The organism is Sphingobium naphthae (assembly GCF_043589935.1).
In the GTDB taxonomy this organism is placed as follows: Bacteria; Pseudomonadota; Alphaproteobacteria; order Sphingomonadales; family Sphingomonadaceae; genus Sphingobium; species Sphingobium naphthae_A.
In genome coordinates this window covers 2,285,146-2,395,536 of record NZ_CP171454.1, presented here as the reverse complement: position 1 = coordinate 2,395,536, position 110,391 = coordinate 2,285,146, and the positions used below count along the sequence as shown (strand labels likewise).

Genomic DNA, 110,391 nt, shown 5'->3' with positions numbered 1-110,391 from the left:
CCTGCCCGCGCTCATGCGAACAGGCCGTGAATATACCAGGCGGGATGCGTCGCTTCCGCGCCATAGAGGCCGTGGCGGAAGATCCAGTAGCGGCGGCCGCGCGCATCCTCGACGCGATAATAGTCGCGCGTGCGGCCGATGCCGTCGCCCGCGATCGCGCCGTCCTTCGCCCGCCACCATTCGGGCGCGATCCGTTCGGGCCCTTCATAGCGCGCGACGTCATGCAGCCCCCGGCGCCAGCGGAAGCGGTGGGGCGGGCCGTCGGGCAATTGCGCCATCACCTCGATCGGCTGGGGCGGATCGAACAGGTGGAGCGGCCGCAGCGGCGGATCGTCGGGCTCCCCGGCCGCGTCCGCGCGCTCCAGCCAGCTTTCGGGCGCGCGCGGTTCGACCGCGGGCAAGGCGAGCTGCGCCTGTTCGGGCATATGGCTGTCGCGCGGGGCGAGCCGCTGGATGCGCGCGCGCCCGGCGCGGATCGAGAGGCGATCGACCAGGGCGGCGACGCTGTCCTCCCGCCGCGCCTCGCCCCCTTCCAGCGCCAATTGGGTGGGGGCGAGCTTTTCCGCCTGCGGCACGGTGAGGCGCAGCATGTCGAAGCCGAAGCCCGGGTCGATCGGGTCGGACAGCGAATCGATCCGCTCGCGCATCAGCCGCAGGATGGCGGGGGCGTCGCGCACCGGCAGGCTGGTTTCCACCCGCAGCGGAAAGGCGAGCCCGTCGCTGCGGAAGAAGACCGCTTCGAACCGCCGGCCGCCCTCGCCCCGCTCGGCCAGCCGCTCGCCCGCCTGCGCCGCCATCTCCTCCAATATCGTGAGCGCATAGGCGGTGCTGCCGATCGGTTCGGCGAAGAGGCGATCGATGCACACGGCGGCGCGCGGGCGGCGCGGCGCGAGCGGGCGGTGGCCCCGGCCCAGCAGTGCGTCGAGCGCGTCGATCGCCTCTTCGCCAAAGCGCGCCGCGAGCGTGGCGGCGGGACGGGACGCCAGATCGCCGACGGTGCGCAGCCCCGCGCGGCGCAGCGCCACCGCATCGGCAGCATCCAGCCCCAGCGCCTCGACCGGCAGGCGGCGCACGGCGGCGTCCTCGTCGGGCGCGGGCGGGCCGGGGAAGCGAGCGAGCGCGTGGGCGGCCTCCGGGCTGGAGGCGATGGCGTGGCGGACGCGCAGCCCGTGCCGTTCCAGCCGGGCCGCCGCACCGGCCGCCAGCGCTTCGTCCCCGCCCCACAAATGGCCGCAGCCGCTGATGTCGAGCATCAGCCCGGCGGCGCCGTCGGGCGCGGCATTGGGGGTGTAGCGAGCGCAGCCGTCGCACAAGCGCTCCAGCCAGTCCTGGTCGGCATGGGGATCGGCGTCGAACACGCGCAGGTCCGGTTCGCACGCGCGCGCGTCGGCCAGCGTCATGCCCGGCGCCAGGCCGATCGCCAGCGCGTCGGCATCGACGCTGCACAGCCGCATCGCGCCGCGCACCGTTTCCACCACCACGGCCGGCCCGTCGCCCGCCGCCCAGAGGTCAGGCCGCGCGATCCGCAGCCGATCGACCGGCAGAAAGGGGAAGCTCAGCGCCAGGTAGCGGCGCATAGGCGTCTGCCCGATCCCGTCCATCGTCATGGCGTTCATCGCCCGCGTCTCCAAAACTGCCTCTATCCCTGTCCCACACCAGCCGCCATGCCTGTCCGTCCGACCCGGCGCGGCGGCGCAGCAGGGTGAGGGCGAAGGCGGCGCGGCCCGGCCCATTGCCCGGCAAGGGCGCGGAGGGCGCGGCCGTCACTCGCCAGCGGGTTTCCGCCGCGCTGGGCGTCGGCGCCCCGCCGATCCGCAGCAGCAGCGCGGTGACGCCCGATGCTTCGGCCGCCAGCGCCAGCCGGCGACTGGCGGTCAGGTCGAGCAACGGCGCGCGGCCGCGCAATTCCATCACCAGCCCGCCCAGCGCCGGGCAGCGCAGCGCGTCGATGCCCGCGCGCAGCAGCATGGCGTCATCGGCCATGGTGCCGATCAGCAGCCGCGCCGGATCCAGCCCCAGCGCCGCCAGCCCCGGCCCATAAGGTGCGCCGCCGACCCGCGCCGCCCCCTGGGTGCGCAGCCACAGCAGCGGCGCGTCGCCGCCCGCCAGCTGCGCCCAGAGCAGCGCCAGCCCGGCGACCGCGCCTTCCTCCTCCCCCTCGCCGAACAGCTCATGCACGCGGCCGCAGGCCAGCCCGCCGCCCAGCGCGTCGTCCAGCGGCGCATGGCCGGTGGCGAAACGGGCGCACGCATCCCGCGCTGGCGCCCGGTCCAGCGAGGCGATATGCCGCTTGAGCGCGGCGAGGCTGGGAATCGACTCGACCATATCAGTGTTCCTGTTATGTTCTTATTTCTTCCCAGGAACGGCGGGAGTCAAGGACGGCTGTTTTCAGGACGCCAGTTTCTTCGCCAGCGCCGCCTGCGCGCGCGCGGCATAGCGGCGGCAGGCGCCCGGATCCTCGAACGGATGGGGCGTGCGCGCCTGTGCCAGCCGCGCCAGCCGATCCGCGTCGCCCGGATCGGGATGGGCGCTGATCAGCATGTCGCACGGCATCGCCTTCATCTTCGCAAAGGTCGCGCGGAAAGCGTCGACGAAGCGCCGGTGCGCCGGATCGGCGAAGCGCCATCCATCGGCCGCGATCGGATTGAGGCTGGAGGCGAAGACGATGGTCCGGCACGCCTTGCCTTCGCAGGCGGACCAGCTCCAGCTCATGCTGCCCAGCGTATGGCCGGGCGTCGCATGGGCGGTGACCGCCACCTCGCCCAGGCGAATGACGGCGCCGTCGCGCACCGCCCTGACATGGCGGACGGCGGGAAAAGGATCGAGCCAGGCGGCCTGCGGATCGTCGGGATCGCCGCCGCCCTGGCGCAGCACCGCCGCCGCCGGCGCGCTCGCCACCACCTGCGCGCCGCTGTCCCGCGCCAGCGCGGCGAGGCCGCCGGCATGGTCATAATGGGGTTCGGTGCTCAGGATCAGCTTCACGTCGCGAATCGAAAAGCCGAGCGCGCGGATATGCGCCTCTATGTCCGGCACCGCCTGCGGCACCGCGCCGTCGATCAGGATCAGCCCGGCGCGGGTGCGGATCAGCGCGACGCTGAGCCCGCCGAACCCGACCAGATAGGTGCCGCCATAAAAGCGCGCGGGCGCCTGGGGCGTCAGCCATTGCCGCGCATGATCGGGCGCGATCGGGCGCAGCAGCGGATCGTCCGGCGCGGCGGCGCCCGCCAGCAGCATCCCAGCCAGGCTTATGCCCAGCAGCATCGTCTTCCTTGCCATATCGTCCTGCTCCCTGTGGGTGATGCGCCGATGGTGCCGATCCGGCGGCGCGGCGACAAAGCAGCATTTCTCGACAGAGGCATGAGCCTGGCTTATGGATTGCGGCCATGGACCGCGCCCAGTTGCCGCTCAACGCCCTGCGCGCCTTCGAAGCGTCCGCCCGCCATCTCAACTTCACCCGCGCGGCGCTGGAATTGTGCGTCAGCCAGGGCGCGGTGAGCCAGCAGGTGGCCGCGCTGGAGGCGCGGCTGGGCGTCGCCCTGTTCCGCCGCCTGCCGCGCGGGCTGATGCTGACCGACGAGGGACGGGCGCTGCTGCCGGTGATGGGCGACGCGCTGGACCGGATCGGCGCGACGCTGGACCGGATCGAGGGCGGGCGCCCGCGCGAGGCGCTGACGCTGGGCGTGGTGGGCAGCTTCGCCGATGGCTGGCTGCTCGACCGGCTGCCCGATTTCGAGCGCGCCTGCCCGCATCTCGACTTGCGCATCCTGCTCAACAACAACCGCGTCGACCTGGCGGGCGAGGGGCTGGACCTCGCCATCCGCTTCGGCGAGGGCGCGTGGCACGGCACCCATGCCCAGCCGCTGCTGCGCGCGCCGCTGACGCCGCTCTGCGCGCCCGGGCTCGCCGCCCGGATCGACACCCCCGCCGCGCTCAACCGGGAAAGGCTGCTGCGATCCTACCGGGCGGAGGAATGGCCGCGCTGGTTCGCCGCCGCGGGCCTGCCCTGCCCGCCGCTGCGCGGCGTCGTCTTCGACAATTCGGTGCTGATGGCGCGCGCGGCGATGCGCGGACAGGGTGTGGCGCTGGCCCCGCCCCTGCTGTTCGCCCGGGCGCTGGCCGCGGGCGACCTGGTCCAGCCCTTTCCCCTGGCGGTGGACATGGGCGGCTATTGGCTGACGCGCCTGATGTCGCGCGCCGACAGTCCCGCCATGGCCGACCTGCGCGCCTGGCTGGCGGCCGCGGTTCAGGCGGGATAGCGGATCGCCATCACCTCATATTCGCGCTCGCCCGCCGGCAGCAGCACGCGGCGCAGGTCGCCCACCGCCGCGCCGCGCAGCGCGCGGGCGATCGGCGATCCCCAGCCGATGCGGCCGGCATCGACATCGGTTTCGTCATTGCCGACGATGGTGACGGTGCGATGATTGTCGTCTTCATCCGCAATGGTGACGGTCGCGCCGAAATAGACGCGATCCTTGTCAGGTTGCTGGCGCGGGTCGACGACCTTGGCGTCCTTCATCTTTTTCGACAGCCGCTTCAGTTGCCCGTCAATCTCGCGCATGCGCTTGCGGCCATAGAGATAGTCGCCATTTTCGCTGCGGTCGCCATTGCCCGCGGCCCAGCTCACCACCTCGACGATGCGGGGACGCTCGACGCCCAGCAGATGGTCATAATCGGCGCGCAGCTTCGCGAAGCCTTCGGGCGTGATGTAATTGGGATAGGGGGTGGCCATGGCCGACTCCTCCTAGCCGTTCGGATGGAGCGGAGTCGAGACAGGCGTCCCGACTCCGTGTAGAGGCCTCAGCCCGGCGTCTGCTTGCCCAGATAGCGGCTGAGCACCGCGTTGCTGCCGCGGAACTTGGCGCGTTCGGGGTTCATCGCTTCGTAGACGACGGCGTTTTCCAGCACACGCTGCACATAATTTTTGGTTTCGTAGATCGGGATTTCCTCGATCCAGCGCAATATGTCGGCGCCCGGCAGGCGCGGGTCGCCATTGGCGCGGATCCATTTGTTCACATTGCCAGGGCCCGCATTATAGGCGGCGACCGCGAGCGGATAGCTGCCGCCATAATAATCGAGCATGCGCTGGAAATAGCCCGACCCCAGCATGATGTTGTAGCTGGGATCGTTCAGCGATGCGGGGTCGTAGCTCATGCCGAGCTTGCCCGCCTGTTCGCGCGCGGTCCCGGGCATCAGCTGCATCAGGCCGCGCGCGCCGGCATGGCTGACGATCTGCTTGTCGAACTGGCTTTCCTGCCGCGCGATGGCATGGACCATGGTCCAGTTATATTGCGCCTGGCTGGGCACCGGCACGCGCGGGAAGGCGCTGTCGCCATAGCCGGTGAGACCGCTGGAGACGGCGCGGCGGCCAACCATCACGCTCATGTCCGGGCGACCGATCTGCTGCGCCAGTTCCGCAGCGAGGAAATGATCGGTGTCGCTGTCGGCATTATTGGCGATGGCGCGGGCGAATTTGCTCTGGTCGGCCCAATAGCCCATCTGGCCCAGCGCCTTGACCGCGCGAACAACCGAGCGGTTGTTGAAGGCCGCGCGCTCGGCGGCCGAGATCGGCACCGGCCGCTCGACCGTGGCAGGCGCGGGAACGCGCCGGCCCAGCCGTTCGAGCGCGAGCTGTCCGTAAAACTGGTCGGGGAAACTGCCCGCCTGGGCGAAATAGCTGTTGGCGCTGGCGCTGTCGCCGGCGGACAGGGAGGCGCGGCCGGCCCAATAATAGCCCTTGGACCGGGTCTGGGGCGATTTGGCCGCGTCGGCATAGCGGCGGAACATGCCGACGGCGTCGACTGGGCGGTTGAGATTGTAGAAGGCGGTGGTGCCCGCCAGCCAGGCGAGGCTGGTATAATCGTCGCGCACGCCGATCGGTTGATCGCTGACGTCGGCGCCGGGCGCGAGCGCATCGTCGATCTTGCTGGCGATGCCCCAGGCAAAGGTCCACTGGCTGTCATTGGCCGCGGCGCGCGCCTGGTTCAGCAGCACCTCGTAAAATGCCTCGGCATCCCCGGGCCGGTAGGTCAGCGCCGGGCGATTGGCGAGATATTGGCGCGCCGCGATCCAGTTGCCGCTGTCGCGCAGCCACAGCGCCTTGTCGGCGACATAGCCGGCATCGGCCGCGCCGATGGCGTCGGCCGCCTGCATCAGGCCGGTCGCTTCGGGCGCCTTGCGCTTGAAGGCGATGCGCGCGGAAAAGACCGGCCGGCGCGCCGCGCTGACATAGGGCAGCATGCGCATCGCGCCGGCAATATCGCCATTCCACAGCAGCATGTCGGCGCGCAGATCATGGTCGGCAGGCGTGAAGCCCGACCCGAACAGCGACAGCAGCCGCGCTTCGTCGCTGGGCTGGAGCGTGCCGCCGATCCAGGCGTTGCGCGCGGCGACCCGCGCTTCGTCCATGCGGCCCGTCTGCATCAGCGCGACCGCGTTGCGGGCATGGCCGACCGCCGTGCGCGGCGGGAATTGCGCGAAGAAGGCGACGACCTGCGCGGGCGAATAGCTGTCGGGATTGATGCCGGTTTCCGCCAGCCGCCGCATCCGGTCCTCGCCCGGCCAACCGGGATTGGCCATGATGAAGCTGGCATAGGGCGCAAAGCCCAGCCCATCACTCTGCTGCAGCGCGCGCCACTGGCTGATCGTGCCGGCGATGCTGCCGTCGGTCGGCTGGCCGATCTGCGCCTGCACCCGATCCCACTGGCTGGGCTGGCCATATTCGGGCGGCACCGGCTGGACCATCGCGCCGGTCGGGGCGGCGGGCAGGGAACGCTCCGTCTGCGCGCTTGCGCCGGCGGTCATCAGCAACATGGCAATAATGGGCATGCGGATCAGGCAACTTTCGACAGGAGGGGAGGTGCGCATGCTGGACATAATCGCATTTGCATCCTTATCAGGCCCTGAATGACGCGCTATAGCGCGCCGCTTGTCGCATCATGCCCCGGTAGCCCGGAGATTTGAAGGAGTTTCATCATGTTTTCGGGCTCGATTCCGGCTCTGGTCACCCCGTTCCGTGACGGGACGATCGACGAGGCCGCCTTTCGCGCCTTCGTCGACTGGCAGATCGCGGAAGGATCGAGCGCGCTGGTGCCGTGCGGCACCACCGGCGAAAGCGCGACGATGACGGTGGAGGAGCATAATCGCGTCATCGCCATCTGCGTCGACCAGGCGGCCGGGCGCGTGCCCGTCATCGCCGGATGCGGGTCCAACGACACGCGGATCGCGCTGGACCATATGTATGCGGCACAGGCGGCGGGCGCGGACGCCGCGCTGGTGGTCGCGCCCTATTACAACAAGCCCAACCAGGACGGCGTCTATCGCCATTTCGCCTGGCTGGCCGAACGCTGCGACCTGCCGATCATCCTCTACAATGTGCCCAGTCGCACCATCACCGACATCGGCGTGCCGGTGATCCACCGCCTGTCCGAGGAGTTCCAGACCATCGTCGGGATCAAGGACGCGACCGGGAATCTGGGGCGAGTCACCGCGCAGCGTCTGGCCTGCCGTCCCGACTTCTGCCAGCTTTCGGGCAATGACGAAACGGCGCTGGGCTTCAACGCGATGGGCGGCAAGGGATGCATCAGCGTCACCGCCAATGTCGCGCCGCGCCTGTGCGCCGATTTCCAGGCGGCCTGCGCGCGCCACGACTGGGATGGCGCATTGGCGCTGCAGGATCGTCTTTATCCGCTGCACGATGCGCTGTTCAGCGATTCTTCACCCGGCCCCGTCAAATATGCGCTCACGCGCGTGCGGCCCGACATGCCCGACGACGTCCGCCTGCCGATCACCTGGCCGTCGGAATCGAGCCGGGCGGCGGTCGACCGCGCGCTGGAGATTGCGGGACTGGTGTGATTCCCTACATCCGTTCGGTTCGAGCCTGTCGAGAACCGGAATGACAGGGTTCTCGACAGGTTCGAACCGAACGGAATGAAGTAGAGAATATGGCCCGCCCCCGTCCCGAAGCCTTTGACAAGAAGAAGATCGTCGCCGAGAATCGGCGCGCGAAGTTCGAATATTTCCTGGAGGACATATTCGAGGCGGGCATCGCGCTGCAGGGGACCGAGGTCAAATCGCTGCGCTTTGGCGAGGGCAATATCGCCGAAAGCTATGCCGAGGTGAAGGGCGCGCAGGTGTGGCTGGTCAACAGCAACATCCCCGAATTCAGCCATGGCAACCGCTTCAACCATGAAGCCAAGCGGCCGCGCAAGCTGTTGCTGCACGAACGCGAGATCGCCCGCATGCATGGCGCGGTCGAGCGCAAGGGCATGACGCTGGTGCCGCTCGCCCTCTATTTCAACAGCCGGGGCAAGGTGAAGGTCGAACTGGCGCTGGCCAAGGGCAAGAAGACCCATGACAAGCGCGAGACCATCAAGGAACGCGACTGGAAACGGGACCAGCAGCGCATCCTGAAGGCGCACGGCTGATGAGCCGGCTGACCCGCTGGTGGCATGCCAATTGCCCGACCCGCGAGTCGCTGGAGCGCAGCCGCATCCTCGCCCCGGTAGCGCATCGGGTGCTGGAGCCCTCGCTGTGGCGCTTCACTCGCCGGTCGGTGCCGCGCGGCGTCGCGCTGGGGCTGTTCGTCGGCCTGTTCCTGATGATCCCGGGCGTGCAGATGGCGGGCGCGGCGCTGTTCGCCCTGCCGTTCCGCGCCAATATCCCGGTCGCCGCCGCCATGACATTCCTGTCCAACCCGGCGACCACGCCGCTGATCCTGATGGCGTCGGTGTGGCTAGGCAACTGGATGCTGGGGCGCAGCGCCGACGCGTCGGGCTTCATGGCGCTGGTCGACGGCCATGCCGGGATCGGCCAGTGGACCGCCTGGCTGCTGTCCGAAGCGGCGCCGGCGATGCTGCTGGGCCTTGCCCTCATCTCCTGCGTCTGCGCCGCGATCGGCTATGTCGTCGCCGACTGGTTCTGGCGCCATCGCATGGGCCGCAAATGGCAGGCGCGCAAATTGAGGATTGGCAAGGTCCATCAAAGCGGCGCATTGGAGAAGGCGGCCGGCGTCTGACGCCGCGCCGACAGGGTCCGATGGCGAAGCAGGGGGTTGGCCGGTCATGGCGGCACGGCTGAAAAAGGAAGATGAGGCGTGGCTGGACCAGCCGCCCTCGCCCTTCGCCCTGCCCTTGCTACTGGGCGCGGCGCTGGTGTCGGCCGGGCTGGTCTTCTACGCCGCCGGCAATGTCGCGCTGGCCGCGGGTTTCGGCGCCAGCGTCATCGCCATCGCCGCGCTGATGCGCTGGTATCGCCATCTCTACCCCGCCGCCCTGTCGCACAGCGAGGCGACGCCCGACTGGACCGTCGCGCGCGCCGCCGCCGACGCGTCCCACATCGCGATCGCGGTGACCGACCGGGCGGGCCGACTGGTGTGCGCCAGCGACCTGTTCGGCGAATGGTTTCCCGGCTATCCGACGCCGCCAGGCGTCACCGGCGACGCGGCGCTGACCGAAAACCTGTCGCAGGCCGCGCGCGCCGCCTGGCGCGACGGCGACGGCAAGCTGGAGGGGCTGGCGCTGGGTGCGCTGCGGCTGGACGTCGACATCGCCCGCACCGGTCGGACGGAGGATTATCTGCTCTGGCGCTTCACCCCCGTGCGCCAGCCCAGCGCCCTGGACGATGTGCACCGGTTCCTGACCGGGGAAGCCGGGCGGCAGCTGGGCGAAGCGGGCATCATGGCGGTGATGATCGGCGGCGAGGGGCGCATCCGCGCCGCCAATGGCGCCTTCCTGCTGCGCGCGGCCGGGCGCATCGACGCCAATATAACCGGCCGCGACTTCGCCGCCCATATGCGGGTGGACGACAAGGGCCGGCTGTTCCTGGCGCGCGAGGAAAATGGCGGCCTGCCGCTGCGCCTGCTGCAGGTGCCGCTGCGCCGGGCGAGCCAGCCGGGTGGGGCGCAGGGATCGGCGCAGGACGGGCCGATGCTGCTGCTGCTGATCGACGAGCCGTCGGGCGGCGGCGGCACGTCGGCGCTGTCCTACATCGAAACGCTGCTCTCGCTGCTGCCCTTCGGGCTGGCGATGGCCGATCGCGACGGGCGCATCCTGTTCGTCAACAAGGCTTTCGCCCGCGCCGCGGGCCTCAAGGCCGGGGCCAAGCCCAGCTATCCCGGCGACCTGGTCACGCGCGAGGACCAGGCGGCCGTGGCCGACGCGGTGCGGCGCTTTGCCGTCGGGCCGCAAATGTCCGGCGACATCGTCGTGCGCATGCGCGAACAGCCCGACGAACCCACGGCGCTCAGCCTGGCGGGGGTGCGGGGCCTGGGCGAAGCGGCGGTGCTGCTGAGCCTCAAGGACAATAGCGAGGAAAGCAAGCTCAAGCGGCAGGTGGCGCAGGCGACCAAGATGCAGGCGATCGGCCAGCTGGCCGGCGGCGTGGCGCATGATTTCAACAATATCCTGACCGCCATCATCGGCCATTGCGACCTGATGCTGATGCGCCATACGCCCGGCGACAGCGACTATGACGACATCCAGCAGGTCAAGTCGAACAGCAATCGCGCCGCGGGCCTGACGCGCCAGCTGCTCGCCTTTTCGCGGCAGCAGACGCTGCGGCCGCAGATATTGCAGCTGCCCGACATCGTGTCGGACGTGTCCAACCTGCTCAAGCGCCTGCTGGGCGAAAATGTGCGGCTGGAGGTCAGTCATGGCCGCAATCTGGGTGCGGTGCGGGCCGATCCGGGCCAGCTGGAGCAAGTGATCGTCAACCTGGCGGTCAATGCCCGCGACGCCATGCCCGAAGGCGGCACGCTCAACATCCAGACCTATGCCGTGCCCGCCGCCAAGGCGCGCGAGATGCGCCAGCAGATCCTGCCGATCAGCGACTATACCGCGCTGCGCGTGTCCGACACGGGGCTGGGCATCCCGCCCGACATATTGGCGAAGATTTTCGAGCCTTTCTTCACCACCAAGGAATTGGGCAAGGGCACGGGGCTGGGCCTGTCCACCGTCTATGGCATCGTCAAACAGTCGGGCGGCTATATCTTCGCCGAATCCGAACTGGGCCGCGGCGCCAGCTTCGTCATCTACCTGCCCGTCTATGCCGGCGCCGACGCGGAGGAGGAGGCGCCGGTGCGCGAGCCGGTCAAGCGCGCCGAAACCTGGGGTTCGGGCACCATCCTGCTGGTCGAGGACGAGGATATGGTGCGCGCCGTCGCCGAACGCGCGCTGACGCGCCAGGGCTACAAGGTGCTGACCGCCAATGACGGCGAGCAGGGGCTGGAGGTGCTGGCCGCCCATGACGGCATCGACCTGCTGATTTCCGACGTCGTCATGCCCAATATGGACGGCCCGGCGATGGTGGCGCAGGCGCGCCGCACGCACCCGCGCCTGCCGGTGCTGTTCATGTCGGGCTATGCCGAGGAGCAGCTGCGCAAGTCGATCGACATCGCCAATGTCGCTTTCCTGCCCAAGCCCTTTTCCGTCAACCAGCTGGCGCAAGCGGCGCGCGACACCATGGCGATGCAGCCGGCGGCGGAATGATCTTGCGGCGGATCAAGGCGAAGGGGCTGGGCAAGCGCGCGCCATTGGGCTAGCCAAGCGCCCGGTCGAACCCCCGTCGAACAAGGGAAAATGCATGTCGGACGCGAAATCCATCCTCATCGTCGAAGATGAAGCGATGATCGGCATGATGCTCGAGGATTATCTCGATGCGCTCGGCTATCGGCTGCACGCCGTCGCCGCCACCGTGGACGACGCCTGCGCCCAGGCGCGCCAGGGCGGGTTCGACGGCGCGTTGCTCGACTGCAACCTGCAGGGCGAGAAAAGCTGGCCGGTCGCCGACATATTGGTCGAGAAGGGCATTCCCTTCGTGTTCGCGACCGGCGGCATGGCCGACGACCTCCCCCCGGCTCATGCCGACCGGCCGACGCTGGCCAAGCCCTTCACCATCGGCGCGGTCGAGCGCGCGCTGGGCCGCATCCTGCCCGGCTGAGGCAGTCCGCCCCGGCACGATAGGAAAATTCCGTTCCCCTCTTGTTCCACGAGAACAAATGGGATACACCCTCGTCCAGCGCCGAGGGACTCGACGCGATCCGCTTGACAGGGGATAGGCCGATGACCGCAATGCTCCAACTTATCGATTCCAAGAAGACGGGGAATATGGACAGACAGAAAGCATTGGAGGCGGCGCTCGCCCAGATCGACCGCGCCTTCGGCAAGGGCTCGGCGATGAAGCTGGGATCGCGCGAGAAGATGGAGATCGAAGCGATCTCGACCGGATCGCTCGGCCTCGACATCGCGCTGGGCATTGGCGGCCTGCCCAAGGGCCGCATCATCGAGATTTACGGGCCCGAAAGCTCGGGCAAGACGACGCTGACGCTGCATGCCATCGCCGAAGCGCAGAAGGCGGGCGGGACCGCGGCCTTCGTCGACGCCGAACATGCGCTCGACCCGGTCTATGCCAAGAAGCTGGGCGTCGACATCGACGAACTGATCGTGTCGCAGCCCGATACGGGCGAGCAGGCGCTGGAAATCGTCGACACGCTGGTCCGCTCCAACGCGATCGACGTGCTGGTGGTTGACTCGGTCGCCGCGCTGGTTCCCCGCGCGGAAATCGAAGGCGAAATGGGCGACAGCCATGTCGGCCTGCAGGCGCGGTTGATGAGCCAGGCGCTGCGCAAGCTGACCGGGTCGATCTCGCGCTCCAAATGCATGGTGATCTTCATCAACCAGGTGCGCATGAAGATCGGCGTGATGTACGGTAATCCGGAAACCACGACCGGCGGCAACGCGCTCAAATTCTACGCCTCCGTCCGTCTCGACATTCGCCGCACCGGCCAGATCAAGGATCGCGACGATATCGTCGGCAACACGACCAAGGTGAAGGTGGTCAAGAACAAGGTCGCCCCGCCGTTCAAGCAGGTCGAATTCGACATCATGTATGGCGAGGGCATCTCCAAGATCGGCGAACTGCTCGACATCGGCGTCAAGGCCGGGCTGGTCGAGAAGTCGGGCGCCTGGTTCTCCTATGACTCGGTCCGCATCGGCCAGGGTCGCGAGAATGCCAAGACCTATCTGAAGGAACATCCCGAACTGGCCGACCGGCTGGAAAAGGCGATCCGCGGCAAGACCGAGGAAGTGGCCGAGGGCATGATGACCGGACCCGATGCGGAGGATGATGGCGAATAAGCGCGGACAGGCGCTCCGGCCGGATCAACCGGAGCGCGGTTTGCGCCCTCGCCCACCTGGCGCGTCACGCACCGAAAAGACCCGCCGCGCCCCTGCGCGCTGCGGGTCTTTTACCGTCAGTGAGGGGCGCGGTTGAGCGGGGCGCGTGCGGGGCGCGGCTAGCGGGGCGCGTGCGGAGGTGTGTGGGGGGCGCTGAAAGGGCGCATGGGGAAGACGTGCGCTGCCTTGCTCCGACGATGCACACATATAACTAAGGCGATATCCGGGTCGCGCATAGGATGAGAGCGGCAGCCGAGAGCGTGCGCGATCTTGCTCATGGCGCGGGATGGACAGCCGCCGCCGTTCGCCGCTGCATCGCTGGGTTGGGGTGGCAGCGGGCATTGGCTGAGCGGCGAGGCTGTTCGCCGCGGGGCGGCCGGGATAGCGGTTAGTGGGCACCGGCTCACAGGCTGGGGTTGCAAAGCTGAGGGAGGACGCTGATCGATCGCCCGCACGGGCGCCTTCTGCCCTCTTCCCTGTGGCGGCATCATCGCGCCCCGAGTCAGCCCCGCCGTTCGAGCGCCGCTCCTACCGGCTCCCGGCCGCCTGCTTCTCCTGTCTCGCTCACCGCCGAATGCCCTTGTTGCAGAGACCCCTTCCGTTCGCACTCTCATCCGACCCTCTGGTCGTCCTCCTTGGCCGCATCTTCGCGCTCCACCTCAGCGCCGGCATCTTTGCGCCGCACCCCCGGCCCCGCGGCCGCCTTCTCCTCCTCTTCCGCCTCCTGCACTCGGATGCGATTTCTGCGGTTAACCCTCTCGCTCGCACTTTTTCCCGGTCGCCCGTTCCATCGGGATGCCTCGCCCCAAGCCTCGGCACCGACTTTCGCATAGGGCCCGCGCGAAGCGCTTGCGTGCGGGCTGCGCGCCGCCGATGCTGCGGAGGAGGGGATGATTCGCCCCGCTCTCATATTCGGATGACCCCATGCGCCTCGCGATCGAAGCGATCCTCGATTATGATTTCGCGTGCCCGACCGACGTGCTGCTCGCCGTCGAGGCCGCGGCCCTGCCCGACCAGCGCGTGCTCACCCAGTCGCACATCATCGACAATGCCGGGCCGCTCACCAACAAGGTCGGCGGCAGCGGCGTCGGGCGGCGCACCTGGACACGCACTGGCACGGGTCGGATGCTGAGCACCTATCGCGCGACAATGGCGATCGAGCGCGCGCCGGTCGATGTCGGCACCCTGTCGCGCAGCCCGCTGCCCAGCCTGCCCGAGGATGTGCTGCCCTTCATCTGGCCGAGCCGCTATTGCGAGGCCGACCGGTTCGTGAGCTTCGTGTGCGGCCATTTCCCCGATCTGGACGGCGGCGCGCTGGTGCAGGCGCTGGTCGATTGGGTGCGCGACAATGTCGCCTATGTGCCGGGCAGTTCCAACATCACCACTACGGCGGCTGACACCTTCGTGGCGCAGCAGGGCGTGTGCCGCGACTTCGCGCATCTGACCGCCGCGCTGATCCGGTCGCGCGACATTCCCGCGCGGCTGGTGTCGGTCTATGCGCTGGACCTCGACCCGCCCGATTTCCATGCGGTGGTGGAAGTGTGGCTGGACGGCGCCTGGCATCTGGTCGATGCGACGGGCCTGGCGCCGGTCGAGACCATGGCGCGGATCGCGGTCGGCCGCGACGCGACCGACATCGCCTTCATGACGATCTTCGGCAGCGCGCAGATGAACGCCCAGTCCATCCGCGTCAGCCGCCTGCCCGACGAGGACTGAGGCGGCCGCTCACGCCCACCAGCGCGCCACTTCCGCGACCGCGGCATGGGCCGCCGCCGGATCGGGCGCTTCACTGGCGTCGCCATAGCCGAACCATTCGTCCTCGCCCACCGGCTGGACTACGATGCCGTCGCGCCGCGCCAGCAGGGCGATGCCATGATAATAGACGCCGAAGGTCGCGCCCGGCTGCGGGATCAGCCAGGCGATCTGCCCGCGCACCGGCACGATGCTCTCGTCGCGCCACAGCGCCCGCGCGCCATAGCCGGTGCAGTTGATGATCGCCTTTTCCTTGAGCCGCGTGAGATCGCCCGGCGCGTGGAAGACCCGCGGCTCGATCCGCCCGCCGGCGATCAGGAAATCGCTGGTTAACTGATGCGCCAGATCGGCGACGTTGAAGGTCAGCGAACTGTTGCGCCGGACATGCGCGGCGCGGAAAGGGTGCGCGCCCGGCGGCAGCGCGACCGATCGCGGCGTGATGTCGCGCAGGCGGCTTTCGAGATGGAGGAAATCGTCGGGCCGCCTGGGGGCGGGAGCCGGGGGCAGGATCGCGGGCGGGGCCAGCGCCGCCAGGGGCGCCGCAGCGCCCGGCGCATTGTCGGACAGAATATAGCGATCGGTCCATTCGACCGGATCGCCGACCAGGCCGAGATAGCTTTGATATAGGGAAAAGGACGTCCGCGCCATCCGCTCCCACCGGTCGGCAAAGCCGGGGTCGACCGCCTTTTCCATCGCGATGCGGCTGTCGGGCGACCAGGTGCCGGTGGCGCGCGCGGAGCGGACATGGGGGAATTGCTCTTTGGCGTAGATGGTGACGCGCGCGCCCGCGCGCTGCGCCGTCAGCGCCGCGGTCAGCCCCAGCGCGCCCGCGCCGATCACCGCGATGTTGCGCACCCCGTCGGCCATCGCCATCGGCACGGCGAGTTCGGCCGAACCCCAGCTCAGCGACCAGCCGCTGCCGCCATGGCCATAATTATGGACGACCCGCTTGCGCCCCACCTGCTCGACCGCGATGCGCGGGCCGGCGGCGCGGAACGGGCGCAGGCACACCGTGGTGCGGAAGATGCGATCGGCGCTGGCGCGGATCGGCTCCACCCCGGCGAAGGGATCGAAGGGCATGGCCGCTCGCGCCGCCGCCGCCAGCGTCAGCGCGCCGCCGCCGATCCCCGCGCCCAGAAAGCTCCGCCGGTCCATGTTTCGTCTCCCTGCTCTCTCTTCCGCTGCAACGAACGGCGCCCCCGGACCCGCAGCCCGATCGCCCGATCCGCATCGGCCCGCCGCGATATTGATCCAGATTGTGGACAGCCCGCCATCCTGAACATAGAGAGAACATCATGGCCCAGCTGTCCACTCGCCAGAAGCTCGAAATCCTCGCGGATGCGGCGAAATATGACGCTTCCTGCGCCTCGTCGGGAACGGCGAAGCGGGATTCGCGCGGCGGCAAGGGGATTGGCTCGACCGAAGGCATGGGCATTTGCCATGCCTATGCGCCCGATGGCCGCTGCATATCGCTGCTCAAGATCCTGCTGACCAACAGCTGCATCTTCGACTGCCATTATTGCATCAACCGCCGGTCGAGCGATGTGCGCCGGGCGCGCTTTACCGCCCGGGAAGTGGTCGATCTGACGCTCAATTTCTACCGCCGCAACTATATCGAGGGGCTGTTCCTGTCGTCCGGCATCATCCGGTCGTCCGACTATACGATGGAGCAGCTGGTGGAGGTCGCCCGCTCGCTGCGCGAAGATCATGATTTTCGCGGCTATATCCACCTCAAGACCATCCCCGACGCCGATCCCGACCTGCTGCGCCAGGCGGGGCTGCACGCCGACCGCCTGTCCATCAATGTCGAGCTGCCGACCGAAGGGGGCCTGCGCCGGCTCGCGCCGGAAAAGGATGGCGCGCGGATCGAGGGCGCGATGCGCCACTTGCGCAGCGAGATGGAGGACAAGGGCGAGGCGCGGCGCAAATATCGCCATGCCCCCCGCTTCGCCCCGGCCGGCCAATCGACCCAGATGATTGTCGGCGCCGATGCGGCCGACGATCGCGCAATCATCGCGCGCGCCAGCAGCCTATATGACCGGCACCGGCTGCGGCGCGTCTATTACAGCGCCTTTTCCCCCATCCCCTCGCCCAGCGCGGTGCTGCCGCTCAAGCGGCCGCCGCTGCTGCGCGAGCATCGGCTCTACCAGTCGGACTGGATGATGCGTTTCTATGGCTATGAGGCGGGCGAGATCGCCGCCGCCACCGATCCGGCGACCGGATGCCTGCCGCTCGACATCGATCCCAAGCTCGCCTGGGCGCTCAATCATCGCGCGGCGTTCCCGGTGGACGTCAACCGCGCCCCGCGCGAGGCGCTGCTGCGCGTGCCGGGCCTGGGCGTGAAGGCGGTCGACCGCATCCTCGCCAGCCGGCGGCATCGGCGGCTGCGGCTGGATGACGTGGCGCGGCTGACCGTCTCCATCGCCAAGCTGCGGCCTTTCCTGGTCACGGCGGATTGGCGCCCCACTGCGCTGGTCGATCGCGCCGACCTGCGCGCGCGGCTTGCGCCGCCGGCGAAACAGCTCGATCTGTTCGCCGCCTAGCAATTTCCGGTTGATCGGCGGGCGCGTTCGCGAAATACTGTGTCCCGGGTCATCGAAGGAGATTGGGGTCGTGGCGACGACATTGGGCCATCGGTCGGAGCGCAAGGGCTTCGCCAAGCGGATCAGCAGCCATCTGGCCGCCGCGCTCGTCGTCTTCTGCCTGCTTCAGATCTTCATCGTCGCGAAGATGGGCGGTTCGCTCGCGCTGCACCTGGGCATCATCGTCGCGATCGGCGGCTATGCCGTGGCCGCGCGCGGGCTGGAGCGGCGCTGGCAGATGCTGGAGCAGGCTGGCCTGTCGCAGGGCGGCCTGTCGCTGCGTTTCCGCCGCGACGTGCTGCAGCTGTGGGTCGCCAGTCTGGTCGGCGGGCTGCTGTGGATTCCGGTCGCCATCATCTTCCGCTTCCTGTTCGGCTGACGCGCCGGACCCAATTGCCGCGCGCGTCGTTCTCCTCCTCGACAAGAGGAGATTCCATCATGGCCGACGCCAGCATCTTTCACCGCCTCAAGCAGGATCATGATTCCCACCGCCAGCTCTTCGCCAAGATGGCGGACGCGCAGGGCAAGCCCGACCGGCTGGAAAAGCTGTTCGAGCAATTCAAGGTCGAAGTGAAGGCGCATGCCGCGGCGGAGGAGGAAACCCTCTACGCCACCATGCTCGCGCGCCCCGACCTGCGCGAGGATGCGCAGCACAGCGTGTCCGAGCATAAGGAGATCGAGGATTATCTCGAGGAGATGGAGGAGCAGAGCTTCGACGGGCCGGAATGGCGGGAAACTTTCGCGCAGATGAAGAAGCGCTACCTCCATCATATCGAGGAGGAGGAAGAGGAAATGTTCCCCGACGCCGCCAAGGATTTGAGCGCGCAGGAGGAGGAGCAGCTTGGCGCCCGGTTCGCCGAGCGCAAGCCCGCCGAACTGGAGCGCGCGCAAGCCGAGGAATAAGGCCCTGCGCGCCGCCGCCGACCCCGCGGGCGCAGCCGTGCACCGCGTCGTCCTGGATGCGCCGGACGATGTGGATGGCTGGCGCGATGCGGCGCGGCGGCTGGCGATCGCCGGAGTCGAACCCGATCGAGTGACATGGCAGGTCGGGGAGGCGGGCGGCGACCTGTTCGGCGACGCGCCGCTGCCGCCCGCCCCGATCCGCGCCGCCTTTTCCGTGCCGCGCGCCTTTGTCGATCTGGCTGAAACGGCGATCCTGCACAGCGATCCGGAACGCTTCGCCTTGCTCTATGCGCTGCTGGTGCGGCTGCGCGACCGGCCGGGGCTGATGGAGGACAAGGCCGATCCGTTGCTGCGGCGCATCGATATGCTCGCCAAGGCGGTGCGGCGCGACATTCACAAGATGCGCGCCTTCGTCCGTTTCCGCGAGGTGGAAGAGGACGACGGCGCTCGTTTCGTCGCCTGGTTCGAACCCGAGCATCATATCGTTCGCGCCAATGCGGGCTTTTTCGTGCGCCGCTTCGCCACCATGCGCTGGTCGATCCTGACCCCGGCGATCAGCATCCACTGGGACGGGGAAGTCCTGCGCGAGGGGCCGGGCGCGACCCGTGCCGATGCGCCCGATGGCGACCCGGTCGAGGCCCTGTGGAAAGGCTATTATGCCGCGATCTTCAACCCGGCCCGGCTCAAGACCGGGGCGATGCTGTCGGAAATGCCCAAGAAATACTGGCGCAACCTGCCCGAAGCGGCGCTTATTCCCGACCTGGTCGCGGGCGCGCAGGCGCGCGAGGCGGCAATGATCGCTAGCGCGCCACGCGCAGCCGCGCGATCCGCCGAAGCGACAAGCGTCGGTCGGCCCTTCGGCGGCGGCAACAGCGGCCCGGTCTGGGCGGCGGTGCGCGACGAGGCAATGGGCTGCACCCGCTGCCCGCTCTACAAGGACGCGACGCAGACCGTGTTCGGCGAAGGCCCGCTGGACGCGCCGCTGATGTTCATCGGCGAACAGCCTGGCGACCAGGAGGATCTGACCAGGCGGCCCTTCGTCGGGCCGGCGGGGCAGTTGCTGGACCAGGCGCTGGCCGAGGCGGGCGTGGACCGCGCCCGCGCCTATGTCACCAACGCGGTCAAGCATTTCAAGTTCGAGCGGCGCGGCAAGCGGCGCATCCACCAGACCCCCGAAGCGGGCGAGGTCCAGGCCTGCCGCTGGTGGCTGACACAGGAACTGGATATCGTGCGGCCGCGATTGGTGGTGGCGCTCGGCGCGACCGCCGCGCGCGCGATGCTGGGCAAGGCCGTGACGATCAGCCGCACGCGCGGCTCGGCCATCCCGCTGGAAGGCGGCGCGGAAGGATGGGTGACGGTGCATCCCAGCTATTTGCTGCGCGTCCCCGACGAAGCCAAAAAAGCCGAGGAACGCGCGCGCTTCGTCGCGGAGCTGCGGATGGTTGGAGAGCGCGTGAAGGCGCTGGGGTGAGTGCGGGTGACAAGCGCTCGGATGGATCGTGGCCGGGTGCCCTCGTGCTGAGCTTCGGTTAGCGAGGGACAGGACGGGTTTATTCTGGCGGCAATGGGCATTTTTCAGCCATCCTCCCCTGCAAGGGGAGGATGATGCCTAGACTCGACCTTCTTTTCGTCACTCCCGCGCCGAAGGCCGACTTAAAAGCCGGGAGCCCGCACAATCCTCGCCTTCCTCTAAAGGGCGGAGGATGAGCGTTGCGCGATATTCGCGATCAGCCCGACCATCGCGCTGCTGGACAGGGACTCGCTCAACCGGCGCTCAGGTCGTGTTTCTTCATGCAGTGGCGCAGCTGGTCGTAGGTAAGGCCCAGCCCCTTGGCCGTGGCGCGCTGGTTGTAGCGGTAGCGTTCCAGCGCGGCGCGGATGATCGAGGCTTCGTAAGCGTCGACCGCAGCCTTGAGGTCGCTGACGCTATCGCAGGGCGATGACGCGGACGGGGCGGCGGCCGTTTCCGCTCGCGGCTCCTGGCGCGGCATCATCGGGCGCGGTTTCCAGGGGGAGGCGAAGGGGTCGAAGGTGATGCGGCTGATCGGCCGCGCCGGCTCGTCCCAGCGATAGACGGCGCGCTCGACCACGTTGCGCAGCTCGCGTACATTGCCGGGCCAGCCATAACCTTCCAGCTCGGCCGAACAGGCGGCGGTGAAGCCGGGCCATTGCGGCCAGTTGAGCTCGGCCGCCATGCGCCGGCCGAAATGATCGGCCAGCACCACGACATCGCCTTCGCGCGCGCGCAGCGGCGGGAGGGTGATGACCTCGAAGCTCAGCCGGTCGAGCAGGTCGGGACGAAAGCGCCCAGCGTCGGCGGCGGCGGGCAGGTCCTCATTGGTCGCCGCGACGATGCGGACATCCACCCGCACCGCGCGCGAGGCGCCGATGCGCGTCACTTCGCCATATTCGATGACGCGCAGCAGCCGTTCCTGTGCCGCCATCGACAGCGTGCCCAGTTCGTCCAGGAACAGCGTGCCGCCGTCGGCTTCCTCGAACCGCCCGGCGCGCGCGCGACTGGCGCCGGTGAAGGCGCCCTGTTCATGGCCGAACAGCTCGGCCTCGATCAGCGTTTCGGGCAGGGCGGCGCAGTTCATGGTGATGAGCGGTTCCCCCCAGCGCGGGCTGAGGTGATGCAGCCGCTCGGCGATCAGCTCCTTGCCGGTGCCGCGCTCGCCGATCACCAGCACCGGGCGGTTGAGCTCCGCCGCGCGACCGGCCTGCTCGACCGCGTCGAGAAAGGCGAGGCTCTGGCCCACGAACTGCGTATTTTTCTCCATGCGCCAACTTATGGTGAAATTTCCCACCGATTGGCAAGAGGGCGCGAAATTCCCCCTGTCTCGCTGAACGGAAAATGCAGGAAACCCGTCGATTTTCGAAACTGGCACGCCTCCTGCAAAGCTTCGGGCAATCCGCAACAAGATGCGGAACCACATGAAGGCCAAGGTTCAGGGAGCAAAGACAATGGAAAAGACCAACACCATTCGCGAGATCGGCCAGCTGATGTCGGTCGCCATCGCCGCCATCCTGTTCGGATCGACCATGATCCTTTCGGCGGTCGGTCCGGCCCGCGCCAGCGAAGCGCCGATCCTCGCGTCCAGCCAGACCGCCGCGCCTGCCCCCTACCTGGCATAAGGGCGCGGACTTAATACGAACAAGACCATCAGGAGCCAAGACAATGGGTATTTTCTCCCGCACCCGAGACATCATCGCCGCCAACGTCACCGACCTGCTCGACAAGGCGGAGGATCCCGCGAAGATGATCCGCATGATCATCCTCGAAATGGAGGAGACGCTGGTCGAGGTGCGCGCGTCCGCCGCCCGCACGATCGCCGACCAGAAGGAGATGCGCCGGCATATCGCCAAGCTCAACGCCCTGCAGGACAGCTGGACCGAAAAGGCGCAGCTTGCCCTGTCGAAGGACCGCGAGGACCTGGCCAAGGCGGCGCTGGTCGAACGGCAGAAGGCGGCCGACATGGCCGAGCATCTGACTCATGAGATCGAGACGCTCGACGAGGCGCTGAAGGCGTCCGAAGAGGATATCGCCAAGCTGCAGGGCAAGCTGCGCGAGGCCCGCGCCCGCCAGAACAGCCTGGTCAGCCGCATGGAAAGCGCGCAGAACCGCCTGCGGGTGCGCGAAGCCTATGCCGGCGAGAAGGTCAACGAAGCCTTTGCCCGCTTCGACATGCTGGAACGCCGCGTGGACATGGCCGAAGGCCGCGCCGACGCGATGGCGCTGGGCGGACAGCCCAAGACGCTGGAGGAGGAAATCGCGGAGCTGAAGTCGGCCGACAAGGTCGATGCCGATCTCGCCGCGCTCAAGGCCAGCATGAACGCCGGCAAGAGCGGGGGAGCCTGATCCCATGGAGGAGGTTTTCGTCCCCATCGCCGTAGTCGGCATGCTGTTCATCGGCATGCCCTGGCTGATCTTCCACTATGTCACCAAGTGGAAGCAGGCGCCCAAGATCACCGACGAGGACGAGCGGCTGCTGGATGAACTCCACCTGCTCGCCCGCCGTCTGGAAGACAGGCTGCAGACGGTCGAACGGATCGTCGCCGCCGACAATCCCGACTTCCGCCCGCAACGTCCGGAACAGGACGACAGCTACACTTTCGACCGGAGGAACTGACATGAGCGCCCGCCGCACCAAATTCTATCTCGACAAGCAGAATGGCAAGTGGATGGGCGTGTGCTCCGGCATCGCCGACTATACCGGGATCGACGTGGTCTGGATTCGGGTCGGCGCGGTGCTGGTGACCCTGATGGGCGCCTTCCCCTGGACGCTGATCGCCTATTTCGCCGCCGCCTATTTCGCCGTCGCCAAGCCCGTGGGGCTGTATTCGGACCGGGCGGACGAGAAGTTCTGGCAGGGCGTGCGCACCAACCCGGCGCGCTCCACCCGCGACGTCCGGTCCAAATTCCGCGACATCGACCGCCGGCTCGCCGACATCGAGCTATATTATACCAGCCGCAACACGCGCCTGGCCGACGAGATCGACAGCCTGCGCTGAGCGCCCCGCCTAGGGAGTATGGATGATGAGTTTTGCAGGACCCAATTTCGTGATCGCCATCATCGCCCTGTCGATGGGCGCCTGGGTGATCACGACCTGGCTGCGCGTCAAGCACGGCTATCCCGTCACCGACGATAATGGGAACACCGTTCATCGAACCGATCCCGACGCCGGTCGAAAAATAGACCTGCTGGCCAGCGAAAACGAAATGCTGGTGGGCCGCATCAGCCGCCTGGAGGAACGCATCGCCGTGCTGGAGAGGATCGCCACCGATCCCGCCGCCCGCACCGCGCGCGAAATCGACGCGCTGCGCTGACGCCAGGGCGAGGGGAAAGATCATGAACGAGGTTGATACCGCAGGGGCCATCATCATCCCCAACCTGCCGTGGATCATCGGCGGCGGCCTGCTGATCGGGGCGATGGGCGTAGCCGGCTGGATCTTCACCACCTGGCTGCGGGTGCGCCACGGCTATCCGCTGGACGGCGTCTGGGGCCAGGCCATCTATCCGCAGAAGAATGAGGAGATGGTCGAGCGCATCCGCCTGCTGAGCCAGGAAAATGCGCAGCTGCGCGCCGAAATCGGATCGATGAAGGACCGCCTGGCGGTGGTCGAACGCATCGTCACCGACGAAAGCCACCAGCTGACCCGCGACATCGAAAGGCTGCGCGGCCCCGCCAACTGACGCGGCGAGGCACGACGCGCCAACAGGGAGTGAGTGACATGAATCCGTTTGAAATGGTCGTCGCCATCATCGCCATCGTGATGATCGCGCAGGTGGTGAAGGCGCGCATGGGCGTGGTCAACCGCCACAAGGGTGAGGACTTCATCCGCCGCGGCCCCGATCCGGAAGCCGACCGGCTGCGCGCCGAGGTGAAGGCGCTCAAGGACCGGGTGGCGGTGCTGGAACGGCTCGCCACCGACGACAATGCCGCGCTGGAGCGGGAATTCGACAAATTGCGGAACCGCGACTGAGAACGGTCCGCCAGGGAGGCTATGATGCAGGACCCCACTCTTTATCTCACGCTGGCGGCGAGCGGCCTGGCCGGCATCGCCATCCTCGCCACTACGGCGCTGCGCGGCTGGAACGGCTGGCTCGACCTCAAGCGCGCGGAGCTTGGCCGCCGCGGCGAGGAGGCCGCCCCGCCGTCGGCCGCCGCCCGGATCGAGGTCGCCGACCTCAAGGAACGCATCCGCAAGCTGGAGGCGATCGCCGCGGGCGTCGATCTCTGACGCCGCGCGATAGCGGGTTCCCGCGCTCGCTTTTGCGCCTATATGGGCGGCCATGACCGACATGCCCGCTGCCCGTCCGGCCCTTGCCGACCTTCAGGACGAATATGAATTTCTCGACGCGGACGATCGCTATCGGCTGCTGATCGACCTGGGGCGGACGCTGGAGCCGATGCCCGACGCGCTCAAGACCGATGCGACGCTGGTGCGGGGCTGTTCGGCGGCGGTGTGGGTCTATCCCACGGTGCTGGAGAATGGGCGGCTTCATTTCCTGGCGGACAGCAACGCCGCGATCACCAAGGGGATCATCGCGCTGGTGCTGCTGACGGTGCAGGACGGCGCCCCGGCGCAGATCGTCGCCACCGACATAGAGGCCGCGCTGGCGCCCTTCGACCTGCGCAACCAGCTCAGTTCCAACCGCACCCAGGGCATTCCCAACATGATCGCGCTGATCCGCGAGACCGCGGCGCGCTACGCCGGGTGAAACCAGCGCCGGCGCAGCCGCGTTGATCCTGCTCCACTAGGAGGATGATCCATGCGCCCCATCATAGCCCTGGCGGCTCTTTCGCTGCTCGCCGCCTGTTCGTCGGGCGAGGAGGACGGCCCCACGCAGCGCCAGCAGATCGGCCAGGTCTGGAAATATGAAGGCGGCGCGACCGGGCAGGCGAAGGTCGCCTATATCGGCAGCGCCAACAGCGTCCAGACGCCGACGGCGCCCGACACCTTCGCCGTGCTGCTGGTCCAGTCGATGCGCAATGGCGAAAAGACGGTGACGGTGAAGCTGGTCGGCGCGCCCTTCCAATGCGACCTGTCGGCCTGCGCGGTGACCGTCACCAACGGCAAGGGCGAGAGCGAGACATGGACGGGCCGCCTGACCGATGCCAAGGACGGCGTCGAACTGCCTCCTTCGCAAAAAGCCTATGAAACGATCGCCGCGTCGGACCAGATCAAGGTGGACCTGATCGTGGGGCCCAAGGACGAGACCGCCGCCTTCACCTTCAATGTCGCGGGGCTTGACCTGCCGGCGTGACCGGCGCGCGCACCCCGGCGCGGTCGCGCCGCGCCAGTTCGCGCTTTAGCGCTTCGGGCCGGGGCGCCACCAGAAAACCGAAGCTGACCGTCCCCTCCTTGGTCTCGACCGCATGGTGCAGGCGATGCGCCTGGACGATGCGCTTCATGTAGCGCGAGCGCGGCACATAGCGATGCCCCACCCGCCGATGCACGATGATGTCGTGAAAGCCTAGGTAAATGGCGCCATAGGCGGCGATCCCCGCGCCCACCGCCGTCGCCCAGGCGCCCCAGTTCCACTGCACCCCACCCAGCAGCAGCAGGATCGATGGCAAGGCGAAGATCACGAAATAGAGGTCGTTCGCTTCCCAATGGCCGGCGCGCGGCCGGTGATGGCTGGCGTGCAGGAACCAGCCCGGCCCGTGCATCACCCAGCGGTGCATGACATAGGCGAAGCCTTCCATCGCGGCGATGGTGGCGACGAAGATCAGCAAGAGGGCGAGCGGCGACATGGCCCCTTTATAGGGATCAGCGCCCAGCGATGCCATGGCGGAAAGCGAAGGGCGCGGTTCAGTCCTCTTCGCCTGGCTTCGCCATATGGACGACGCGTTGCGGGTAGGGGATGGTGACCCCATGGTCGCGGAACAGGTGCCAGAGCCGCCCCAGCACGTCCGACCTGACATTGCCCACGCCCGCTTCGGGATCGGCGATCCAGGCGAGGATCTCATGATCGACGCTGTTTTCGCCAAAGCCGGTCAGCCAGACATTGGGCCGGGGGCTCTTGAGCACGCGCGGGCTGTCGAGCGCCGCCTGCATCATCAGCTTCTGCGCCAGGTCGAGATCGCTGTCATAGGCGATGCCGACGGGGATGTGGATGCGGACATTGCGATCGGAATAGGACCAGTTCTCCACCTCCTGCGTCATCAGATTCTCGTTGGGAATCAGATGTTCCTTGCCATCGCGGGTGATGACGCTGACGGCGCGCACGCCGATCTTGTTGACCCAGCCGAAACTGTCGCCGACGACGATGACGTCGCCCGGCTTGATCGACCGGTCGAGCAGCAGGATGATGCCGGCGATCAGATTGCCGACCGTCTTTTGCAGGCCAAAGCCCACCGCCAGGCCCAGCGCGCCGGAAAAGACCGCGAAGGCGGTCAGGTCGATCCCCAGCACGTCGATGCCGAAGAAGAAGGCGGCGGCGATGATGGCGATGCCGGCCAGCTTTTCCGCCAGCAGCTTCTGCGTCGGATCGAGCCCGCGCGACCGCGCGATGCTGCGCGCCAGCACCCGGTTCGCCAGCCGCACCGCGCCGAACAGGCCGACGCCGATCGCCGCGACCGATATGACGTCGAGCAGCGATATGCGGCTTTTCCCCAGTTGCAGGCCGACGCTGTCCAGCATCTGCGCCAGCGGCGTGATGCCGCCGGTGCTGCCTGACAGGAGCATGACGAAGATCAGGATCGACAGCGGCACCGTCGCCCAGAGCGGGATCGACACCGCCCGCAGCAGATGATTGGCGGCCAGCGCCAGCGCCCAGCCCATGACGCAGGCGAGAACGATGTTGGCGGTCGTGCCGGTCGGCCAGACGGCCGTCGCGATGCCCACCAGCAGCGTCGCGAGCCCATGCCGCACCAGCGGGCGGACATGCGGGGCGAATGTAGGGCCCAGATGCGCGCAGTGCGGCTCGATCCGCCGGGCGATGATGCGCGCCAGCGCCGCCGCCAGCAGATAGAGGCCGATGGCGACGCCCAGCGCGATCCCGCCTTCGATCCAGTCGGCGCCGCGCTCCAGCCGCGCCAGCAGTTCGGGCGGGATCATGTGCGTCATGACGCCGCCCGGAAGCGCGCGAGGCCCGCGTCGAGATCGGCGATCAGGTCGGCGGGATCCTCCAGCCCGATGTGCAGCCGCACCGCCGGCCCCGCTGCCTGCCAGCGCGTGGCGCTGCGGTAGCGGGCCGGATCGACCGGCAGCGCCAGGCTTTCGAAGCCGCCCCAGCTATAGCCGATGCCAAAATGAGCGAGCCCGTCGATCAGCGCGGCGCGCGCGGCTTCGTCGCCGCCATCGAGGATGAAGGTGAAGAGTCCGGTCGAGCCGGAGAAATCGCGCGCCCAATGGTCATGGCCAGGGCAGTCGGGCAGCGCGGGATGCAGCACCCGGGCGACGCCGGGCTGCGTCTTGAGCCATTGCGCGACGGCGAGCGCGCCGTCGCGATGCTGCGCCAGCCGCACGCCCAGCGTCCGCAGCCCCCGCGCCGCGAGCCAGGCGTCGTCGGGGCTCACCATCTGTCCGAAGGCATAGGCGGTCTGACGAACCTTGCCGAACCAGGCGCCGGTCGCGGTGACGCTGCCCATCATGACGTCGCTGTGGCCGACGATATATTTGGTGCAGGCCAGGATCGCGATATCCACGCCCTTGGTAATCGCCGGAAAGTAGAGCGGCGTCGCCCAGGTATTGTCCATCAGCGTGACGACGCCATGGGCGCGCGCCCAGGCGGTGATGGCGGGTATATCCTGCACCTCGAAGGTCAGGCTGCCGGGACTTTCCAGAAAGATGGCGCGGATCGGCCCGTCGGCCAGATACGCATCGAGATCGGGCGCCATCGGATCATAATAGATCGTTTCGATACCGAAACTTTTGAGCATCTGGGTGCAGAAGCCGCGGGTCGGGTCATAGACGCTATCGACCATCAGCAGCCGGTCGCCCGGTTTCAGCACCGCCATCAGCGCGCAGGCGATCGCCGCCACGCCCGAGGGAAAGAGCATCGTCCCCTCCGCCCCCGGCTCCATCTCGGTCAGCGCGTCGGCCAGGCTCCAGGCGGTCGGCGTCCCCTTGCGCCCGTAGAAAAGCCGCTCATGCGTGCTGCTCGCTGCGGCCCGGCGCAGGTGCGCGACATCGTCATAGAGGATGGTGGAAGCGCGCCATACCGGCGGGCTGACGATGCCGCCGGGCTGGCCGGGCATGCCGGTCCATTCCGGCTTGCGCCCCGCCTGCACCAGCTGCGTCAGCGGCTTGCGCCCGTCCTTGCCGCCCGCTTCGTCCTTCATGCCGGACCTGTCGCTTTCGGTGTCGTCTTGTCGAAGCCCCATTCCGACCAGCTGCCGTCGTAAAGGCCGACATGCTGTTGCCCGAGCGACTCAAGACCCGCCAGCAGGATGGCGGCGGTCACGCCGCTGCCGCAGGTGGTGATGACCGGCCGGTCGACATCGACGCCGGCTTCCTCGAACAGACGGCGCAACTCGGCCCCCTGCTTCATGCAGTTGTCGGGCTGGAACAGGGCGGACGAGGGAAGGTTGCGGCTGCCGGGAATATGGCCCGACGCCATGCCGGGGCGCGGTTCGGCTTCCGCGCCGGTGAAGCGGCCCGCCCCGCGCGCATCGACCAGCTGCGCCGCGCCGCTGTCCAGATTGGCCAGAATGTCGGCCTTGGTCCGGACCTGCGCGCGATCAAGCCGGGCGACGGCGTTACCGGGCGGGATCGCCGGCAGGCCGCTGTCCACCGGCCGCCCCTCCGCCAGCCATTTGGGCAAGCCCCCGTCCAGGATCGCGGCGGACGCGCCCAGGCCATAGACGCGCATCATCCACCATCCGCGCGCGGCGCTGTGGGTCGGACTATTGTCATAGACGATGATCCGGCTGTCCCGATGGACGCCCAGCGCCTGCATCCGCTGCGTCATCATCGCGTCGGGGGGCAGCATGCCGGGCGTCGGATCGTCGGGATCGCTGAGTCCGGGCAAGTCCATATAGGCTGCGCCGGGAATATGCCCCGCTTCGAACTCCGCGCGCGGATCGCGCGGCGTTCCCGGCAGGAAGAGGCTGGCGTCAAGGATGACGAGGTCGGGCGCGCCCAGTTGCTGGCCAAGCCATTCGGTGGAAACGAAGATCGTCATGCGGCTCCTTCAACCCCGGTGATGCGGATGCATTCGAGACCCTGATAGCCAAGCCCTGATAGAATGCGGGGACCGGGCTGGAAAGAGGCGTCAGGCCGGCGTCAGCTCCGCCGCCGCGCGCGCGGCCGGACGGCGATACTGGCGCGGCCCCTGGTCGAGGCGCAGCGGCGCCAGCCGCGCCGTCGGCGGCTCCTGCTCCTGCCCCACGATGAAGGCGCGCGCGGTGCGGCCCGCCGCCAGTCCGCTGTCCTCCTTCTCGCCCTCGTCGGGCTGCCAGCGATAGGCCGCGTCGAACGCCGCGATCGGGATCAGCAGGCTGCGCTGGCCCATCTCCACCGGCACGATCCGGTCGGGCGCCAGGCGCAGTTCGCCGGCCAGATGCAGCGTTTCGCCCGGCGCGATCGTGACGACGCTGTGCAGCGGCAGCCCGTCCTGGCCGCCAAAAAAGCCCTGGAGCAGCGCCTGCTGCTGCGCGCCGGCATTGCCGATGATGCCGCGCACCAGCAGATCCTGCGCGGCGCGGCTGCCGCGATTGTGCAGGATCAGATTATAGGCAACGGTCACCCCCATCAGCGAATAGCGCGCCTGGTTGACCACCAGATCCATATCGACCCAGGGCCGCTCTGCTGCGTCCGGGGCAGCGGCGGCTTCGGGCATGGGCGCAGGAGCGGGCGGCGGCGGGGCGTCGGCCGGTTTGGGAGGCGCGGGCGGTGGCGCGGGCGTGGCGGCGGCGGGCTGGGGCGCAACCGTTTCGGTGCGGCGACGGCGCAGCAGCAGCACCGCCGCGCCGATCCCGACCAGCGCCAGCAGGCCACCGATCAGCCAGGGCAGGTTCGATCCCGCCCTCGCGTTTTCCGCTGCCGGCTGCTCCGCTGGCGGCGCGACCGGCGCGGCATTGTCGGCCGGCGCAATCGGCGGCGCGGGGGCTGGCGTTTCGACGGGCGCGCTGTCGGTGGCCGGGGCAGGCGTCTCGTCGGCCTCCGTCGCTGGCGTCGGGGCGGACGCCGGAGCGGGTGTCGGCGCTGGGCGCTCGGCCGGCGGCTGGGCGCGCGGCGCTTCGGGACGGGGACGGGCGGGCTGCGCGGGGACGGGCTGGGTCGCGACGGGCGGCGGCGTCACGGATGGCGCGACGACCGGCGGCGCGACCACAGGCGGTGTGGCGCGCGGCGTCACCGGATCGCGATAGACGTCGAGTTCCGGACCCTGCCGGTTCGGGTCCGGCGCGGGGCGCGATGGCGGCAGCGTAAAGACGCCCGTGGGCTGTTCCGTTTCCTGCGCAGAAAGAGGCGCGGCCAGCAGCCATGGCGCGGCGATCAGAAACGGACGAATGCGGGACCCCATAGTCCAGCCAAGGCACAAGCATGGCTGAACCGCAAGTGAACAATGCATGGCGATGACATCAGCCGTGCGATCGCGTAGATGCGCGGCCATGACAGACCTTCCCACGACTCCCCTCCACCTGGGCCAGACCAGCGCCCTGCCCGCTTCGCCGCAGGACGCCGTGCTGGACTATGTCCCCAATCCCCGGCCGGGCAAGCCCTATCTGGTGCGCTTCACCGCGCCCGAATTCACGTCGCTCTGCCCCGTGACCGGACAGCCCGACTTCGCGCATCTGGTGATCGACTATGCGCCCGCCGCGACCATCGTCGAATCCAAGTCGCTGAAGCTGTTCCTGGGCGCGTTCCGCAACCATGCCGGGTTCCACGAGGATTGCACCGTCGGCATCGGCGAGCGCCTGTTCGACGAGATGAAGCCGATCTGGCTGCGCATCGGCGGCTATTGGTATCCGCGCGGCGGCATTCCGATCGACGTGTTCTGGCAATCGGGCGAGCCGCCGGCGGGGATGTGGCTGCCCGCGCAGGATGTGCCGGGCTATCGCGGCCGGGGCTGATCGGCCGCCCCCGATCGTTTGACAAACGGGCAACAGACTTCGACCAACGACATTGCCAGGCGACCTCATCGCTTGACCGATGCGACGAAACGGTTGATCCCGCGTTGATCGGGCGCGAGACAGGATCTCATGCCGCCCCTCAAGACGTGTCGGAGTCTGCCATCCCATGAGCTTTGCCAAAATCCTGCCGCTGCTGATCGCGGCCGCCCCGGTCGCATTGGCCACCCCCGCGCTGGCGCAGAGCGCCGCCCCCGCCGCCCCCGCCGGACCCGCCGCCGGCATCACGACGCAGCTGCCGCGCGGCGCTGCGCCCAGCCATTATGCAATCGAGGTGACACCCGACGCGGCGAACCTGCGCTTCACGGGCAACACCGTCATCGACGTGACCGTCAGCCAGACCATGCCGGCGCTGGTGCTGAACGCCGCCGACCTCAGCATCGGCGCGGTGACGCTCACGCCCACCGATGGCAAGGCGATGAAGGGCGCGGCGAAGGTCGATGCCGATGCGCAGACCGTGACGCTGAATTTCGGCAAGCCGCTGGCGCCGGGCAATTACCGCTTGGCCCTTGCCTATGCCGGCGTCATCAATCAGCAGGCAAATGGCCTGTTCGCGCTCGACTACACCAATAATGAAGGTCAGGCGAAGCGCGCTCTGTTCACCCAGTTCGAAGCGCCCGACGCGCGGCGCTTCGTGCCGAGCTGGGACGAGCCGAGCTACAAGGCGACGTTCGACCTGACCGCCATCGTGCCGACCGGCGAACTGGCCGTCAGCAACATGCCGGTCAAATCGACAGCGGACATGGGCGGCGGCAAGACCCGCGTGTCGTTCGGCACCAGCCCCAAAATGTCCACCTATCTGCTCTTCTTCGGCCTGGGCGAACTGGAGCGGGCCACCAAGATGGCGGGCCAGACCGAAGTTGGCGTGATCACCGGCAAGGGCAATACGGGCAAGGCGCAGCTGGCGCTCGACGCGTCGGCCAGCATCCTGCCCTATTTCAACGATTATTTCGGCGTCCCCTTCCCCCTGCCCAAGCTCGACAATGTCGCCGGGCCGGGCCAGAGCCAGTTTTTCAGCGCGATGGAAAATTGGGGCGCGATCTTCACCTTCGAACGCGCGCTGCTGGTCGATCCGCGCTTCACATCGGAAAGCACCAAGCGCCGCATCTATGAAACGGTCGCGCATGAAATGGCGCACCAGTGGTTCGGCGACCTGGTCACCATGGCCTGGTGGGACGATCTGTGGCTGAACGAAGGCTTCGCCAGCTGGATGGCGACCAAGGTCACCGACAAGCTGCAGCCCGAATGGGAAATGCTGCTGACCCGCGTCGATGGGCGCGAAGCGGCGATGAGCCTGGATTCGCTGTCCACCACGCATCCCGTCGTCCAGAAGATCACCACCGTGGATCAGGTGAACCAGGCATTCGACGCCATCACCTATCAGAAGGGCGAGGCGGTCATCACCATGCTGGAGGGCTTCGCCGGCGAGGATGTGTGGCGCAACGGCATCCGCAGCTATATGAAGGCCCACGCCTATGGCAATACGGTGACCGACGATCTGTGGAAGGCGGTCGAGGGCGCGGGCGCCAAGGGGCTGGTCGCGATCGCGCATGACTTCACCAGCAAGCCGGGCATTCCGCTGGTCAAGGTGGAAAGCGCCCAGTGCCAGGGCGGCAGCACGCTGCTGACGCTGAGCCAGGGCGAATATAGCCGCGACAACAAGGACAAGGCGCCGCTCAGCTGGAACGTGCCGGTGATGGCGCAGACGATCGGCGGCGCGCCGCAGCGACTGATCCTGCAGGGCAAGGGGCAGATGACGCTGCCGGGCTGCGGCGCCTATGTGATCAACGCCGGCCAGACCGGCTATTATCGCTCGCTCTACCCGGCCGCCAACGTGGAAGCTCTGGCCAAGGGCTTCACCCGGCTGTCCAGCATCGACCAGACCGGCCTGCTTGCCGACAATTACCAGCTGGGGCTGGGCGGCTATCAGCCGATCGGCCTGGCGCTCGACCTGATCGATGCGGTGCCGGCGAACGCCAGCCCCGCCGTGCTGGCCGAAGTGCCCGGCTATCTGGGCAGCGCCTATGACATGCTGGAAGGTGACGCCGCCGCGCAGGCGCGCGTCGGCGCCTATGCCACCGCCAAGCTGGGTCCGGTGCTGAGCCGCATCGGCTTCGACGCCAAGGCCGGCGAAGGGCCGCAGGTGCCGGTGCTGCGCTCCGCACTGGTGTCGACGCTGGGCGACATGGGCGACAAGACGGTGGTGGCGGAAGCCAATCGCCGCTTCGCCGCGCTGGAGAGCGATCCGACCGCGCTCGACGGCCCGCTGCGCAATGTATGGCTGGGCATCATCGCGAAGAATGCCGACCAGGCGACCTGGGACAAGCTGCGCATGATGGCGAAGGGCGCCAAGACCGATCTGGAAAAGAGCACGCTCTATGCGCTGCTGGGCGGCGCGCGCGACCAGAAGCTAGGGGCGCAGGCGCTCGACCTGGCGCTGACCGACGAGCCGGGCAAGACCACCAGCGCCGCGATCATCAGCCAGGTCGGCTATGAGCATCCGATGCTGGCGGTCGACTATGTGCTGGCCCATCGCGCGCAATATGAGGCGCTGATCGACGTGTCGGCGCGCAGCCAGGCGCTCGCCCGTCTGGGCGGCGGATCGGCCGACCCGGCCATGGCGGCCAAGCTCGACGCCTATGCCACCCAATATCTGACGCCCGAATCGCGCAAGGTCGTCGACCGCGCCATCGCCGCGATCAAGACGCGGGTGGAGACGCGCCAGCGGCTCAAGGCGCCGCTCGCCGCCTGGTTCGCGGCGCAGAAATAACGAAAAGCAAAGGGCGGCCCAGAGACGGGCCGCCCTTCTTCTATCCTGGTGCCGCTGCCCCGCGCGCAGGAAAGTCCCTGCGCCCTATTCCTGCAGCGATACGCCGGGGCTGCGCGGATCGGCGGCGCCGACCCAATGGCCATTGGCCGTCCGCTCGGCGGCATTGGCCTTGAGGCCCAGCGGGCTGAGCGTCACATGATGGCCAAGCTTTTCGAGCGGCGCCTTCATCGCCTCCAGCGCCGTGCCCTGCTCCAGCACCAGCCCGTCCTTGTTGTAATAGATGAGGCCGTGCGCGATCGATTGCTGGGCAGACAGGCCCCAGTCGAAATGCGCGATCAGCGCCTTGGCCACCTGCATGATGATGGTGCGCCCGCCGGCTGCGCCGACGGTGAAGATCGGCGTGCCTTTGTCGTCATAGACGATGGTCGGCGACATGGAGGAGAGCGGGCGCTTGCCCGGCTCCACCCGGTTGGCGACGAGCTTGCCGTCCTTTTCAGGGGCGAAGCTGAAATCGGTCAGTTCATTGTTGAGGATCACGCCATTGGCGACCAGCTGGCTGCCGAAGAAGCTTTCGATGGTGGAGGTCCAGCTGGCGACGTCGCCATTCCGATCGACTGCGACGAAGTGGCTGGTGCCCACTTCCGGCTGCGGTCCGGCCGCGGTGCGCGGCTGCGCGCCGGGCGGCGTGCCAGGCTCATAGGTACGCAAGGACCGGTCCAGCCGGATCATCGCCGATCGCCGCTTGAGATAGGCGGGGTCGATCATGCCGGCGACCGGCACCGACACGAAATCGGGATCGCCCAGCCAGGTGTCGCGATCGGCATAGGCGAGTTGCATCGCTTCGCCGATCACATGCCAGCTGCGCGGATCATCCTTGCCCCACTGGCCGAGCGGAAAGCGCTCGACCATGCCCAATATCTCCAGCACGGTGACCCCGCCGGCGGAGGCCGGGCCCATGCCGCAGATGGTATAGGCGCGATATTTGCCGCAGACAGGCTTTCGTGCCTTCGCTTCATAGCCAGCCAGGTCCGCCATCGTCATCGGGACCGGGTTGCGGGGCGCATTGGTGACCGCCTTTGCGATCGCCTGGGCATTGTCGCGATGGTAGAAGGCGTCCGGCCCCTCCGCCGCGATCCGCTTGTAGAGCGCGGCGAGCGGCGGGTTCTTGAGCAGGGTGCCGACCGGCGGCGGCGCGCCATCGACCCAGAAATAGGATTGGATTTCCGGAAAATCCTTCCAGATGTCCTTCAGCCGATCAAGCGCGGTGGCGGTGCGCTCGCCCAATTCATAGCCATCCTCCGCCAGTTTGATCGCCGGCTGGAACAGATCGGCCCAGGGCAGCTTGCCCCATTTGCGGTGCGCGTCCCAGGCGAGGCGCAGATTGCCCGGCACGCCGACCGAATAGCCCCCCGGCCAAGCCCGGACGAAGGGCAGCGGCTTGCCGTCGGGGCCAAGGAAGCGATCGGGACGCGCCGCCGCCGGCGCGGTCTCGCGCCCGTCGATCGATTCGAGCAGACCGGTGTCGCCGTCATGATGCATCAGGAAGCCGCCGCCGCCGATGCCGCTATTGTGCGGCTCGACCACGCCCAGCGTCAGCATCATCGCGATCGCCGCGTCGGTGGCGCTGCCGCCCTTGCGCAATATTTCCTGCCCCGCCTGCGCCGCGCGCGGATCGGCGGCCGAGACGGTGGCGTTGAGCGCGACCGGCGTGCGCGCCAGCAGCGGCGCGGGCGCAAGGGCAGTGGTGGCAAGGAGGGCGAGCGGGGCCAGGGCGGCCGACAGGCGGAAGGTCATGGCCCGCACCCTAGGCGTTGCGGGGCGGGCCGCAACCCTTTCGATCAGCATCTTCATATCCCGCAGGACGGATCAGCCGTCGCTTCCCACCAGTTCCGCGATAGTGCGCACGCCATCGCGCGTCATCAGCGCCTTCAGCCCGGCATTGATGCGCCGCGCCAGCCAGGGGCCTTCATAGACCAGCGCGCTGTAGAGCTGCACCAGCGACGCGCCCGCCCGGATGCGCGCATAGGCCTGCTGCGGGGTTGCGATGCCACCCACCCCGATCAGCGGCATCCGCGTCCCCAGCAGTCGGCGGAAATCGCGCAGCCGCGCCAGCGACAGGTCCGTCAGCGGCGCGCCCGACAGGCCGCCGGCCTCCGCCGCATGGGCCGAACGCAGCGCCGGGCGGCTGATGGTGGTGTTGGACACGATCAGCGCGTCAACCCGATGGTCGATGCAGGCGGCGGCAATATCCTCCACATCGGCGGGGTCGAGGTCGGGCGCGACTTTGAGGAAGATGGGCGTCGGGTCCGCGCCGCGCGCCGCCATGACCGCGCCCAGCAGATCATCGAGCGCCGCCCGGCCCTGCAGCGCGCGCAGCCCGGGCGTGTTGGGCGAGGAGATGTTGACCGTCAGATAATCCGCCAGCGGCGCCATGCAGGTGACGCCGGTGACATAATCGGCGATGCCGCGCCCGGCGGCGGTCGCATCCTTGTTCGCGCCGATATTGATGCCGATCACCGGACCTTCGCCCTTGGGCCGGCGGTAGCGCGCGATCCGGTCGGCCGCCGCGCCCTGCCCGCCATTGTTGAAGCCGAAGCGGTTGATGACGGCGCGATCCTCGACGAGGCGGAACAGGCGGGGCTGCGGATTGCCCGGCTGCGCCAGCGGCGTCAGCGTGCCGAGTTCGGCGAAGCCAAAGCCCAGCCCGTGCATCTTGTGCGCGACTCGCCCATCCTTGTCATAGCCAGCCGCCAGTCCGACGGGATTGGGAAAATCGATCCCCGCGACGCGCGTGCACAGCATCGGGTCGGGCCGGATCGCCCGCGGGGTGGGCATCATCCGCAGCGCGGCGATCGAGAGATTATGCGCGCGTTCCGCGTCAAGGGCGAACAGCAGGGGGCAGATCAGGCGGTAGGACATGGCGCGCGCTATGCCAGCAGCGGCCCGTCGCGTCGAGTCACTGTGGCTCCTGCGCCACAGGCCCCCTAAAGCCACATATTATGACAGGAAACGTCATCAATGAGACCGTTTCGGACGGAAAAATGTCCGTTCCATCCAATAAACTTTCAATGATTCAGGCGTAAAGCCCTCCTGCGACCCGAAGGCTCCAAGGCCACTTGGCCGACGAGACCTTTTCCTGACCCGGTGGTGCGAACCACCGGGTCATTTTTTGCCTGAGATCGTTTGACTGTCAAAAATGCAACAAGGCGCGCCACGGCGCTTGCCTCTTGCGATGATTGGCGCATATTCGACGCCGGGGTGAAAAATATGGGGTTGCATCAAGTCGATAGCCGGGGGGGCGCTATCGCCCTGCCGGACGATGGGGGGCCGCTGTCCTACACGGTAGCGGCGGCGCAGGGGCCGGTACGGCTGCGCTATATCGCCCCGCCGGATCATCTGCGCGGCTATGTCGGCTCGCTCTACCTCTTTAGCGTGTCGGCCGATCATTACACCGACGTCACCCGCGCCGACTGTCCGCAACTGCGCATCATGCTGAGCGGAGCGGGCGATTATCATTTCCAGGACGGCGCGGTCGTGCCGACGCCGCAACTCTGCCTGCTTGGGCCCACATCGGGCGCTACGCGCTTTGCATTGAAAGGGCCGGCGCGCGTGCTGGGCGTCTCGCTTCTGCCGGCCGGATGGGTGTCGCTGCACGATCAGGATGCAAGCCAGCTGGCCGACCGGCTGCGCGACCTGACGGAGGATCGCGGCGGCGCCTTCGCGGCGTTGCGTGATCGACTGCATGCCATGGATGAAACCGACGCCAACGCGATGGCGGATCTCGTCTGGACTTTGCTCGGTCGCATCGTCCAGCCGCTGCGCAAGGCCAATTGGGACCTGCTCGCCGCGGTTGATGCCTGGCTGGTCGGGGAAGGATCGCCCCGCATCGAGGCGCTTTCCGAAGCCACTGGCCTGTCGCAGCGCCAGCTGGCGCGCCTGACCAACCGCTATTATGGCGCCCCGCCCAAGCTGCTGGCTCGCAAATATCGCGCGCTGCGCTGTTCCGCCCGGATCGCGCTGGACGGCGAGAGCTGGCAGCAATTGTGCGAGGAGGCGGGCTTTTACGACCAGTCGCACTTCATCCGCGAAATCAAGCATTTCATCGGGCTGACGCCTCACCAGTTGCAGGCCGAGCCGTCGGCCGTGGCGCAGCTGACCCTGCTGCGCCGGTCACTGGGCGGCGATGTCGCGGTGCTCAACCGCCTTTCATAAAAAGCCTTGATTCCCGCGGCGCGGGAGACCACATGCGCAATCGGATGGATTCGGTCCGATTTGAGAATGGTTCGCAATGCGATTGTCGAGTTTCGCTGATTATGCCGTGGTGCTGATGAGCGCCGCTGCGCGCCATTGCGGGGCGGTGCGGATGAACGCGACCACCCTGTCAGCCGAAACCGGCATACCGCTGCCCACCGCGCAGAAGCTGGTGAGCCGGCTGTCGGCCGCCGGACTGCTCGAATCGAGTCGCGGGACGGGCGGCGGGGTGCGCCTGTCGCGCCCGCCCGCCGCGATCACGCTGGCGGACGTGGTGGAAGCGGTCGAAGGGCCGATCGCCATGACCGCCTGCGCCGAAATGGGCGCGCATGACTGCAATCTGGAAACCGATTGCCGCATCCGCCCGCACATGAATGTGGCGAACACTGCGATCCGCGCGGCGCTGGCCAGCGTCACGATCGCGAGTTTGACTAGAGAGATGGCATGACCGACGACGTGACGACAGTTCGAAACCAGCAAGCGCTGGAGGCCGCGCAGCGCGCGTCGACCTATGAGCATGGCTGGTCGTCGGCGATCGAGCAGGATTTCGCGCCCAAGGGGCTGAACGAGGACACGGTCCGCTTCATTTCGGCCAAGAAGGGCGAGCCGCAATGGCTGCTCGACTGGCGGCTCAAGGCCTTTGCCCAGTGGCAGAAGATGGCCGCGCCGGACTGGGCCAAGCTGAACGTGCCGCCGATCGACTATCAGGACGCCTATTATTATGCCGAGCCCAAGAAGAAGGCGGAGCTGAACAGCCTGGACGAGGTCGATCCGGAAATCCTGGCCACCTACCAGAAGCTGGGCATCCCGATCGCCGAGCAGGAAATGCTCGCCGGGGTGAAGGGCAGTCGCAAGGTCGCGGTCGACGCCGTGTTCGATTCGGTGTCGGTCGCCACCACCTTCCGCAAGGAGCTGGAGGAGGCTGGCGTCATCTTCCGGTCGATCAGCGAGGCGGTGCGCGAATTTCCCGACCTGGTGAAGGCGTGGCTGGGCAAGGTCGTGCCGATGCACGACAATTATTTCGCGACATTGAATTGCGCGGTCTTTTCCGACGGCACCTTCGTCTACATTCCCAAGGGCGTGCGCTGCCCGATGGAGCTGTCGACCTATTTCCGCATCAATGCGGAAAATACCGGCCAGTTCGAGCGCACCCTGATCGTCGCGGACGAGGGCGCCTATGTTTCCTACCTGGAAGGCTGCACCGCGCCGATGCGCGACGAGAATCAGCTCCACGCCGCGGTGGTGGAACTGGTCGCGCTGGACGATGCCGAGATCAAATATTCGACCGTCCAGAACTGGTATCCGGGCGACGAGAATGGCAAGGGCGGCATCTATAATTTCGTGACGAAGCGGGCGCTGTGCCAGGGCCGCAACAGCAAGGTCAGCTGGACTCAGGTGGAGACCGGATCGGCCATCACCTGGAAATATCCAAGCTGCGTGTTGAATGGCGAGAACAGCGTCGGCGAATTCTATTCGGTCGCGCTGACCAACAATCTGCAACAGGCCGACACTGGCACCAAGATGATCCACAACGGCAAGGGGTCGCGTTCGACCATCGTGTCGAAAGGCATCTCGGCCGGCCGTTCCAACAACACCTATCGCGGTCTCGTCCGCGTCGCGGCGGGCGCGGAAGGCGTGCGCAACTTTACTCAGTGCGACAGCCTGCTGCTGGGGGACCAGTGCGGCGCCCACACCGTGCCCTATATCGAGGTGCGCAACCCGACCGCGCAGATCGAGCATGAGGCGACGACGTCGAAGATTTCTGACGACCAGCTTTTCTACGCGATGCAGCGCGGGCTGGACCAGGAAAGCGCGGTGTCGCTGATCGTCAACGGCTTCGCCAAGGAAGTGCTGCAGCAGCTGCCGATGGAATTTGCGGTCGAGGCGCAGAAGCTGCTCGGCATTTCACTGGAGGGGAGTGTGGGATGAGACAGCAGCGGTCTCGTATCGTGGAGGCCATGACCGAACTGGCTGAACGGCGGAATACCGGCGAACCTATCCATCTCATTCTTGCCGAGGTGGCCCTAGATCATGCCGTTTCGCTTGAGGAGTTGAGGGTTAGGGCAGAGCAGTCGTGGGGAGCGCCGCTCGAAACAGATCGAGAGCGCCATTCTGACTACTTCGCAGCTTTGGACAGGAAGCAGGAAGTTGTCGAAAAGATGGGTGAGTTGATGGATTCGGTATACCGGTTGAAAATCAACGTCACGAAGAAATTGGGTAAAAGGCTGGATCACGCTCAGGAATTTTCTTCTTGTTCTAAGCATTTTAATTTTGAGAACTCAAAAGATGAGAACGAGGCTCGGGAAGAATTTTTGCGCAGAGCCATTCGACTTGAAAATTCTGCAAAATAAGGACTGAGCTTTGAGCGACGAAGACGATATTCAGGATGCCCTTGCCGATTTTTCGGAGGATGTCGGCAATGGCCAGTCCTGGACGGCCGCCATCCGCATCCTGACCGAGGATTATGAGCTGGAAGAGGGCGAGCTTGAGGCGCGGGCGCGCAAGGATTTTGGCGACCTCGACGCTTATCAAGCGGAATGCCGCGCAGCGCTGGAGAAGGGCGACGCGGCCTTCACCGATCGCCTCAGGACCGACAAGGCTTTCCACAAGGCCAAGGCGCCCAACCTGGCCCGCATGGGACCGGTGACGGAGTTCGTGGCCGCCCTGCTGGAAAAGGGATCGCCCGAACCCGGCGCCGACTGGTGGCCCTATATGCCGATCAAGCGCCATATCGACACGCTGTTCCCCGCGCCGGGCGACGTGCGCGACATGGCCTTCTGGACCGCGCGGACGCTCCAGCGCGCGCCAAAGGACTAAAAAACACATGCTGACGATTGACAACCTCACCAACGAAATCGACGGCAAGGCGATCCTCAAGGGCCTGTCGCTGACCATCAACGCAGGCGAGATCCATGCGATCATGGGGCCGAATGGCGCGGGCAAGTCGACGCTGGCCTATACGCTGGGCGGGCGGCCGGGCTATGACGTGACGGGCGGCAGCGCAACGTTCGAGGGCGCCGACCTGCTCGACATGGAGCCGCATGAGCGGGCGGCCGCCGGCCTGTTCCTGGGCTTCCAATATCCGGTCGAGATCCCGGGCGTGTCCAACCTGCAGTTCCTGCGCGAGAGCCTGAACAGCCAGAAGCGGGCGCGCGGCGAGGCGGAGCTGAATGGCGGCGAGTTCATCCGCCTGGCCAAGGAGAAGGCCGGGCTGCTGGACCTGGACATGGACATGCTCAAGCGTCCGGTGAATGTCGGCTTTTCCGGCGGCGAGAAGAAGCGCGCCGAAATGGTGCAGATGGGCATTCTCGACCCGAGGCTGGCGATCCTGGACGAAACGGACAGCGGGCTCGACATCGACGCGCTCAAGATCGTGGGGTCGGGCATCAACGCGATCGTGCGCAAGCCCGACAAGGCGGTGCTGCTGATCACCCATTATCAGCGGCTGCTCGACTATGTGAAGCCGGACTTCGTCCATGTGCTGGCGGGCGGACGGATCGTGAAATCGGGCGGTCCGGAACTGGCGCTGGAACTGGAGCGCGAAGGCTATGGCGAGGTGCTGGCCGCGTGATGGCGAACGCGCTGACCCTTCCCACGCGCAAGGATGAAGCCTGGCGCTACAGCGACCTGAATGCGCTGGCCGCCATCTGGCCGATTCCCGCCGCGCGCCGGATCGTCGTGGCCGCCGGCGAGCGCGCGCATGACCATCTGCTGCAGGATGCCGCTGACGACGGAGCGGCGGTGCATGACTATGTCATCGACATCGCCGACGGCGCGCGATTCGATTTCCACCTGCTCAACATCGGCGGAAAGCTGGGCCGGGTGACGTTCGACGTGCGCCTGGGCCAGGGCAGCCATTTCGAACTGAGCGGCGCGATCATCGGCGGCGGCGACCAGACGCTGGAGATCGTGACCAAAGTCACGCATGCGCAGCCCGACGCGACCAGCGGGCAGACCGTCCGCTCGATCCTGGGCGGCCGCGCCACCGGCAGCTATCTGGGCAGCATCAATGTCGCGCGCGATGCGCAGCGGACCGACGCCTTCCAGTCGATCAAGGCGATGCTGCTGGACCGCACGGCGACGGCGAACGCGAAGCCGGAGCTGGAAATCTACGCCGACGACGTCAAATGCGCCCATGGCGCGACCGTCGGGGAACTTGACCGGCAGGCGCTGTTCTACATGGCGAGCCGCGGCATGGATCCGGCGACGGCCAAGACGCTGCTGCTCAAGGCGTTCGTCGCCGGCGTGTTCGACGATGTGAGCGACGAAGCGGTGAAGGACCGGCTGGAGGCAGCCGCGATCGCCAAGCTGGAGACGCTGGTATGACCGACGTGGCACAAGGGCTGCGCCTGCGGGACGATTTTCCCGGTGTAGGCGACTGGCACTATCTGGACAGCGCCGCCACCGCGCAGAAGCCGACGGCCGTGATCGACGCCATCGCCCGCGCCTATGGCCCCGATTATGCGACGGTGCATCGCGGCGTCTATGAGCGGTCGGCCAACATGACGCTGGCCTATGAAGCCGCGCGGCGAAAGGTGGCGCAGTTCATCGGCGCCGCGTCCGACAGCCAGGTCGTCTATGTGCGCGGCGCGACCGAAGGGATCAACCTGGTCGCGCACAGCTGGGCGGGCACGCAGCTGAAGGCGGGCGACCGCATCCTGCTTTCCATGCTGGAGCATCACAGCAATATCGTGCCGTGGCAGATCGTCGCCGAGCGCGTGGGCGCGGCGATCGACGTCGTGCCGCTGACGCAGGATGGCCGCATCGACCTGGACGCCATGGCGGCGATGATCACGCCGGCGCACAAGATGGTGGCGCTGGCCCATGTCTCCAACGTGCTGGGCAGCGTGCTCGATTGTCGCCGCGCCGCCGACATCGCCCATGGCGTTGGCGCGAAGATCCTGATCGACGGATGCCAGGCCGTGCCGCGCCTGGCGGTCGATGTGGCGGCGCTCGACTGCGACTTCTACGTCTTTTCGGCACACAAGCTCTACGGTCCCACCGGGATCGGCGTGCTGTGGGGGCGCCAGGCGTTGCTCGACGCCATGCCGCCTTATCAGGGCGGAGGATCGATGATCGACAAGGTGACGTTCGAACGGACGACCTATGCCCCGGCGCCGACCCGGTTCGAGGCGGGGACGCCGCACATCACGGGCGTGGTCGGCCTGTCCGCCGCCATCGATTATGTGCAGGCCATCGGGCTCGACGCGATCCACGCACATGAATGCACGCTGGTCGGCCAGGCGCGGGCGGCGCTGGAAGCGCTCAACAGCGTGCGCGTGTTCGGCCCGGAGGATTCGGCGGGGATACTCTCTTTCGAGGTCGAGGGGGTGCATCCGCACGACGTCGGCACCATATTGGACGAAGGCGGCGTCGCCATCCGCGCGGGCCATCATTGTGCCCAGCCGCTGATGCGCCATCTGGGCGTCGAGGCGACGGCGCGGGCCAGTTTCGGCCTGTACAGCGATGAAAGCGACGTGGACGCGCTGGTGCGCGGGATCGCACGGGTAAGGAAGATTTTCGGATGACCGACGAACGCAAGATCATGGTCGAGGAAGTGGACGCGGTGGACGCGCCGCCAAGGGCGCGTGTCGAGGCGGCGGAGCCGGCCCCGCGCCAGCGCGACTATCTGGACGGTTTCCTGACGCAGAAGCCCGCAGAACAGCCGGCAGGCGAGCCCGGCGGCGACCTGTACGAAGCGGTGATCGACGCGCTGAAGGATATTTACGACCCGGAAATCCCGGTCAATATCTACGACTTGGGCCTGATCTACGGCGTTGACATCCATGAAGGCCATGTCGCTGTCACCATGACGCTGACGACGCCGCACTGCCCGGTCGCCGAATCCATGCCGGGCGAAGTCGAACTGCGCGTGGGCGCGGTGCCGGGCGTGGGCGATGCCGACGTCAACCTGGTGTGGGATCCGCCTTGGGACCCGCAGAAGATGAGCGACGAGGCGAAGCTCGAACTGGGGATGCTGTGATGACGACGGAAGCCAAGACGCGCGCGCGCCCGGCCGCGGTGCTGCTGACGCCGAGCGCGGAAGCGCGGATCGCCGATCTGATGGCCCAGGCGCCTGACGGGACGATCGGCGTCAAGCTGTCGACGCCGCGCCGGGGCTGTTCGGGCCTGGCCTATTCGGTCGATTATGTGACGGAAGAGGCAAAGTTCGACGAGAAGATCGAGACGCCCGGCGGCACCTTCTATATCGACGGCGCGTCGGTCCTGTATCTGGTGGGATCGACGATGGACTGGGTGGAGGATGACTTCACCGCCGGCTTCGTCTTCAACAATCCCAATGCCAAGGGCAGCTGCGGCTGCGGCGAGAGCTTCACGGTCTGACGTCCGGCAGCGGTCGCTTCATGCCCCACATGCTCGTCATCGGCATGGGCTATACCGCGTTCCGGCTGGCCACGCGTCTGCGCGCGGACGGCTGGCGCGTCACCGGCGTGCGGCGCAGCGCCGATGCCGACACGCTCGCCTTTGACGATGACAGCGCCGTCGCCGCCGCCATCGGGCAGGCGAGCCATATCCTCTCGTCCGTACCGCCGGTTGGCGAGGCTGATCCCGTCCTGGCCCGCCATGGCGCAGCGATCGCCGCCGCGCCAGCGCGCTGGACGGGTTATTTCTCCTCCACTGGCGTCTATGGCGACAGCGGCGGGGCCTGGGTCGACGAAAGCGCGCCGCTGGGCCAGGGCCGCCGCACCGCGCGGGCGCAGGCGGACCGGGACTGGGGCGCGCTGCGCGGCGACATGCGCCGCTTTCGCCTGCCCGGCATCTACGGGCCTGGCCGCTCCGCGCTGGAGCGGGTGCGCGAAGGGCGCGCGCATCGCATCGACCTGCCTGACCAGATTTTCAGCCGCATCCATGTCGATGACATCGTGTCCGGCGTGATGGCGTCCTTCGATGGACCGCCGGGCATCTATAATCTGTCCGATGACCTGCCCTGCGCGCAGAACCGCGTGATCGAGGCCGCTTGCGACCTCATCGGCCGCCCCTGGCCGCCGCTCCAGTCGCTGGAGGCGGCGGGGTTGTCGCCGATGGCGCGCGGCTTCTATGCGGAAAATCGCAGGGTCGCCAATGGACGGGCCAAGCGGCTGCTGGGCTGGGCGCCGCGGTTTCCGACCTATGCCGAGGGGCTTCGCGCCTGCCTCTGAACAGGGTGTCGTGGTTTACGCCTTGTTAACCAGCCGACGCGACAAGAAGGCATCGCATCGGAAGGACAAGATCATGACTCGTTTCGACCAGGCCTTCGCCGCCCTTTCCGACCGGATGAGCATGCCGGCCGCACCGCGCCGCGCAGGCGGTCCGGCGCCATCACTGACCAGCCTGATCGAGCGGGTGAACGACGCCAAGCAGCGCTATCAGCCCGGCCCTCGCTAAGCCTTTTTGGCGCGCAGCGCGATCACCATGCCCGCCACCGCCAGCAGCGCGCCGGGCGCGGCGAAGCCGGTCCAGCGATAATTCTCCAGCAGGGTGGAGATGAGCATCGCGATCACCGGGATGAGCACGCTGGTATAGGCGGCCCGGCCAGCGCCGATGCGCTGGATCAGCCGGAAATAGAGCGGAAAGGTCACCACCGATCCGGCAATCCCCAGATAGGCGATGCCCGCCAGATAGCCCAGGCGCGGCTCGATGACTGGGGGTCCGGCGACGATCCAGGCGAAAGCGGCGTCCACGGCCGCGCCGATCAGCATCGCCCAGGCCAGCACCGCCACCATCGGCAGCCGCCGGGCGATCTCCATCCCCTGCATGACGTTGGCGGCCGACGCGCTCAGCAGCCCGGCGATCGAAAAGGCCGCGCCCAGCAGCACCTTGTCCGGCGCGACGTCGGCGGCGCGATATTCGTGCACCAGCATCATGACGATGCCGGCCATGGCGATCGCCGATCCGGCGATGAAGCCGCGCGTGACGGGCTGGCGAAAGGCGAGGAAGGCCAGCACCGAATTGGGGATCAGCAGCATCGCGTAGATGACCGCGACGACGCCCGATGTCAGATATTGTTCGGCGCGATAGACGAAGTTGAAGTTGAGCACGAATTGCGCGGTGCCGAGCAGGGCCGCGAAGAGGAGGCCCGCCCCGCCGATCCGCAGCGATACGCCGCGCATCCGGGCGAAGGCGGCCATGGCGACGCCGGCGAGGAGGAAGCGGTAGCAGACTGACCAGCTGGGCGGGACGCTGCCCAATTGGTCGCGGATGACGATCCAGGTCGAGCCCCAGATCAGCGTGACGAGCGCGAAGGGCAGGATGATCCCGCCCGCCTTGTCGCCCGAAGTCGCCCCCGCCCCTGCCCCTGCCCCTGCCCCTGCCTCAGTCATGGTCGAGCGCGGCGAGCGCCGCCGCCAGGGGCGCGACGCTGGCGGCGTCCTGCGACCAGTTGGTGACCAGCCGCGCGGCCCCTTCGCCCCAATCGTAGAAGTCAAAGCCCTGCGCGCGCAGGCGCGACGCTTCGCCCGCGTGCAGGCGCACGAACAGCTCATTGGCCTGCACCGGGTGCAGCAGCCGATCGCCAGCCCCTTGCGCAAGCGCCTGCGCCGCCGCGTTCGCCGCCTGCGCGTTGCGCAGCCACAATCCATCCTCGATCATCGCGAGGATCTGCGCGGCGAGATAACGCCCCTTGGAGAGGAGGTGGCCCGACCGCTTGCGCCAGCGTTGCGCCTGGGCCGCGCGGGCCTGCGCCTGAGGCCCGAAGAAGAGCAGCGCCTCGCCCACCATGCCGCCATTCTTGACGCAGCCGAAGGAGAGCGCCTCCACGCCCGCGCGCCAGGTGAGATCGGCCGGCGCGCAGCCCAGATACGCTACCGCATTGGCGAAGCGCGCGCCATCCATGTGGAAGCCAAGGCCATGTGACCTGGCGATGTCGCCAAGGGCGGCGACCTCATCAGGCGTGTAGACCAGACCATATTCGGTGGCGTTGGTGATGCTGATCGCGTGCGCCGGCACCTGATGCACGTCGGGGCGGATCGCCTTCAGCCGTTCGCGCACCATGTCGGGCGTCAGTTTCGCGCCGGCGCCCGGCAGCGGCATCAGCGTCGCGCCATGCGTGAAGAAGCCCGGCGCGCCACATTCGTCAACGACGATATGCGCCTCCTCATGGCAGAGGATGCCGCCATAGGGCGGGCAGAGGCAGGCGAGCGCGATGCTGTTCGCCGCCGTGCCGGTCGCGATCCACAGCGCCTTCACATCGGTGTCGAACAAGGCGGAAAAGGCGCCGTCCAGCCGCGCGCTCCAAGCGTCGCCGTCATAGCCATGATCGGCCTGATCGGCGGCGGCGATGGCGGCGAGAAGTTCGGGGCAGATCGGCGTGGCGTTGTCGGAAAAGAAATGCATCGCATCGCGATAGCGGGCCGGCCGCCGCGCGGGAAGAGGCCAGCGGCGCGGCGCTGGCTCTATTCGCCGTCGATAGGTCAGCATAGATGACCAATTGTTTCGCACCACGCTCTGTGACATAGGCGGCGCGTCCAATCCATGCACAAGGAGACTCACCCATGGACGTCGAGCAGAAGTCGCGCTTCACCGTCACCCGCAGCAGCCAGGCTGTGGCCGCGGACCAGCGCGCGATCCTTCTGGCCGACCCGGGGTTCGGACGTCTCTTCACCGATCATATGGTGACCATCCGCTATACCGAAAGCCAGGGCTGGCACAGCCATAGCGTGGGTCCGCGCGAAGCCTTCCAGCTCGATCCCGCCTGCGCCGTGCTTCACTATGCGCAGGAAATCTTCGAAGGGATGAAGGCCTATCGGCTGGCCGACGGCAGCGTCGCCATGTTCCGGCCGGAGGAAAATGCCCGCCGCTTCGCGGAATCGGCCGAGCGCATGGCGATGCCCCCGCTGCCCGAGGCGCTGTTCCTGGAAGCGGTCGAGAAACTGGTGAAGATTGACGCCGACTGGATCCCGCAGGGCGAAGGCAGCCTCTATCTGCGCCCCTTCATGTTCGCGAGCGAGACCTTCCTGGGCGTGCGTCCGTCCAACGAATATATTTTCTGCGTCATCGCCTCGCCTGCGGGCGCCTATTTCAAGGGCGGCAGCAAGGCCGTGACCCTGTGGGTGTCGGAACATTATACCCGCGCCGCGCGCGGCGGCACCGGCGCGGCGAAATGCGGCGGCAATTATGCGGCCAGCCTTGTTGCGCAGAAGGAAGCGATCGGCCATGGCTGCGACCAGGTGGTCTTCCTCGACGCCGCGGAAAACAAGTGGGTCGAGGAACTGGGCGGCATGAACGTCTTCTTCGTCATGGATGACGGGTCGATCGTCACGCCGCCGCTGGGCGGCACCATCCTGCCCGGCATCACGCGCAATTCGATCATCACCCTGGCCCGCGCCCAGGGGCATGTGGTGCGCGAGGAGCCCTATAGCTTCGCCCAGTGGCGCGCCGACGCCGCCAGCGGCGCGCTGCGCGAAGCCTTCGCCTGCGGCACAGCGGCGGTCGTCACGGCGATCGGCACGGTCAAGAGCAACGACGGCGATTTCACCATCGGCAATGGCGATGGCGGCATGGTCACCGAAAAGCTGCGGGCGGAGCTGACCGGCATCCAGCGCGGCACCGTGGCCGATCCGGCGAATTGGGTGCGCATCCTCTGATCCTTCGCGCCGGTGCGCGGAGAGCGCTTTCCATTCGAACGGGCAGCGCCTAGATGAAGGGCATGGAACGCTTCGACGTCGTCATCCTGGGCGGAGGTCTTGTCGGCCTCACCCTGGGCATCGCCCTATCCGCGCATGGCGTGAAGACCGCCGTCATCGATCCGGCCGAACCGGCGGACGTGACCGCCGCCGGCTTCGATGGCCGCGTCTCGGCAATCAGCTCCACCAGCCATGCCATGCTGCAGGCGATCGGCGTGAGCGCGCATCTGGAGGGCAAGGGTTGCCCCATCGATCGCATCTGGGTCAGTGACGGGCTGGAGCCGGGCGCTCTCGATTTCGTGCCGGACGCCGATGATGGCGTCATGGGCACGATGTTCCCCAATCGCGACCTGCGCCTCGCGCTGGCGCAGACCGCGGCGCAGGCGGACAATCTGACGCGTTTCCAGCCCGATCGGGCCGTGCGGGTCGATCGCGATGCCGATGCGGTGACGCTGACGCTGGAAAGCGGCGCCACGATCCAGGGCGCGTTGCTGGTCGCGGCGGAGGGGCGCAACAGCCCTACGCGGGAAGCGGCGGGCATTCGCACGACGCGCTGGCAATATAGCCATACCGCCATGGTCACCGCGATCGACCATGACGTGCCGCACGCCAATACCGCCTATGAGATTTTCTATGTCGGCGGCCCCTTCGCCTTGCTGCCGATGCTGCCGGGCACGCGGTCGGCTGTCGTGTGGACGGTGCCGACCGAACAAGCGCCGGCGATGCTCAAATTGTCCGAACGCGCCTGGCTGGCCGAAGCGCAGAAGCGGATCGGCGGCTTTCTTGGCGAGATCCGGCTGGCCGGGCCGCGATCATCCTATCCCCTGGGCTTTCACCATGCCGCGCGCATCACCGAAACGCGGCTGGCGCTGGTGGGCGACAGCGCCCATGCGATCCACCCGATCGCCGGGCAGGGGCTGAACCTGGGCTTCCGCGACGTCGCCGCGCTGGTCGAGGTGCTGGTGGAGGGAATGCGCCTGGGGCTCGACCCCGGCGATCCGCAACTGCTCGCGCGCTATCAGCGCTGGCGCGGGCTCGACGCGCTCATGACCAGCGTCGCCATGGACGGCCTGGTGCGCCTGTTCGACGTGCCGGGCAAGCTGCCCTCGCTGGTGCGTCGCGCCGGCCTGGCCGCGGTGCAGCGCACGCCGATCCTCAAGGGCCGCTTCATGGCGGAAGCGCGCGGCCAATCAGGCGCGCTGCCGCGCCTGCTGGCGGGCGAGCGAGTCTGAGGGCGCAGTCCAGCGGTCGCCACCGACAGTATGCAAGAAGCCGGACATGCTGATGTCCGGCCTTCGCCGCAGTCAGCCCGCCTGGCGATTGGCGACCAGATTATCCACAACCGCAGGGTCCGCGAGGGTGCTGGTGTCGCCCAGCGCCTGGGCCGACACCTCCCCTTCGGCGATCTTGCGCAGGATGCGGCGCATGATCTTGCCCGATCGCGTCTTGGGCAGGCCGGGGGCGAACTGGATGGCGTCGGGCGTGGCGATCGGGCCGATTTCCCGCCGGACCCAGGCGGCCAGGGTGTTGCGCAGTGCATCGCTCGGCTCCTCGCCGCTGTTCAGCGTCACATAGGCGTAGATGCCCTGGCCCTTGATGTCGTGGGGGAAGCCGACTACCGCCGCTTCGGCGACGCTTTCGTGCAGCACCAGCGCGCTTTCGACCTCGGCCGTGCCCATGCGGTGGCCTGACACGTTGATGACGTCGTCGACCCGGCCGGTGATCCAGTAATAGCCATCGGCATCGCGACGAGCGCCGTCGCCGGTAGTATATTTGCCGGGAAAGGTCGTGAAATAGGTCTGGAAGAAGCGGTCATGATCGCCCCAGACCGTGCGCATCTGCCCGGGCCAGCTTTGCGCGATGACGAGATTGCCCTCGGCCGCGCCCTCCAGCACCGCGCCTTCGGCATCGACGATCTGCGGCACGACGCCGGGCATGGGGAAGGTCGCCGATCCGGGCTTGAGGTCGGTTGCGCCGGGCATCGGCGCGATCATCGCGCCGCCCGTCTCCGTCTGCCACCAGGTGTCGATGATCGGGCAGCGCCCCTCGCCGACGACCTGGTGATACCAGCGCCAGGCCTCGGGATTGATCGGCTCGCCCACCGTGCCGAGCAGGCGCAGCGAGGCGCGGCTGGTCGCCTTCACATGCGCGTCGCCCTCCTTCATCAGCGCGCGCAGCGCGGTGGGCGCGGTGAACAGGGTCTGGACCTGATGCCGGTCGACCACCTGCCAGATGCGCGCGGGCGTCGGATGATTGGGCACCCCTTCATACATCAGCGTCGTCGCGCCATTGGCGAGCGGGCCATAGACGATATAGCTGTGCCCCGTGACCCAGCCGATGTCGGCGGCGCACCAGTAGATGTCGCCGGGCCGGTAATCGAAGCAGAGTTCGTGCGTCAGGCTTGCCCACAGGAGATAGCCGCCGGTGGTGTGCAGGACGCCCTTGGGCTTGCCGGTGGAGCCCGACGTGTAGAGGATGAACAGCGGGTCTTCTGCGCGCATCGGCTCGGGCGGGCAGTCGGCCGCGACCTTCTCGGCTTCCTCATGCAGCCACAGGTCGCGGCCCGGCGCCATGGCGACGTCGCCGCCGGTCGCCTGGACGACGATGACGCGCTTGACCGAAGGACAGTCCTTGAGCGCGGCGTCGACATTGGCCTTGAGCGGCACCGTCTTGCCCGCGCGGCAGCCTTCGTCGGCGGTGATGACGAAGCGGGAATCGCAGTCCTGGATGCGGCCGCACAGCGCTTCGGGCGAAAAGCCGCCGAAGACGACCGAATGGATCGCGCCGATGCGCGCGCAGGCGAGCAGCGCGAAGGCGGCCTCCGGGATCATCGGCAGATAGATGGTGACGCGGTCGCCCTTTTTGACGCCCGCGGTCTTGAGCACATTGGCGAGGCGGCAGACCTGCGCATGCAGATCCTTATAGCTGTAGCGGCGCGGCGAGGCGTCGGGGGAATCGGGTTCCCAGATGATCGCCGTCTGATCGCCCCGCTCGGCCAGATGCCGGTCCATGCAATTGACGCTGACGTTGAGCACGCCGTCCGCGAACCAGGAGATGCCGAAGTCCGATTCGGCGAAGCTGCTGTCATTGCTGCGGGTCGGCGGCGTGATCCAATCGAGCCGCTGGGCGCGCTCCATCCAATAGTCATGGCTGTCGGCGATCGACCGGGCATAGTCCGCCTCCCGCGCGGCCCGGTCCATCAGCGCGCCCTGCGCCCAGTCCTGGGGCACGGGGAAGAAATCTTCAGACATCGGGCATCCTTTCCAACGCGAAACCATTATTCCGCCTTCTTCTATCGCCCCGCTCCCGCGATCGGAAGGGCGCAAGGGGGGCGTTCGTCGCGCCGCAGGGCAGCTATATCGCCGCGGCGACGCGACGCATTTCCATTTTTGCCGCTTTCCCGAACGGCTGCGCGCGCCTAACAGCAAATCTGTATGTGGCTGCTCTACCAATTTCCCCTCTGTCCCTATTCGCGCAAGGTCCGGCTGCTGCTGGGCGAAAAGGGCATCGGCTATGATCTGGTGCGCGAATCGCCCTGGGCGATGCGCGACGAATTTCTGGATCTCAACCCCGCCGGACTGACGCCGGTGATGGCCGATCCCGATCGCGGCCTGACGCTGATCGACAGCCAGGCGATCTGCGAATATTTCGAGGAGACGGTTGAAAAGGTCCCGCTGATTTCCGGCACGGCTGCGGGACGGGCGGAAGTGCGGCGGCTGACCGCCTTTTTCGACGAGAGCTTCTATGGCGATGTCGTGGGGCCGTTGCTGCACGAGCGGATGAAGAAGCGGCTGATCGAGCGGGCGCCGCCCGACGCCCGGGTGCTGCGCGAAGCGATGAAGCGCGCCAATGTCCACATGGATTATATGGACTATCTGCTCGACCATCGCAGCTGGATGGCGGGCGGAACGCTCAGCCTGGCGGACATCGCCGCTGCGGCCCACCTGTCGGTCGCCGATTATCTGGGCGGCATCGACTGGGCCGGGCACGAACCGGTGCGGCGCTGGTATGCCGGGTTCAAGTCGCGACCTTCCTTCCGCCCGCTCCTGTCCGAACGGATGGAAGTGATCACGCCGCCCCCCCATTACGAGAAGCCGGATTTCTGACCGTCAGGCGGGATGATCCCGCGATGGCCACGGCTCACTCAGCGCCGGCGGCCAGATAGACCCGGTTGCGGCCATGTTCCTTGGCAAGGTAGAGCGCCCGATCGGCCGCCTTGAGCGCGGCGCGCGGGTCGTCATAGGCAAGGACGTTGGCGACGCCGGCGGAAAAGCTGACCCGGTCCATTCGTTCGCCATTGGTGCGGTTGACCAGGCTGCGCCCGGCCAGATCCTCGCGCACATCGTCCACCGCCTCGCAGGTTTCGGCGGCGGTCTTGCCCCGGAACAACATCACGAATTCCTCGCCGCCATGGCGCGCGACGTGACAGCGATCGTCGGAGACCTTGGCGAGCAGGCCGGCGACGAATTTCAGCACCCGGTCGCCCGTATCATGCCCGTGGGTGTCGTTGATCGCCTTGAAATGATCGATGTCGCAAAAGGCGATCGAGAGCGGTTCGCGCGTCGATAGCGCCAGCGCCACCTCCTCCCGCAACCGGCCTTCGAACGCGCGACGGTTGGGCAGGCCGGTCAGATGATCCTGTTCCGCGGCGCGGCGCGCGCTTTCGAGACTGGATCGCAGCGCCTGGGTCTGCTTCTGATTCTCGCGCAACTGGCTTTCCACCGCGCGCGTCTTTTCCACCATCGAGCGGGTCAGTCCCACCAGCCGGGCCAGCACCGGCTCGCCATCGGTGCCGCTCGCCAGATCCTTGGCCTGTTCCTGCAGCGCGGCGCCATAATCCTTGGCCGATTTGCGCGATTCATGCATCAGCCCGGTGAACTGGTCGAGATTTTCCTCAACCTTGTCGAGCATGGTGGCGAGCGATTCAGGGGTGACTTCGTCGGCGCGCTGTTCGGCGGCCAATGCCTCGATCCAGCCATTGGTGATTTTGCCGCGCTCCATCATCACCGCGCGGATCGCCTTTTCCACGCCGATATTTGCGCCGGTCAGATAGTCGAGCGCGACGCTGAAATTGGTGGGGGTGAGGTCGAGATCATGGGCGAAGAGAAAGTCGCCAATGTCGGCATAAAGTTGTCGGCGCCGATTGATTTCGCGACTGGAGGCGGCACCGGGCCTGGCGCGGGCGGTGATCTCCACCTCCTCGGGCTCATCCGTTCGCCCCGACAGCCCCTTGGCCCAGCGTGCCAATCGGTCGGTCAGCCCATGTTGCGGGCTCGCGGATGAAGAATGTGCCCCAATCATGCCCTTCATAACGGCGGCGCAAGGATGGGCTTAAGCGCCGGGGCGAAAGAATCTTTTCGGCCGCGATTCCCTAGATTTCGGCGGCCACCAGCCAGTCGCGAAAGATGCGGACCGACCGGGTCTGCAGCGCCCGGGGGCGGCAGACGAAGAAATAGCGATAGGGGCTTTCGACATGGATGGGGAAGAGCCGCACCAGTCGCGGGTCGCCCGATTGTTCGAAATGGCTGGCATGCATGACCGCGACGCCCAGGCCCTGCGCCGCCGCCTCCAGCATCAGCTGGCCCGAATCATAATTGTCGATCGCAAGCGGTTGCAGATCAGGCAGGCCCGCCGCTTCCTTCCAGGCGTCGAAGGACAAGGCCATGTCGCGGTGAAGCAGGATGGTCTGCTGCGCCAGTTCTTCGGGTGATTTGAGCGCCTGGGGCCCTTCCAGCAATTGCCGCCGGCCGATCAGATACACCTGCTCATGATCCAGTTCGTGGGCATAAAGCGCGGGATCGATGTCCTTGGCCATCAGCACGATCGCCGCGTCCAGCCCTTCGCCCAGTCGCGCGATCGCATGGGGCGTCGTTTCAATGTCGATATGCAGTTGGGGATGCTGCTGGCGCAGCTTGCCAAGATGGGGGAAGAGCCGCTGGGTGGCGAAGAGCGGCATGACCGCCAGCCGCAGCCGCAGCTGATTGCCGCCGCTCTGGATATTTTCGAGCGCCTGGCTGAGCGAATCCAGCGCCGGAGCGATGTCGTCCAGCAGGCGCTGCCCATCGAGATTGATTTCCAGCGCCTGATGCTTGCGGTCGAACAGGGGGCGGCCGATGAACCGTTCCAGCGCCTGAACGCGGCGGCTGAGCGCGGGCGTCGAGAGGGCAAGCTCCTCGGCCGCCGCCTTGACCGATCCGAGGCGGGCGACCTGCACAAAGGCCTCCAGGGCCGTAAGGGGCGGCAATCTGCGCATAATCTGTTACAAGTCCGAAGCCGATCCGCTGCGCCGCGTCAATTCTCTTTATCGAACGGCGCGCATCCCGGTTCCAAGCATCCTGTCCATAATGAGCAGGAAAATGCGGAAAATGGCAAGATGCATTTTTTGCAACTCCGCTAGCTTTTTCGCACTTGCAAAATCTCCTGTTGCGGCGCACATAGAAACTGCCTTTCAGGCATCCTCTCCTAAAACTTTTCGGGCTGGCCCTTGGGCCGGCCCGTTTTTTGTTGTCGATCCCTGTGGCCAGAGGGTCTTTCCGATCGCTACAGCGTTTCCTATCTCGTTTCGGAACGAGAAAGACGGGGAAACCAGGTGGCCGATCAGGAACAGACCGGACGAAGGATTCAAGTCGCCAATGCGCGACCGGAGGATGCGGGGCGCGGGTTGGCGCGCCTTCCGCTGGCAGTGATGGCCCAGTTGCAACTGGGCGAAGGCGATGTCATCGAGATTGTCGGCAAGCGCAGCACCCCCGCGCGGGTGGTCCGCCCCTATAAGGAGGATGAAGGGCTGGACGTCCTGCGCCTCGACGGCTTGCAGCGCGCCAATGCGGGTGTGGGGTCCGGCGACTTCGTCCAGATCAGCAAGGCGGAGCCGCGTCCGGCCCAGCGCGTGGTGTTCGCGCCTGCACAAAATAACCTGCGGCTGCAGGGCAATCCCGAAGCGTTGAAGCGCGTCTTCTTCCAGCGGCCGCTGGCGGCGGGCGATGTCGTGGCGACCGCCGGCCAGCAACAGGTGCCCCCCGGCGACATGCCGCCCCAGCTGCGCCAGATGCTGGCCGCGCCGGCCTATGCGCTGCAGGAAATTCGCCTGATCGTGGTGTCGACCACCCCCAAGGGCATCGTCCATATCGACGCTGATACCGAGGTGGAGCTGCGCGCCGAATATGAGGAGCCGCGCGAATCCCGCCGGGCCGACGTCACCTATGACGATGTCGGCGGCATGGCCGAGACGATCGACCAGCTGCGCGAGATGGTCGAGCTGCCGCTGCGCTATCCCGAACTGTTCGAGCGACTGGGCGTCGATCCGCCCAAGGGCGTGCTTCTGCATGGCCCGCCGGGCACCGGCAAGACGCGCCTCGCCCGCGCGGTCGCCAATGAATCGGAAGCCGAATTCTTCCTGATCAACGGGCCGGAGATCATGGGTTCGGCCTATGGCGAATCGGAAAAGAAGCTGCGCGAGATTTTCGAGGAAGCGGCCAAGGCCGCGCCTTCGATCCTGTTCATCGACGAGATCGATTCAATTGCGCCCAAGCGCGGCAATGTGACCGGCGAGACGGAAAAGCGTCTGGTCGCGCAATTGCTGACGCTGATGGACGGGCTGGAGCCGCGCACCAATCTGGTCGTCATCGCCGCCACCAACCGCCCCGAGGCGATCGACGAGGCGCTGCGCCGGCCAGGCCGCTTCGACCGCGAGATCGTCGTGGGCGTGCCGGACGAACGCGGTCGGCGCGAGATTTTGGGTATCCACACCCGCGGCATGCCGCTGGGCGACAAGGTGGACCTGAGCGAGCTCGCGCGCATGACCTATGGTTTCGTCGGCGCGGACCTGGCGGCGCTCACGCGCGAGGCAGCGATCGAGGCGGTGCGGCGCTTCATGCCCCGGCTCAACCTGGAGGAAGGGACGATCCCGCCCGATGTGCTGGAAGAGCTGTCGGTGACGCGCGAGGACTTCATGTCCGCCATCAAGCGCGTCCAGCCTTCGGCGATGCGCGAGGTGATGGTGCAGGCGCCCAATATCGGATGGGCCGATATTGGCGGGCTGGACGATGCGCAGATGCGCCTGAAGGAAGGGGTGGAGCTGCCGCTCAAGGACCCCGACGCCTTTCGCCGGATCGGCATCCGGCCGGCCAAGGGCTTCCTGCTCTATGGCCCGCCGGGCACGGGCAAGACGCTGCTGGCGAAAGCGGTCGCGCGCGAGGCGCAGGCCAATTTCATCGCCACCAAGTCGAGCGACCTGCTGAGTAAATGGTATGGTGAGAGCGAGCAGCAGATTGCCCGCCTCTTTGCCCGCGCGCGACAGGTGGCGCCCACGGTCATCTTCATCGACGAGCTGGACAGCCTGGTGCCCGCGCGCGGCGGTGGGCTGGGTGAACCGGCCGTGACCGAGCGCGTGGTCAACACCATCCTGGCCGAGATGGATGGGCTGGAGGAGCTGCAGTCGGTCGTGGTGATCGGCGCGACCAATCGGCCGAACCTGGTCGATCCCGCACTGCTGCGGCCCGGCCGGTTCGACGAGCTTATCTATGTGCCGGTGCCCGAGGAAGCGGGGCGCCGCCGCATCCTCGACATCCATACGCGCAAGATGCCGCTGGCCGAGGATGTCGACCTGGACGCGCTCGCCAGCCGCACCGAGCGGTTCACCGGCGCGGACCTGGAGGATCTGTCGCGCCGGGCAGGCCTGATCGCGCTGCGCCAGTCGCTCAGCGTCGATGCCGTCACCATGGCGCATTTCGAGGCGGCGCTGGAGGAAACCCGCGCATCGGTCACGCCCGAGATGGAGCGCGAATATGAGCAGATCCAGGCGACGTTGAAACAAAGCGCGATGCAATTGGACCCGATCGGCTTCGTGTCGCCGGGCATGTTACGGGCGCGCGAACGCTGAAACCCGGTAGGGACGGCGGATTGAACCCATCCGCCGTCCACGCGTTGCCGCCCCATGACCCGCAAAGCCGCTTGCCAGCGGACTCCGATTTTGCGAGGCCGATTTGGATAAGACAGACAGGCGGTTTTGATGGCGTCCCTTCCGTTCAAGGACAAGCATAAGAAAAGTTCACGGCGCGCCGGCAGTGGCTCCTTCCTCACCCAATGGCGCATCTTCTTCCGCCAGTTCCTGAAGCATCCGGGCATGATCGGTTCGGTCATCCCGTCGTCGCGCACTCTGGTCGACGCGGTGCTGGCGCCGGTGGATTGGGAGCGGGCGCGGCTGATCGTGGAATATGGGCCGGGGGTCGGCACCTTCACCCGCCCGATCCTGGAGCGAATGCATCCCGATGCCACGCTGATCGCGATCGACCTCAATCTCGACTTCGTCGCCTGGCTCGACGCGCAGATCGACGATCCCCGGCTGCGCGTGGTGCACGGATCGGCCGTCGATGTGCGGCGCTTCATCCGCGAGGCGGGCCACCAGCAGGCGGACTACGTCCTGTCGGGCCTGCCCTTCTCGACCCTGCCCGATGGCGTGGGCGCGTCGATCTGCGCCGAGACGCGCGCCGCCCTGCGGCCGGGCGGGGAATTCCTGATCTACCAATATTCGCGCTATGTGCTGCGCCTGCTGACGCCGCTGTTCGGGGGGATCAGCGAACGACTTGAATGGCGCAACATCCCGCCATGCCGAGTCATCCGCGCGACAGGCGATCAGGCGCTGACCCGGGCCGCCTGAAGGCTGATCCAGATCAGCTCTGCGGAGCGCAGACGCCGCACCGACGCCCTATCCATTGACTTGGTTTCTCATGTGAGGGACGACAGTCGGGGGATATGGGGGATCGTGCGATGGCGGCGGCAGCCAGAAGCGATGCGCAATGGTCGGAGCTTTTCCTGAGCGCCGCGCTGGAGCCGCACCTGTGGGATGCGGCGATCCGAGCCATGGCGCAGGCAACAGGATCGCGCCATGGGCAGATGATCGGCTTTGGCCCGGGCGGCGCCGCCTTCAACTGGATCAGCGATGTCGACCCCGCCATCATCGTCGCGAGCGGCGCGATCGACCAGGCGGCCCCAGACCTCAATTACCGCATCGCCGCGGACCTGATGCAGGACCGCGCGGGGATCGTGCATGAGGCGCATTATGACGTGGCGCGTCGCAGCCTGCGCAGCGACGACTATCTCGACCTGTGCGCCGATTTCGACATATTCGACGGTTGCCAGACACGGCTGCACAGCGATCGCGGCGGGATGATCGGGCTGGCGCTGCTGCGCGCGGCGGAGGATGGCCGCACGACCCAGGAGCAGCGCGACCTGTTCGGCCAGATCGCCGGCCATGCCCGCGCCGCCGTGCGGTTGCAGCAGGCGATCGAGCAGCAGGGATTCGCGCTGCTGACCGGCGCGTTCGAGGCGATGGACCGCGCCTGCTGGCTGGTGGATGCGGCCGGCCGGGTGGGCGGCATGACCCCGGCGGCGCAGGCGCTGCTGTCGGCGGGGCCGCTTCGCCTGCGCGATGGCTGGCTGGCGTGCGCGCGGGCCGAGGACAGCCGCGCGCTGATGCGGGCCGTGCGCTGCGTGATCGATCCCCCGGCGCGCGCCGCAGAGCCGGTGATGCTGACCGACGAGGAGGGCGGCGTCACCTTGCTGGTCGAAGCCTATCCCCTGCCCGCCCGTCCCTGGGCGCTGCCCTTTGCCCCGCGCGGGATCATCGTCGCGCGCACGGGCGCGCCCACCGACCACCATGCCCAGACGCTGATCCGCACATTCCGCCTGACGCCGGCGGAGGCCGACATCGCGGTGCGGCTGGCCGCCGGGCAAAGCCGGCAGCAGGTCGCCGCCGCCCGTGGCGTGACCGCCGAGACGCTGAAGGTCCAGCTGCGCAGCATCTATGGCAAGACGGGCTGCGGGCGGGAGGCGCAGCTGGTGCGGCTGGTCGGCCTGATCGCCCAGTGACGCAGCGAAAATAAGCGGCCTACCGCCTTTGGGGTATGCGCCGCGGCGGAGGATCCCATAGATGAGTCGGCGGGACAGCTTCGCTGTCTGTCGGCAGCCGGATCATATGCGACCCATGGTCCGGCCGCCGGCCTTTGGCTTCCTCGTCTTTCATGCTAAGCCGCCGCCCGACTGGATGGCGAGACGCGCGATGAACGACCTGACGCAGACCCCCGAAATGCTGATCGCGACGATGGGCGCGCGGGCGCGGCGCGCCGCGGCGGCGATCGCGCAGGCAAGCGACGCGCAAAAGGCCGATGCGCTGCGCCGCGCGGCCCAGGCGCTGCGGGACCAGGCGCCGGCGATCATCGCCGCCAATGCGCGCGACATGGAGAATGCGGCGGCCGGCGGCCTGTCGGCAGCGATGCTGGACCGGCTGAAGCTGGACGAGGACCGGATCGCCGGCGCGGCGGCCGGGGTGGAGCAGGTCGCCGCGCTCGCCAATCCGCTGGGCAGCGTGATCGACACGCAGGTCCGTCCCAACGGGCTGGCGCTGTCGCGGGTGCGGGTGCCGCTGGGCGTGATCGGCATCATCTACGAAAGCCGCCCCAATGTGACGGCGGATGCGGCCGCGCTCTGCCTGCGTGCGGGCAATGCGGTGATCCTGCGCGGCGGCAGCGAGGCAAAGGAGAGCAACCGTGCCATCCATGCCGCGATGCTGGAGGGGATCGTCGCGGCGGGCCTGCCGGCCGACGTGGTGCAACTGGTGCCCACGACCGATCGGGCCGCGGTGGGCGCGCTGCTGAAGGCGGCGGAATATGTCGACCTGATCGTGCCGCGCGGCGGCAAGAGCCTGGTCGCGCGGGTGCAGGAGGAAGCGCGGGTGCCCGTGCTCGCGCATCTGGACGGGATCAATCACAGCTATGTCGATGGCGCCGCCGATCCCGCCATGGCCGAGCGCCTGGTGGTCAACGCCAAGATGCGCCGCACCGGCGTTTGCGGGTCGACCGAAACCGTGCTGATTGACCGCGCCTATCCCCAGGCGCCGGCGCTGGTGCGCGCGCTGATCGAGGCGGGGTGCGAAGTGCGCGGCGACATGGCGGTGCAGGCCATGGACGCGCGCGTGACGCCGGCCGAAGAGGGGGACTGGGACACCGAATATCTCGACGCGATCGTGTCGATCCGGATGGTCGAAGGCGTGGAGGAGGCGATCGCCCATATCGCCACCCATGCCAGCCACCATACCGACGCGATCATCACCGAGGACGCCACCCGCGCCGAGCAATTCCTGACCGCGGTCGACAGCGCCATCGTCATGTGGAACGCGTCGACCCAGTTCGCCGATGGCGGCGAATTCGGGCTGGGGGCCGAGATTGGCATTTCGACCGGGCGGCTGCACGCGCGCGGGCCGGTCGCGCTGGAAGGGCTCACCACCTATAAGTGGATCGTGCGCGGGACGGGGCAAACCCGGCCCTGAAAGCCGCCCCTTTTCCGGACAGCGAAACCGACATATCCGCAAAAACAGCGAAATTAGTTAGTTAGCTAACTAAATGTCAGCCTTTCACCATGGCGTCGATCGCCTTGAGAGTCCTGAGCATCGGGCCCACCCAGTCGAGCGGGAGCATGACCGGGCCATCGGAGGGCGCATGGTCGGGATCGTCATGCGCTTCGGCGAAGATCGCCGCGACCCCGGCCGCGACCGCGCTGCGGGCGAGCAGCGGCGCGAATTCGCGCTGGCCGCCCGACGCCGAGCCAAGCCCGCCGGGCTGCTGCACCGAATGGGTGGCGTCGAACACGACCGGGTAGCCGGTCTGCGCCATGACCGGCAGCGCGCGCATGTCGCTGACGAGCGTGTTGTAGCCGAAGCTGGCGCCGCGTTCGGTCAGCAGAATGCGCTCATTGCCGGTCGACGCGACCTTCTGCGCCACGGCCGCCATGTCCCAGGGCGCGAGAAACTGCCCCTTCTTGACGTTGATGACCGCGCCGCTGCGCCCCGCCGCGAGCAGCAGATCGGTCTGGCGGCAAAGGAAGGCGGGGATCTGGAGAATGTCCACCGCCTGCGCCGCCGCCTCCACCTGGTCGGGACCATGGATGTCGGTGAGCACCGGGCAGCCGAGCGCCGCCTTCACGTCGGCCAGGATGGCGAGCCCCGCGTCGATGCCCACGCCGCGCTTGCCCGAGACGGAGGTGCGGTTGGCCTTGTCGAAGCTGCTCTTGAAGATGAAGGGCACGCCGGCGCCCGACGCCGCCTTCGCGAGTGCGTCGGCCATGAACAGCGCATGGTCGCGGCTTTCGATCTGGCAGGGCCCGGAAATCAGGACGAAAGGCAGGTCGTTCCCGATCGTGACCGGGCCGACGCGCACATGCTTGGTATCGCTCATGCGCTTCATCTGGGCGCTTTCGCGAAGCGGCGCAACAATTGCCCGCGCCACAGCCCCTTGCCCGGATGATAATTCCAGCAGAACCAGCCGAAGGCGAGACAGGCGAGCAGCGAGGGCAACGCCATCGGATCGCCATTGGCCTTCATATGGCGGTAGAATTCCATGTCGGCGCGCCAGCGGTCGCGCTCGCCGCCGCCGCCATTGATGCCATAGAGATTGTCATGACGCCGGCAGCCGACATTGCGGTTGTATTTCCGGTGGTCGATGAAATAGCAGTAATCGCGTTCGGGCGTGCTCATGCCCCGATTAGGGCGGCAGTGTTGGAAAAGTTCAAGCGCAAAGTCTTCTACCTCGGCGGTTTCGATCCGCGCGGCGTCCGTTTCTACCACCAGCTCTATCGCGAGCAGGCGGCGCGCTACGCCGCGCTGACGAGCGAAGCCATCGATATGAGCGGGCGGCAGGCGGGGCCGGCGGGCGCGGTGGTATCGGCGCGCTGGACGGTCGGCAATGCGACCGCGGGGGTCGAGACCGATTATGAATATCTGCGCTGGGAAGACCTGATCGGCAAGGTGTGGATCCGCAATCCCCTGAGCCTGGCGGTCCGGTCGGCGGGGGCCTATGCGGGGCATGCGCGGCATATGGATTTCCTGCGGATGCGGCGGCTGCGCAAGGGGCCGGTCATCACCATCCTCTACCCGCCGCTGCTGGCCATCCTCATCCCGCTGCTGCTGGCGCTTGTCCCCGCGCTGATCCTGTCGCTGCTGATCCCCTGGTGGGCGGCGGCGCTGGTCGGCGTCGGGGTGAGCGCATCGCTGTCGGGCCGCATCCTCGCCAAGCTGGTCGTTCCCTGGCTGCTGCGGTTCATGACCTATCATGGTGCGCTGGCGGCGAACGGGCCGGGCGCGGCGCTGGACGCGCGGATTGATGCGTTCGCGCGTAGGATCGCAGCGGAGCTGGATGACGACTGGGACGAGGTGCAGTTCGTCACCCACAGCGCCGGCACGATCCTGGGCATGCGGGTGCTGCGCCGGCTGATCGCCCTGCGCGGCGGCGCGCTGCCCGAGCGGTTCGTGATGCTGGGGCTGGGGCAGGTGGTGCCGGTCATCGGCCTGCGCCGCGACGCGCGCTGGTATCATGACGATCTGCGCGCGCTGACCGACCAGCCGTTCCGCTATGTCGACATAAGTTCGCCGCCCGACGGCGCGGCCTATTACAATGTCAACCCGTTCCGCCTGGTCGCCGATCAGCATGCGGCACGGGTGGACATGCTGTCGCCGCGCTTCCACCTGTTCTACGAACCGCAAAATTATCATGGCGGCTGGTCGGACAAATATGAGGCGCATTTCGATTATCTGCGGGTCGGCGACCGGCTGTCGCCGATCGACTTCATCAGCCTGACCGCAGGCCGCCGCACCGTGGACGACGCAGTCGCCACCTTCAGGACGATTCCGTGACCGATCTTTTCACCCCGCCCTATCCCCGCCCGCCCCGCAGCAAGCGCGGCCTGGTGAAGCGGTTCCTGCGCGGCTGGCACAGCTGGATCCACGTCCTGTTCGACAAGAGCTATACGATGAAGATGGGCGAGATCCGCCTGCCCGGCCGGACCATGTATATCGCCAACGAATTGCCGCTGGTCGACACGATCCTGCGCGGCGGCACCGCCTATCCCAAGCATAGCGAACTGGTCCGCAACCTCGATCCGCTGATCGGCAATTCGGTCTTTTCCGCCAATGGCGCGGATTGGGAAAGCCAGCGGGCGATGGTCAATCCCGCCTTCGCCCATACCGCGCTCGGCCGGTCCATGCCGCTGATGGTCGCGGCGGCGGACGATCTGGTCGCCCGCATCACGGCGGCGGCGCGGGAGGGCGGCCCGGTCGACATCGATCCCATGATGACGCATGTCGCGGCCGACATCATATTCCGCACCTTGTTCAGCCAGACGCTGGACGCCGAACGATCGAACATCATCCACAGCGCCTTCGGCCGGTTCCAGCGACTGGCGCACAGCGCCTCCATGCTGCGGCTCTACGGCCTGCCCGCCGGCTGGTTCGAGAGACGATCAAAGGGCCCCGCGCGCGCCATCCATGACGTGTTCCGCCCGGTCGTCGAGGCGCGCTATGCGGGCTATCACGCGCGCGGCGAAGCGGGGACGCGCGATATCCTGCAATCGCTGATCGAGGCAAAGCATCCCGAAACCGGCACGCCCTTCACCTGCGACCAGGTGATGGAGCAGGTGTCGACCATCTTCCTGGCCGGCCATGAGACATCGGCCAGCACCATGACCTGGGCGCTCTACATGCTGGCCGAGTGCCGGCACATCCAGGACCGGGTGCGCGCCGAGGTGCGCGGCGTCGCGGGCGAGGCGGCGCTCAGCGGCGCGATGCTCAAGGAGATGAGCCAGGTGCGCAACATCTTCAAGGAGACGCTGCGCCTCTACCCGCCGGTATCCTTCCTGCCGCGGGAGGTCACCTGTCCCATGGACATGCGCGACAAGCATCTGGAGCCGGGGGCGATGCTGGTGGTCGCGCCGTGGCTGACGCAGCGGAACAAGGATAATTGGGCCTGCCCCCATGCGTTCGACCCCGACCGGTTCGACGATCCGGCCAATGCGGAGATGGCGAAGCAGGCCTGGTTCCCCTTCGGCCGCGGGCCGCGCGTGTGCGTGGGCGCAGGCTTTGCCCAGCAGGAAGTGATGACGGTGATCGCCAGCGTCGTGCGCCGCTTCGCCATCGCCGTGCCCGCCGGCTTCAAGCCCGAGCCGATCAGCCGGCTGACGATCCGGCCGCGCACGGGCATGCCGCTGCTCTTCAGGCCGGTGCGCTGAACGCCGGCTCCTCCTGCGGCGCGACATCGACCATCACCGACAGGCTTTGGCCCGCGCCGCCGACGAACAGCCCGTCCATCGGCGCGACATCGGCATAGTCGCGGCCCATGGCGACGAAGAGATGCCCGTCGCCCGCGATGCAGCCATTGGTGGGATCAAAGCCGATCCAGCCGCGCGTCGGGCCGCACCAGAGCATGACCCAGGCATGCATGGCGTCGGCCCCGACCAGGCGCGGCATGCCCGGCGGCGGCAGGGTGCGCAGATAGCCGCTGACATAAGCGGCGGGCAGGCCGGCAAGGCGCAGCGCGATCACCATCACATGGGCGAAATCCTGGCACACGCCATGGCGTGCGGCGAAGGCGTCGGCGACGGGCGTTTCGGCATCAGTGACGCCGGTGCGATAGGCGAAGTCCGCCTGGATCCGCAGCGCAAGATCGAGCGCGGCGGCGACGATCGGCCGATCGGGATCGAGCGCCGCGCGTGCCCAGTCGCCGATTGGCGCCAGCATCGGCGTGCGCGCCCCGGCATAGAGATAATGGGCGGGCGCGGCCGGGCCCATGGCGCGATCCGCCAGCGCGGCGCGCGCCACCGCGCCGATCACGGGATCGTCGGACTGGGGCGTGATTGCCCCGCCCTGCACCCGGGCGCGAAAGCGGCTTTCGATGCTGAGCTGCCGGATCGGGCTTTCGATCACCAGCCGTGCGACCTGAACCGGCCAGCCGCCTGGGCGCGATTCGACGATGGTGGGCGCGGGATCGACCAGCAGTTCATAGTCGGAGGTCCATTGGCCCGGCCACGGCGCAGGCTTCAGCCGCAGGTTGAAGCGCGCCAGCCGCACCGGCGCGGCATAGCGCAGGATGGTGCGATGGCGGACATGGTAGATCATGCCAGAATGTCCGCGCTCTGCGTCTTGCGCAGGGGCAGGAAATAGCGCTGGCCGATCGCGTCGGACAGGGCGAGCAGCCGCGTTTCGGCGGCGGAGATGTCGGCCATGGTCAGCATGTCGCCGGTGAGCGGCGCGAGTTGCGCGGCCAGCGCGCCGGCGATGCGGCGCGGCTCTTCGGGCAGGCCGTCGGCGCGCAGCGTCGGCAGGGCGGCGACATGGTCGGCCAGGCGCTGCGCCTGCCAGGCGAGCGCGCGCGGATTGACCGGCTCCAGCGCGAGCAGGTCGCGCACCGGGGCAAGCGCGGGGCCGGTCAGATAGCGTGTGCGATAGCTGATCTGGCTGTCCATGAGGTCAAGCAGCACGGTCAGGTCGTCGTCCGACGCCTGATCGCCGGCGAACAGCGCGATGAGGCGGCAGCCATGGATGGCGCGCTCCAGCCGGCGCCCCATGTCGTGGAAGCGCCAGCCATCGCCGCGCCCCATATTTTCCGCAGCAAGGCCCGACAGCGCGCTGATCCGGTCGATCATCCGGGACGAGGCGTCGAGCAGCGTTTCGGTCACCGCGCCATCGAAGCCGGGCAGCGGCATGCGGACGAGCCGCCAGACATCGCTCGCCAGCCGGTCGCGCAACCCTTCGCCGATATTGGCGACCGTCGCCATCAGCGCGCGGACGCTGCCGGGCTGCTGCGCATCGCCGAGCGCGACGGCGCAGAGCGGGCCGACCGTGGCCTGGGCGGAGCCGGCGCTGGCGGGCACCGCGCCCCAGGCGGCGAGCAGGCCGACCAGCCGGCCCATGGTCGGGCTGGCGAGCGAGGGGCCAAGATCGGCCTCGATCGAGCCGCCGGCGATGGCGCGGATCAGCCGCAGCGTCATTTCGGCGCGTTCGATGTAGCGGCCGAGCCAGAAGAGATTGTCCGCCGCCTTGGCCGGCAACATGCCGCCGATCCGCCGGATCGCCGGCGCGCCGCCGCCCAGCAGGCTGTCGGCGGGCACGGGCCGGGCGTCGATGACGCACATGTCGGCGGACATGTCTCCGCGCCCCATCAGCGCGGCGCGAATGTCGCCATGGGCGGCGAGGCGCGCGAAGGCGCCGGGCATGACGCGCCACTGGCCCGATCCGTCGCGCGCGACGAAGATGCGCAGGGTGAAGGGCAGCGGCGTCAGCCGCCCGTCGATTACCGCAGGGGTGGTGGAAAGCTTCACCATTTCCTGGCCGACATAATCCATCGGCCGCTGATCGAGCGCCGCCAGCAGCGCGGCGCGGCTGTCGCCCTGCAGCGATGCGCCGGGCAGGAACGGCGTTTCGGGCAGGCCCGCGACCGGCTGGTCGAAGGCGGAGCCGAGCACCAGCGCGTCGAGCCGGGCGCGCACATGGTCGCGCTCGCGCGGCTGGCCGCACCACCAGGTGGCGATATTGGGAAGGATGAGGTCGGCGCCCAGCACCGCGCGCGCCAGTTGCGGCAGGAAGGCAGCGAACGCGCGCGATTCGATGACGCCCGCGCCCGGCCAGTTGCTGACCATCAGCCCGCCGCGCGCGCAGGCGTCATACAGGTCGGCGACGCCGATCCGCGACTGGCCGTCGAAGGCAAGCGGATCGAGGAAGCGGCTGTCCATCCAGCGCCACAGGCCATCGACGCGCTTCAGCCCCTGGATGGTGCGCACGAACAAGCGGCCTTCCGACACGATCAGGTCGTCGCCTTCGACCAGCATCAGGCCGAGATAGCGGGCGAGATGCGCCTGTTCGGCATAGCTCTGGTTGAAGCGGCCGGGCGTCAGCAGGCCGATGCGCGGGTCCGATCGGGCGCAGTCAGCGGCGAGGCCCCGCCGCAGGTCGGAAAAGAAGGGCGCGAGCCGCCGCGTGTTCATCGCGCCCAGCAGGTCGCCGGTGGCGCGCGAGAAAGCGAGGCGGTTTTCGAGCGCATAGCCCACGCCCACGGGCGTGCGCACGCGATCGGCCAGCACGCGCCATTCGCCGCCCGGCCCGCGCCCGATGTCGGCGGCGTAGAAATGGAGGAAGTGGCCGCGCGGCGGGGCAGTGCCGGTCATCACGCGCCAATGATGCGGGCTGCCGGTGACGACGCTGGCCGGCAGCTTGCCATCGCGCACCAGCGACTGGGTGGAATAGATGTCGCTGACGATCCGTTCCAGCAGGTCCGCGCGCTGGACCAGGCCGGTTTCGATATGCCGCCATTCGGCCGCGCCGATCAGCAACGGCAGGGGGCCAAGCGGCCAGGCGCGTTCCTGTTCGTCGCCGGTCAGGCGGAAGGCGAGGCCAAGGTCCGCCGCTTGGCGCGCGACATGGTCGGCGAGCGTCGCGGGATCGCCCTTCGCCTGAGACGAGAGCCGGTCGAGCATCGTGCGCCAGTGAGCCGCCATGTCGGGCGAGGCGTCGGCGAACAGATCCCCCTGCGGCGCGGCGGCGAGATAGGCGTCGGCCCAGCCTGAGCAAATATCGGTGTCCACGCGGCGCCCCTCACCCTTTCCGCGCTGGCGGCGCGCCGGCGTGAGGGCGATTGTCCACTGCCATCACGCGCCGGGATGCCGGAACCGCAGATCGAGCGTCATCGGAAATTCGCCGGGCATTTCGGCTGGCGGCATGTCGACCGGGCCGGGCGTGTGGCCATGATCCTGGAACCGCGCCTTTCGCCGCGATTCCGCTTCATAGGCGTTGACCGGCAGCGTGTCATAGTTGCGGCCGCCCGGATGCGCGACATGATAGACGCAGCCGCCGAGCGACCGGCCGCTCCAGCTGTCGAGAATGTCGAAGGTGAGCGGCGCATTGGCCGGCAGATTGGGGTGGAGGCAATTGGCCGGCGCCCAGGCCTTGTAGCGCACGCCGCCCACCGCCTCGCCCGGCACCGCCGTCGGCGTCATCGGCACGCGGCGACCGTTGCAGGCGACGACATGGCGCCCCGCGACCAGGCCGGTGGCGCGCACCTGCAGCCGCTCGGTGGAAGAGTCGACATAGCGCACCGTGCCGCCGATCGCGCCGGTTTCGCCGAGCACATTCCAGGGTTCGAGCGCATGCGTGATTTCAAGGCCGACGCCGCCGGCGTCCACCTGACCATGGACGGGGAAGCGGAACTGGCGCTGCGCTTCGAACCAGTGAGGATCGAAATCATAGCCGGCGGCGCGCAGGTCCGAGAGAACCTCCAGGAAATCGGCCCAGACGAAATGGGGCAGCATGAACCGGTCGTGCAGCGCCGTGCCCCAGCGCACGAAGCCGCCCTGTTGCGGCTGACGCCAGAACCAGGCGGTGAGCGCGCGCAGCAGCAATTGCTGGGCCAGGCTCATCCGCGCTTCGGGCGGCATTTCGAAGCCGCGAAATTCGAGCAGGCCCAGGCGCCCGGTCGGGCCGTCGGGCGAGAACATCTTGTCGATGCAGATTTCGGTGCGATGCGTGTTGCCGGTGACGTCGACCAGCAGGTTGCGGAACAGCCGGTCGACCAGCCAGGGCGGCGGCAGGCTGTCTTCGCCGCTGCGCGTGGGATCGGGCACCTGCGCCAGCGCGATTTCCAGTTCATAGAGGCCGTCATGCCGCGCTTCGTCGATGCGCGGGGCCTGGCTGGTGGGGCCGATGAACAGGCCGGAAAAGAGGTAGGAAAGCGAGGGATGGCGCTGCCAGTAGAGGACGAAGCTCTTGAGCAGATCCGGCCGGCGGATGAAGGGCGAATCATTGAGGCTGGGCCCGCCCAGCACGATATGATTGCCACCGCCCGTGCCGATGGAGCGGCCGTCGATCATGAATTTGTCGGCGGTCAGCTGGCATTCGCGCGCCGCGGCGTAGAGCCGTTCGGTGATCGCCACCGTTTCATCCCAGCTGGCGGCGGGATGGACATTCACCTCTATGACGCCGGGGTCGGGCGTCGCCTTCATGACCTGAAGCCGCGGGTCGGGCGGCGGGGCATAGCCTTCGATCCGCACCGGGATGCGAGTCGCTTCGGCCACCGCCTCCACCTGCGCGATCAGTTCCAGATAATCCTCCAGCGCGCGGACCGGGGGCAGGAAGACGGACAGATAATGGCCATGCGGTTCGACCGTGACGGCGGTGCGCACCGCGCCCTCGATCATCACCTGCTCGACGCGCTCCTGCGGCGCGGCGCCGCCTTCGACATCGCCGACGCGCTGGACCCGCTGCGCCTCCTCATGGCTTGCGGCCTCGCTCACCTGCGCGCGATAGTCGGCCAGCGGCCCGCGCGGCTCGCTGGTGTCGCGCGGGTGGATATAGGGATAGTCCGCCTCCGGCACATGGGGTAGCGAACCCAGCGGCAAGCGATAGCCAAGCGCCGAATCGCCCGGCACGGCAAACAGCCTGCCGCGCCGCAGCTGCCAGATTTCGCTCTGCCAGCGCGGGGTGTCCACCTTCTGCTGCCAGCGCTGCACCGGCAGCACATAGCCGACCGGCTGGTCCAGCCCGCGCTCGAACGCGCGCACCATGCGGGCGCGCGCTTCGGGGTCGCTGATCTGGGGGTCGGTGGGATCGGTGTTGACCGGCAGTTCGGCTTCCTTCACCGCCCAGACCGCCGGATCCTCATAGACGGGATGGGTATAGTCAGGGGAAAAGCCCATATTGCCCGCCATCGCCGCCAGGAAGCGCTGCGCGTCGTCGGGGGTGATGGCGCGGGCTCCGTCCGGCGCGATGTCGGTCGCGATCAGCCCCTCGTCGCGCCAGAGCGGAACGCCGTCCTGGCGCCAATAGACGGCATAGGCCCAGCGCGGCAGGCTTTCGCCCGGATACCATTTGCCCTGGCCATGGTGGAGCAGGCCGCCCGGCGCGAAGTCGGCCCGCAGCGTGCGGATCAGCCGGTCGGCATAGCCCGCCTTGGTCGGGCCGACGGCATCGCCATTCCATTCGCCCGCTTCCCCGCCCCATTCCGCGACGAAGGTCGGTTCGCCGCCGATGGTGAGGCGCACGTCCTGATCGTGGAGGTCGGCATCGACCCTTGCCCCCAGCGCCATCAGCGCGTCCCAGCGCGTGTCGGTGAAAGGCTTGGTGATGCGGACCGCTTCGGCGATGCGGCTGACCTGCATGTCGAAGTGGAAATCCACCTCCGCCGGTTCGGCCATGCCGCTGATCGGCGCGGCGGATCGATAATGGGGGGTGGCGCAAAGCGGGATATGGCCTTCGCCCGCGAACATGCCGCTGGTGGCGTCGAGCGCGACCCAGCCGGCGCCCGGCACATAGGCCTCCGCCCAGGCGTGCAGGTCGACCACATCCTGAGTGACGCCCCGCGGCCCTTCGAGCGGTTCGACGTCGGCGACGAGCTGGATGGAATAGCCCGACACAAAGCGGGCGGCGAAGCCCAGCCGGCGCAGCAGCTGGACCAGCAGCCAGGCCGAATCGCGGCAGGAGCCGGTGCCGATCGCCAGCGTTTCCTCTGGGCTCTGAACCCCCGTTTCCATGCGGATGACATAGCCGACCTGGCTTTGCAGGCGGCGATTGACCTCCACCAGGAAATCGACGGTGCGGCCCTGATGGCCGGCATGGTCGGCGACCAGCGCGTCGAACAGCGGCCCCTGATCCTCCACGTCGAAATAGGCGGCAAGGTCGGTCTTCAGCTGGTCGTCATAGGCGAAGGGATAGTTTTCCGCATAAGGCTCCACGAAGAAGTCGAAGGGATTGATGATGTCGAGATCGGCGAGCAGATCGACCTCGATCGAGAAATGATCGACCGGATCGGGAAAGACGACGCGCGCCAGCCAGTTGCCATGCGGGTCCTGCTGCCAGTTCAGGAAATGGCCGGCAGGCTCGATCTTCAGCGCGTAATTGGGGATTTTGGTGCGGCTGTGCGGCGCGGGGCGTAGCCGGATGACCTGGGGACCGAGCCGGATCGGCCGGCTGTAGCGGTAGGAGGTGAGGTGATGCAGCGCGGCCTTGAGCATGGCGCGATCAAACGCCACGCCCTGTTGCAATGCAATGCGAAATCGGTCGCGCGCGCAAGTTTATGGCCGCGCGCGGGCGCCGCGCCTCAGTTTTGCGTCAGCCCGTCGATCGCCGCCCAGCCCGATGCGCCGAGCAGGGCGAGACCGCGCGCATGCCCAGCGCGCATGCCGCCCAGCGCGATCACCGGCGGGCGCGCCCCGCGCGCGAGCGCGGCGAAGCGAGCGCGGCCGAGCGCCGGCGCGCCGGGATGCGAGTGGGTGGGGAACAGCGGCGAAAGAAAGAGCAGGTCCGCGCCCGCGCGCTGCGCCGCCCGGATTTCCCGCCGGTCATGGGCCGGGGCGCTGTGCAGCATCGGCCGGGCGGCGCGACACCCATCGCGGCCATGCCAGCCATCGGCGCGCCAGGCGGCGGCCGCCTGCGCCGGGCCCGCCAGCAGCAGCAGCAGTCGCCGCCGCCGGGCGATGGCGCGCAGCGCGTCGAACAGCGCGCGCCGCTGCGCGGGCGGGGTGCGATAATGGCGCAGGATGATGCCCGCCCGGCCGGAGGGCAAAGCCCGCGCCGCCGCCAGCAGCCGATCATCGGCCACCCGTTCGTCGGTCATCAGCCACAGGCCGGGCAGCGTTTTGCGGTGGCGGCGATGCATGGCCATCCCTATAGCAGCGCGCATGATGACCGCCAGCTTCCCCGCCGACCCGGCCGCCCAGCGGCTGGCCGCCGTGCGCGACGCCATGGACCGCGCCGCCCGCCTGACCGACCGCCGCGCCGACGATATCCGCCTGATCGCCGTGTCCAAGACGCAGGACGCCGACGCGATCCGGCCGCTGATCGCCGCGGGGCAGCGCGTCTTTGGCGAAAATCGCGTACAGGAAAGCCAGCTGAAATGGCCGGCGCTGCGCGAGGAGCAGGGCGACATCGAGTTGCACCTGGTGGGGCAGCTGCAATCCAACAAGGCGGCCGAGGCGGTCGCCCTGTTCGACGTGATCCATGGACTGGACCGGCCGTCGCTGCTGGCCGCGCTGGCGCGGGCGATGGATGCGGCGGGCAAGCGCGTGCCCTGCTTCATCCAGGTCAATATCGGCGCGGAGGAGCAGAAGGGCGGATGTCCGATCGCGCAGACGCCCGCGCTGATCGCGGCGACGCGCGACGCCGACATTCCGCTGCTGGGCCTGATGTGCGTGCCGCCGGCCAATGTGGAGCCCGCCCCCTTCTTCGCGCTGCTGGCCAAGATGGCGCGGGAGGAAGGACTGCCGCGCCTCTCGATGGGCATGTCGGGCGATTATGAAACGGCGATCATGCTGGGCGCGACCGATATCCGCGTGGGCACCGCCCTGTTCGGCGAGCGCCCCGCGCTCGCCCGACCGGTGCCGGCAAGCGGACGCGGGATGATCCGGAACAGCGGCGGGTCGTAACGCTCCCCCCTGCTCTTTGCAGAGGCGCTCGCGCGGCATGTTGAGGAGGGGCGTCCCCCTCACGATGGGATAACGCCCCTCCGGCCAGCCCCTTCCTCCTTTTCAGGGGAGGAAGCTGCGCTTGTCCTAGAAACTGCCGCGCAAGGTGATGCCATAGGTGCGCGGTTCGGCCAGATAGGCCGAGATCAGCTGGTTCGCCATCGGCGCGCCGCCGGCGAACTGGGCGGTGGTCGATGTCGCCGGGCTGCTCGACTGGAGCGGGCTGGAGAAGGCGACCTGGGTATAATCCTGGTTGAAGATATTCTGGCCCCAGAATTCGATCGCCCAGCGCTGGTCCCGGCCCCGGATGCCGACACGGGCATTGACGATGGCATAGCCGTCCTGCCGCTTTTCGGGAAAGAGGTCCGAGCCCGTATTATAGTCGCTGGTCATGCGGCCATCGACATAGAAAAGGGCGGACAGGCCGCTGGACCCTATGTCGGGCGTCCAGGCCGCGCTGGCGGTGGTGACCAGTTGCGGGGCGTTGGAATTGATCGATCCGGGCAGCAGGAATAGCGCGGGATCGAGCGGCACGCTGCCGTCGCCGCTGCCCACCAGCCGGTTGGCGAATTTGGCGCGCGCATAAGTAAGGCCGCCCGAAATGCGGACATTGCGCGCCGGCGTCGCCGACAATTCCAGTTCCACGCCCTGGCTGATGAGGCCGGGCCCGACATCGCCGCTGTCGCAGGTGCGGGTGGCGCTGAGCGCGCTGTCGCAGCCATTGATGTTCTGGACGACGAAGCTGGTGCCATTGAAGGTGTTGAGCTGGAAGTTCTTGAACTCCTGCCGGAAGGCGGCGATGTTCGCGCTCCATTTTGGCTGGGCATATTTGAGGCCGATTTCGAAGGCGTCGACCTTTTCCGGTGCGAAGCGCAGGCTGGTAACGTCGGCATTGGTGCGCGGTGCGAACACGGCGGGAATGGCGTTGAGGCCGGTCGATCCCAATTGGGAGCGATCGAGATTATAGCCGCCGGCCTTATAGCCCTTCGAATAGCTGCCATAGAGGAGCAGGTCGTCGATCGGCTTCCAGGACAGCACCGCCGTCCCGGAAAATTCGCCGTCGCTGATGCGGTCATTGAGGTCGAGCGCATTGAGGCTGGTCGATCCGTTGCCAAGGCAGGCGAGCGTCAGGATGCCGCCGGCGAGCGCGGCGGCGCTGCCCAGTTGCGGGTTGGTGGCGATGCCGGGCAGCGCGGAGGACTGGAGCGCCGCGCAAGTGGCGTTGTTATTGTTGAAATCGGCAGAGAAACGCTTGCTTTCATGAGTGTAGCGCAGGCCCAGCGTCAGATCGAGCCGGTCGGTCACATGGACGATATTATGGGTGAAGAGCGCCCAATTCTCGCTCTTTTGCCGGTAGCGGGAGGCGACGTCGCCCGTGCCTTCGGGAATCGCCGCGAGCGCGCGCAGGCCATTCCCGAGGCCCGTCGAGATCGCGCCCGCCTGCGCCGCCGCGATGGCGGGCGGCAGACCGGCGTTGAGGAAGGCGGCGGTAAGGCCGGCATTGAGATTGGCCTGGGTGCCCGCGATCAGCGGCTGGGTGGCGAGCCCGGAGCCGCAAGCGGCGAGCTGCGTCGCGGTGAAATTGCTGGTGGCGCCGGCGCCCGCCATCAGACGGCAGGCGGCGAAGCGGCCATAGTCCGCGCCGAAGCGGATATTGTCCTGCAGCGTCAGCCGTTCATTGGCGTAATAGCCGCCCACCAGCCAGTCCAGCGCGTCGCTGAACGCGGATCCTTGCAACCGCAGTTCCTGGGTGAAGGTCTTGAACTGGCGGAAGGTATTGGGATCGCGATAGAGAAGGTCGGCGCGGCTATAGTCATAATCGCCATAATCGCTGGACTTATAGTCACGATAGGCGGTGATGCTGGTGAGCTTCGCAGACCCGAAATCATAGTTGATCTCGCCCGAGACGCCCCAATCCTTCAATTTGCTGACATAGTCGCGGCCCGGCGTGATGCTGAGTTCGCGCGCATAGGGATCGGCGGAAATCACATTGCCCTGGCCAGCGAGGATGGCAGCGATCCGGTTGAAGGGCGCTTCGACATAGCCGGTGCCGCCGCTGGGGCGTCGTTCGCGCGTTTCGATATAGGCCGCGCCGCAGCAGCTTTCGTCGCGATTGGTATAGTCGCCGATCAGGCGGATGGAGAGTGCATCGGTCGGTTCGATCAGCGCCTGGCCGCGCAGGAAATAACGGTCGCGATCATTGGTGTCGCCCACCGTCTCGCCCGCGCCGTCGACCAGCTTGTAGAAGCCGTCGCGCTTGCTCCAGACGCCGTCCAGCGCCAGCGCGATACTGTCGCTGACGGGGCCAGTGACGCGGCCCGACAGGCGCCAATAATCATAATTGCCGTAGGTGATCTCACCCTTGGCATGGAAGGTCTTTTCCGGCGCCTTGCTGATGATGTTGATGAGGCCGGCCGAAGCGTTGCGGCCGAACAAGGTGCCCTGCGGCCCGCGCAGCACCTCGACCCGTTCGATTTCGCCCAGTTCGTTGAGGCCAGCGCCGGTGCGCGCGCGATAGACGCCGTCGATGAACACCGCGACCGAGCTTTCGAGGCCCGGATTGTCGCCGACCGTGCCGATGCCGCGGATGCGGGCGGACGCATTGGCTTCGGAGCCGGTGGAGGATACGAGCAGCGAGGGGGCAAGCTGGTTGAGCGTGCGGATGTCGCTGGCGCCGCTATTCTGCATCGCCTGCGCGCCCACGGCGGACACGGCGATCGGCACGTCGGACAGCGGGCTGGCGCGGCGGGTGGCGGTGACGATGATGTCGGCGCCCGGATCATCGGCGGCCGCTTGCGGCAGGGCGGCGTCTTGCGCCAGCGCGGCGGGAGCCAGCATGCACAGCGCCAGCGCGCCGGTCGTAGTCAGCCAGAGACTCTTGTCTGTCAGCATCTTTTCATCCTTTCCTGGCCCGCGCGGCTTTTTGCCGCTTCGGGTCTGGGTGCGATTATGCTGCCACAGCAGGGCCTTGGCAAGAGAGGCCCGCATTTCCGGGGCTTTTACGCAGGTGCGAGACGCATCCACACCGGCGCTGTTGCCCGAAGGCCACGATTTGGCGATTGCTTTCCGTAACGTCGCGTCAGGCGAGCGGAAAGCGCAGCAGCCGGTCGGCGACCGGAACCAGCGCGGCCGCACCCGGCCCGACAGCGCGACGAATCTCCCCATGACCCGCATCCAGTCCCCCCGTCAGCGCGCCCAGCGCGGGCAGGATCAGCTTGGTCGCCGATCCCACGAAACAGCGCCGCGACACGTGCCGGCCGCGCAGCGACAGGCGCAGCTTGGGATGGAAATGGCCGGACATTTCGGGCCGGGGATCATCGGGCTGCGCTTCGTGCCGCAGCCATATGCCCCCGACATTCGCCTCCGCCACGCGCCGTCCCCCCGGCATGGTCGCGACCCCGACATCATGATTACCGGTTATCCAGGTCCAGTCCAGCCTTTCCGTAAGGGCCGACAATCTGTCCCGGGCCTGGGGATCGAGCCGGGCGGCGCCGTCGCTGTCATGGAAGCTGTCGCCCAGCGAGAAAAGCGCCTGCGCCCCGGTGCGATCGACCAGCGCCTCGATCACGTCCAGCGTCGCGCGGCTGTCATGGGGCGGGAGGAACTGGCCGAAGCGGGCATACCAGCTCGCCTTTTCGAAATGCAGGTCGGCCACCAGCAGCGCGCGGCGGGCCGGCCAATAGAGCGCGGCTTCGGGCAAGGCCAGAAACGCCTCTCCTGCGAACGAAAGGGGAACCATGGATCGCCTATGCGCCTGTCCGTCGCGGCTTTCAAGTGGCTGCGCGTGCGCCTATAGGCGCTGCCATGTCCGCCACCCCGCCCGCTGCCCCATCCGATCCTGCCGCGCCCTACCTCATCGCCGCCTTGTATCGCTTCGCCCGCTTCGCGGATCCCGAGGCGATCGCCGCGGAGTTGCGGACGCTGTGCGCGGAGGTCGGCAGCTGCGGCACGCTGATCGTCGCGGGTGAAGGCATCAACGGCACGGTGGCGGGCAGCAATGCCGCCATCGCCGTGCTGGTCGCGCATGTTCGCGCCCTGCCCGGCTGCGCCGATCTGGACGTCAAATATGCGCGCGCCGACGCGGCGCCCTTTGCGCGGATGAAGGTCAAGGTGAAGGCGGAGATCGTGACGCTGGGCGCGGGCGACCTGGACCCGGCCACCCAGGCAGGCGATTATCTGGACCCGGCGCAATGGAACGCGCTGATCGCCGATCCCGACACCGTCCTGATCGACACACGCAACGCCTATGAAGTCGCGTGCGGCACGTTCGAAAAGGCGATCGATCCCGCTACCCGGTCCTTCCGCGACTTCCCCGCCTGGTTCGACGCCTTCGCCGCCGACCTGAAGGCGCAGGGCCGTGCGCCCAAGATCGCGATGTTCTGCACCGGCGGGATACGCTGCGAGAAATCGACCGCGCTGGTGATGGCGCGCGGCTTCGACGAGGTCTATCATCTCAAGGGCGGCATATTGCGCTATCTGGAGGAGATGCCCGAGGCGCAGAGCCGCTGGCAGGGCGAATGCTATGTCTTCGACGACCGCGTGACGGTGGGCCACGGGCTGAAGCCCGGCGACCATGTCACCTGCCGCGCCTGCGGCCTGCCCCATCCGCGCGGGAGCATGCATGACTGTGCGGGGGACGAGTCCGGCGCCTGGCCGCATCGGGGCTAAGGCCCGGAAGGCTTACCCCATGTTCACATCGCCCATGGCGCGTCAGGCCTGCTCCTCGACCAGTTCGGCGATTTCGAAGGCGTAGCTTGTCCAGCCGCGCCTGCGCGCGCCATCGGCGGCGGGCCCCTTGAGCTTGCGGGCTTCGGCGAGCGAGCGGGTATGGCCCCAGAAGACTTCGGTTCGGCCATTTTCCAGCTGCGCGACGATCCGCCAATAATGGGTGAGCGGGTCGGCGGTCGGGCCGATGCGCTTCACATAGCCGTCGGCCATGGTGGCGACGAGATAGCGCTTCCGGAGCCGGGCCATATCAGGCGCGGTAGCGGTGCAGGCCCGCGCCATGGGCGCGCAGCCAGGCGCGGGCCGGCCGGGGATCGGCACCAAGGATGCGGGCGTGGGCGGCGTGGAAGGCGGGGCTGTGATCCATGTGCAGCAGATGCGCCAGTTCATGCGCGACGGTCGCGCGCCGAACGTCCGGCGGGGCGAGGATCAGCCGCCAGCTGTAGCGGATCGCTCCGGAAGAAGCGCAGCTGCCCCAGCGGCTGCGCGGGTCGCCGACGCCGACCGAGGCGACGATCAGCCCATGGTCGCGCGCCAGCGCCAGGCTTTCGCTTTCCAGCACCGCGCGCGCCCGCGCCACCAGCCAGCGTTGCACCCGCGCGCCGACCGATTCCGCCGCACCGCCCAGCAGCAGCCGGTCGCCGTCCAGCCGGATCGTGCGGGGAGCGCCTTCGACCCAGTGGATGGTGACGTCGCGTCCTTCGAGCGGGAAGACCGCGGCGTTGGTCAAAAGCGTGGCGGGCGGCTGCTGCGCCATCTGCGCGCGGACCCAATCCTCATGGCCCTGCGCCCAGGCGAGCGCCTTCTTGAGGGGGACGCGCGCCGGCAGCGACAGGCGCAGTTCGCCCCGCGCGGCGTCGAGGCTCAGCCGATAGGCGCGCGCCCGCGCGGAGCGGCGGACCCGCACCGGCACGGTAACGCCATCGACCAGGAGCGCGGCGTCGCCGTCAAAGTTCGCGGTCGACAAGATGATGTTCCCAATCGCCCGCGTCGGCCTCCGCCACGGTCCAGCCGCGCACGGATTCACCCGCGCGATGCACCGCCTCCCGATCGCCGCAGACGAGATAATGCCAATCGGGCAGCGGCAGTCCGTCGCCGCGCAGCCGATAGGCGCAGGTGCGCGGCAGCCAGGCGAGGTTGCGGACCTTGGCCGGGGTCAGCCGCACGCAGTCGGGCACGAAGCGGCGGCGATCCTTGTAGTTGCTGCACTGGCCGCTCTGGCGGTCGAGCAGGCGGCAGGCGACATTGGTGGGATAGATGCGGCCGGTATCCTCATCCTCCGCCTTGTGCAGGCAGCATTTGCCGCAGCCGTCGCACAGCGCCTCCCACTGGGCGCGGTCCAACTGATCGAGCGGTTGTTCCCAGAAGTGCGTCACTTGACCCATTTTTCAAGAAAGGCGCGGACCTTGTCCGGCGCGCCTTCGTCCACGTCCGGGGTGCCCGGATCATCCACCGGCACCAGCGCGATCGGCTGGCCGTCCGGCCCGAAGAGATAGGGCGTGCGGCTGTGACTGACCAGATAGTCGCTCGCGCCCGCGCTTTCTTCCTTATTGTAGATGACGGCGAAGTCCCTGGCCACCTTCGCAATCTGTTCGGGCGCGCCGGTGAGGCCGATGAGCCGCGGGTGGAAGGCGGCGACATAGGTCTTGAGCACGGCCGGCGTGTCGCGACCGGGATCGACGCTGATCAGCATCGGCTGCACTTTGGCCGCCAGCGCCGGACGGGCCTGTTCGAACTGCGCGAAACCCTGCATGATGCGCTGGAGGTCGACCGGGCAGATGTCCGGGCAATAGGTGTAACCGAAATAGACCAGGCGATACTGGCCCTTGAAATCATCCCAGCGGGTGGCGGCGCCATCCTGGTTGGTGAGGGTGAAGGGCGCGCCGATGCGCGCGCCGGCCAGATCGCCCTGCGTCGCATCTTGGCTTGATGCCTTGCCGCCGCCGCCCATATTGCAGCCGGCCAGCAGGGCGAGCATGGGCAGCATGAGAAGGGGCCGGGCGAAGGTGCGGATGGCTTTGTTCATGGCATGGCCAGCCATGCCCTGCTAGGAACGGATTTGCAAACAGCACGGGGCGCAGCATGACCAAGACCTTCCTTTCCGCTTTCCTGGCGCCGGCGGCGCTGGCGCTGGTCGCGCCGGGCGTGGCGCACGCCCAGTTTTCGGACAATTACAACTTCCTGAAGGCCGTGAAGGACAGGGACGGGCAGAAGGTGACGGACTTCATCCAGAAGCCGGGCTCCACCGTCGTCAACAGCCGCGATGTGACCACCGGCGAAAATGCGCTGCACATCGTTGTTGCGCGGCGCGACAATAGCTGGCTGACCTTTCTGCTGTCCAAGGGCGCCAATCCCAACCTGACCGATAATGACGGCAACACGCCCCTGATGGACGCGGTGCAGAACCGGTTCGAGGAAGGGGTGCGCACGCTGCTGGCCTATAAGGCGCAGGTCGACAAGGCGAACGACAATGGCGAGACGCCGCTGATCCGCGCGGTGCAGCTGCGTGACGTGGGGCTGGTGCGACTGCTGGTGGCGCAGGGGGCGAACGCGGACAAGCGCGACAGCTTGGCCGGCATGTCGGCGCGCGACTATGCGCAGCGGGACAATCGCACCCCGGGTCTGGCCGACGCGCTGGACGCGGCCAAGAGCAGCACGGCCAAGCCGACCGGGCCGGTGCAGGGTCCGGTCTTCTGATCGGCGCCCTGGAACAGGGGCCGATGCGCCCCGCTCTCTTTCCCCGCCGCGCGATTGGCGATATGGGCGGCCGATGACGACTTCCCCCGCGCCCATCAGCCGATCGCTCTTCTTCTTTTCCATCTTCTATGGCGGCATGGTCTGCATCGCCGGCGTGCTGGGGAACAAGCAGGTGGCGCTGGGACCGCTGGCGGCGATCGGGCCGATGGTAGGCCTTGGCCCGCTGGCGGTGGAGGCGGGCATCTTCGCCTTCCTGCTGCTGGTGACGATTTCCAGCGCGGTGGCGGAACTGCATGGGCGGGCGATCGCCAACCGGCTGGTGCAGATCGGCTTCCTGCCGCTGATCGCGTCGATCCTGCTGTCGATCCTGGTGCTGGCGGCCCCCGCGGCGGGCGACATGGACCCGGACCGCGCCGCCGCCTTCGCGCTGATGATGGGCGGCACGCCGCGCATCTGGCTGGGCGGGATCATCGCCTATGGCATTTCCCAGACGCTGAACGTCACCTTGTTCGCCGCGCTGAAAGGACGCGAGGGCAGTCGGCTGCTGTGGCTGCGCGCCGCGACGGCGAGCATCCTGTCGCAGATCGTCGACACATTGCTGTTCGTGACCATCGCCTTCTACGGTATCTTCCCGATCGGCGAGCTGCTGCTGGGACAGATGCTGGCCAAGGTGCTGCTGTCGGCGATTCTGGTGCCGCCGGTCATCTATCTGCTGGTCGGCCTGGGGCGGCGGCTGGACCGATAGATGGCCGTCCGATCCGGACAGCGAGTGCGACACAAGCGCGCGCCAGTATATCGTTAGTTAGCTAACGAATTAATTCCAAAGAGCCTGGAAACTTGCGGCGGCCGGCATATGGCCTTATGCGCGCGCGCATGAACAGCAAGCACGCCCCCGATCCGGCGCTCCTCGCCAAGGCCGAAACCCTGGTCGAGGCGCTGCCCTATATGCAGCGTTATGCGGGCAAGACCTTCGTCGTCAAATATGGCGGCCACGCCATGGGCGACCCCGAAGCGGCGCGCGATTTCGCCGAGGATGTCGTGCTGATGAAGGCGGTGGGCATCAATGTCGTCGTCGTCCATGGCGGCGGACCCCAGATCGGCGCGATGCTCAAGAAGCTGGGCGTGGAATCGCAGTTCATCGGCGGGCTGCGCGTCACCGACAAGGAAACCGCGCAGATCGCCGAAATGGTGCTGGCGGGATCCATCAACAAGGAAATCGTCGGCTGGATCGCGGGCGCTGGCGGGCGGGCGGTCGGAATTTCCGGCAAGGATGGCGGGCTGGTGCTGTGCGAGAAGGTGCTGGGCAAGCGCGAGGCGGACCCCAATAGCGGGATCGAGCGCAATGTCGATCTGGGCTTCGTCGGCGATCCGGTGGCGGTCGACCGGTCGATCCTCGACACGCTGGCCAATAACGGCATCATCCCGGTGGTCGCGCCGGTGGGGATCGGCGCGGACGGCCATACCTATAATGTCAATGCCGACACGATGGCGGGCGCGATCGCAGCCGAGCTGAAGGCGTCGCGCTTCTTCCTGCTGACCGACGTGGCGGGCGTGCTGGACAAGCAGGGGCAGCTGCTGAGCGACCTGGACCCGGCCGCGATCGCCGGGCTGCAGGCGGACGGGACGATCAGCGGCGGCATGATCCCCAAGCTGGAAACCTGCGTCCGCGCGGTCGAGGGCGGCGTGGACGCGGCGGTCATCCTGGACGGGCGCGTGCCCCATGCGATGCTGCTGGAAATCTTCACCGACCAGGGCGCGGGCACGCTGGTCCACAAATAGCCGCGTCGCGCCCGCCGCAACCAATGGCGGCGCGCTGCGTATATGCCTTTCGAACCCCCCAAGGTGAGGAGCAGAACGTGGCGAAATCGGCGGAAAAGCGCGGCAAGGACGAGACCAAGGCAGCCGAGAAGAAGGTCAAGGCAACCGGCAAAAAGGCCGGCGGCGCGCGTGGCGGCATCACCGCTCCCGTCACCCCCTCCCCCGACCTGGCCGAGATCGTCGGTGAGAAGGACCTGCCCCGCAGCGAAGTGGTGAGCAAGGTGTGGGACTATATCAAGAAGCATGACCTGCAGGACGCCAAGGACCGGCGGCAGATCAACGCCGACGACAAGCTGGAGAAGATTTTCGGAAAGAAGTCGGTCAGCATGTTCGAGATGAACAAGCATCTGAGCCAGCATCTGACCGCCAAGAAGGACTAAGGACGCCTGCCCTTTTGTGGGGGCGAGCGTTGCGGCGTCGGGGGAAGGATGCCTGCTGGGCGCTGAGGCGCGGTTTGCCATGTGGCGGGTGACGCGGTGTGGCGCGGCGGCGCTGGGCTCCTGCCTGCGCAGGGGCGTGGGCGAGGTAGAGCTGGGCTCCTGCCTGCGCAGGAGCACGGTGATGGCGGTGGCATAAACTGTTATCGAGACAGTGGCGCACTGGCGGGCGAGACTGCGTTCCGGACTTGCGGCTGTTCCGGACTTAGGGTGTGGGACGGTGGCTTTGGGAGCCCAGGGTGAAGCGTGTTGGCCGGCGTCGTTGGTCGAAAATCGCGCCGGGCCGCTTGTCCCCTGCCCTGCCGCTCGGCTAGAGCGGCGGCGACGCTTCTACGGAGACCCTTGTGGCCTACGCGCTTTACCAGATCATCATCATCCTGCTCGACGTGCTGTGGTGGATCATCATCATCCAGGCGATCATGAGCTGGCTGATCGCCTTCAACGTCGTCAACATGGGCAATGACTTCGTGCGCACCGTGCTGGTGGCGCTCGACCGGATGACGGCGCCGATCTACAATCCGATCCGTCGCGTGATGCCGGACCTGGGCGCGCTCGACCTGTCGCCGATGGTCGTGCTGCTGGCCATCATCATCATCCGCCAGGCGATCCTGCCGCCGCTGTTCGGACTGGTGTGACCGGCTGGAGCCGGGCGGGCGACGACCTGTTGCTGCGCATCCGGCTGACGCCGGGATCGGCCGGCGAGGCGATCGGCGGCCGCTGGCGCGATGAAAGAGGCGCGCTGTGGCTGTCGGCCAGAGTGCGCGCGGTCCCGGAAAAAGGGCGCGCCAATGCGGCGCTGATCGCGCTGCTGGCGCAGGCGCTGGATTGGCCCGGCCGCGCGATTTTGCTGGAATCGGGCGACAGCAACCGGCTAAAGCGGCTGCGGATCATCGGCGGCGGCGATGCGCTGGAGCGGCTGACCGCCCGCATCGAACAGTGGATGGAAATGACATGAGCATCGGCAAGATCATCGACGGCAAGGCCTTTGCAGCGGGCCTGCGCGAGCGGGTCGCCGAAGCCGTCGCGGCTTTCGTGGACCAGGCCGGGCGCAAGCCGGGGCTGGCGGTGGTGCTGGTGGGCGAGGACCCGGCCAGCAGCGTCTATGTCCGGTCCAAGGGCAAGATGACGGTCGCGGTCGGCATGGACAGCTATGAATTCAAGCGTCCCGCCACGATCGGCGAGGAGGATCTGCTCGACCTGATCGAGGAGCTGAACCAGGACGAGCGCGTGGACGGCATCCTGGTGCAGTTGCCCCTGCCGGCCCATATCGACGAGGCCGCGGTGATCGCGGCGATCGACCCGGTCAAGGATGTGGACGGATTCCATGTCGTCAATGCCGGCCGCCTCGCCACCGGGCAGGAGGCGCTGGTCCCCTGCACGCCGATGGGCTGCATCATGCTGCTGAAGGATGAGCTGGGCGACCTGTCGGGCAAGGAAGCGGTGGTGATCGGCCGGTCCAACATCGTGGGCAAGCCGATGGCGCAGCTGCTGCTGGCCGAAAATGCCACGGTGACGATCGCGCACAGCCGCACCCACGACCTGGCCAGCGTCGTCCATCGCGCCGACATCGTCGTCGCCGCCGTGGGGCGCGCCGAAATGATCAAGGGCGAGTGGATCAAGCCGGGCGCGACGGTGATCGACGTCGGCATCAACCGCGTCGCCGATGACGAGGATGAGGGCAAGAGCCGCATCGTCGGCGACGTCGCCACCGCCGAGGCGCTGGCCCATGTGCGCGCGATCACTCCGGTGCCCGGCGGCGTCGGGCCGATGACGATCGCGGTGCTGTTGCGCAACACGCTGGTCGCCGCCCATGCCCGCGCGGGGCTGGCCAAGCCCGCGGGCCTGTGAGGCAGCGGCTGGTCCTGCTGGCGCTGGGGGCGGCGGCGCTGGTCGCGGCGCGGCCGCCGATGCGCTATCAGCCCGATCCCAGTTCGGTGATCGCCGCCGAAATCGCGTTCAACAGGCTGGCGCAGGAGGAAGGGCAATGGACCGCCTTTCGCGAGACCGCCGCCGATGATGCGGTGATGTTCGTGCCCGACCAGGTGCTGGCCAAGGACTGGCTGAAGAAACAGGCGGACCCGCCGGCATCGGTCAGCTGGTCGCCGTCGATCGTCTATGTGTCGTGCGACGGGCGGCTGGCCGCGAGCACGGGCAACTGGAAGCGGCCGGACGGATCGGTCGGCTATTTCACCACCCTGTGGCGGCGCGACAAAAAGGGGCGCTGGCAGTGGATATTGGACCATGGCGACACGCTGGCGAGCCCGCGCCCGGCGCCCGAATTCCTGTCCGGCAAGGTCGCCACCTGCAAGCGCGATGCGCGGCCGGGCGGCCCGCCGGGGCCGGACCAGGCGCAGGGCCCGCCAAGGGACGAGAGCCTGATCTGGGACGCGCAGGTCGCGCCCGACAAGAGCCGCCGCGTCACCGTCCGCATGTGGACGGGCGACGCCTATGAAACCGTCATCGACGATCAGGTGAAGGCCGGATCATGACCGCATTGTTCCTTTCCGCCTTCGTCACCCTGTTCGTGGTGATCGACCCGCCGGGCTGCGCGCCTATCTATGCGAGCCTGACCACCGGTGCGAGCGCGGCGCAGCGCCGGGCGATGGCGATCCGCGCGGTGGCCATCGCCGCGGCGATCCTGCTGGTCTTCGCGCTGTGGGGCAAGCAGCTGCTGGGCGTGCTGGGCATCGAGCTGGACAGTTTCCGCATCGCCGGCGGCATCATGCTGTTCATCATCGCCATGGACATGGTGTTCGAAAAGCGCACCCAGCGGCGCGAGGACCGGGCGCAGAAGATCGCCGACACGCCCGAAGTGGAGGATGTGTCGGTATTCCCCATGGCGATGCCGATGATCGCGGGTCCGGGATCGATCGCCACCGTCATGCTGCTGATGTCGCGCACCGACGGGCTGATCGAGCGGATGGTCGTGCTGGGCGCGGTGGTGGTGACGTTGCTGCTGATGCTGGGCGCGCTGATCGCGGCGGGGCCGCTGATGGCGCTGCTGGGCCACAAGATCGAGGCGGTAATCACCCGGCTGCTGGGCGTGCTGCTGGCGGCGCTGGCCGCGCAATTCGTGATCGACGGGCTGAAGGCGAGCTTCTAGCGCGCGGGTCCGGACGGCAGTCCTAGTCCGCCGGCAGCGTGCCGGGGCGGGCGAAGGGCAGCATATGGGCGACATAGTCGGCCTTGCCCAGCGCCACTCCCGCCTGCCGCAGCAGCGCATAGGCGGTCATGACATGGAAGTAGAATTGGGGGATCGCCCAATCGCGGGCATATTGATCGGCGCTGAGGTCGAAGACGAGGCCGATGGGCAGGGCGTGGGCGATCGGCCGGTGCGGATCATCCGTCCCCATGTCGGCCGCCAGCGTCTTCACCAGCGCAATGGTTTCGGCGAGCCGCGCCTGCGCGTCGGCCATGGTGCCGGGATGATCGCCGGCATTGCGCGCTTCGTCCAGCAGGGCGGTGAGCGGAGGCGGAAATTCCTCGCCGCGCAGACGATACAGCCCTTCCTGCGCCTGGACGCAGGCGAAGCGTATCTGAGTCGCGAGCGGGAACATGTCTGGCGCGAGCCGTGCGGTCAGCAGCGCGTCCGCCGCATCGCCGGGCAGCTGCGCCTGCGCCTTGTCCAGCCAGCGCGAAAGCGCTCCGAGCATCTGGACATAGGTGGGGACCAGCAGGGTGGTGAGCGTCATATCCTGTCCTTCGCGCGGCCCAAGTGGCGCACCGCCTGCCTGTAACCGCTGGCGTGGGAGCGCGCCAGCGGCCGTCACGCAAAAGCGGCGTCCCCCTGCCGGGGAACGCCGCCTGTTCGCACTTAGATGAAGGCGTCAGCCCCGCACGTCGGCTTCGGTGACGGGCGCGATCTTGATTTCGACGCGGCGATTGGCGGCCTTGCCTTCTTCGGTCGCGTTGGACGCGATCGGCTGGGTTTCGCCAAAGCCGCGCGTGCCGATCCGCGCCGACTGGACGCCGCGGCCGACCAGATAGGTGGCAACGGACTGGGCGCGGCGTTCCGACAGGGTCTGGTTATAGGCGTCCGACCCGTCGCTGTCGGTATGGCCGTAAACGTCGATATAGGTCTTGGGATATTGGGCGAGCACGCTGGCGACGTCGTTCAGCGTCGGCTGGAATTGCGGCTGCACATCCGCGCGGTCATAGCCGAAGGTGATGCCCGAAGGCATGCGCAGCAGCAGATTGTCGCCATCGCGAATCACGTCGACGCCGGTGCCGGCGGTTTCTTCGCGCAGCTTGCGTTCCTGCGCGTCCATATAGGCGCCGATGCCCGCGCCCGCGACCGCGCCGATGCCCGCGCCCAGGATCTTTTCGGTGCGGTCGTTGCGGCCACCGACCAGATCGCCGAGCAGATAGCCGCCCAGCGCGCCGCCGATGCCGCCGATCGCCGCCTTGGAAATGGAGCGCTGGCCGGTGTTCGGATCGGTGGTGCAGGCGGTGGTGGCGAGCATGGCGGCGAGACCCGCCGCGCCGATGATGCGATGAGAAATCCTCATGGTTCCTGTTCCCTTGTCTTTATCCGCCCGCGAAGGAGCGCATGGCCCCCCAATGGCCGAGCCGGGACCTTTGTTCCACAAGCGAACTGAACTGCCGATGATGGCGATGTTGTGAATTTGAAAGAATAGGCGCTATAGGGAGCAGCTGACCACCATGGCCACGATCCCCCCCCCAGCCCCGACGCCCTTTCCCTGGGTCGACATCGTCATCATCCTGGCGCTGGTTGCGCTCAATGGCGTCTTCGCCATGTCCGAGCTCGCCATCGTGTCGGCGCGGCGGCCACGGCTGCAGGCGATGGAGAAGGCCGGGCGCAGCGGCGCCAGGGTCGCGCTGGAGCTGGCGGCGGATCCGGGCCGATTCCTGTCCACCGTGCAGATCGGCATCACCCTGATCGGCATCGTCGCGGGCGCCTATTCGGGCGCCAGCCTGGGCGGGCCTATGAGCGAGCGGCTGCAGGGGCTAGGCATGACGCCCAACCTGGCGCAAAATGTGGGCTTCGCGCTGGTCATCGGCCTCACCACCTATGCGTCGCTGATCGTGGGCGAGCTGGTGCCCAAGCAGTTCGCGCTGCGCGCGCCCGAGCCGATCGCGGTGCTGGTGGCGACGCCGATGCTGTGGCTGGCGAAGCTGACCGCGCCGCTGGTCTGGGTGCTCGACGGGTCGAGCGCGCTGATCTTCAAGCTGCTGCGGCTGGATCGCGAATCGGAGAATCACGTCACCGCCGAGGAGCTGCACCTGATCGTCGCCGAGGCCAGCCGGTCGGGCGTGATCGAGGAAAGCGAGCGCGCGATCATTTCGGGCGTCGTGCGCCTGGCCGACCGGCCGGTGCGCGAGGTAATGACGCAGCGCATGGACGTCGACTGGATCGACCTGTCCGCCGACGAGGCGACGATTCGCGCCAAGCTGCTGGCATCGTCGCATACCCGCCTGCCGGTCGGGCGCGGATCGGTCGAGGATATTGTCGGGGTCGTCCAGGCGCGCGACATCATGACCGCGCTGTTCCGCGGCGAGCCGCTGACGCTCGACATATTGATGCGGCGCGCGGACATCGTGCCCGACCAGGTCGATGCGATGGATGCGCTGGAAGTGCTGCGCCGGTCCGACGTGCCGATGGTGATGGTGCATGACGAATATGGTCATTTCGAAGGCATCGTGACGCCGGCCGACCTGCTGTCCGCGATCGCCGGCCATTTCGCGTCCGACCGCGATGCGACCGACGAGCCGGACCTGGTCGAGCGCGAGGATGGCAGCCTGCTGGTGTCGGGCCAGATGCCGATCGACCAGCTGGCCGACCGGATCGACATCAGCCTGTCGGAAGACCGCGACTATGCCACGGTCGCGGGCCATGCGCTGTGGCTGATGCGGCGCTTGCCCGAAGTGGGTGATTTCGTCGACGACCAAGGCTGGCGATTCGAGATTGTCGACATGGACGGGCGCAAGATCGACAAGCTGCTGGTGGCGGCGCTGCCCTGAACGGATCGCCAGCGCGCGGGCGGGAGGCGGACGAATGAACGGCGTGCAGGGATGCGCGGCGCTGATCGCGCCGATGCTGGCGCAAGCGAAGGCGCGCGGGCGGATGGCGGTGCTGGGCATCGCCGGGGCGCAGGGCAGCGGCAAGTCGACGCTCGCCCGGGCGCTGAAGCAGCGCATGGACGATGCGGGCGTGGCGAGCGCCCTGCTGTCGATCGACGATCTCTATCTGAGGCCTGCAGTGCGCGCGGCGCTGGCGCGGGCGGTGCATCCGCTGCTGCGCACGCGCGGGGTGCCCGGCACGCATGACGTGGCGCTGGGGCTGGAGCTGATCGCCGCGCTGGACCGGGGCGAGGCGGTCCCCCTGCCCCGGTTCGACAAGGGCGCGGACGACCGGCTGCCTGCGGACCAGTGGGATCGCGCGCCGGCGGGCACGCGGCTGCTGCTGCTGGAGGGCTGGTGCGTGGGCGCGCGGCCGCAGCCCGAAGAGGCGCTTGCCGACCCGGTCAACGCGCTGGAACGGCAAGAGGATGCCGACGGGCGCTGGCGGCGCTTCGTCAACGCCGCGCTCGCCGGGTCCTATCAGACGCTGTTTGCACGGATCGACCGCATCGCCTTCCTGGCGGCGCCCGATTTCGACGTGGTGGCGCGCTGGCGCGGCGAGCAGGAAGCGCCGCTGCGGGCGGAGGGACGCGGCATGGACGAAGCGGCGCTCGCTCGCTTCATCCAGCATTATGAGCGGATCACGCGCCACATGCTGGCCGACATGCCGGCCCGGGCCGACATGCTGATCCAGCTGGACGCGGAGCGACAGGTGGTGGCGGTGCAGGAAAGGGCCGCTACCAGCCCAGTTCCGCCGCATGATCGGGATCGCCCAGCGCGGTAAGGCGACGCGCGGCGCGGCGTGCGAAGCGCAGCGTTTCGGCCTTGCGCCGGGCGGCGGCGAGCGGTTCGACCGGTGCGGGGCGCACCAGTTCGGCATCATATTGATCGGCTACGATCAGCCCGGTGCGCGTCGGCCAGAGAGATTCGCCGTCGAACGGGCTGAGATCGAAATCCGCCGGCACGGCCCAGTAGAAGCGATCGCAATAGTCGAAATAGTCGGGCCATTTCATGTCGCCGAGCAGATCGGCGCGGCTGCACTTGATTTCTACGATGGTGAGCCGGCCGGCGCTGTCGATCGCCATGATGTCGGCGCGGCGGCCATTGGGCAGCGGCACTTCCAAGATGCCGCTCATGTCATGACGGAAGAAAAGCCGCAGCGTGCCGCGCGCCACCGCCAGGGCGGTGCCGTCGGTGAGCGGGGAGCAGGTGTCGGTTGCAGCGCTATCCATGGCCGACCCTTAGAACATTATAGGAACAAAAGAAAAGCCGATTCGGGTGTGTCCGAACCGGCCAATTCCTTGTCCGTGGCGATGCGCCGAGGCGGCGATCAGCGATAGAAGATATGATTGTCGATCGAGGCGAGCTTGGCCTTGCCCCAGCCCGGCGAGACGCGGCGGGCGTGGAAGAAGAGCGCGCCTTCGGCCCGGCTGTCCCAGCTGTCGGTCATCGCGATCTGGGCGATGGCGACGGCTTCGCGCCAGCTGCGGCTATGGGTGCGGATCGGCGGCATGCCACCGCCACGCACGAAGCTGAACTGGCTGGGCTGATAGACGACGCCGCACAGGCTGTCGGCGAAGCGGCCAGACTTGGCGCGGTTGATGATCACGCGCGCGACGGCCAGCTGGCCCTCCAGGCTTTCGCCCTTGGATTCGAAATAAACCGCTCCGGCCAGGCACTGCATGTCGCCGTCCAGCTCCTCGGGCGCGCCGTGGGCGTCGACCAGAGCAGCGAGGCTGGTTGCCGGGGAATCGGAGTCGGTGGAAAAAGCGTCGACCGGATGGTCGGAAGCCAGCGGCTGCGCGGTTTCGCGCGGCGCGGCGAAGACGATGGCGGGCTGAGCGCCGGCCGAGGACGTCTGGGGAAGAGACGCCACCGACGCAATCGATTCACCAGCGATCGACATGTCGGAAGCGGATACCGCAGCGGCGGTGGACAAGGCAAAGGCTGCAAGGATCGCAGCTTTCAGGCGAAAACTCATCTCGGCTCAAAATCAAGCGGTTCTTGGCCGGAGCGTCGTCTCTTGCAACCCTATATTCGCGACGACCGGCCGCCCCCCGTCTGCGTGTTTACCGTGCCCGCCCCCCATGGGCGAAAACGGCAACCTGCGCGTTGGCGTCGCGCGCCTCTGCACGGGCCATGTCGGCCTGTCAACGATCAGCAGATTGTTTCAGCGGCGAAGCGTTCCGCATCCGGGACATCGAGTTCGACAATCCACAGGTCGGGATCCGACCTGCGCCGGCGCGCGACATAGGCCGCAAGCGCCTCCGGACCTTCCGCAGGGGCAGGTCCACAGCGCATCAACGCATAACCGCCATCAAGGTTCGGCACGCGTTCAAAAAGTCCCGCGTCCTGCCCGCGATCGAGCGCCTGGACCAGAATCACGCCGCTCATCTCGTCGCCCTTGACGAGGATGGTGGCGAATCCGCCGGCGTCGGCGACCCGCCGTCGCAGCGCCCCGACCAGCATCGCGCTGGTCAGCCGGGCGTCAGGCGGCATAGCCGGACAGCGAGGACAGCGGGAATTGCGAGCGCATGAAGGTGCCGGTGCCCCGGCCGACCTCCTCCCCATCCGAATCGATCAGGCTGGCTTCGGCGACATAGACGCGGCGCTTGCCGCTGATCCACCGACCCTCGGCGCGAATCCGCCCCGGCCCGATCGGGCGAGTGAAGAGCAGGTTGAAGGCGGTGGTGAGCAGGAAGCGATCGCTCACCAGGCTGTTGGCGGCGTAGAAGGCGGCATCGTCCAGCATCTTGAAATAGACGGTGCCATGGACCGCGCCGGCGGCGTGAAACTGGCTTTCATCGACATCGAAGTCGATCAGAGACCGGCCGGCCTGCGGAATGACGAGGTCGGAGCGGAACAGCCGGTTGATCGGCGCGGAGCGATAAAGCTGCTCCAGCGCCCGGAAATGCGCGGCTTCGCCGCTGGGCCCGTCAAGCTGCGTCACGCGCCCCGCCGCTGGCGAGCAACGCGAAGAGCGCTTCGGCTGAATGGGCGCCGCGCAGTCGCGCGACATTATTGTCGTCGCGCAGATAGCGCGACACGCGCGCGAGTGTCTTCAAATGCTCCGCGCCGCTGTCGACCGGCGACAAAAGCGCGAAGACGATGTCGACCGGCGCATCGTCCACCGCGTCGAAGGGCATGGCGGGATCCAGCAGCACGACCAGCGCGCACATGCGGGCGAGGCCGGGAATCTTGGCATGGGGAATGGCGACGCCGCCGCCAAAGCCGGTGGACCCCAGCCGTTCGCGATCGAACAGCGCATCGGCCACCATCTCCGCGTCCAGGCCATAGGCATCCGCCGCCAGCGTCGCCACTTTCTGGAACAACTGCTTCTTGCCGTTGATCGTCAGGCCCGTGGCGAGCGCGTCGGGCGCGACGATGTCGTTGAAATGCACCATGACCATTCCGAACCAGCCGAGCCGCGCCCAGCCAGGGGAAATCATGCGCGTATGCTCGGGGACTGTGAAGCCCGGCCCCATAGGCCGCCTGCGCCTGCAGGTCAACAGCGGGGGCCGGGCGAGCGGGGGTCAGCCGCGCGGTTCGACCCAGCCGATGGTGCCGTCCTGACGGCGATAGACCATATTGTAGGTCGACGTGCCCGCATTCATGAACAGCAGCGCGTTGGTGTTGCGCAGGTCGAGCATCATCACCGCGTCCGACACGCTGGCTTCGGGAATATCGACCCGGGTTTCCGCGACGATCAGCGGCGCGTCGGTCGGCTCCTCCTCATCGGCGCCGCCGGCGAAGATGGTGTAGCCCGCGCCGTCCATATCCTCCAGGCTGAAGCCGTTGGCGCGCTGCGCCTCGGCGGCGGCGGCCTGCTGGCTGCGATCCTTGAGGCGGCGCATATAGCGGCGCAGCTGCTTTTCGATCCGGTCGGCCGCCTGGTCGAAGGCGGGGTGCGCATCCTGCGCCTCGCCCGCGCCCTTGAGGATCAGGCCGGTCATGACATGACAGACGATGTCGCAATGAAAGGCGCCGTGCGGCGCGCCGCGAAAGGTGACCTGGGCGGAAATCGTGCGGGAGAAATATTTCTCGGCCATCGCTTCCAGTCGATCCCAGACATGCTGCTTGAGCGCGTCGCCCGTTTCGACCTGATGTCCGGAAACACGAATATCCATATGCCTTCTCCTTGTTCTTGCCGAACCGCCGGGAGGGCGGCCGGGTTGGCGTGAAGGCACAGGTCCTTATGGGTCCTATGCCTCCTCCAGCCAGAGCGGCTTGTCCAGCGTCGCGACGAACGCGGCGTGCCGCTCCAGCTCCTCCGCGCTCGCCATGAAGACGCGCGCAGGACGAACAGGGCGAACAACGGGGATTTCCGTCAGTTCCACCCTGACGATCTCTTTTGCTTCCTCCTGTGCCAGACCCAGGCCGATCTGCCGGCCGCCGGTCAGTTCGATATAGAGTTGCGCCAGCAATTCGGCGTCGAGCAGCGCGCCATGCTTGATGCGATGGCTACGGTCGATGCCATAGCGGGTGCAGAGCGCGTCGAGGCTGTGCTTGGCGCCGGGATGCAGCTGGCGCGCGATCGCGACCGTGTCGATCATCCGGTGCATGCCGACTTCGGGATGGCCGCACAATTTCAGCTCATAATTGAGGAAGCCGAAGTCGAAGCGCGCATTATGCGCGACCAGCGGGCTGTCCTCGAGAAAGTCGAGCAGTTCGAGCGCGCCGGCGGCGAAGACGGGATGCTTTGCCAGGAAGTCGGCGGACAGGCCATGCACGGCGAAAGCCGCGGCGGGCATGTCGCGTTCGGGATGGTAATAAGCGTGGAAGCTGCGCCCTGTCGGCACCCGGTTGACCAGTTCGATGCAGCCGATTTCCACCAGCCGGTCGCCGGAAACCGGGTCAAAACCCGTCGTTTCGGTATCGAAAATGATCTCGCGCATCGCCCTCGCAATCGACTCTGTGGGCCAACCCTTATCTGCCTCTATGGCCGCCAAGGCAAGCGACCAGACGCCGGACCTGGGCGCGGGTGGCAGTGAAGGTGACGCCGGTGTGAATGATATGATCGGCGCGCGCCCGCTTTTCCGCGTCGGGCATCTGCAGCCGCAGGATCTGGCGGAATTTGCCGGGCGTCATGCCGGGGCGGGCGAGCACGCGCTTGCGCTGCTTCCAGGCGGGCGCGGTGACGACGATGACGCCGTCCAGCCGCCCGGCGCCGCCGGTTTCGAACAGCAGGGGAATGTCGAGCACAACGAAGGCGCGGGCGCGATGGCGGCGCAGGAAGCGCTGGCGTTCGGCACGGACGGCGGGGTGGACGATCGCTTCCAGCGCCTGGCGCGCGGGGGCATGGCCGAACACCGCCGCGCCCAGCTTCGCGCGATCGACCCCGGCTGGCCCGGTGACGCCGGGAAAGCGCGCCTCGATCGCGGGGAGCAGGCGGCCGCCGGGGCCCTGGAGCCGATGCACCTCGGCATCGGCATCGAACACCGGCACGCCTTCGCGGCGGAACATGGCCGCGACCGCCGACTTGCCCATGCCGATCGACCCCGTGAGGCCGTAGACCTTCATGGCTGGGCGGCGATCAGCCGCGCGCGCAGGTCCGCGTCCAGTTCGCGCGGGGCCTGCGCATCGAAGAAGATGTCGAAGGCGAGCGCCGCCTGCCCGATCAGCATTTCCAGCCCGTCGAGCGTCTTGAGGCCGCGCGCCCGGGCGGCCGTGAGCAGGCCGGTTTCGATCGGCGTATAGACGATGTCATAGACGGTCGCGCCGTCGGGCAGCGGCGCCAGGTCGAGGCTCAGCGCCGGCTGGCCGATCATGCCGAGCGAGGTCGAATTGACCAGCAGGTCGCAGGGCGGCAGCGGATCGGCCATGCCCAGCACCTGCCCCCTCGTCCCGGCGCGGTCGAGCAGCGCGCGCCCCTTTGCCGGATCGCGCGCCATGATGCTGATGTCCGCGACGCCGAGGCTGGAGAGCGCGAACAGGATTGCCCGCGCCGCGCCGCCCGACCCGATGATGACCGCGCGCCTGCCCTTCCAGTTGTCGCGCAGCAGCGGTTGGAGAAAGCCGCCCGCGTCGGTGTTGGTGCCGATCAGCGGGCCGCCGGTTTCCGACGCGATCGTGTTGATCGCGCCGATCCGGTCGCGCACGCCGCCGGGATCGTCGACGAAATCGAGCACCGCGACCTTGTGGGGAATGGTGACGTTGCAGCCGAGCCAGTCGGGATCGGCGCGCCGTTGCAGGAAATAGGCGGCCAGCCCGTCGGCGGTCACATGCGTCTTGCGATATTCCGCCTCTATATTCAGGGCGTCGAGCCAGAAATTATGGATCAGCGGCGACTGGCTGTGCGCGATCGGATCGCCGATGACTTCGGCATAGGGGAGCGTGTCGGTCATGCCGCCAGAACGCCGCGGGTGCGCAGAAAGTCAAGCAAAGGAAGCAGCGGCAGGCCCTGGATCGCGAACTGGCTGCCTTCGACGCGGCTGAACAACTGGGCGCCGGGCCCCTCGATCCGGTAGCAGCCCACGCACCAGCGGCATTCGTCCCAGTCGTCGTCCAGATAGGCGCGGATGAAATCGTCGGACAGCGGCCGCATGGTCATGCGCGCGCGTTCGACATGGCGCCAGACCGGCTCGCCATTGAGCACTATCACGGCGGCGCTGTGGAGATGATGCACCCGGCCCGAGAGCAGGCGCAGGATGCGTTCGGCGTCGGCGCGGTCGACCGCCTTGTCGATCATCTCGCCGCGCTCCGCGCCGTCGCCGACGCTGAGCGTCTGGTCGCAGCCCAGCACCAGCGCGCCAGGCACGCGCCGCGAAACCTTGAGCGCCTTGAGTTCCGCGAGCGCGTCGGCGAGCGCGCGTGCGTCGAGGCCGTCGGCGCGCAGCGCGTCCTTTGCCGCATCCTCGTCCACGCCGGGGGAGAGCGCTTCGAACGGGACATGGGCGGCGGTGAGCAGCGCGCGGCGGCTGGCGCTTTGCGAGGCAAGGACGATCATGCGCCGTCTCCTTCCGCCAGAACGCGGTCGTTGAAGAGATTGATGATGGCCGCGGCCGCTTCCTCGATCGAACGGCGCGTCATGTCGATCACCGGCCAGCCATTGTCGGCGAACAGGCGCCGGGCAAAGGCCAGTTCGTCCTGCACCTTGTCGATGTCAACATAGGCGGTTTCGGGCGCCTGGTTGAGCGACAGCAGCCGGTTGCGGCGGATCTGCACCAGCCGTTCGGGGCTGACGGTGAGGCCCACGACCATCGGGTGGCGCAGCGCATAGAGGCTGCGCGGCGGGGGCGATTCCGGCACGAGCGGGATGTTGGCGGTCTTGTAGCCGCGATTGGCGAGATAGATGGAGGTGGGCGTCTTGGACGCGCGCGACACGCCCGCCAGGACGATGTCGGCTTCCTCCCAATTTTCGTGGCCCACGCCATCATCATGGGCGATGGTGAACTGGATCGCTTCGATCCGGGCGAAATAGGCTTCGTCCAATATATGTTTGCGGCCAGGACGCGTGCGGGTTTCCTGCCCCAATATGTTGGATAGCGCGTCGGCCACGCTGTCGAGCGCGGCGACATGGGGCAGGCCGAGCGCGCGGCAGCGGGTTTCCAGCCGCCGCCGCAGCATGTGGTTGGTCAGGGTGAAGAGCACGAGGCCGGGATTGGCGGCGATGTCCTGCATGATCCGGTCGAGATGGACTTCCGATCGCACCATGGGCCAGAAATGGCGGATCGCCTCGACATTCTCGAACAGGCCGATCGCCGCCTTGGCGATATTCTCCAGCGTTTCGCCGGTGGAGTCGGACAGGAGATGAAGGTGAATGCGCGCCATGTGCCTTTCTGTGTGGAAGGGCTGTGGATAAAGCAAGGGAGGAATCCGTGGATGAAATCCGCGGCTTTTCCCCTCCCCACTGGCGGGACTCTTATCCACAGGCGCCCAACAGGCCTGCAAATTCCTCCACAGCCTGTGGATAATGGGGATAGCCGGACTGACTCGGGCGGGATCGCGTGGCCGGCGGGAGTCAATCTGTTGGCAAATGGGGGCACAGCGCATAAACCCCGCTGCCAATGCCCCAGCATCTGCATCATCCTTTTTGAATCTTAATCAAGTGAGAGTCTGATGAGCCCGAACGCCCCGGCGACGATCGCCGACAAGAAACTCCTGGGCGTGCTCAAGGGCGAGCGCCCGGCGGTGCCGCCGATGTGGCTGATGCGCCAGGCGGGCCGCTACCTGCCCGAATATCGCGCCTTGCGCGCGCAGAAGGGCGGGTTCCTGGAGCTGGTCTATGACAGCGCGGCGGCCGCCGAAGTGACGTTGCAGCCGCTGCGCCGCTTCGGATTCGACGGCGCGATCCTGTTTTCCGACATATTGATCGTGCCCTATGCGATGGGCCAGGACCTGTGGTTCGAGGCGGGCGAAGGGCCGCGCCTGGCCCCATTATTGGCGGACACCGACCTGTCAGCGCTGACGCCCGATTTCACCCGGTTCGAGGCGGTCTACGAAACGGTGCGGCAAGTGAAGGCGGCGCTCGACCCCGATGTCACCTTCCTCGGCTTTGCCGGCAGCCCCTGGACGATCGCCACCTATATGGTCGCGGGCCAGGGCAGCAAGGATCATGGCGCGGCGCGGCGCATGGCCTATGGCGAGACCGATCGCTTCGCGGCGCTGATCGACACGATCGTCGCGGCCACGGTCGACTATCTGTGCGGCCAGATCGAGGCGGGGGTGGAGGCGGTGCAGCTGTTCGATAGCTGGGCCGGCAGCCTGTCGCCGATCCAGTTCGAACGCTGGGTGATCGAGCCCAATCGCCGCATCGTCGCGGCGCTCAAGGCGCGCCATCCCGATATTCCGGTGATCGGCTTTCCCAAGGGCGCGGGGGCGAAGCTGGCCGACTATGCGGCGCGCACCGGCGTCGATGCGGTCGGCGTCGACGAAACGATCGACCCGCACTGGGCGCATGCGGCGCTGCCGGCGGGCATGCCGGTGCAGGGCAATCTCGACCCGCTGGCGCTGATCGCGGGCGGGCGCGCGGTGGAGGAAGCGGTCGACGCGATCCGCGCCGCCTTCGCCGACCGGCCGCATATCTTCAACCTGGGACATGGAATTTTGCCCGACACGCCCATTGCGCATGTCGAAGCACTGCTTAGCTATGTGCGAAAGCAGGGAGATCGCAGCTGATGGCCTATCTTGGCGCCGCCTATCCGTGGGTGAAGGCCGCTCATCTGATTTTCGTCATCTTCCTGATGGCGGGATTGTTCATGATGCCGCGCTTCTTCGTCTATCATCAGGAAACCGCGCCCGGTTCGCCCGAGGACCAGCGCTGGATCGAACGCGAAGGCCGGCTGCTTCGGATCATCCTCAATCCGTCGCTGATCCTGGTGTGGCTGCTGGGGCTGATGCTGATGGTGGAGACCGGCGCCTGGCATTTCGGCTGGTTCCACCTGAAACTGCTCTTCGTCCTGGGCCTGTCGGGCTATCATGGCTGGATCGCGGGCTATACCAGGAAGCTGGCCCGCGGGCAGCGGCCGATGAGCGACCGACAGCTGCGCCTGATGAACGAGATACCGGGCATTGCGGCAGCGGTGATCGTGATCGCGGTGATCGTGAAGCCCTTCTGACAGCGAGCATAGCCGATGCGTCATCCCCACTTCTGGTTCGGACCCAAGCGCGTGGGATGGGGCTATAGTCCACGCACATGGGAGGGATGGGCGGTGATCGGCCTGTTCATCGTTGCCTGCATCCTGCTCAAGCGATTCGGCTGAGGTCAGGCGGGATCGACCGCGATATTGTCGATGAGCCGCGTCGTGCCGAGTTTCGCCGCGCCCAGCAGCCGCGCGGGACGATCGAGGACAGGGATCGGCTCCAGCGTCGCGGCATCGCACAAGGTCACATAGTCGATCGGCCCGAAGCCGTGGCCGGCCAGCGTCGCCACCGCTTGGGCCAGCGCGGCGTCGACCGGTTCGCCGCGCTCCATCTGCCGCTTCGCTTCGCCCAGGGCACGAGGCAGGGCGAGCGCGGCCTTGCGCTCATCGGCGGACAGATAGGCGTTGCGCGAGGAGAGAGCGAGGCCATCCTCGGCCCGCTGGGTCGGCATGCCGATGATGTCGATCGGCAGGTCGAGATCGGCGACGAAGCGGCGGATGACGGCGAGCTGCTGATAATCCTTCTCGCCGAAGATGGCGACATCGGGCCTGACCTGGTTGAACAGCTTGGTGACGACCGTCGCCACGCCGTCGAAATGGCCCGGCCGCGCCGCGCCGTCCAGGCCTTCGCTGATCCCCGACACGCTGATGGTGGTGGCAAAGCCCGCGGGATACATGACGTCCACGCTGGGCGCCCAGAGCAGAGCGACGCCGGCCGCCTGGAGCAGCTGCGCGTCCTTCGCCTCGCGCCGCGGATAGGCGTCGAGATCCTCATTGGGGCCGAATTGCCGCGGATTGACGAAGATCGAGACGACGACATGGCGGCCATGGCGCTTGGCCTCGTCGACCAGCGCCATATGCCCGTCATGCAGCGCGCCCATGGTGGGGACCAGGGCAATGGGCTTGCCATCACGGCGCAGGGCGTCGATGGCGGCGCGGAGGGCGGGCAGGTCACGCAGCGTTTGCACGGGAGGATGGGCTCCGATAAGGGCGAGGAATATCGCGCGTCCTCGCTAGGCCGGCGCCGGCGCGAGCGTCAATAATCATTGCGACAGTCAACGGGGTTATCAGGGGCAATGGGCAATCCTCAGCCGCATCTCATCATTTTCGCCAATGAGAAGGGGGGGACGGGCAAGTCCACAACGGCCGTCCACACGGCGATCGCGCTGAGCGCGCTGGGCCATGATGTCGGCATGATCGACCTCGATCCGCGGCAGCGGACCGTCACCCGCTATATGGAAAATCGCGTCGAAACCGCGCGTCGCCGCGGCATCGAGCTGCCGGTGCCGGACTTTGCGGTCTTCACCGGCGACAGCATCGACGCATTGGACGACCAGGTGATCCAGATGGCGCAGGGCAAGGATTTCCTGGTGGTCGACACGCCCGGCCGCGACGATGTCTTCGCCCGGCATCTGGCGCCCCACGCCAATACGCTGGTGACGCCGATGAACGACAGTTTCGTCGATTTCGACCTGATCGGCCAGGTCGATCCCGAAACATTCAAGGTGCGGCGCTTGTCCTTCTATTCCGAGCTGATCTTCGACGCGCGCAAGACGCGGGCCAAGGTGGACGGCGTCGCCATCGACTGGGTGGTGCTGCGCAACCGCGTCCAGCATCATGACGCGCGCAACAAGAAAAGGGTGGGCGACGCCCTGATGGAATTGTCGCGCCGGGTCGGTTTTCGGGTCATTCCCGGATTGTCGGAGCGCGTGATCTTCCGCGAACTCTTTCCGTCGGGCCTGACCCTGCTGGACAAGGGGCATCTGGGCGAACTGGGGGTCAGTCATATCGCCGCGCGGCAGGAATTGCGCGAGATGGTGGCGGGCTTTGCCCTGCCGACGCAGGATGGGACGGCGTCGGTGGACCTGCTCGGCGCGGCCTGATGGGCGTGCTGGCGCTGCTGATCGCGGCCGTCGCGATCTGGCTGATCTGGTCGGGCAAGCTGCGACGCATGACCGCCAAGGACGGCATGGCGCTGGGCGCGGCGCTGGTGGGCGCGGTGCTGGCGGCCAAGGGCAAGCCGGTGATCGGCGCGCCGCTGCTGATCAGCGCGGTGCTGTTCTTCGCGCAGCAGGGCCAGGCGCGCGCGCGGCCACGCAGGCGCGCCATGCCCCCCGCCGCGGCGCAGGACCAGGGCGATGTCGCGCGGGCGCGCGCTCTGCTGGGACTGGGGCCCGACGCTGACGCCGCCGCGATCCGCGCCGCGCATCGCCGGCTGATCGCGTCGGTTCACCCCGACAAGGGCGGGACAGAGGCGCTGGCGGCGCAGATCAACGCGGCGCGTGACCTGTTGCTGCAGGAACGCAAGCGGCGGTGAGCCATGGTTTCGACCCGGTATTGCTGCGCGACTATGATCTGCGCGGTACGGTGGGGCGGACGCTGCATCGCGCCGACGCCTGGGCGCTGGGCCGCAGCTTCGGCACGATCATCGCGCGAACGGGCGGTCGGCGCGTGGTGGTGGGCTATGACGGGCGGCTGAGTTCCCCGATGCTGGAAGCCGCGCTGGTCGAGGGGCTGGTCGCGACCGGCATCGATGTCGTGCGCATCGGCCTGGGGCCGACGCCCATGCTATATCATGCCGAAATGACGGGCGATGTGGATGGCGGCATTCAGATAACCGGCAGCCATAACCCCGCCGATCAGAATGGCTTCAAGCTGGTGAAGGGCCATGCCCCCTTTTTCGGGGCGGACATCCAGCGACTGGGCGCGCTGGCGGCGGCGGGCGACTGGGAGGCCGGCGCGGGCCGCGTCGAGACGCGCGCGGTGCTGGACGCCTATGTCGCGCGGCTGGCGCAGGGGTTCGATGGTCCGGCGTGCCGCATCGGATGGGATGCGGGCAATGGCGCGGCCGGGCCGGCGGTGGAGCGCCTGGTCCAGCTGCTCCCGGGTGAGCATCACCTGCTCTTCACCGATATAGACGGCCATTTTCCCCATCATCATCCCGATCCTTCGCAGGACGCCAATCTGGCCGATCTGCGCGCCACGGTCCTGGCGAAGCGGCTCGATTTCGGAGTGGCTTTCGATGGCGACGGCGACCGGATCGGCGTGATCGACGGGCAGGGGCGCGCGATCGCCGGCGACCAGCTGCTCGGCATCCTGGCCGAACCCGTGCTGCGCGACCGGCCTGGCGCGCCGATCGTCGCGGATGTGAAGACCAGCCAGAGCGTGTTCGACGCGATCGCGGCGCGGGGCGGACGGCCCGACATGTGGAAGAGCGGGCACAGCCATATCAAGTCCAGAATGAAGCAGATTGGCAGTCCGCTGGGCGGGGAGACGACCGGCCATTTGTTCTTCGCCGACGATTATCCTGGCTATGATGACGGGCTTTACGCGGCGGTGCGCCTGGTCCGCGCGGTAGGGACGCTGGGGCGGAGCGTCACCGCGATGGTCGATGGTCTGCCGGCCAGCATCATCACGCCGGAATGGCGCATCCCGGTCCCCGAAGCGCGCAAGTTCGCGGTGGTGGACGAGGTGCGCGCGCGGCTGGAAGCGGCGGGCGCGGACATCAGCCTGATCGACGGGGTGCGCGTGCGCGCTCCGCGGGGATGGTGGCTGCTGCGCGCGTCGAACACCGAGGCGGCGCTGGTGGCGCGGGTGGAAGCAGCCGACGAATCGGCGCTGGCGGCGCTGATCGCGATTCTCGATTCGCAGTTGGCGGAATCGGGCGTCCGCCGCGCCTGAGGGCGCGGAAGCGCCTTTCGCCATGGCCGGATGGCGGCCGGAATCGATTTTCTTGTGCAACTTTCCCTTACGGAAAGGAGAAGGCGGTGGCACGGTTGCAGAAAACGCAACCGTCGATCATCCATTCGCATTTGCGGCAGGACGTGCTGCATCGCAAAAGGATCGGGCCTTTCAGGCATCCTCTCCTAAAAACTTCAAGGCCGCCTTTCAGGGCGGCTTTTTTTTGCCTTCGTTCCAAGGCCGCGTCGGCTGGCCGCCGTAGCGTCCGCATCCCCGCCGCCCGCACCGGGGCCCGCAAAAGTGCGGTAAACGGCGGGCTAGGCACTGGAAATTCATGGCGTCTTTGGTAAGTCGCCAGCGTCATGAGCCCGGTTCGCGCGTTGCAGGCAGCGTCCGTCCGGACGGAAGAAGAGTCGCCAACAGCAGAGGATGCACCCCATGTCTTTGACCCGCCGTCTATCCTGGTCCCTTCTTGCGACGGCCGCGCTGGCCGCGCCGGTTCCCGCGCTTGCCGGCGGCTTCTACCTGCAGGAACAGTCGCCGATCGAGATCGGTCGCGCTTTGTCCGGCGGCGCGGCGGCTGGCGATGATCCATCCACCATCTATTTCAACCCGGCGGCGATGACGCAGCTGCAGGGCGTGCAGCTGTCCGCTGGCGCATCCGCGCTGATGGCGTCGGCGCACCAGACCAACCGCGGCAGCTATCGCTCCATTCCGGGGTCGACCGCGACCGTGCCGGTGGGCGGCAGCGACGGCGGCAATCCGTTCGAAAGCGTCATCCCGGTTCCCAGCTTCTATGCGAGCGCGCAGGTGACCGACAAGCTGTGGCTGGGCCTGGGCGTCAATGCACCCTTCGGCCTGAAGCTGGAATATGAGGATGATTTCTTCGGCCGGTATGATTCGCTCTACACCGACCTCAAGACCTATAATATCCAGCCTTCCGCCGCCTATAAGCTGACCGACAATCTGTCGATCGGCGGCGGCGTGGACGTGCAATATGTCAAGGCGACGCTGACCAACGCGCTGCCGCAGGTGTCGCCGCTGGTCCCGACCGACGGCTTCACCAGCCTGAAGGGCGACGACTGGTCGGTGGGCTGGAATGCGGGCCTGTTCTACACCACGGGCGACACCAATTTCGGCGTTCATTATCGGTCGGGCATCAGCCACAAGCTGCAGGGCACGCAGATCATCTCGGGCCTGGCCGCGCCGCTGACCGCCGCCAATGGCGAATTCGCCGCGACCGCACCGCTCAACCTGCCTGACATCGTCACTGTCAGCATGATGCATCGCCTGACGCCGCAGCTGCGCGCGATGATCACCGGCAAATGGTATAACTGGTCGAAGTTCAAGGGCATCGAAGTCACCTCCGCGACCGGCACGACCAACAAGGAACTGGACTATCGCGACAGCTATTCGGTCAGCGTCGGCGGCGAATATGACGTCAGCCCCGCGTTGACGCTGCGCGCGGGCACGATGTTCGACCGCACGCCGACCAACCCGCAATATCTGACCACCCGCGTGCCCGATGGCGACCGCGTGTGGCTGACCGGCGGCGCGACCTGGAACATGTCGGAGATGATGGCGCTCAACCTCAGCTACGCGCACACCTTCGTCGAGAAGGCGAACATCATCCGCCCCGACAGCTATTTCCCGGCGCCCGCGACGGTCACCGCGACCACTCTGGCGCAGACCAGCGGCAATGCCGACCAGGTCGCCGCGTCGCTGACCGTGCGCTTCTGAAGCCCAGCCGACGCGCAGGACATGCGTCGGCGGTTTCAACCCGCCGCCTGAATGACTATAGGGGCTTCGTAACCACGGAGCCCCTTTTTCATGTCCGACCATAATCCCGGCCTGCGTCCCTGGCGCGACATTGCCCGCCGCCAATGCCGGCAGATCATGGTCGGCCATGTGCCCGTAGGCGGAGACGCGCCGGTCAGCGTCCAGACGATGACCAACACGCCCACTCATGACGTGCGCGCGACGATCGACCAGATTCGCCGCTGCGAGGAGGTGGGCGTCGACATCATCCGCGTGTCCTGCCCCGACGAGGCGTCGACCGCGGCGCTCAAGCAGATCGTCCGCGCCGCGCGCGTGCCGATCGTTGCCGACATCCATTTCCACTATAAGCGCGCGCTGGAAGCGGCGGATGCGGGCGCGGCCTGCCTGCGCATCAATCCGGGCAATATCGGCAGCGAGGCCCGGGTCAAGGAAGTGGTGGACGCGGCCAAGGCCAATGGCTGTTCGATCCGCATCGGCGTCAATGCCGGCAGCCTGGAAAAGGACCTGCTGGAAAAATATGGCGAGCCTTGTCCCGAAGCGCTGGTCGAAAGCGCGCTCGACCATATCAAGCTTCTCCAGGATCAGGATTTTCACGAATATAAGGTGGCGGTGAAGGCGAGCGACGTCTTCCTGGCCGTGGCCGCCTATATGCAGTTGGCCGAGGCGGTCGACTGCCCCCTGCACTTGGGGATTACCGAGGCCGGCGGCCTCATTGGCGGGACGGTGAAGAGCGCGATCGGCATCGGCAACCTTCTGTGGGCGGGCATCGGCGACACGATCCGCGTGTCGCTGTCGGCCGAGCCCGAGGAGGAAGTGCGCGTCGGCTATGAGATATTGAAGTCGCTCGGCATCCGCACGCGGGGGGTGAAGGTCATTTCCTGCCCCAGCTGCGCGCGCCAGGGCTTCGACGTCATCCGCACCGTGCAGGCGCTGGAGGAAAGGCTGCAGCATATTCACACGCCGCTGTCGCTGTCGGTGCTGGGCTGCGTCGTCAACGGCCCCGGCGAAGCGCGCGAGACCGACATCGGCCTGACCGGCGGGGGCGCGGGCAAGCATATGGTCTATCTGTCGGGCGTGACCGATCATGTGATCCAGGACGCCGACATGGTCGATCATATCGTCCGGCTGGTCGAGGCCAAGGCGGCCGAGATCGAAGCCGCCAAGCTGGAGGCGGAGAGCATCGACGCGGGCAAGGTCGCGGCGGCGGAGTAGGCTGCAAGCGACGATGAGCGCCTCGCCCCGCGCTGCCGCGATCCCTTTTGCCGTCTGTTGCCTGGGCGTCGCGCTGTTTTCCGTGATGGATGCGGCGATGAAGGGGCTGGGGCTGGCGATCGGTCTCTACAACGCCCTGTTCTGGCGCGCGGTGGCGGGGACGCTGCTGGGCCTTGCGCTGATGCTGGCGACGCGGCAGCGCTGGCCGGCGCGGGCGGTGCTGCGCATCCATCTGCTGCGCGGCGTGGTGGTCGCCTTCATGGCGGCGCTGTTCTTCTGGGCGATCCTGCGCCTGCCGCTGGCCGAAGCGATCGCCCTGTCCTTCATCGCGCCCCTGATCGCGCTCTATCTGGCGGCCTGGCTGCTCAAGGAGACGGTGGGCGGTCGCGCGATCGGCGCGTCGCTGCTGGGGCTGGTGGGCGTCGCGGTGATACTGTCGGGCCGGTTGCAGGGCCGCTATGAGCCCGACGCGCTGCTGGGGGCGCTGGCGGTGATGGGATCGGCCGTCCTCTTCGCCTGGAACCTCATCATCCAGCGGCGCCAGGCGCAGCTCGCCTCCCCGATCGAGGTCGCCTTCTTCCAGCATCTGGTCATGCTGGGCGTGTTCGCGCTGGCCGCGCCCGTCTGGGCCATCGTGCCGCCGGCGGGCGCGGTTCCGCTGGTGCTGCTGGCCGCGGCGCTGGCCTTCACCTCGCTCGCGGCGCTGGCCTGGGCCTATGCCCGCGCCGAGGCGCAGCGCCTGATCCCGGTGGAATATAGCGCCTTCGTCTGGGCGGCGATCATCGGCTGGCTGGCCTTTGGCGAGCCGTTGACGCTGACGACCGTGGCGGGCGCCTTGCTGATCATCGCCGCCTGCCTTATCGCCGCCCGTTCGAAGCGGGCGCAGATCGCCCATGTGGAGGCGGGCACGGCATGAGCGACATCATCATTCGCGCGGCGCAGGCCGACGATATCGGCACGATCCACGCCTTCATCCTGGCGCTGGCCGACTATGAGCGGCTGGCGCATGAGGTGAAGGCGGATCGTGAGACGTTGGCCCGTTACCTGTTCGGGGAGCGCCCGATGGCCGAGGTGCTGATTGCCAAGGCCGATGGCACGGCGGTGGGTTTTGCCCTGTTCTTCCACAATTTCTCGACCTTCGAAGGGCGGCCGGGCCTGTATCTGGAGGATCTGTTCGTGCTGCCGGAAGCGCGCGGGCTGGGCGCGGGCAAGGCGCTGCTGTCGCGCCTCGCTGCGCTGGCGATCGAGCGGGACTGCGCGCGCCTGGAATGGTCGGTGCTGGACTGGAACGAACCCTCCATCGCCTTCTACCGCGCGCTGGGCGCCCGGCCGATGGACGAGTGGACGGTGCAGCGGGTCGACGGGCAGGCGCTGGTCCGGCTGGCGGGGCGCTGAGGCGCGTTTTCCGATTGCGGACGGCCTGCGGCTGAGGGGCGCGGGCTTGACGCGGACTCCCCGCTCGGCGCATTGTGCCGGAACGGAACATTTGGGGGACACAGACAGGACATGGCCGTCGGCCGCACCGTCAAACGCACGCCGGAATGGCGCGAGATGCTCAAGCGCAGCCTCATCCGCAGCGGCGCGCTGATCGGCGCGATCGCGCTGATGCTGGGGACGTTGTTCCTGGCGCTGGCGCTGCTCAGCTATGCGCCGAGCGACCCGTCGATGAACACCGTGGCGGGCGACCATGTCGCCAACATCATGGCCGCGCCCGGTGCCTGGGCCGCCGATTTCCTGCTCTGGCTGCTGGGCGTGCCGGTAGCGCTGATCCTGCCGCTGATGGCGATCACCGCGCGCCGGCTGTGGGGCGACCAGGACATGAACGGGTGGAAGGCGCAGTTCGGCAAATGCCTGGTCGGCATCATCCTGGTCGGCATCGCGCTCGCCCTGTTCCAGACCGATCCGCTGGTCGGCCTGCCGGCCGGCTGGGGCGGGGTGATCGGCCTGGTCACCGCCAAGGGCATCGCCAGCCTGGCGGCGCAGGCGCCGGCCGCCGCGCCGTGGATCAAGGGGGTGCTGATCATCGTCGCGCTGATCGCCGGGCTTTTCACCTGCTGTCGCAGCCTGGCGCTGGAAAAGCCGGTCATCGCGCTGCGCCGCCCCGCGCTGCCGCGGCTGAGCCTGCCCCGGCCGAACCTTTCGCTGGCGGGCGGCACGGCTGCCGACCCCATGCCGCAGGACGAGGAGAGCGAGGAACGCGTCATCGCGCCGCGCAAGCAGGTATCGAACGAGCCCAAGCCGCCGATCACGATCCAGGCGCCCAAGCCCGCTCCGGTGCAGCGCAGCATGGCGCCGGTCAGCCAGGATGACCTGTTCGGCAACAGTTCGCTGCCCTCGCCCGACCTGCTAAACCCCGTGCCGGCCAATCAGGGCGGCAAGATCGACAAGGCGGCGCTGGAGCGCAATGCCCGGCTGCTCGAATCCGTGCTCGACGACTTTCATGTGAAGGGCAACATCACCGAAGTGCGCCCCGGCCCGGTCGTCACCATGTATGAGCTGGAGCCGGCGCCCGGCATCAAGGCGAGCCGCGTCATCGCGCTGGCCGACGATATCGCGCGCAACATGTCGGCGCTGTCGGCGCGTGTCGCGACCATTCCGGGCCGCACCGTCATCGGCATCGAACTGCCCAACGCCAATCGCGAGGGCGTGTCGTTCCGCGAGCTCATCACCAGCGAGCAGTTCGCGCAGGAAGCGACGCTGCCGATCATCCTGGGCAAGAATATCTCGGGCGAGCCGATCATCGCCGACCTGGCGCCGATGCCGCACTTGCTGATCGCGGGCACGACCGGGTCGGGCAAGTCGGTGGGGTTGAACGCGATGATCCTGTCGCTGCTCTATCGCATGACGCCCGATCAGCTGCGGCTCATCATGATCGATCCCAAGATGCTGGAATTGTCGACCTATGACGATATTCCGCATCTCCTCTCCCCGGTCGTGACCGAGCCCGCCAAGGCGATCCGCGCGCTCAAATGGGCGGTGGAGCAGATGGAGGATCGCTATCGCATGATGGCTTCCATCTCCGTGCGCAACCTCGCCAACTACAATGAGAAGGTGCGCGCGGCAAAGGCCAAGGGCAAGCCGCTCGGCCGGCGCGTCCAGACCGGCTATGATCCCGAAACGGGCAAGCCCATCTATGAGGAGGAGCAGCTTGATTTCCAGCCGCTGCCGCAGATCGTGGTGGTGGTCGACGAGCTGGCCGACCTCATGATGACGGCGGGCAAGGAAGTCGAATTCCTGATCCAGCGGCTGGCGCAAAAGGCGCGCGCGGCGGGCATCCACCTCATTCTGGCGACGCAGCGCCCGTCGGTCGACGTCATCACCGGCGTCATCAAGGCGAACCTGCCGACGCGCATCAGCTTCTTCGTGACGTCGAAGATCGACAGCCGCACCATCCTGGGCGAACAGGGCGCCGAGCAGCTGCTGGGCAAGGGCGACATGCTCTACATGCATGGCGGCAAGGGGCTGACCCGCGTCCATGGCCCGTTCGTGTCGGACGACGAGGTGCGCATGGTCGCCGACCATTGGCGCGCGCAGGGCCAGCCCGACTATATCTCCGCCGTCACCGAGGAGCCGGAGGAAGGCAGTTTCGCGCTCGACGGCGTGGACCTGGGCGACGACAGCCCGGACGCGCAGCTGTTCCGCAAGGCGTGCCAGCTGGTGTTCGAGAATCAGAAGGCATCGACCAGTTGGCTGCAGCGCCAGTTGCGGGTGGGCTATAATTCGGCGGCGCGCCTGATCGAGCGGATGGAGGAAGAGGGCCTTGTCGGCCCGCCCAACCATGTCGGCCGCCGCGAAGTGCTGCGCGACGAGAATGGCAATCCGATCTGAACCGTGACGATTGCACGACGCGCAACCATCGTCGCGCACATCGCATTTGCTCCAATGGACCGGTTGGGACATAGAGGACGGGCCTTTCAGGCATCCTCTCCTAAAAACTTCCAGGGCTGGTCTTCGGACCGGCCCTTTTTTTGTCGCCACGCCGGACGGGTGCGGGAGCGGGCAGAGGGGATGACGAGGCCGAAGGGATTTCCTTGCATTTTCGGAACGAGCGGGTTCACAGCGGGTTCAAGCCCGGCCTTCTAGGCCACAAAGCCATAGGAACGAACCGGAGATAGACGCCATGAAGCGCATCGTTGCGCCCCTTATGCTTGTCCTTGCCGCTGCGCCGCTGGTCGTGCCGACCGTGCCGGCCGCCGCGCAGCAGGGCCAGTCCGACCTGTCGCGGGTTAATGCCTACATCCGCGCGGTCACCACCATGACCGCCGATTTCAGCCAGACCGACCGCAACGGCCAGACGCTGACCGGGAAGCTGACGCTCAAGCAGCCGGGCAAGATCCGGTTCCAATATCAGAAGGGCGTGCCGTTGCTGATCGTGGGCGACGGCAAGGCGCTGACGCTGATCGATTATGAAGTGCGGCAGGTGCAGCGCTGGCCGATCGGCAATTCGCCGCTGGGCGCGCTGATCGATCCCAGCAAGGATCTGTCGAAATTCGGGAAAGTGATCCCGACCGATGATCCGTCGATCCTGTCGGTGCAGGCGCGCGATCCCAAGCGGCCGGAATTCGGCACCATCATCATGATCTTCAAGCGCGACGCCGCGAGTCCCGCGGGGTTGCAGCTTTATGGCTGGGTGGCGCTCGATTCGCAGAACAACCGCACGGCGGTGCGGCTCTCCAACCAGCGCTATGGCGTGCCGGTGGAGGATTCCGCCTTCCGCTGGACCGATCCGCGGCCGCGCGGCCGGTCGGCCGGCGGCTGACCGGAGCGCGGATTGCGACGGATGGAAAAACTTTCCGCGCCGTTCATCTGCCGCTCATATCCGCAGCGCTAATCAGGAACTCACGGCGGGAGGCAAAACCGGGATTTCCCCCCTGTTACCCGGTCCCCAGCTTTCGCCGCGAAGCGCTTCAAGGGCGCGATCGAGACCCCCGTTCCACGCCCCCGGAGCGGGGGTCTTACATTGTCCGCCGCTCGCGCGCCTTCTCCTGTGCGCCCTCCCCCGCGCGCCTGCGCTTGCGCAACCCGGCGCGCGCTTTTAGGGCGTTTCCATGGCTCGAACCCTCTCCATCTGCTCCTGGAACATCAACAGCGTCCGCGCGCGGATCGACATCGTCGAACAATTGCTGCGGCAGGAAGCGCCCGACATATTGTGTCTGCAGGAAACCAAGGTGGTGAACGAGACCTTCCCCACCGAGATGTTCCGGCGCATGGGCTATGTCCACCAGGTGCTGAACGGGCAGCGCATGCATCATGGCGTCGCGATCATGAGCAAGGTGCCGATCCATGAGGACGACCGGCTGGACTGGCAGGCCAATGGCGAGGCGCGCCATGTCGGCGTGCGGCTGGACAATGGAGTGCGGATCGAAAATGTCTATGTGCCCGCGGGCGGGGACGTGCCCGATCGCAGCGTGAACCCCAAATTCGGCCAGAAGCTCGATTTTCTGGAACGGATGATCCAGTGGTCGTCGGCGCTGGAGGACAAGCC

General features: G+C 67.5%; 117 protein-coding genes (2 of these 117 cut by a window edge). 71 read left to right on the top strand and 46 right to left on the bottom strand.

The features are described 5' to 3' along the window. The 4 genes from ACGGKE_RS11900 to bla form a co-directional block, all read right to left on the bottom strand. Positions 1-15: the 5' end (the start) of an error-prone DNA polymerase gene (locus ACGGKE_RS11900; protein WP_394438119.1), read on the bottom strand. Its footprint begins 3,639 nt before the window's first position; 15 of the gene's 3,654 nt are visible here — the first part of the coding sequence; its start codon is at positions 13-15; its stop codon lies beyond the left edge, outside the window. Further along, positions 12-1,607: a Y-family DNA polymerase gene (locus ACGGKE_RS11895; protein WP_394441955.1), complete on the bottom strand. Its 1,596-nt coding sequence runs from the start codon at positions 1,605-1,607 to the stop codon at positions 12-14. The genes ACGGKE_RS11900 and ACGGKE_RS11895 overlap by 4 nt, the downstream gene beginning before the upstream one ends. Next, on the bottom strand, positions 1,510-2,325 hold the full coding sequence (locus ACGGKE_RS11890; protein WP_394438117.1) for an ImuA family protein: 816 nt from the start codon (positions 2,323-2,325) through the stop codon (positions 1,510-1,512). The genes ACGGKE_RS11895 and ACGGKE_RS11890 overlap by 98 nt, the downstream gene beginning before the upstream one ends. 63 nt (positions 2,326-2,388) lie before the next feature. Continuing rightward, positions 2,389-3,276, bottom strand: coding sequence for a subclass B3 metallo-beta-lactamase (gene bla / locus ACGGKE_RS11885; RefSeq protein WP_394438115.1), 888 nt, complete (start codon positions 3,274-3,276; stop codon positions 2,389-2,391). A gap of 107 nt (positions 3,277-3,383) precedes the next feature. On the opposite strand from bla, the gene ACGGKE_RS11880 reads away from it, so the two are divergent. Then, positions 3,384-4,256, top strand: coding sequence for a LysR family transcriptional regulator (locus ACGGKE_RS11880; RefSeq protein ID WP_394438113.1), 873 nt, complete (start codon positions 3,384-3,386; stop codon positions 4,254-4,256). Here ACGGKE_RS11880 and greB read toward each other — a convergent pair. Beyond that, a complete protein-coding gene (gene greB, locus ACGGKE_RS11875; RefSeq protein WP_228167116.1) occupies positions 4,244-4,729 on the bottom strand; it encodes a transcription elongation factor GreB in 486 nt (161 codons plus the stop codon). The two genes, ACGGKE_RS11880 and greB, sit on opposite strands and share 13 nt — an antisense overlap. A gap of 68 nt (positions 4,730-4,797) precedes the next feature. Further along, on the bottom strand, positions 4,798-6,873 hold the full coding sequence (locus ACGGKE_RS11870; protein WP_394438110.1) for a transglycosylase SLT domain-containing protein: 2,076 nt from the start codon (positions 6,871-6,873) through the stop codon (positions 4,798-4,800). Between the two features lie 99 nt (positions 6,874-6,972). Between ACGGKE_RS11870 and dapA the strand changes: the two genes are divergently transcribed. The 7 genes from dapA (at position 6,973) to ACGGKE_RS11835 (ending at position 14,885) form a co-directional block, all read left to right on the top strand. Next, the gene (gene dapA, locus ACGGKE_RS11865) at positions 6,973-7,851 is read left to right on the top strand and encodes a 4-hydroxy-tetrahydrodipicolinate synthase (protein ID WP_394438108.1); all 879 of its coding nucleotides are present in this window, start codon (positions 6,973-6,975) and stop codon (positions 7,849-7,851) included. An 89-nt stretch (positions 7,852-7,940) separates the two neighbouring features. Next, positions 7,941-8,423 carry an SsrA-binding protein SmpB gene (gene smpB, locus ACGGKE_RS11860; protein ID WP_228167119.1) on the top strand — a complete coding sequence of 161 codons (483 nt, stop codon included), beginning with the start codon at positions 7,941-7,943 and terminating at the stop codon, positions 8,421-8,423. Further along, positions 8,423-9,013, top strand: coding sequence for a DUF2062 domain-containing protein (locus tag ACGGKE_RS11855; RefSeq protein ID WP_394438105.1), 591 nt, complete (start codon positions 8,423-8,425; stop codon positions 9,011-9,013). The genes smpB and ACGGKE_RS11855 overlap by 1 nt, the downstream gene beginning before the upstream one ends. A gap of 46 nt (positions 9,014-9,059) precedes the next feature. Then, entirely contained in the window at positions 9,060-11,483 is a 2,424-nt protein-coding gene (locus ACGGKE_RS11850) for a response regulator (RefSeq protein WP_394438103.1), read from the top strand. Positions 11,484-11,577: 94 nt separating this feature from the next. Next, positions 11,578-11,934: a response regulator gene (locus tag ACGGKE_RS11845; RefSeq protein WP_317517261.1), complete on the top strand. Its 357-nt coding sequence runs from the start codon at positions 11,578-11,580 to the stop codon at positions 11,932-11,934. A 122-nt stretch (positions 11,935-12,056) separates the two neighbouring features. Then, positions 12,057-13,130 (top strand): recombinase RecA, encoded by a 1,074-nt coding sequence (gene recA, locus ACGGKE_RS11840; RefSeq protein ID WP_394438101.1) that lies wholly within the window; start codon positions 12,057-12,059, stop codon positions 13,128-13,130. 963 nt (positions 13,131-14,093) lie between these two features. Then, complete coding sequence (locus ACGGKE_RS11835) at positions 14,094-14,885, top strand: transglutaminase family protein (protein WP_394438098.1); 792 nt, start codon at positions 14,094-14,096, stop codon at positions 14,883-14,885. A 9-nt stretch (positions 14,886-14,894) separates the two neighbouring features. Here ACGGKE_RS11835 and ACGGKE_RS11830 read toward each other — a convergent pair whose 3' ends face one another. Continuing rightward, positions 14,895-16,076, bottom strand: a complete 1,182-nt coding sequence (locus ACGGKE_RS11830) for an FAD-dependent oxidoreductase (RefSeq protein ID WP_394438096.1) — start codon at positions 16,074-16,076, stop codon at positions 14,895-14,897. Between the two features lie 140 nt (positions 16,077-16,216). On the opposite strand from ACGGKE_RS11830, the gene ACGGKE_RS11825 reads away from it, so the two are divergent. The 4 genes from ACGGKE_RS11825 to ACGGKE_RS11810 all read left to right on the top strand — a co-directional run bounded on the left by ACGGKE_RS11825 (position 16,217) and on the right by ACGGKE_RS11810 (position 19,877). Further along, positions 16,217-17,464 carry a putative DNA modification/repair radical SAM protein gene (locus ACGGKE_RS11825; RefSeq protein ID WP_394438094.1) on the top strand — a complete coding sequence of 416 codons (1,248 nt, stop codon included), beginning with the start codon at positions 16,217-16,219 and terminating at the stop codon, positions 17,462-17,464. 70 nt (positions 17,465-17,534) lie between these two features. Next, the gene (locus ACGGKE_RS11820; protein ID WP_394438092.1) at positions 17,535-17,882 is read left to right on the top strand and encodes a hypothetical protein; all 348 of its coding nucleotides are present in this window, start codon (positions 17,535-17,537) and stop codon (positions 17,880-17,882) included. A gap of 59 nt (positions 17,883-17,941) precedes the next feature. Next, entirely contained in the window at positions 17,942-18,406 is a 465-nt protein-coding gene (locus ACGGKE_RS11815; RefSeq protein ID WP_394438090.1) for a hemerythrin domain-containing protein, read from the top strand. 37 nt (positions 18,407-18,443) lie between these two features. Beyond that, positions 18,444-19,877, top strand: a complete 1,434-nt coding sequence (locus ACGGKE_RS11810; RefSeq protein ID WP_394438088.1) for a UdgX family uracil-DNA binding protein — start codon at positions 18,444-18,446, stop codon at positions 19,875-19,877. A gap of 292 nt (positions 19,878-20,169) precedes the next feature. Here the strand turns inward: ACGGKE_RS11810 and pspF are convergent, their stop codons facing one another. Then, complete coding sequence (pspF, locus tag ACGGKE_RS11805; RefSeq protein ID WP_394438086.1) at positions 20,170-21,186, bottom strand: phage shock protein operon transcriptional activator; 1,017 nt, start codon at positions 21,184-21,186, stop codon at positions 20,170-20,172. A gap of 184 nt (positions 21,187-21,370) precedes the next feature. Here pspF and ACGGKE_RS11800 point away from each other — a divergent pair, with 184 nt between their 5' ends. From ACGGKE_RS11800 to ACGGKE_RS11755, 10 genes are read left to right on the top strand one after another with little or no spacing between them, the layout of a single operon-like run. After that, complete coding sequence (locus ACGGKE_RS11800; RefSeq protein WP_394438084.1) at positions 21,371-21,541, top strand: hypothetical protein; 171 nt, start codon at positions 21,371-21,373, stop codon at positions 21,539-21,541. A 43-nt stretch (positions 21,542-21,584) separates the two neighbouring features. Beyond that, the gene (gene pspA / locus ACGGKE_RS11795) at positions 21,585-22,265 is read left to right on the top strand and encodes a phage shock protein PspA (protein ID WP_394438082.1); all 681 of its coding nucleotides are present in this window, start codon (positions 21,585-21,587) and stop codon (positions 22,263-22,265) included. A gap of 4 nt (positions 22,266-22,269) precedes the next feature. After that, positions 22,270-22,536, top strand: coding sequence for an envelope stress response membrane protein PspB (pspB, locus tag ACGGKE_RS11790; protein ID WP_228167132.1), 267 nt, complete (start codon positions 22,270-22,272; stop codon positions 22,534-22,536). Between the two features lies 1 nt (position 22,537). After that, positions 22,538-22,918 (top strand): envelope stress response membrane protein PspC, encoded by a 381-nt coding sequence (gene pspC / locus ACGGKE_RS11785; RefSeq protein WP_394438078.1) that lies wholly within the window; start codon positions 22,538-22,540, stop codon positions 22,916-22,918. A gap of 25 nt (positions 22,919-22,943) precedes the next feature. Beyond that, positions 22,944-23,234: a hypothetical protein gene (locus ACGGKE_RS11780; RefSeq protein WP_394441952.1), complete on the top strand. Its 291-nt coding sequence runs from the start codon at positions 22,944-22,946 to the stop codon at positions 23,232-23,234. A 22-nt stretch (positions 23,235-23,256) separates the two neighbouring features. Beyond that, complete coding sequence (locus tag ACGGKE_RS11775) at positions 23,257-23,601, top strand: hypothetical protein (protein WP_394438076.1); 345 nt, start codon at positions 23,257-23,259, stop codon at positions 23,599-23,601. Positions 23,602-23,639: 38 nt separating this feature from the next. Then, positions 23,640-23,891: a hypothetical protein gene (locus ACGGKE_RS11770; protein WP_394438074.1), complete on the top strand. Its 252-nt coding sequence runs from the start codon at positions 23,640-23,642 to the stop codon at positions 23,889-23,891. A 24-nt stretch (positions 23,892-23,915) separates the two neighbouring features. Continuing rightward, complete coding sequence (locus ACGGKE_RS11765) at positions 23,916-24,149, top strand: hypothetical protein (protein ID WP_394438072.1); 234 nt, start codon at positions 23,916-23,918, stop codon at positions 24,147-24,149. Between the two features lie 52 nt (positions 24,150-24,201). After that, a complete protein-coding gene (locus tag ACGGKE_RS11760; RefSeq protein ID WP_394438070.1) occupies positions 24,202-24,630 on the top strand; it encodes a SufE family protein in 429 nt (142 codons plus the stop codon). 51 nt (positions 24,631-24,681) lie between these two features. Then, positions 24,682-25,176, top strand: coding sequence for a hypothetical protein (locus ACGGKE_RS11755; RefSeq protein ID WP_394438068.1), 495 nt, complete (start codon positions 24,682-24,684; stop codon positions 25,174-25,176). Here the strand turns inward: ACGGKE_RS11755 and ACGGKE_RS11750 are convergent. The 5 genes from ACGGKE_RS11750 to ACGGKE_RS11730 all read right to left on the bottom strand — a co-directional run bounded on the left by ACGGKE_RS11750 (position 25,145) and on the right by ACGGKE_RS11730 (position 30,381). After that, a complete protein-coding gene (locus ACGGKE_RS11750; RefSeq protein WP_394438066.1) occupies positions 25,145-25,666 on the bottom strand; it encodes a beta-carotene hydroxylase in 522 nt (173 codons plus the stop codon). The genes ACGGKE_RS11755 and ACGGKE_RS11750 overlap by 32 nt on opposite strands. A gap of 58 nt (positions 25,667-25,724) precedes the next feature. After that, a complete protein-coding gene (locus tag ACGGKE_RS11745) occupies positions 25,725-26,972 on the bottom strand; it encodes a mechanosensitive ion channel family protein (RefSeq protein ID WP_394441949.1) in 1,248 nt (415 codons plus the stop codon). A gap of 5 nt (positions 26,973-26,977) precedes the next feature. Then, positions 26,978-28,198 carry a cystathionine beta-lyase gene (gene metC, locus ACGGKE_RS11740; protein ID WP_394438064.1) on the bottom strand — a complete coding sequence of 407 codons (1,221 nt, stop codon included), beginning with the start codon at positions 28,196-28,198 and terminating at the stop codon, positions 26,978-26,980. Continuing rightward, positions 28,195-29,040, bottom strand: coding sequence for a 3-mercaptopyruvate sulfurtransferase (gene sseA, locus ACGGKE_RS11735; protein WP_394438062.1), 846 nt, complete (start codon positions 29,038-29,040; stop codon positions 28,195-28,197). Before sseA ends, metC begins: the two co-directional genes overlap by 4 nt. 90 nt (positions 29,041-29,130) lie before the next feature. Beyond that, complete coding sequence (locus ACGGKE_RS11730) at positions 29,131-30,381, bottom strand: hypothetical protein (RefSeq protein WP_394438060.1); 1,251 nt, start codon at positions 30,379-30,381, stop codon at positions 29,131-29,133. 88 nt (positions 30,382-30,469) lie between these two features. Here ACGGKE_RS11730 and queF point away from each other — a divergent pair, with 88 nt between their 5' ends. Together queF and ACGGKE_RS11720 are read left to right on the top strand one after the other, a co-directional pair. Then, on the top strand, positions 30,470-30,931 hold the full coding sequence (gene queF / locus ACGGKE_RS11725) for a preQ(1) synthase (RefSeq protein ID WP_228167143.1): 462 nt from the start codon (positions 30,470-30,472) through the stop codon (positions 30,929-30,931). Between the two features lie 166 nt (positions 30,932-31,097). Next, a complete protein-coding gene (locus ACGGKE_RS11720; RefSeq protein WP_394438057.1) occupies positions 31,098-33,758 on the top strand; it encodes a M1 family metallopeptidase in 2,661 nt (886 codons plus the stop codon). 84 nt (positions 33,759-33,842) lie between these two features. Here the strand turns inward: ACGGKE_RS11720 and ggt are convergent, their stop codons facing one another. Both ggt and ACGGKE_RS11710 read right to left on the bottom strand, forming a co-directional pair. After that, on the bottom strand, positions 33,843-35,552 hold the full coding sequence (gene ggt / locus ACGGKE_RS11715; RefSeq protein ID WP_394438055.1) for a gamma-glutamyltransferase: 1,710 nt from the start codon (positions 35,550-35,552) through the stop codon (positions 33,843-33,845). A 72-nt stretch (positions 35,553-35,624) separates the two neighbouring features. After that, a complete protein-coding gene (locus tag ACGGKE_RS11710; protein WP_394438052.1) occupies positions 35,625-36,677 on the bottom strand; it encodes a quinone-dependent dihydroorotate dehydrogenase in 1,053 nt (350 codons plus the stop codon). Between the two features lie 348 nt (positions 36,678-37,025). Between ACGGKE_RS11710 and ACGGKE_RS11705 the strand changes: the two genes are divergently transcribed. The 12 genes from ACGGKE_RS11705 to ACGGKE_RS11650 all read left to right on the top strand — a co-directional run bounded on the left by ACGGKE_RS11705 (position 37,026) and on the right by ACGGKE_RS11650 (position 45,392). Continuing rightward, positions 37,026-37,970, top strand: coding sequence for a helix-turn-helix domain-containing protein (locus ACGGKE_RS11705; protein WP_394438050.1), 945 nt, complete (start codon positions 37,026-37,028; stop codon positions 37,968-37,970). A 76-nt stretch (positions 37,971-38,046) separates the two neighbouring features. Then, a complete protein-coding gene (locus tag ACGGKE_RS11700) occupies positions 38,047-38,457 on the top strand; it encodes an Rrf2 family transcriptional regulator (protein WP_228167148.1) in 411 nt (136 codons plus the stop codon). After that, entirely contained in the window at positions 38,454-39,938 is a 1,485-nt protein-coding gene (gene sufB / locus ACGGKE_RS11695; RefSeq protein WP_394438047.1) for a Fe-S cluster assembly protein SufB, read from the top strand. Before ACGGKE_RS11700 ends, sufB begins: the two co-directional genes overlap by 4 nt. 29 nt (positions 39,939-39,967) lie before the next feature. Next, the gene (locus ACGGKE_RS11690) at positions 39,968-40,360 is read left to right on the top strand and encodes a hypothetical protein (RefSeq protein WP_394438044.1); all 393 of its coding nucleotides are present in this window, start codon (positions 39,968-39,970) and stop codon (positions 40,358-40,360) included. A 10-nt stretch (positions 40,361-40,370) separates the two neighbouring features. Then, on the top strand, positions 40,371-40,826 hold the full coding sequence (locus ACGGKE_RS11685) for a hypothetical protein (RefSeq protein ID WP_394438042.1): 456 nt from the start codon (positions 40,371-40,373) through the stop codon (positions 40,824-40,826). 7 nt (positions 40,827-40,833) lie between these two features. Beyond that, positions 40,834-41,580, top strand: a complete 747-nt coding sequence (gene sufC, locus ACGGKE_RS11680) for a Fe-S cluster assembly ATPase SufC (RefSeq protein ID WP_394438040.1) — start codon at positions 40,834-40,836, stop codon at positions 41,578-41,580. Further along, complete coding sequence (locus ACGGKE_RS11675; protein ID WP_394438038.1) at positions 41,580-42,335, top strand: SufD family Fe-S cluster assembly protein; 756 nt, start codon at positions 41,580-41,582, stop codon at positions 42,333-42,335. Before sufC ends, ACGGKE_RS11675 begins: the two co-directional genes overlap by 1 nt. Continuing rightward, the gene (locus tag ACGGKE_RS11670; RefSeq protein WP_394438036.1) at positions 42,332-43,537 is read left to right on the top strand and encodes a cysteine desulfurase; all 1,206 of its coding nucleotides are present in this window, start codon (positions 42,332-42,334) and stop codon (positions 43,535-43,537) included. Before ACGGKE_RS11675 ends, ACGGKE_RS11670 begins: the two co-directional genes overlap by 4 nt. Continuing rightward, entirely contained in the window at positions 43,534-43,992 is a 459-nt protein-coding gene (locus ACGGKE_RS11665; RefSeq protein WP_394438034.1) for an SUF system Fe-S cluster assembly protein, read from the top strand. Before ACGGKE_RS11670 ends, ACGGKE_RS11665 begins: the two co-directional genes overlap by 4 nt. Then, positions 43,992-44,351 (top strand): HesB/IscA family protein, encoded by a 360-nt coding sequence (locus ACGGKE_RS11660; RefSeq protein ID WP_394438031.1) that lies wholly within the window; start codon positions 43,992-43,994, stop codon positions 44,349-44,351. The genes ACGGKE_RS11665 and ACGGKE_RS11660 overlap by 1 nt, the downstream gene beginning before the upstream one ends. A 20-nt stretch (positions 44,352-44,371) precedes the next feature. Beyond that, entirely contained in the window at positions 44,372-45,166 is a 795-nt protein-coding gene (locus ACGGKE_RS11655) for an SDR family NAD(P)-dependent oxidoreductase (protein WP_394438029.1), read from the top strand. Positions 45,167-45,239: 73 nt separating this feature from the next. Further along, positions 45,240-45,392, top strand: coding sequence for a hypothetical protein (locus tag ACGGKE_RS11650; RefSeq protein ID WP_394438026.1), 153 nt, complete (start codon positions 45,240-45,242; stop codon positions 45,390-45,392). Here ACGGKE_RS11650 and ACGGKE_RS11645 read toward each other — a convergent pair. Next, positions 45,389-46,327: a DMT family transporter gene (locus tag ACGGKE_RS11645; RefSeq protein WP_394438024.1), complete on the bottom strand. Its 939-nt coding sequence runs from the start codon at positions 46,325-46,327 to the stop codon at positions 45,389-45,391. The two genes, ACGGKE_RS11650 and ACGGKE_RS11645, sit on opposite strands and share 4 nt — an antisense overlap. Beyond that, complete coding sequence (locus ACGGKE_RS11640) at positions 46,320-47,339, bottom strand: threonine aldolase family protein (RefSeq protein WP_394438022.1); 1,020 nt, start codon at positions 47,337-47,339, stop codon at positions 46,320-46,322. Before ACGGKE_RS11640 ends, ACGGKE_RS11645 begins: the two co-directional genes overlap by 8 nt. 158 nt (positions 47,340-47,497) lie before the next feature. Here ACGGKE_RS11640 and ACGGKE_RS11635 point away from each other — a divergent pair, with 158 nt between their 5' ends. Together ACGGKE_RS11635 and ACGGKE_RS11630 are read left to right on the top strand one after the other, a co-directional pair. Continuing rightward, positions 47,498-48,589 (top strand): branched-chain amino acid aminotransferase, encoded by a 1,092-nt coding sequence (locus ACGGKE_RS11635; protein WP_394438020.1) that lies wholly within the window; start codon positions 47,498-47,500, stop codon positions 48,587-48,589. Positions 48,590-48,651: 62 nt separating this feature from the next. Further along, positions 48,652-49,860, top strand: coding sequence for an FAD-dependent monooxygenase (locus ACGGKE_RS11630; protein WP_394438018.1), 1,209 nt, complete (start codon positions 48,652-48,654; stop codon positions 49,858-49,860). A 72-nt stretch (positions 49,861-49,932) separates the two neighbouring features. Here ACGGKE_RS11630 and acs read toward each other — a convergent pair whose 3' ends face one another. Then, a complete protein-coding gene (gene acs, locus ACGGKE_RS11625) occupies positions 49,933-51,879 on the bottom strand; it encodes an acetate--CoA ligase (RefSeq protein ID WP_394438016.1) in 1,947 nt (648 codons plus the stop codon). A gap of 183 nt (positions 51,880-52,062) precedes the next feature. Here acs and ACGGKE_RS11620 point away from each other — a divergent pair, with 183 nt between their 5' ends. Next, positions 52,063-52,734 carry a glutathione S-transferase family protein gene (locus ACGGKE_RS11620; RefSeq protein WP_394438014.1) on the top strand — a complete coding sequence of 224 codons (672 nt, stop codon included), beginning with the start codon at positions 52,063-52,065 and terminating at the stop codon, positions 52,732-52,734. Positions 52,735-52,768: 34 nt separating this feature from the next. Here ACGGKE_RS11620 and ACGGKE_RS11615 read toward each other — a convergent pair whose 3' ends face one another. Next, positions 52,769-53,929, bottom strand: coding sequence for a diguanylate cyclase (locus ACGGKE_RS11615; RefSeq protein WP_394438012.1), 1,161 nt, complete (start codon positions 53,927-53,929; stop codon positions 52,769-52,771). 70 nt (positions 53,930-53,999) lie between these two features. After that, complete coding sequence (locus ACGGKE_RS11610; protein ID WP_394438010.1) at positions 54,000-54,881, bottom strand: LysR substrate-binding domain-containing protein; 882 nt, start codon at positions 54,879-54,881, stop codon at positions 54,000-54,002. Positions 54,882-55,217: 336 nt separating this feature from the next. Here ACGGKE_RS11610 and ACGGKE_RS11605 point away from each other — a divergent pair, with 336 nt between their 5' ends. From ACGGKE_RS11605 to ACGGKE_RS11590, 4 genes are all read left to right on the top strand, one after another. Then, positions 55,218-57,506, top strand: a complete 2,289-nt coding sequence (locus tag ACGGKE_RS11605) for a CDC48 family AAA ATPase (protein WP_394438008.1) — start codon at positions 55,218-55,220, stop codon at positions 57,504-57,506. A 129-nt stretch (positions 57,507-57,635) separates the two neighbouring features. Then, on the top strand, positions 57,636-58,283 hold the full coding sequence (locus tag ACGGKE_RS11600) for a class I SAM-dependent methyltransferase (RefSeq protein ID WP_394438006.1): 648 nt from the start codon (positions 57,636-57,638) through the stop codon (positions 58,281-58,283). Positions 58,284-58,393: 110 nt separating this feature from the next. Continuing rightward, positions 58,394-59,494, top strand: coding sequence for a helix-turn-helix transcriptional regulator (locus ACGGKE_RS11595; protein ID WP_394441946.1), 1,101 nt, complete (start codon positions 58,394-58,396; stop codon positions 59,492-59,494). Positions 59,495-59,684: 190 nt separating this feature from the next. Continuing rightward, positions 59,685-60,950 (top strand): glutamate-5-semialdehyde dehydrogenase, encoded by a 1,266-nt coding sequence (locus ACGGKE_RS11590; protein ID WP_394441942.1) that lies wholly within the window; start codon positions 59,685-59,687, stop codon positions 60,948-60,950. A 76-nt stretch (positions 60,951-61,026) separates the two neighbouring features. Here ACGGKE_RS11590 and kdsA read toward each other — a convergent pair whose 3' ends face one another. Both kdsA and ACGGKE_RS11580 read right to left on the bottom strand, forming a co-directional pair. After that, the gene (gene kdsA / locus ACGGKE_RS11585) at positions 61,027-61,854 is read right to left on the bottom strand and encodes a 3-deoxy-8-phosphooctulonate synthase (protein ID WP_394438004.1); all 828 of its coding nucleotides are present in this window, start codon (positions 61,852-61,854) and stop codon (positions 61,027-61,029) included. 5 nt (positions 61,855-61,859) lie between these two features. Beyond that, positions 61,860-62,153, bottom strand: coding sequence for a hypothetical protein (locus ACGGKE_RS11580; protein ID WP_394438002.1), 294 nt, complete (start codon positions 62,151-62,153; stop codon positions 61,860-61,862). Positions 62,154-62,174: 21 nt separating this feature from the next. Between ACGGKE_RS11580 and ACGGKE_RS11575 the strand changes: the two genes are divergently transcribed. Both ACGGKE_RS11575 and ACGGKE_RS11570 read left to right on the top strand, forming a co-directional pair. Next, positions 62,175-63,308, top strand: coding sequence for a hypothetical protein (locus ACGGKE_RS11575; protein ID WP_394441939.1), 1,134 nt, complete (start codon positions 62,175-62,177; stop codon positions 63,306-63,308). Further along, positions 63,305-64,678 carry a cytochrome P450 gene (locus tag ACGGKE_RS11570; RefSeq protein ID WP_394437999.1) on the top strand — a complete coding sequence of 458 codons (1,374 nt, stop codon included), beginning with the start codon at positions 63,305-63,307 and terminating at the stop codon, positions 64,676-64,678. Before ACGGKE_RS11575 ends, ACGGKE_RS11570 begins: the two co-directional genes overlap by 4 nt. Here the strand turns inward: ACGGKE_RS11570 and ACGGKE_RS11565 are convergent. The 4 genes from ACGGKE_RS11565 to ACGGKE_RS11550 form a co-directional block, all read right to left on the bottom strand. Next, complete coding sequence (locus ACGGKE_RS11565; protein WP_394437997.1) at positions 64,662-65,564, bottom strand: transglutaminase domain-containing protein; 903 nt, start codon at positions 65,562-65,564, stop codon at positions 64,662-64,664. The genes ACGGKE_RS11570 and ACGGKE_RS11565 overlap by 17 nt on opposite strands. Next, on the bottom strand, positions 65,561-67,939 hold the full coding sequence (locus ACGGKE_RS11560) for a circularly permuted type 2 ATP-grasp protein (protein ID WP_394441936.1): 2,379 nt from the start codon (positions 67,937-67,939) through the stop codon (positions 65,561-65,563). The genes ACGGKE_RS11565 and ACGGKE_RS11560 overlap by 4 nt, the downstream gene beginning before the upstream one ends. Positions 67,940-68,089: 150 nt before the next feature. Further along, positions 68,090-71,446, bottom strand: coding sequence for a DUF2126 domain-containing protein (locus ACGGKE_RS11555; RefSeq protein WP_394441933.1), 3,357 nt, complete (start codon positions 71,444-71,446; stop codon positions 68,090-68,092). Positions 71,447-71,532: 86 nt separating this feature from the next. Then, a complete protein-coding gene (locus ACGGKE_RS11550) occupies positions 71,533-72,096 on the bottom strand; it encodes a thiamine phosphate synthase (protein ID WP_394437995.1) in 564 nt (187 codons plus the stop codon). A 16-nt stretch (positions 72,097-72,112) separates the two neighbouring features. On the opposite strand from ACGGKE_RS11550, the gene ACGGKE_RS11545 reads away from it, so the two are divergent. Beyond that, entirely contained in the window at positions 72,113-72,856 is a 744-nt protein-coding gene (locus ACGGKE_RS11545) for a YggS family pyridoxal phosphate-dependent enzyme (RefSeq protein WP_394437992.1), read from the top strand. 126 nt (positions 72,857-72,982) lie between these two features. Here ACGGKE_RS11545 and ACGGKE_RS11540 read toward each other — a convergent pair whose 3' ends face one another. Next, the gene (locus ACGGKE_RS11540; protein ID WP_394437990.1) at positions 72,983-75,787 is read right to left on the bottom strand and encodes a TonB-dependent receptor; all 2,805 of its coding nucleotides are present in this window, start codon (positions 75,785-75,787) and stop codon (positions 72,983-72,985) included. Between the two features lie 187 nt (positions 75,788-75,974). After that, positions 75,975-76,634, bottom strand: coding sequence for a ligase-associated DNA damage response endonuclease PdeM (pdeM, locus tag ACGGKE_RS11535; protein ID WP_228167178.1), 660 nt, complete (start codon positions 76,632-76,634; stop codon positions 75,975-75,977). 65 nt (positions 76,635-76,699) lie between these two features. Between pdeM and ACGGKE_RS11530 the strand changes: the two genes are divergently transcribed. Continuing rightward, entirely contained in the window at positions 76,700-77,563 is an 864-nt protein-coding gene (locus ACGGKE_RS11530) for a rhodanese-related sulfurtransferase (RefSeq protein WP_394437988.1), read from the top strand. A 42-nt stretch (positions 77,564-77,605) separates the two neighbouring features. Here the strand turns inward: ACGGKE_RS11530 and ACGGKE_RS11525 are convergent, their stop codons facing one another. The 4 genes from ACGGKE_RS11525 to ACGGKE_RS11510 are packed head-to-tail and all read right to left on the bottom strand — an operon-like array spanning position 77,606 to position 79,661. Next, positions 77,606-77,869 (bottom strand): hypothetical protein, encoded by a 264-nt coding sequence (locus ACGGKE_RS11525; protein WP_394437986.1) that lies wholly within the window; start codon positions 77,867-77,869, stop codon positions 77,606-77,608. Position 77,870: 1 nt separating this feature from the next. Beyond that, entirely contained in the window at positions 77,871-78,587 is a 717-nt protein-coding gene (locus ACGGKE_RS11520) for a M48 family metallopeptidase (protein ID WP_394437984.1), read from the bottom strand. Beyond that, the gene (locus tag ACGGKE_RS11515; RefSeq protein ID WP_317517307.1) at positions 78,568-79,005 is read right to left on the bottom strand and encodes a YcgN family cysteine cluster protein; all 438 of its coding nucleotides are present in this window, start codon (positions 79,003-79,005) and stop codon (positions 78,568-78,570) included. Before ACGGKE_RS11515 ends, ACGGKE_RS11520 begins: the two co-directional genes overlap by 20 nt. After that, positions 78,993-79,661: an SCO family protein gene (locus ACGGKE_RS11510; RefSeq protein WP_394437982.1), complete on the bottom strand. Its 669-nt coding sequence runs from the start codon at positions 79,659-79,661 to the stop codon at positions 78,993-78,995. The genes ACGGKE_RS11515 and ACGGKE_RS11510 overlap by 13 nt, the downstream gene beginning before the upstream one ends. Positions 79,662-79,702: 41 nt before the next feature. On the opposite strand from ACGGKE_RS11510, the gene ACGGKE_RS11505 reads away from it, so the two are divergent. The 9 genes from ACGGKE_RS11505 to ACGGKE_RS11465 all read left to right on the top strand — a co-directional run bounded on the left by ACGGKE_RS11505 (position 79,703) and on the right by ACGGKE_RS11465 (position 85,675). After that, positions 79,703-80,317, top strand: coding sequence for an ankyrin repeat domain-containing protein (locus tag ACGGKE_RS11505; protein ID WP_394437980.1), 615 nt, complete (start codon positions 79,703-79,705; stop codon positions 80,315-80,317). A gap of 73 nt (positions 80,318-80,390) precedes the next feature. Beyond that, positions 80,391-81,062 (top strand): queuosine precursor transporter, encoded by a 672-nt coding sequence (locus ACGGKE_RS11500; protein WP_394437978.1) that lies wholly within the window; start codon positions 80,391-80,393, stop codon positions 81,060-81,062. A gap of 116 nt (positions 81,063-81,178) precedes the next feature. Further along, positions 81,179-82,096: an acetylglutamate kinase gene (gene argB / locus ACGGKE_RS11495; RefSeq protein WP_228167186.1), complete on the top strand. Its 918-nt coding sequence runs from the start codon at positions 81,179-81,181 to the stop codon at positions 82,094-82,096. A gap of 77 nt (positions 82,097-82,173) precedes the next feature. Further along, positions 82,174-82,515 carry an SWIB/MDM2 domain-containing protein gene (locus ACGGKE_RS11490; RefSeq protein ID WP_394437975.1) on the top strand — a complete coding sequence of 114 codons (342 nt, stop codon included), beginning with the start codon at positions 82,174-82,176 and terminating at the stop codon, positions 82,513-82,515. A 401-nt stretch (positions 82,516-82,916) separates the two neighbouring features. Beyond that, on the top strand, positions 82,917-83,207 hold the full coding sequence (locus ACGGKE_RS11485) for a YggT family protein (RefSeq protein ID WP_394437973.1): 291 nt from the start codon (positions 82,917-82,919) through the stop codon (positions 83,205-83,207). Beyond that, positions 83,204-83,527 carry a DUF167 family protein gene (locus ACGGKE_RS11480; protein ID WP_394437971.1) on the top strand — a complete coding sequence of 108 codons (324 nt, stop codon included), beginning with the start codon at positions 83,204-83,206 and terminating at the stop codon, positions 83,525-83,527. Before ACGGKE_RS11485 ends, ACGGKE_RS11480 begins: the two co-directional genes overlap by 4 nt. Continuing rightward, positions 83,524-84,420, top strand: coding sequence for a bifunctional methylenetetrahydrofolate dehydrogenase/methenyltetrahydrofolate cyclohydrolase FolD (gene folD, locus ACGGKE_RS11475; RefSeq protein ID WP_394437969.1), 897 nt, complete (start codon positions 83,524-83,526; stop codon positions 84,418-84,420). Before ACGGKE_RS11480 ends, folD begins: the two co-directional genes overlap by 4 nt. A gap of 59 nt (positions 84,421-84,479) precedes the next feature. Further along, entirely contained in the window at positions 84,480-85,061 is a 582-nt protein-coding gene (locus tag ACGGKE_RS11470; protein ID WP_394441930.1) for a YybH family protein, read from the top strand. Continuing rightward, on the top strand, positions 85,058-85,675 hold the full coding sequence (locus ACGGKE_RS11465) for a MarC family protein (RefSeq protein ID WP_394437967.1): 618 nt from the start codon (positions 85,058-85,060) through the stop codon (positions 85,673-85,675). The genes ACGGKE_RS11470 and ACGGKE_RS11465 overlap by 4 nt, the downstream gene beginning before the upstream one ends. A 22-nt stretch (positions 85,676-85,697) precedes the next feature. On the opposite strand, the gene ACGGKE_RS11460 is transcribed toward ACGGKE_RS11465, so the two are convergent. Further along, positions 85,698-86,264, bottom strand: coding sequence for a DUF1993 family protein (locus ACGGKE_RS11460; RefSeq protein ID WP_394437965.1), 567 nt, complete (start codon positions 86,262-86,264; stop codon positions 85,698-85,700). A gap of 135 nt (positions 86,265-86,399) precedes the next feature. After that, on the bottom strand, positions 86,400-87,080 hold the full coding sequence (locus ACGGKE_RS11455) for an OmpA family protein (protein WP_394437963.1): 681 nt from the start codon (positions 87,078-87,080) through the stop codon (positions 86,400-86,402). 154 nt (positions 87,081-87,234) lie between these two features. Between ACGGKE_RS11455 and ACGGKE_RS11450 the strand changes: the two genes are divergently transcribed. Both ACGGKE_RS11450 and ACGGKE_RS11445 read left to right on the top strand, forming a co-directional pair. After that, entirely contained in the window at positions 87,235-88,554 is a 1,320-nt protein-coding gene (locus tag ACGGKE_RS11450) for a hemolysin family protein (RefSeq protein ID WP_394437961.1), read from the top strand. Positions 88,555-88,627: 73 nt separating this feature from the next. Continuing rightward, positions 88,628-89,437, top strand: coding sequence for a kinase (locus ACGGKE_RS11445; RefSeq protein WP_394441927.1), 810 nt, complete (start codon positions 88,628-88,630; stop codon positions 89,435-89,437). Here the strand turns inward: ACGGKE_RS11445 and ACGGKE_RS11440 are convergent. From ACGGKE_RS11440 to ACGGKE_RS11390, 11 genes are all read right to left on the bottom strand, one after another. Continuing rightward, positions 89,391-89,885 carry an MmcB family DNA repair protein gene (locus ACGGKE_RS11440; protein ID WP_394437959.1) on the bottom strand — a complete coding sequence of 165 codons (495 nt, stop codon included), beginning with the start codon at positions 89,883-89,885 and terminating at the stop codon, positions 89,391-89,393. The genes ACGGKE_RS11445 and ACGGKE_RS11440 overlap by 47 nt on opposite strands. A 98-nt stretch (positions 89,886-89,983) precedes the next feature. Next, on the bottom strand, positions 89,984-90,634 hold the full coding sequence (locus ACGGKE_RS11435) for a cell wall hydrolase (protein ID WP_394437957.1): 651 nt from the start codon (positions 90,632-90,634) through the stop codon (positions 89,984-89,986). A gap of 176 nt (positions 90,635-90,810) precedes the next feature. Continuing rightward, positions 90,811-91,122 carry a DUF1491 family protein gene (locus ACGGKE_RS11430; RefSeq protein WP_266102842.1) on the bottom strand — a complete coding sequence of 104 codons (312 nt, stop codon included), beginning with the start codon at positions 91,120-91,122 and terminating at the stop codon, positions 90,811-90,813. A 19-nt stretch (positions 91,123-91,141) separates the two neighbouring features. After that, a complete protein-coding gene (locus ACGGKE_RS11425) occupies positions 91,142-91,672 on the bottom strand; it encodes a PaaI family thioesterase (RefSeq protein WP_394437954.1) in 531 nt (176 codons plus the stop codon). Then, positions 91,590-92,057 carry a PTS sugar transporter subunit IIA gene (locus ACGGKE_RS11420; protein ID WP_394441924.1) on the bottom strand — a complete coding sequence of 156 codons (468 nt, stop codon included), beginning with the start codon at positions 92,055-92,057 and terminating at the stop codon, positions 91,590-91,592. Before ACGGKE_RS11420 ends, ACGGKE_RS11425 begins: the two co-directional genes overlap by 83 nt. A gap of 129 nt (positions 92,058-92,186) precedes the next feature. Next, positions 92,187-92,780, bottom strand: coding sequence for a ribosome hibernation-promoting factor, HPF/YfiA family (gene hpf / locus ACGGKE_RS11415; RefSeq protein ID WP_228167198.1), 594 nt, complete (start codon positions 92,778-92,780; stop codon positions 92,187-92,189). Between the two features lie 75 nt (positions 92,781-92,855). Then, a complete protein-coding gene (gene dnaQ, locus ACGGKE_RS11410) occupies positions 92,856-93,548 on the bottom strand; it encodes a DNA polymerase III subunit epsilon (protein ID WP_228167199.1) in 693 nt (230 codons plus the stop codon). 31 nt (positions 93,549-93,579) lie between these two features. Further along, on the bottom strand, positions 93,580-94,173 hold the full coding sequence (gene coaE, locus ACGGKE_RS11405; RefSeq protein WP_394437951.1) for a dephospho-CoA kinase: 594 nt from the start codon (positions 94,171-94,173) through the stop codon (positions 93,580-93,582). Then, complete coding sequence (aroE, locus tag ACGGKE_RS11400; protein WP_394437949.1) at positions 94,170-94,997, bottom strand: shikimate dehydrogenase; 828 nt, start codon at positions 94,995-94,997, stop codon at positions 94,170-94,172. The genes coaE and aroE overlap by 4 nt, the downstream gene beginning before the upstream one ends. Then, positions 94,994-95,599: a Maf family protein gene (locus tag ACGGKE_RS11395; RefSeq protein WP_394437947.1), complete on the bottom strand. Its 606-nt coding sequence runs from the start codon at positions 95,597-95,599 to the stop codon at positions 94,994-94,996. Before ACGGKE_RS11395 ends, aroE begins: the two co-directional genes overlap by 4 nt. Beyond that, on the bottom strand, positions 95,596-96,423 hold the full coding sequence (locus ACGGKE_RS11390) for a pyruvate, water dikinase regulatory protein (RefSeq protein WP_394437945.1): 828 nt from the start codon (positions 96,421-96,423) through the stop codon (positions 95,596-95,598). The genes ACGGKE_RS11395 and ACGGKE_RS11390 overlap by 4 nt, the downstream gene beginning before the upstream one ends. A 288-nt stretch (positions 96,424-96,711) precedes the next feature. On the opposite strand from ACGGKE_RS11390, the gene hemE reads away from it, so the two are divergent. Genes hemE through ACGGKE_RS11375 form a run of 3 tightly spaced genes read left to right on the top strand, consistent with a single transcriptional unit; the run spans position 96,712 to position 98,354 of the window. Next, entirely contained in the window at positions 96,712-97,770 is a 1,059-nt protein-coding gene (hemE, locus tag ACGGKE_RS11385; protein WP_394437943.1) for a uroporphyrinogen decarboxylase, read from the top strand. Then, positions 97,770-98,210 carry a CopD family protein gene (locus ACGGKE_RS11380; RefSeq protein ID WP_394437941.1) on the top strand — a complete coding sequence of 147 codons (441 nt, stop codon included), beginning with the start codon at positions 97,770-97,772 and terminating at the stop codon, positions 98,208-98,210. The genes hemE and ACGGKE_RS11380 overlap by 1 nt, the downstream gene beginning before the upstream one ends. 15 nt (positions 98,211-98,225) lie before the next feature. Continuing rightward, a complete protein-coding gene (locus ACGGKE_RS11375) occupies positions 98,226-98,354 on the top strand; it encodes a hypothetical protein (RefSeq protein ID WP_394437938.1) in 129 nt (42 codons plus the stop codon). 2 nt (positions 98,355-98,356) lie between these two features. On the opposite strand, the gene panC is transcribed toward ACGGKE_RS11375, so the two are convergent. Beyond that, the gene (gene panC, locus ACGGKE_RS11370; RefSeq protein WP_394437936.1) at positions 98,357-99,202 is read right to left on the bottom strand and encodes a pantoate--beta-alanine ligase; all 846 of its coding nucleotides are present in this window, start codon (positions 99,200-99,202) and stop codon (positions 98,357-98,359) included. Between the two features lie 108 nt (positions 99,203-99,310). Between panC and ACGGKE_RS11365 the strand changes: the two genes are divergently transcribed. From ACGGKE_RS11365 to ACGGKE_RS11320, 10 genes are all read left to right on the top strand, one after another. Further along, positions 99,311-100,117: a division plane positioning ATPase MipZ gene (locus ACGGKE_RS11365; protein WP_394437934.1), complete on the top strand. Its 807-nt coding sequence runs from the start codon at positions 99,311-99,313 to the stop codon at positions 100,115-100,117. Further along, entirely contained in the window at positions 100,117-100,551 is a 435-nt protein-coding gene (locus ACGGKE_RS11360) for a DnaJ domain-containing protein (RefSeq protein ID WP_394437932.1), read from the top strand. Before ACGGKE_RS11365 ends, ACGGKE_RS11360 begins: the two co-directional genes overlap by 1 nt. Further along, entirely contained in the window at positions 100,548-101,915 is a 1,368-nt protein-coding gene (gene pgmG / locus ACGGKE_RS11355) for a phosphoglucomutase/phosphomannomutase PgmG (RefSeq protein ID WP_394437930.1), read from the top strand. Before ACGGKE_RS11360 ends, pgmG begins: the two co-directional genes overlap by 4 nt. Positions 101,916-102,353: 438 nt before the next feature. Continuing rightward, positions 102,354-103,655, top strand: coding sequence for an OmpP1/FadL family transporter (locus ACGGKE_RS11350; RefSeq protein ID WP_394437928.1), 1,302 nt, complete (start codon positions 102,354-102,356; stop codon positions 103,653-103,655). Positions 103,656-103,745: 90 nt separating this feature from the next. Continuing rightward, the gene (ispG, locus tag ACGGKE_RS11345) at positions 103,746-104,906 is read left to right on the top strand and encodes a flavodoxin-dependent (E)-4-hydroxy-3-methylbut-2-enyl-diphosphate synthase (RefSeq protein WP_228167211.1); all 1,161 of its coding nucleotides are present in this window, start codon (positions 103,746-103,748) and stop codon (positions 104,904-104,906) included. A gap of 13 nt (positions 104,907-104,919) precedes the next feature. Further along, on the top strand, positions 104,920-105,822 hold the full coding sequence (locus tag ACGGKE_RS11340; protein WP_394437925.1) for a DMT family transporter: 903 nt from the start codon (positions 104,920-104,922) through the stop codon (positions 105,820-105,822). Continuing rightward, complete coding sequence (locus ACGGKE_RS11335) at positions 105,819-106,301, top strand: GNAT family N-acetyltransferase (RefSeq protein ID WP_394437923.1); 483 nt, start codon at positions 105,819-105,821, stop codon at positions 106,299-106,301. Before ACGGKE_RS11340 ends, ACGGKE_RS11335 begins: the two co-directional genes overlap by 4 nt. Positions 106,302-106,412: 111 nt before the next feature. Then, positions 106,413-108,734, top strand: a complete 2,322-nt coding sequence (locus ACGGKE_RS11330; protein WP_394437921.1) for a DNA translocase FtsK — start codon at positions 106,413-106,415, stop codon at positions 108,732-108,734. Between the two features lie 292 nt (positions 108,735-109,026). Then, on the top strand, positions 109,027-109,665 hold the full coding sequence (locus ACGGKE_RS11325) for an outer membrane lipoprotein carrier protein LolA (RefSeq protein ID WP_394437919.1): 639 nt from the start codon (positions 109,027-109,029) through the stop codon (positions 109,663-109,665). A 289-nt stretch (positions 109,666-109,954) separates the two neighbouring features. Beyond that, positions 109,955-110,391 carry the 5' portion of an exodeoxyribonuclease III gene (locus ACGGKE_RS11320; protein WP_394437917.1) on the top strand. It continues 361 nt past the right edge of the window, so only the first 437 of its 798 coding nucleotides appear in the window; it begins with the start codon at positions 109,955-109,957; the stop codon falls past the right edge of the window.

Coding starts and splice junctions, on each gene's coding strand:
- ACGGKE_RS11765 (WP_394438072.1), top strand. CDS start 23,916: ATGCAGGACCCCACTCTTTATCTCACGCTGGCGGCGAGCGGCCTGGCC.
- ACGGKE_RS11815 (WP_394438090.1), top strand. CDS start 17,942: ATGGCCGACGCCAGCATCTTTCACCGCCTCAAGCAGGATCATGATTCC.
- ACGGKE_RS11425 (WP_394437954.1), bottom strand. CDS start 91,672: ATGTCGCGCGACTGCGCGGCGCCCATTCAGCCGAAGCGCTCTTCGCGT.
- ACGGKE_RS11560 (WP_394441936.1), bottom strand. CDS start 67,939: ATGGCGGCTCACTGGCGCACGATGCTCGACCGGCTCTCGTCTCAGGCG.
- pspF (WP_394438086.1), bottom strand. CDS start 21,186: ATGGAGAAAAATACGCAGTTCGTGGGCCAGAGCCTCGCCTTTCTCGAC.
- ACGGKE_RS11540 (WP_394437990.1), bottom strand. CDS start 75,787: ATGCTGACAGACAAGAGTCTCTGGCTGACTACGACCGGCGCGCTGGCG.
- ACGGKE_RS11705 (WP_394438050.1), top strand. CDS start 37,026: ATGGGGTTGCATCAAGTCGATAGCCGGGGGGGCGCTATCGCCCTGCCG.
- ACGGKE_RS11750 (WP_394438066.1), bottom strand. CDS start 25,666: ATGTCGCCGCTCGCCCTCTTGCTGATCTTCGTCGCCACCATCGCCGCG.
- sufC (WP_394438040.1), top strand. CDS start 40,834: ATGCTGACGATTGACAACCTCACCAACGAAATCGACGGCAAGGCGATC.
- ACGGKE_RS11645 (WP_394438024.1), bottom strand. CDS start 46,327: ATGACTGAGGCAGGGGCAGGGGCAGGGGCAGGGGCGGGGGCGACTTCG.
- aroE (WP_394437949.1), bottom strand. CDS start 94,997: ATGACCGACACGCTCCCCTATGCCGAAGTCATCGGCGATCCGATCGCG.
- ACGGKE_RS11660 (WP_394438031.1), top strand. CDS start 43,992: ATGACGACGGAAGCCAAGACGCGCGCGCGCCCGGCCGCGGTGCTGCTG.
- ACGGKE_RS11870 (WP_394438110.1), bottom strand. CDS start 6,873: ATGTCCAGCATGCGCACCTCCCCTCCTGTCGAAAGTTGCCTGATCCGC.
- ACGGKE_RS11700 (WP_228167148.1), top strand. CDS start 38,047: ATGCGATTGTCGAGTTTCGCTGATTATGCCGTGGTGCTGATGAGCGCC.
- queF (WP_228167143.1), top strand. CDS start 30,470: ATGACAGACCTTCCCACGACTCCCCTCCACCTGGGCCAGACCAGCGCC.
- ACGGKE_RS11890 (WP_394438117.1), bottom strand. CDS start 2,325: ATGGTCGAGTCGATTCCCAGCCTCGCCGCGCTCAAGCGGCATATCGCC.
- ACGGKE_RS11545 (WP_394437992.1), top strand. CDS start 72,113: ATGATGACCGCCAGCTTCCCCGCCGACCCGGCCGCCCAGCGGCTGGCC.
- ACGGKE_RS11600 (WP_394438006.1), top strand. CDS start 57,636: ATGGCGTCCCTTCCGTTCAAGGACAAGCATAAGAAAAGTTCACGGCGC.
- ACGGKE_RS11720 (WP_394438057.1), top strand. CDS start 31,098: ATGAGCTTTGCCAAAATCCTGCCGCTGCTGATCGCGGCCGCCCCGGTC.
- hpf (WP_228167198.1), bottom strand. CDS start 92,780: ATGGATATTCGTGTTTCCGGACATCAGGTCGAAACGGGCGACGCGCTC.
- ACGGKE_RS11470 (WP_394441930.1), top strand. CDS start 84,480: ATGCGCTATCAGCCCGATCCCAGTTCGGTGATCGCCGCCGAAATCGCG.
- ACGGKE_RS11775 (WP_394438076.1), top strand. CDS start 23,257: ATGAACGAGGTTGATACCGCAGGGGCCATCATCATCCCCAACCTGCCG.
- ACGGKE_RS11620 (WP_394438014.1), top strand. CDS start 52,063: ATGTGGCTGCTCTACCAATTTCCCCTCTGTCCCTATTCGCGCAAGGTC.
- ACGGKE_RS11465 (WP_394437967.1), top strand. CDS start 85,058: ATGACCGCATTGTTCCTTTCCGCCTTCGTCACCCTGTTCGTGGTGATC.
- ACGGKE_RS11555 (WP_394441933.1), bottom strand. CDS start 71,446: ATGCTCAAGGCCGCGCTGCATCACCTCACCTCCTACCGCTACAGCCGG.
- ACGGKE_RS11690 (WP_394438044.1), top strand. CDS start 39,968: ATGACCGAACTGGCTGAACGGCGGAATACCGGCGAACCTATCCATCTC.
- ACGGKE_RS11640 (WP_394438022.1), bottom strand. CDS start 47,339: ATGCATTTCTTTTCCGACAACGCCACGCCGATCTGCCCCGAACTTCTC.
- ACGGKE_RS11350 (WP_394437928.1), top strand. CDS start 102,354: ATGTCTTTGACCCGCCGTCTATCCTGGTCCCTTCTTGCGACGGCCGCG.
- ACGGKE_RS11610 (WP_394438010.1), bottom strand. CDS start 54,881: ATGCGCAGATTGCCGCCCCTTACGGCCCTGGAGGCCTTTGTGCAGGTC.
- ACGGKE_RS11500 (WP_394437978.1), top strand. CDS start 80,391: ATGACGACTTCCCCCGCGCCCATCAGCCGATCGCTCTTCTTCTTTTCC.
- ACGGKE_RS11335 (WP_394437923.1), top strand. CDS start 105,819: ATGAGCGACATCATCATTCGCGCGGCGCAGGCCGACGATATCGGCACG.
- pspC (WP_394438078.1), top strand. CDS start 22,538: ATGAGCGCCCGCCGCACCAAATTCTATCTCGACAAGCAGAATGGCAAG.
- ACGGKE_RS11770 (WP_394438074.1), top strand. CDS start 23,640: ATGAATCCGTTTGAAATGGTCGTCGCCATCATCGCCATCGTGATGATC.
- ACGGKE_RS11550 (WP_394437995.1), bottom strand. CDS start 72,096: ATGGCCATGCATCGCCGCCACCGCAAAACGCTGCCCGGCCTGTGGCTG.
- ACGGKE_RS11450 (WP_394437961.1), top strand. CDS start 87,235: ATGGCCACGATCCCCCCCCCAGCCCCGACGCCCTTTCCCTGGGTCGAC.
- ACGGKE_RS11530 (WP_394437988.1), top strand. CDS start 76,700: ATGTCCGCCACCCCGCCCGCTGCCCCATCCGATCCTGCCGCGCCCTAC.
- ACGGKE_RS11745 (WP_394441949.1), bottom strand. CDS start 26,972: ATGATCCCGCCCGAACTGCTGGCGCGGCTGGAGCGCGGCGCCGACTGG.
- ACGGKE_RS11755 (WP_394438068.1), top strand. CDS start 24,682: ATGCGCCCCATCATAGCCCTGGCGGCTCTTTCGCTGCTCGCCGCCTGT.
- ACGGKE_RS11380 (WP_394437941.1), top strand. CDS start 97,770: ATGGCCTATCTTGGCGCCGCCTATCCGTGGGTGAAGGCCGCTCATCTG.
- ACGGKE_RS11665 (WP_394438034.1), top strand. CDS start 43,534: ATGACCGACGAACGCAAGATCATGGTCGAGGAAGTGGACGCGGTGGAC.
- ACGGKE_RS11670 (WP_394438036.1), top strand. CDS start 42,332: ATGACCGACGTGGCACAAGGGCTGCGCCTGCGGGACGATTTTCCCGGT.
- ACGGKE_RS11825 (WP_394438094.1), top strand. CDS start 16,217: ATGGCCCAGCTGTCCACTCGCCAGAAGCTCGAAATCCTCGCGGATGCG.
- ACGGKE_RS11525 (WP_394437986.1), bottom strand. CDS start 77,869: ATGGCCCGGCTCCGGAAGCGCTATCTCGTCGCCACCATGGCCGACGGC.
- dnaQ (WP_228167199.1), bottom strand. CDS start 93,548: ATGCGCGAGATCATTTTCGATACCGAAACGACGGGTTTTGACCCGGTT.
- ACGGKE_RS11635 (WP_394438020.1), top strand. CDS start 47,498: ATGGACGTCGAGCAGAAGTCGCGCTTCACCGTCACCCGCAGCAGCCAG.
- ACGGKE_RS11455 (WP_394437963.1), bottom strand. CDS start 87,080: ATGAGGATTTCTCATCGCATCATCGGCGCGGCGGGTCTCGCCGCCATG.
- argB (WP_228167186.1), top strand. CDS start 81,179: ATGCGCGCGCGCATGAACAGCAAGCACGCCCCCGATCCGGCGCTCCTC.
- ACGGKE_RS11615 (WP_394438012.1), bottom strand. CDS start 53,929: ATGATTGGGGCACATTCTTCATCCGCGAGCCCGCAACATGGGCTGACC.
- ACGGKE_RS11440 (WP_394437959.1), bottom strand. CDS start 89,885: ATGGATAGCGCTGCAACCGACACCTGCTCCCCGCTCACCGACGGCACC.
- ACGGKE_RS11855 (WP_394438105.1), top strand. CDS start 8,423: ATGAGCCGGCTGACCCGCTGGTGGCATGCCAATTGCCCGACCCGCGAG.
- ACGGKE_RS11580 (WP_394438002.1), bottom strand. CDS start 62,153: ATGAGCACGCCCGAACGCGATTACTGCTATTTCATCGACCACCGGAAA.
- ggt (WP_394438055.1), bottom strand. CDS start 35,552: ATGACCTTCCGCCTGTCGGCCGCCCTGGCCCCGCTCGCCCTCCTTGCC.
- ACGGKE_RS11595 (WP_394441946.1), top strand. CDS start 58,394: ATGGCGGCGGCAGCCAGAAGCGATGCGCAATGGTCGGAGCTTTTCCTG.
- ACGGKE_RS11880 (WP_394438113.1), top strand. CDS start 3,384: ATGGACCGCGCCCAGTTGCCGCTCAACGCCCTGCGCGCCTTCGAAGCG.
- ACGGKE_RS11630 (WP_394438018.1), top strand. CDS start 48,652: ATGGAACGCTTCGACGTCGTCATCCTGGGCGGAGGTCTTGTCGGCCTC.
- ACGGKE_RS11850 (WP_394438103.1), top strand. CDS start 9,060: ATGGCGGCACGGCTGAAAAAGGAAGATGAGGCGTGGCTGGACCAGCCG.
- ACGGKE_RS11565 (WP_394437997.1), bottom strand. CDS start 65,564: ATGATCTACCATGTCCGCCATCGCACCATCCTGCGCTATGCCGCGCCG.
- ACGGKE_RS11730 (WP_394438060.1), bottom strand. CDS start 30,381: ATGGGGTCCCGCATTCGTCCGTTTCTGATCGCCGCGCCATGGCTGCTG.
- ACGGKE_RS11375 (WP_394437938.1), top strand. CDS start 98,226: ATGCGTCATCCCCACTTCTGGTTCGGACCCAAGCGCGTGGGATGGGGC.
- ACGGKE_RS11710 (WP_394438052.1), bottom strand. CDS start 36,677: ATGTCCTACCGCCTGATCTGCCCCCTGCTGTTCGCCCTTGACGCGGAA.
- ACGGKE_RS11780 (WP_394441952.1), top strand. CDS start 22,944: ATGAGTTTTGCAGGACCCAATTTCGTGATCGCCATCATCGCCCTGTCG.
- ACGGKE_RS11445 (WP_394441927.1), top strand. CDS start 88,628: ATGCTGGCGCAAGCGAAGGCGCGCGGGCGGATGGCGGTGCTGGGCATC.
- pdeM (WP_228167178.1), bottom strand. CDS start 76,634: ATGGTTCCCCTTTCGTTCGCAGGAGAGGCGTTTCTGGCCTTGCCCGAA.
- ACGGKE_RS11340 (WP_394437925.1), top strand. CDS start 104,920: ATGAGCGCCTCGCCCCGCGCTGCCGCGATCCCTTTTGCCGTCTGTTGC.
- ACGGKE_RS11430 (WP_266102842.1), bottom strand. CDS start 91,122: ATGCTGGTCGGGGCGCTGCGACGGCGGGTCGCCGACGCCGGCGGATTC.
- ACGGKE_RS11435 (WP_394437957.1), bottom strand. CDS start 90,634: ATGAGTTTTCGCCTGAAAGCTGCGATCCTTGCAGCCTTTGCCTTGTCC.
- recA (WP_394438101.1), top strand. CDS start 12,057: ATGACCGCAATGCTCCAACTTATCGATTCCAAGAAGACGGGGAATATG.
- ACGGKE_RS11800 (WP_394438084.1), top strand. CDS start 21,371: ATGGAAAAGACCAACACCATTCGCGAGATCGGCCAGCTGATGTCGGTC.
- coaE (WP_394437951.1), bottom strand. CDS start 94,173: ATGAAGGTCTACGGCCTCACGGGGTCGATCGGCATGGGCAAGTCGGCG.
- ACGGKE_RS11505 (WP_394437980.1), top strand. CDS start 79,703: ATGACCAAGACCTTCCTTTCCGCTTTCCTGGCGCCGGCGGCGCTGGCG.
- folD (WP_394437969.1), top strand. CDS start 83,524: ATGAGCATCGGCAAGATCATCGACGGCAAGGCCTTTGCAGCGGGCCTG.
- ACGGKE_RS11675 (WP_394438038.1), top strand. CDS start 41,580: ATGGCGAACGCGCTGACCCTTCCCACGCGCAAGGATGAAGCCTGGCGC.
- sufB (WP_394438047.1), top strand. CDS start 38,454: ATGACCGACGACGTGACGACAGTTCGAAACCAGCAAGCGCTGGAGGCC.
- ACGGKE_RS11510 (WP_394437982.1), bottom strand. CDS start 79,661: ATGGCTGGCCATGCCATGAACAAAGCCATCCGCACCTTCGCCCGGCCC.
- metC (WP_394438064.1), bottom strand. CDS start 28,198: ATGAAGGACGAAGCGGGCGGCAAGGACGGGCGCAAGCCGCTGACGCAG.
- ACGGKE_RS11395 (WP_394437947.1), bottom strand. CDS start 95,599: ATGATCGTCCTTGCCTCGCAAAGCGCCAGCCGCCGCGCGCTGCTCACC.
- ACGGKE_RS11460 (WP_394437965.1), bottom strand. CDS start 86,264: ATGACGCTCACCACCCTGCTGGTCCCCACCTATGTCCAGATGCTCGGA.
- ACGGKE_RS11390 (WP_394437945.1), bottom strand. CDS start 96,423: ATGGCGCGCATTCACCTTCATCTCCTGTCCGACTCCACCGGCGAAACG.
- pspA (WP_394438082.1), top strand. CDS start 21,585: ATGGGTATTTTCTCCCGCACCCGAGACATCATCGCCGCCAACGTCACC.
- ACGGKE_RS11760 (WP_394438070.1), top strand. CDS start 24,202: ATGACCGACATGCCCGCTGCCCGTCCGGCCCTTGCCGACCTTCAGGAC.
- smpB (WP_228167119.1), top strand. CDS start 7,941: ATGGCCCGCCCCCGTCCCGAAGCCTTTGACAAGAAGAAGATCGTCGCC.
- ACGGKE_RS11830 (WP_394438096.1), bottom strand. CDS start 16,076: ATGGACCGGCGGAGCTTTCTGGGCGCGGGGATCGGCGGCGGCGCGCTG.
- ACGGKE_RS11650 (WP_394438026.1), top strand. CDS start 45,240: ATGACTCGTTTCGACCAGGCCTTCGCCGCCCTTTCCGACCGGATGAGC.
- ACGGKE_RS11655 (WP_394438029.1), top strand. CDS start 44,372: ATGCCCCACATGCTCGTCATCGGCATGGGCTATACCGCGTTCCGGCTG.
- kdsA (WP_394438004.1), bottom strand. CDS start 61,854: ATGAGCGATACCAAGCATGTGCGCGTCGGCCCGGTCACGATCGGGAAC.
- ACGGKE_RS11420 (WP_394441924.1), bottom strand. CDS start 92,057: ATGGTGCATTTCAACGACATCGTCGCGCCCGACGCGCTCGCCACGGGC.
- pspB (WP_228167132.1), top strand. CDS start 22,270: ATGGAGGAGGTTTTCGTCCCCATCGCCGTAGTCGGCATGCTGTTCATC.
- ACGGKE_RS11360 (WP_394437932.1), top strand. CDS start 100,117: ATGGGCGTGCTGGCGCTGCTGATCGCGGCCGTCGCGATCTGGCTGATC.
- bla (WP_394438115.1), bottom strand. CDS start 3,276: ATGGCAAGGAAGACGATGCTGCTGGGCATAAGCCTGGCTGGGATGCTG.
- ACGGKE_RS11365 (WP_394437934.1), top strand. CDS start 99,311: ATGGGCAATCCTCAGCCGCATCTCATCATTTTCGCCAATGAGAAGGGG.
- ispG (WP_228167211.1), top strand. CDS start 103,746: ATGTCCGACCATAATCCCGGCCTGCGTCCCTGGCGCGACATTGCCCGC.
- dapA (WP_394438108.1), top strand. CDS start 6,973: ATGTTTTCGGGCTCGATTCCGGCTCTGGTCACCCCGTTCCGTGACGGG.
- ACGGKE_RS11590 (WP_394441942.1), top strand. CDS start 59,685: ATGAACGACCTGACGCAGACCCCCGAAATGCTGATCGCGACGATGGGC.
- acs (WP_394438016.1), bottom strand. CDS start 51,879: ATGTCTGAAGATTTCTTCCCCGTGCCCCAGGACTGGGCGCAGGGCGCG.
- ACGGKE_RS11895 (WP_394441955.1), bottom strand. CDS start 1,607: ATGACGATGGACGGGATCGGGCAGACGCCTATGCGCCGCTACCTGGCG.
- hemE (WP_394437943.1), top strand. CDS start 96,712: ATGAGCCCGAACGCCCCGGCGACGATCGCCGACAAGAAACTCCTGGGC.
- ACGGKE_RS11845 (WP_317517261.1), top strand. CDS start 11,578: ATGTCGGACGCGAAATCCATCCTCATCGTCGAAGATGAAGCGATGATC.
- ACGGKE_RS11330 (WP_394437921.1), top strand. CDS start 106,413: ATGGCCGTCGGCCGCACCGTCAAACGCACGCCGGAATGGCGCGAGATG.
- sseA (WP_394438062.1), bottom strand. CDS start 29,040: ATGACGATCTTCGTTTCCACCGAATGGCTTGGCCAGCAACTGGGCGCG.
- greB (WP_228167116.1), bottom strand. CDS start 4,729: ATGGCCACCCCCTATCCCAATTACATCACGCCCGAAGGCTTCGCGAAG.
- ACGGKE_RS11835 (WP_394438098.1), top strand. CDS start 14,094: ATGCGCCTCGCGATCGAAGCGATCCTCGATTATGATTTCGCGTGCCCG.
- ACGGKE_RS11325 (WP_394437919.1), top strand. CDS start 109,027: ATGAAGCGCATCGTTGCGCCCCTTATGCTTGTCCTTGCCGCTGCGCCG.
- ACGGKE_RS11515 (WP_317517307.1), bottom strand. CDS start 79,005: ATGGGTCAAGTGACGCACTTCTGGGAACAACCGCTCGATCAGTTGGAC.